Annotated in this window: 91 protein-coding genes and 10 tRNA genes (2 of these 101 running past the window's edge); 66 read left to right on the top strand and 35 right to left on the bottom strand. The window is 45.4% G+C overall.

Going from position 1 to position 115,343, the window contains the following annotated elements:
- The 11 genes from mazG to rpoS all read left to right on the top strand — a co-directional run.
- Positions 1-563, top strand: partial view of a nucleoside triphosphate pyrophosphohydrolase gene (gene mazG, locus MTR11_RS18020; RefSeq protein WP_109169440.1) — the 3' portion only. It extends 235 nt beyond the left edge of the window; 563 of the gene's 798 nt are visible here — the last part of the coding sequence; the start codon falls outside the window, past its left edge; the stop codon is at positions 561-563.
- A gap of 211 nt (positions 564-774) precedes the next feature.
- Positions 775-2,415 carry a CTP synthase gene (locus MTR11_RS18025; RefSeq protein ID WP_005393892.1) on the top strand — a complete coding sequence of 547 codons (1,641 nt, stop codon included), beginning with the start codon at positions 775-777 and terminating at the stop codon, positions 2,413-2,415.
- Positions 2,416-2,493: 78 nt separating this feature from the next.
- Entirely contained in the window at positions 2,494-3,795 is a 1,302-nt protein-coding gene (gene eno / locus MTR11_RS18030; RefSeq protein WP_005383785.1) for a phosphopyruvate hydratase, read from the top strand.
- A gap of 465 nt (positions 3,796-4,260) precedes the next feature.
- A complete protein-coding gene (gene ftsB / locus MTR11_RS18035) occupies positions 4,261-4,542 on the top strand; it encodes a cell division protein FtsB (RefSeq protein ID WP_005380907.1) in 282 nt (93 codons plus the stop codon).
- 1 nt (position 4,543) lies between these two features.
- Positions 4,544-5,248 carry a 2-C-methyl-D-erythritol 4-phosphate cytidylyltransferase gene (gene ispD / locus MTR11_RS18040; protein ID WP_104969795.1) on the top strand — a complete coding sequence of 235 codons (705 nt, stop codon included), beginning with the start codon at positions 4,544-4,546 and terminating at the stop codon, positions 5,246-5,248.
- A 17-nt stretch (positions 5,249-5,265) separates the two neighbouring features.
- Entirely contained in the window at positions 5,266-5,742 is a 477-nt protein-coding gene (ispF, locus tag MTR11_RS18045; protein ID WP_012841409.1) for a 2-C-methyl-D-erythritol 2,4-cyclodiphosphate synthase, read from the top strand.
- 46 nt (positions 5,743-5,788) lie between these two features.
- On the top strand, positions 5,789-6,832 hold the full coding sequence (gene truD / locus MTR11_RS18050; RefSeq protein ID WP_104969794.1) for a tRNA pseudouridine(13) synthase TruD: 1,044 nt from the start codon (positions 5,789-5,791) through the stop codon (positions 6,830-6,832).
- Complete coding sequence (gene surE / locus MTR11_RS18055) at positions 6,832-7,608, top strand: 5'/3'-nucleotidase SurE (RefSeq protein WP_005393882.1); 777 nt, start codon at positions 6,832-6,834, stop codon at positions 7,606-7,608. The genes truD and surE overlap by 1 nt, the downstream gene beginning before the upstream one ends.
- A complete protein-coding gene (locus MTR11_RS18060) occupies positions 7,608-8,234 on the top strand; it encodes a protein-L-isoaspartate(D-aspartate) O-methyltransferase (protein ID WP_046875091.1) in 627 nt (208 codons plus the stop codon). The genes surE and MTR11_RS18060 overlap by 1 nt, the downstream gene beginning before the upstream one ends.
- A 13-nt stretch (positions 8,235-8,247) precedes the next feature.
- Positions 8,248-9,171, top strand: a complete 924-nt coding sequence (locus tag MTR11_RS18065; RefSeq protein WP_065646114.1) for a peptidoglycan DD-metalloendopeptidase family protein — start codon at positions 8,248-8,250, stop codon at positions 9,169-9,171.
- An 80-nt stretch (positions 9,172-9,251) separates the two neighbouring features.
- Entirely contained in the window at positions 9,252-10,238 is a 987-nt protein-coding gene (gene rpoS, locus MTR11_RS18070; RefSeq protein WP_005393877.1) for an RNA polymerase sigma factor RpoS, read from the top strand.
- An 82-nt stretch (positions 10,239-10,320) separates the two neighbouring features.
- Here rpoS and mutS read toward each other — a convergent pair whose 3' ends face one another.
- Positions 10,321-12,882, bottom strand: a complete 2,562-nt coding sequence (gene mutS / locus MTR11_RS18075) for a DNA mismatch repair protein MutS (RefSeq protein WP_104974806.1) — start codon at positions 12,880-12,882, stop codon at positions 10,321-10,323.
- 84 nt (positions 12,883-12,966) lie between these two features.
- Between mutS and pncC the strand changes: the two genes are divergently transcribed.
- The 25 genes from pncC to luxS all read left to right on the top strand — a co-directional run bounded on the left by pncC (position 12,967) and on the right by luxS (position 32,409).
- Entirely contained in the window at positions 12,967-13,449 is a 483-nt protein-coding gene (pncC, locus tag MTR11_RS18080) for a nicotinamide-nucleotide amidase (protein WP_243328161.1), read from the top strand.
- 200 nt (positions 13,450-13,649) lie between these two features.
- Positions 13,650-14,693 carry a recombinase RecA gene (gene recA / locus MTR11_RS18085; protein WP_005393872.1) on the top strand — a complete coding sequence of 348 codons (1,044 nt, stop codon included), beginning with the start codon at positions 13,650-13,652 and terminating at the stop codon, positions 14,691-14,693.
- Positions 14,694-14,821: 128 nt separating this feature from the next.
- Entirely contained in the window at positions 14,822-15,289 is a 468-nt protein-coding gene (recX, locus tag MTR11_RS18090) for a recombination regulator RecX (protein ID WP_005393871.1), read from the top strand.
- Between the two features lie 142 nt (positions 15,290-15,431).
- Entirely contained in the window at positions 15,432-18,014 is a 2,583-nt protein-coding gene (gene alaS, locus MTR11_RS18095; RefSeq protein WP_243328162.1) for an alanine--tRNA ligase, read from the top strand.
- A 212-nt stretch (positions 18,015-18,226) separates the two neighbouring features.
- Positions 18,227-19,414, top strand: coding sequence for an aspartate kinase (locus MTR11_RS18100; RefSeq protein WP_005393869.1), 1,188 nt, complete (start codon positions 18,227-18,229; stop codon positions 19,412-19,414).
- A 92-nt stretch (positions 19,415-19,506) separates the two neighbouring features.
- The gene (gene csrA / locus MTR11_RS18105; RefSeq protein ID WP_004415691.1) at positions 19,507-19,704 is read left to right on the top strand and encodes a carbon storage regulator CsrA; all 198 of its coding nucleotides are present in this window, start codon (positions 19,507-19,509) and stop codon (positions 19,702-19,704) included.
- A gap of 334 nt (positions 19,705-20,038) precedes the next feature.
- Positions 20,039-20,130: transfer RNA gene (locus tag MTR11_RS18110), tRNA-Ser, on the top strand.
- A 32-nt stretch (positions 20,131-20,162) separates the two neighbouring features.
- A tRNA-Arg gene (locus tag MTR11_RS18115) sits at positions 20,163-20,239 on the top strand.
- 29 nt (positions 20,240-20,268) lie between these two features.
- Positions 20,269-20,360, top strand: a tRNA-Ser gene (locus MTR11_RS18120).
- An 85-nt stretch (positions 20,361-20,445) separates the two neighbouring features.
- A tRNA-Arg gene (locus MTR11_RS18125) sits at positions 20,446-20,522 on the top strand.
- Positions 20,523-20,577: 55 nt separating this feature from the next.
- Positions 20,578-20,654: transfer RNA gene (locus MTR11_RS18130), tRNA-Arg, on the top strand.
- A gap of 52 nt (positions 20,655-20,706) precedes the next feature.
- Positions 20,707-20,783 (top strand) — tRNA-Arg (locus MTR11_RS18135).
- A 52-nt stretch (positions 20,784-20,835) separates the two neighbouring features.
- Positions 20,836-20,912: transfer RNA gene (locus MTR11_RS18140), tRNA-Arg, on the top strand.
- A gap of 52 nt (positions 20,913-20,964) precedes the next feature.
- A tRNA-Arg gene (locus MTR11_RS18145) sits at positions 20,965-21,041 on the top strand.
- 53 nt (positions 21,042-21,094) lie between these two features.
- Positions 21,095-21,171 (top strand) — tRNA-Arg (locus MTR11_RS18150).
- Between the two features lie 52 nt (positions 21,172-21,223).
- Positions 21,224-21,300, top strand: a tRNA-Arg gene (locus tag MTR11_RS18155).
- 555 nt (positions 21,301-21,855) lie between these two features.
- Positions 21,856-22,113 (top strand): oxaloacetate decarboxylase subunit gamma, encoded by a 258-nt coding sequence (locus MTR11_RS18160; RefSeq protein ID WP_005379932.1) that lies wholly within the window; start codon positions 21,856-21,858, stop codon positions 22,111-22,113.
- Positions 22,114-22,144: 31 nt separating this feature from the next.
- The gene (gene oadA, locus MTR11_RS18165; protein ID WP_109169452.1) at positions 22,145-23,929 is read left to right on the top strand and encodes a sodium-extruding oxaloacetate decarboxylase subunit alpha; all 1,785 of its coding nucleotides are present in this window, start codon (positions 22,145-22,147) and stop codon (positions 23,927-23,929) included.
- A gap of 9 nt (positions 23,930-23,938) precedes the next feature.
- On the top strand, positions 23,939-25,069 hold the full coding sequence (locus MTR11_RS18170) for a sodium ion-translocating decarboxylase subunit beta (RefSeq protein WP_005396706.1): 1,131 nt from the start codon (positions 23,939-23,941) through the stop codon (positions 25,067-25,069).
- A gap of 123 nt (positions 25,070-25,192) precedes the next feature.
- Positions 25,193-26,143: an NADP-dependent oxidoreductase gene (locus MTR11_RS18175; protein ID WP_243328163.1), complete on the top strand. Its 951-nt coding sequence runs from the start codon at positions 25,193-25,195 to the stop codon at positions 26,141-26,143.
- The gene (locus MTR11_RS18180) at positions 26,137-26,598 is read left to right on the top strand and encodes a YqaA family protein (protein WP_047008984.1); all 462 of its coding nucleotides are present in this window, start codon (positions 26,137-26,139) and stop codon (positions 26,596-26,598) included. Before MTR11_RS18175 ends, MTR11_RS18180 begins: the two co-directional genes overlap by 7 nt.
- Positions 26,599-26,607: 9 nt before the next feature.
- Positions 26,608-29,451, top strand: coding sequence for a M16 family metallopeptidase (locus MTR11_RS18185; RefSeq protein WP_243328164.1), 2,844 nt, complete (start codon positions 26,608-26,610; stop codon positions 29,449-29,451).
- 156 nt (positions 29,452-29,607) lie between these two features.
- The gene (gene gshA / locus MTR11_RS18190; RefSeq protein ID WP_085342644.1) at positions 29,608-31,176 is read left to right on the top strand and encodes a glutamate--cysteine ligase; all 1,569 of its coding nucleotides are present in this window, start codon (positions 29,608-29,610) and stop codon (positions 31,174-31,176) included.
- A 24-nt stretch (positions 31,177-31,200) separates the two neighbouring features.
- Positions 31,201-31,806 (top strand): hypothetical protein, encoded by a 606-nt coding sequence (locus MTR11_RS18195; protein WP_170891673.1) that lies wholly within the window; start codon positions 31,201-31,203, stop codon positions 31,804-31,806.
- A gap of 84 nt (positions 31,807-31,890) precedes the next feature.
- The gene (gene luxS, locus MTR11_RS18200; RefSeq protein ID WP_048625973.1) at positions 31,891-32,409 is read left to right on the top strand and encodes an S-ribosylhomocysteine lyase; all 519 of its coding nucleotides are present in this window, start codon (positions 31,891-31,893) and stop codon (positions 32,407-32,409) included.
- 103 nt (positions 32,410-32,512) lie between these two features.
- On the opposite strand, the gene MTR11_RS18205 is transcribed toward luxS, so the two are convergent.
- Together MTR11_RS18205 and MTR11_RS18210 are read right to left on the bottom strand one after the other, a co-directional pair.
- A complete protein-coding gene (locus MTR11_RS18205; protein WP_005396696.1) occupies positions 32,513-33,781 on the bottom strand; it encodes an HlyC/CorC family transporter in 1,269 nt (422 codons plus the stop codon).
- A gap of 124 nt (positions 33,782-33,905) precedes the next feature.
- Positions 33,906-34,700 carry an inner membrane protein YpjD gene (locus MTR11_RS18210; protein WP_005396694.1) on the bottom strand — a complete coding sequence of 265 codons (795 nt, stop codon included), beginning with the start codon at positions 34,698-34,700 and terminating at the stop codon, positions 33,906-33,908.
- Between the two features lie 224 nt (positions 34,701-34,924).
- Here MTR11_RS18210 and ffh point away from each other — a divergent pair, with 224 nt between their 5' ends.
- The 5 genes from ffh (at position 34,925) to rplS (ending at position 38,509) form a co-directional block, all read left to right on the top strand.
- The gene (gene ffh / locus MTR11_RS18215; protein WP_005385423.1) at positions 34,925-36,307 is read left to right on the top strand and encodes a signal recognition particle protein; all 1,383 of its coding nucleotides are present in this window, start codon (positions 34,925-34,927) and stop codon (positions 36,305-36,307) included.
- A 209-nt stretch (positions 36,308-36,516) separates the two neighbouring features.
- On the top strand, positions 36,517-36,765 hold the full coding sequence (gene rpsP, locus MTR11_RS18220) for a 30S ribosomal protein S16 (RefSeq protein ID WP_005379962.1): 249 nt from the start codon (positions 36,517-36,519) through the stop codon (positions 36,763-36,765).
- A gap of 29 nt (positions 36,766-36,794) precedes the next feature.
- On the top strand, positions 36,795-37,343 hold the full coding sequence (rimM, locus tag MTR11_RS18225) for a ribosome maturation factor RimM (RefSeq protein WP_005379964.1): 549 nt from the start codon (positions 36,795-36,797) through the stop codon (positions 37,341-37,343).
- Positions 37,344-37,370: 27 nt separating this feature from the next.
- Positions 37,371-38,114, top strand: a complete 744-nt coding sequence (gene trmD, locus MTR11_RS18230; RefSeq protein WP_005425529.1) for a tRNA (guanosine(37)-N1)-methyltransferase TrmD — start codon at positions 37,371-37,373, stop codon at positions 38,112-38,114.
- A gap of 41 nt (positions 38,115-38,155) precedes the next feature.
- Entirely contained in the window at positions 38,156-38,509 is a 354-nt protein-coding gene (rplS, locus tag MTR11_RS18235; RefSeq protein WP_005379971.1) for a 50S ribosomal protein L19, read from the top strand.
- Positions 38,510-39,189: 680 nt separating this feature from the next.
- Here rplS and yacG read toward each other — a convergent pair.
- From yacG to nadC, 8 genes are all read right to left on the bottom strand, one after another.
- Positions 39,190-39,384, bottom strand: a complete 195-nt coding sequence (gene yacG / locus MTR11_RS18240) for a DNA gyrase inhibitor YacG (protein WP_005396692.1) — start codon at positions 39,382-39,384, stop codon at positions 39,190-39,192.
- A 158-nt stretch (positions 39,385-39,542) separates the two neighbouring features.
- A complete protein-coding gene (zapD, locus tag MTR11_RS18245; RefSeq protein ID WP_243328165.1) occupies positions 39,543-40,283 on the bottom strand; it encodes a cell division protein ZapD in 741 nt (246 codons plus the stop codon).
- Between the two features lie 27 nt (positions 40,284-40,310).
- Positions 40,311-40,925, bottom strand: a complete 615-nt coding sequence (coaE, locus tag MTR11_RS18250) for a dephospho-CoA kinase (protein ID WP_047008979.1) — start codon at positions 40,923-40,925, stop codon at positions 40,311-40,313.
- Positions 40,926-41,795 carry a prepilin peptidase gene (locus MTR11_RS18255; RefSeq protein ID WP_243328166.1) on the bottom strand — a complete coding sequence of 290 codons (870 nt, stop codon included), beginning with the start codon at positions 41,793-41,795 and terminating at the stop codon, positions 40,926-40,928.
- 64 nt (positions 41,796-41,859) lie between these two features.
- Positions 41,860-43,083: a type II secretion system F family protein gene (locus MTR11_RS18260; RefSeq protein ID WP_243328167.1), complete on the bottom strand. Its 1,224-nt coding sequence runs from the start codon at positions 43,081-43,083 to the stop codon at positions 41,860-41,862.
- Positions 43,084-43,106: 23 nt separating this feature from the next.
- Positions 43,107-44,792, bottom strand: a complete 1,686-nt coding sequence (gene pilB, locus MTR11_RS18265; protein ID WP_243328168.1) for a type IV-A pilus assembly ATPase PilB — start codon at positions 44,790-44,792, stop codon at positions 43,107-43,109.
- A gap of 5 nt (positions 44,793-44,797) precedes the next feature.
- A complete protein-coding gene (locus tag MTR11_RS18270; RefSeq protein ID WP_012841419.1) occupies positions 44,798-45,271 on the bottom strand; it encodes a pilin in 474 nt (157 codons plus the stop codon).
- Between the two features lie 261 nt (positions 45,272-45,532).
- Positions 45,533-46,420, bottom strand: coding sequence for a carboxylating nicotinate-nucleotide diphosphorylase (gene nadC, locus MTR11_RS18275; RefSeq protein ID WP_151515107.1), 888 nt, complete (start codon positions 46,418-46,420; stop codon positions 45,533-45,535).
- Between the two features lie 92 nt (positions 46,421-46,512).
- Here nadC and ampD point away from each other — a divergent pair, with 92 nt between their 5' ends.
- The 5 genes from ampD (at position 46,513) to lpdA (ending at position 54,556) form a co-directional block, all read left to right on the top strand.
- On the top strand, positions 46,513-47,064 hold the full coding sequence (gene ampD, locus MTR11_RS18280; protein ID WP_012841421.1) for a 1,6-anhydro-N-acetylmuramyl-L-alanine amidase AmpD: 552 nt from the start codon (positions 46,513-46,515) through the stop codon (positions 47,062-47,064).
- A gap of 405 nt (positions 47,065-47,469) precedes the next feature.
- Complete coding sequence (gene pdhR, locus MTR11_RS18285) at positions 47,470-48,237, top strand: pyruvate dehydrogenase complex transcriptional repressor PdhR (protein WP_005396680.1); 768 nt, start codon at positions 47,470-47,472, stop codon at positions 48,235-48,237.
- A 48-nt stretch (positions 48,238-48,285) separates the two neighbouring features.
- Positions 48,286-50,949: a pyruvate dehydrogenase (acetyl-transferring), homodimeric type gene (gene aceE / locus MTR11_RS18290; RefSeq protein ID WP_005396679.1), complete on the top strand. Its 2,664-nt coding sequence runs from the start codon at positions 48,286-48,288 to the stop codon at positions 50,947-50,949.
- Between the two features lie 19 nt (positions 50,950-50,968).
- Positions 50,969-52,861 (top strand): pyruvate dehydrogenase complex dihydrolipoyllysine-residue acetyltransferase, encoded by a 1,893-nt coding sequence (aceF, locus tag MTR11_RS18295; RefSeq protein ID WP_104970937.1) that lies wholly within the window; start codon positions 50,969-50,971, stop codon positions 52,859-52,861.
- A 267-nt stretch (positions 52,862-53,128) separates the two neighbouring features.
- Positions 53,129-54,556 (top strand): dihydrolipoyl dehydrogenase, encoded by a 1,428-nt coding sequence (gene lpdA / locus MTR11_RS18300; RefSeq protein ID WP_005379993.1) that lies wholly within the window; start codon positions 53,129-53,131, stop codon positions 54,554-54,556.
- A 145-nt stretch (positions 54,557-54,701) separates the two neighbouring features.
- Here the strand turns inward: lpdA and opaR are convergent, their stop codons facing one another.
- A complete protein-coding gene (opaR, locus tag MTR11_RS18305; protein WP_031780576.1) occupies positions 54,702-55,316 on the bottom strand; it encodes a transcriptional regulator OpaR in 615 nt (204 codons plus the stop codon).
- Positions 55,317-55,634: 318 nt separating this feature from the next.
- Here opaR and hpt point away from each other — a divergent pair, with 318 nt between their 5' ends.
- The gene (hpt, locus tag MTR11_RS18310) at positions 55,635-56,165 is read left to right on the top strand and encodes a hypoxanthine phosphoribosyltransferase (RefSeq protein ID WP_005379995.1); all 531 of its coding nucleotides are present in this window, start codon (positions 55,635-55,637) and stop codon (positions 56,163-56,165) included.
- 76 nt (positions 56,166-56,241) lie between these two features.
- Here the strand turns inward: hpt and can are convergent, their stop codons facing one another.
- The gene (gene can, locus MTR11_RS18315) at positions 56,242-56,910 is read right to left on the bottom strand and encodes a carbonate dehydratase (RefSeq protein ID WP_005379996.1); all 669 of its coding nucleotides are present in this window, start codon (positions 56,908-56,910) and stop codon (positions 56,242-56,244) included.
- A gap of 277 nt (positions 56,911-57,187) precedes the next feature.
- Here can and MTR11_RS18320 point away from each other — a divergent pair, with 277 nt between their 5' ends.
- The 4 genes from MTR11_RS18320 to MTR11_RS18335 all read left to right on the top strand — a co-directional run bounded on the left by MTR11_RS18320 (position 57,188) and on the right by MTR11_RS18335 (position 61,855).
- Entirely contained in the window at positions 57,188-58,858 is a 1,671-nt protein-coding gene (locus MTR11_RS18320) for a SulP family inorganic anion transporter (RefSeq protein WP_104969777.1), read from the top strand.
- Between the two features lie 251 nt (positions 58,859-59,109).
- Positions 59,110-60,027 carry an ABC transporter ATP-binding protein gene (locus MTR11_RS18325; RefSeq protein ID WP_047008973.1) on the top strand — a complete coding sequence of 306 codons (918 nt, stop codon included), beginning with the start codon at positions 59,110-59,112 and terminating at the stop codon, positions 60,025-60,027.
- Entirely contained in the window at positions 60,028-60,798 is a 771-nt protein-coding gene (locus tag MTR11_RS18330) for an ABC transporter permease (RefSeq protein WP_114323617.1), read from the top strand.
- Between the two features lie 127 nt (positions 60,799-60,925).
- Positions 60,926-61,855: a Kdo(2)-lipid IV(A) acyltransferase gene (locus tag MTR11_RS18335; protein ID WP_243328169.1), complete on the top strand. Its 930-nt coding sequence runs from the start codon at positions 60,926-60,928 to the stop codon at positions 61,853-61,855.
- A gap of 55 nt (positions 61,856-61,910) precedes the next feature.
- Here MTR11_RS18335 and panC read toward each other — a convergent pair whose 3' ends face one another.
- From panC to sfsA, 7 genes are all read right to left on the bottom strand, one after another.
- Positions 61,911-62,816, bottom strand: a complete 906-nt coding sequence (gene panC, locus MTR11_RS18340; protein ID WP_170890966.1) for a pantoate--beta-alanine ligase — start codon at positions 62,814-62,816, stop codon at positions 61,911-61,913.
- Between the two features lie 11 nt (positions 62,817-62,827).
- A complete protein-coding gene (gene panB, locus MTR11_RS18345; RefSeq protein ID WP_005396718.1) occupies positions 62,828-63,622 on the bottom strand; it encodes a 3-methyl-2-oxobutanoate hydroxymethyltransferase in 795 nt (264 codons plus the stop codon).
- Positions 63,623-63,646: 24 nt separating this feature from the next.
- Positions 63,647-64,132 carry a 2-amino-4-hydroxy-6-hydroxymethyldihydropteridine diphosphokinase gene (folK, locus tag MTR11_RS18350; RefSeq protein ID WP_005396720.1) on the bottom strand — a complete coding sequence of 162 codons (486 nt, stop codon included), beginning with the start codon at positions 64,130-64,132 and terminating at the stop codon, positions 63,647-63,649.
- Positions 64,129-65,496 carry a polynucleotide adenylyltransferase PcnB gene (gene pcnB / locus MTR11_RS18355; RefSeq protein WP_046875073.1) on the bottom strand — a complete coding sequence of 456 codons (1,368 nt, stop codon included), beginning with the start codon at positions 65,494-65,496 and terminating at the stop codon, positions 64,129-64,131. Before pcnB ends, folK begins: the two co-directional genes overlap by 4 nt.
- Before the next feature lie 101 nt (positions 65,497-65,597).
- Positions 65,598-66,461: a tRNA glutamyl-Q(34) synthetase GluQRS gene (gene gluQRS, locus MTR11_RS18360; protein ID WP_046875072.1), complete on the bottom strand. Its 864-nt coding sequence runs from the start codon at positions 66,459-66,461 to the stop codon at positions 65,598-65,600.
- A 96-nt stretch (positions 66,462-66,557) separates the two neighbouring features.
- Positions 66,558-67,004, bottom strand: a complete 447-nt coding sequence (gene dksA, locus MTR11_RS18365; protein ID WP_005386584.1) for an RNA polymerase-binding protein DksA — start codon at positions 67,002-67,004, stop codon at positions 66,558-66,560.
- A gap of 136 nt (positions 67,005-67,140) precedes the next feature.
- On the bottom strand, positions 67,141-67,857 hold the full coding sequence (gene sfsA, locus MTR11_RS18370) for a DNA/RNA nuclease SfsA (RefSeq protein ID WP_005396723.1): 717 nt from the start codon (positions 67,855-67,857) through the stop codon (positions 67,141-67,143).
- A 66-nt stretch (positions 67,858-67,923) separates the two neighbouring features.
- On the opposite strand from sfsA, the gene hrpB reads away from it, so the two are divergent.
- The 10 genes from hrpB (at position 67,924) to MTR11_RS18420 (ending at position 84,250) form a co-directional block, all read left to right on the top strand.
- Positions 67,924-70,392 carry an ATP-dependent helicase HrpB gene (hrpB, locus tag MTR11_RS18375; RefSeq protein ID WP_243328170.1) on the top strand — a complete coding sequence of 823 codons (2,469 nt, stop codon included), beginning with the start codon at positions 67,924-67,926 and terminating at the stop codon, positions 70,390-70,392.
- A complete protein-coding gene (gene mrcB, locus MTR11_RS18380) occupies positions 70,385-72,757 on the top strand; it encodes a penicillin-binding protein 1B (RefSeq protein ID WP_243328171.1) in 2,373 nt (790 codons plus the stop codon). Before hrpB ends, mrcB begins: the two co-directional genes overlap by 8 nt.
- Before the next feature lie 122 nt (positions 72,758-72,879).
- Positions 72,880-75,210 (top strand): patatin-like phospholipase family protein, encoded by a 2,331-nt coding sequence (locus tag MTR11_RS18385; RefSeq protein ID WP_243328172.1) that lies wholly within the window; start codon positions 72,880-72,882, stop codon positions 75,208-75,210.
- A 268-nt stretch (positions 75,211-75,478) separates the two neighbouring features.
- Positions 75,479-78,076 (top strand): bifunctional aconitate hydratase 2/2-methylisocitrate dehydratase, encoded by a 2,598-nt coding sequence (gene acnB / locus MTR11_RS18390; protein ID WP_243328173.1) that lies wholly within the window; start codon positions 75,479-75,481, stop codon positions 78,074-78,076.
- Positions 78,077-78,175: 99 nt separating this feature from the next.
- The gene (locus MTR11_RS18395) at positions 78,176-78,544 is read left to right on the top strand and encodes a YacL family protein (protein ID WP_005396728.1); all 369 of its coding nucleotides are present in this window, start codon (positions 78,176-78,178) and stop codon (positions 78,542-78,544) included.
- A 188-nt stretch (positions 78,545-78,732) separates the two neighbouring features.
- Positions 78,733-79,071, top strand: a complete 339-nt coding sequence (locus tag MTR11_RS18400) for a P-II family nitrogen regulator (RefSeq protein ID WP_005396729.1) — start codon at positions 78,733-78,735, stop codon at positions 79,069-79,071.
- Positions 79,072-79,098: 27 nt separating this feature from the next.
- Complete coding sequence (locus MTR11_RS18405; RefSeq protein ID WP_046875065.1) at positions 79,099-80,328, top strand: ammonium transporter; 1,230 nt, start codon at positions 79,099-79,101, stop codon at positions 80,326-80,328.
- Positions 80,329-80,480: 152 nt separating this feature from the next.
- Positions 80,481-81,494, top strand: a complete 1,014-nt coding sequence (locus tag MTR11_RS18410; RefSeq protein ID WP_005386566.1) for a Fe(3+) ABC transporter substrate-binding protein — start codon at positions 80,481-80,483, stop codon at positions 81,492-81,494.
- Positions 81,495-81,593: 99 nt separating this feature from the next.
- The gene (locus tag MTR11_RS18415) at positions 81,594-83,219 is read left to right on the top strand and encodes an ABC transporter permease (protein ID WP_005396731.1); all 1,626 of its coding nucleotides are present in this window, start codon (positions 81,594-81,596) and stop codon (positions 83,217-83,219) included.
- Positions 83,219-84,250 (top strand): ABC transporter ATP-binding protein, encoded by a 1,032-nt coding sequence (locus MTR11_RS18420; protein ID WP_005396732.1) that lies wholly within the window; start codon positions 83,219-83,221, stop codon positions 84,248-84,250. Before MTR11_RS18415 ends, MTR11_RS18420 begins: the two co-directional genes overlap by 1 nt.
- 150 nt (positions 84,251-84,400) lie before the next feature.
- On the opposite strand, the gene MTR11_RS18425 is transcribed toward MTR11_RS18420, so the two are convergent.
- The 14 genes from MTR11_RS18425 to hemL all read right to left on the bottom strand — a co-directional run bounded on the left by MTR11_RS18425 (position 84,401) and on the right by hemL (position 107,153).
- Positions 84,401-85,813 carry a phosphoglucomutase/phosphomannomutase family protein gene (locus MTR11_RS18425; protein WP_053809216.1) on the bottom strand — a complete coding sequence of 471 codons (1,413 nt, stop codon included), beginning with the start codon at positions 85,811-85,813 and terminating at the stop codon, positions 84,401-84,403.
- 106 nt (positions 85,814-85,919) lie between these two features.
- On the bottom strand, positions 85,920-88,328 hold the full coding sequence (locus MTR11_RS18430) for a GH36-type glycosyl hydrolase domain-containing protein (RefSeq protein ID WP_243328174.1): 2,409 nt from the start codon (positions 88,326-88,328) through the stop codon (positions 85,920-85,922).
- A gap of 84 nt (positions 88,329-88,412) precedes the next feature.
- Entirely contained in the window at positions 88,413-90,332 is a 1,920-nt protein-coding gene (locus tag MTR11_RS18435) for a beta-N-acetylhexosaminidase (protein WP_243328175.1), read from the bottom strand.
- A gap of 8 nt (positions 90,333-90,340) precedes the next feature.
- Entirely contained in the window at positions 90,341-91,231 is an 891-nt protein-coding gene (locus tag MTR11_RS18440) for an N-acetylglucosamine kinase (RefSeq protein WP_114323607.1), read from the bottom strand.
- 2 nt (positions 91,232-91,233) lie between these two features.
- On the bottom strand, positions 91,234-92,973 hold the full coding sequence (locus MTR11_RS18445; RefSeq protein ID WP_243328176.1) for a glycoside hydrolase family 9 protein: 1,740 nt from the start codon (positions 92,971-92,973) through the stop codon (positions 91,234-91,236).
- 62 nt (positions 92,974-93,035) lie between these two features.
- A complete protein-coding gene (locus tag MTR11_RS18450; RefSeq protein WP_005394711.1) occupies positions 93,036-94,031 on the bottom strand; it encodes an ABC transporter ATP-binding protein in 996 nt (331 codons plus the stop codon).
- A 48-nt stretch (positions 94,032-94,079) separates the two neighbouring features.
- Positions 94,080-95,063 carry an ABC transporter ATP-binding protein gene (locus MTR11_RS18455; RefSeq protein WP_005394709.1) on the bottom strand — a complete coding sequence of 328 codons (984 nt, stop codon included), beginning with the start codon at positions 95,061-95,063 and terminating at the stop codon, positions 94,080-94,082.
- 2 nt (positions 95,064-95,065) lie between these two features.
- Entirely contained in the window at positions 95,066-96,091 is a 1,026-nt protein-coding gene (locus MTR11_RS18460) for an ABC transporter permease (RefSeq protein ID WP_005394707.1), read from the bottom strand.
- 2 nt (positions 96,092-96,093) lie between these two features.
- Complete coding sequence (locus MTR11_RS18465) at positions 96,094-97,080, bottom strand: ABC transporter permease (protein WP_005394705.1); 987 nt, start codon at positions 97,078-97,080, stop codon at positions 96,094-96,096.
- A gap of 170 nt (positions 97,081-97,250) precedes the next feature.
- Complete coding sequence (locus MTR11_RS18470) at positions 97,251-98,933, bottom strand: ABC transporter substrate-binding protein (RefSeq protein WP_005394703.1); 1,683 nt, start codon at positions 98,931-98,933, stop codon at positions 97,251-97,253.
- Positions 98,934-99,711: 778 nt separating this feature from the next.
- Complete coding sequence (locus MTR11_RS18475; protein ID WP_243328177.1) at positions 99,712-103,098, bottom strand: response regulator; 3,387 nt, start codon at positions 103,096-103,098, stop codon at positions 99,712-99,714.
- A gap of 226 nt (positions 103,099-103,324) precedes the next feature.
- Entirely contained in the window at positions 103,325-104,350 is a 1,026-nt protein-coding gene (rsmC, locus tag MTR11_RS18480) for a 16S rRNA (guanine(1207)-N(2))-methyltransferase RsmC (protein WP_243328178.1), read from the bottom strand.
- 75 nt (positions 104,351-104,425) lie between these two features.
- Positions 104,426-105,511, bottom strand: coding sequence for an AI-2E family transporter (locus MTR11_RS18485; RefSeq protein ID WP_048625951.1), 1,086 nt, complete (start codon positions 105,509-105,511; stop codon positions 104,426-104,428).
- A 346-nt stretch (positions 105,512-105,857) separates the two neighbouring features.
- Positions 105,858-107,153, bottom strand: a complete 1,296-nt coding sequence (gene hemL / locus MTR11_RS18490; protein WP_203346944.1) for a glutamate-1-semialdehyde 2,1-aminomutase — start codon at positions 107,151-107,153, stop codon at positions 105,858-105,860.
- Positions 107,154-107,399: 246 nt separating this feature from the next.
- On the opposite strand from hemL, the gene erpA reads away from it, so the two are divergent.
- The 3 genes from erpA (at position 107,400) to vmeK (ending at position 112,079) form a co-directional block, all read left to right on the top strand.
- A complete protein-coding gene (gene erpA / locus MTR11_RS18495) occupies positions 107,400-107,741 on the top strand; it encodes an iron-sulfur cluster insertion protein ErpA (protein WP_005380031.1) in 342 nt (113 codons plus the stop codon).
- Positions 107,742-107,846: 105 nt separating this feature from the next.
- The gene (locus MTR11_RS18500; protein WP_243328179.1) at positions 107,847-108,965 is read left to right on the top strand and encodes an efflux RND transporter periplasmic adaptor subunit; all 1,119 of its coding nucleotides are present in this window, start codon (positions 107,847-107,849) and stop codon (positions 108,963-108,965) included.
- A 9-nt stretch (positions 108,966-108,974) separates the two neighbouring features.
- The gene (vmeK, locus tag MTR11_RS18505) at positions 108,975-112,079 is read left to right on the top strand and encodes a multidrug efflux RND transporter permease subunit VmeK (protein ID WP_243328180.1); all 3,105 of its coding nucleotides are present in this window, start codon (positions 108,975-108,977) and stop codon (positions 112,077-112,079) included.
- A gap of 65 nt (positions 112,080-112,144) precedes the next feature.
- On the opposite strand, the gene MTR11_RS18510 is transcribed toward vmeK, so the two are convergent.
- Positions 112,145-113,437 carry a peptidoglycan DD-metalloendopeptidase family protein gene (locus tag MTR11_RS18510; RefSeq protein ID WP_243328181.1) on the bottom strand — a complete coding sequence of 431 codons (1,293 nt, stop codon included), beginning with the start codon at positions 113,435-113,437 and terminating at the stop codon, positions 112,145-112,147.
- A gap of 130 nt (positions 113,438-113,567) precedes the next feature.
- On the opposite strand from MTR11_RS18510, the gene tyrS reads away from it, so the two are divergent.
- On the top strand, positions 113,568-114,755 hold the full coding sequence (gene tyrS, locus MTR11_RS18515) for a tyrosine--tRNA ligase (protein ID WP_012841441.1): 1,188 nt from the start codon (positions 113,568-113,570) through the stop codon (positions 114,753-114,755).
- Positions 114,756-115,173: 418 nt separating this feature from the next.
- Positions 115,174-115,343, top strand: the start of a protein-coding gene (locus tag MTR11_RS18520) for a magnesium transporter (protein ID WP_203343389.1). Its footprint extends 676 nt past the window's final position; the window shows 170 of its 846 coding nt (coding positions 1-170); its start codon is at positions 115,174-115,176; its stop codon lies beyond the right edge, outside the window.

Genomic DNA, 115,343 nt, shown 5'->3' on the forward strand with positions numbered 1-115,343 from the left:
TGTTCGACTTTTCGGATGTCGTCGAAACCGTGAATGAAAAACTGACTCGCCGTCATCCTCATGTTTTTTCAGATGTTGAGTTTGAATCGGACGAGGAAATCAACGCCAACTGGGAAGCGGAAAAAGCAAAAGAAAAAGCGCAGGTAGGCAAAGCGGAAGAAAGTATCCTAGACTCAATACCAAACTCTTTGCCGGCACTTTCTCGTGCTACAAAGATACAGAAAAAATGTGCGAAATATGGATTTGACTGGGACTCTCTTGGCCCGGTCGTCGATAAGGTGCGAGAAGAAATTGATGAAGTCATGGAAGAAGCACTACAAGTTCAGCCTGATGAAGAAAAAGTGGAGTTGGAACTCGGCGATTTGCTATTTGCGACCGTCAATTTGGCACGCCATCTTGATAAAAATCCAGAAGTCGCACTAGGTAAAGCAAACTTAAAGTTTGCGAGACGTTTTAAGCAAGTTGAAGGAAAGGTCCAGCAGTCAGGCAAAGCGCTTACAGATTGTTCTTTATCAGAGCTCGACGATTTCTGGGATGAAGTAAAGCGAGAAGAGTCTAGATAGGGGGAAATAAGCGGAATATACAATATGAGGCCAGTTTGCCTCTTAACACGAAAACGGACTTTGGTTTGTCTTTGCTCACTTTGATTTGAAGCAAAAAATAAAAAATTACGGTGTGATAGATTTCACGTTGTGGCGGTAAGGAGCTTCTGGTATATTTATCTCCCGTCCAGAAGCACTCCATTTCCCTCATTCAACCAATTTCAGGTTAAACATGACGACAAATTACATTTTTGTTACTGGCGGGGTTGTATCCTCTCTAGGTAAAGGTATTGCAGCAGCATCTCTTGCGGCTATTCTAGAAGCTCGTGGTCTCAAAGTGACTATGATGAAGCTTGACCCTTACATCAACGTTGACCCGGGCACAATGAGCCCTACTCAGCACGGTGAAGTGTTCGTTACAGAAGATGGCGCAGAGACTGACCTTGACCTTGGTCACTACGAGCGTTTCATCCGTACCAAGATGACCAAGCGTAACAACTTTACTGCAGGTCGTGTTTATGCCGACGTACTTCGTAAAGAACGTCGTGGTGACTACCTAGGCGCAACTATTCAAGTTATCCCTCACATCACTAACGCGATCAAAGACCGTGTCATTGCTGGCTCTGAAGGCCATGATGTGGCTATCGTTGAAGTTGGCGGTACCGTTGGTGATATCGAATCACTACCATTTATGGAAGCGATTCGTCAGCTAGCCGTTGAACTAGGCCGTGAGCGCGCAATGTTCATGCACCTAACACTTGTTCCTTACCTAGCGGCAGCGGGCGAAGTGAAAACTAAGCCGACTCAACACTCTGTAAAAGAACTTCTATCTATCGGTATTCAGCCAGATATCCTAGTTTGCCGTAGCGACCGCGTTATTCCAGCGAATGAACGTAAGAAAATCGCACTATTCTGTAATGTTCCAGAAAAAGCAGTAATTTCAATGAAGGACGTAGATTCTATCTACAAGATTCCTCAATTGATCAAGTCTCAAGGTCTAGATGATCTTGTGTGTGCTCGCTTTGGCATCACAGCTCCTGAAGCTGACCTTTCTGAGTGGGAACAGGTTATTTACGAAGAAGCAAATCCTACTGGTGAAGTAACCATCGGTATGGTTGGTAAATACACTGAATTGCCAGATGCATACAAGTCTGTGAACGAAGCACTTAAACACGCTGGCTTGAAAAACCGTCTAAGTGTCACAATTAAGTATGTAGACTCACAAGATATCGAAACAAAAGGTGTTGAGCTGCTAGAAGGCTTAGACGCGATCCTAGTACCAGGTGGCTTCGGCGATCGTGGTATTGAAGGCAAGATCCGTGCAGCTCAATACGCACGTGAAAACAATGTGCCTTACCTAGGTATTTGTTTGGGTATGCAAGTTGCACTAATTGAATACGCGCGTAACGTTGCGGGTATGGAAGGTGCACATTCAACAGAATTTAACAAAGAGACTAAGTACCCTGTGGTAGGTTTGATCACAGAGTGGGTAGACGAGTCAGGTAACGTAGAAGAGCGTACTGAAAAGTCTGACCTAGGTGGTACGATGCGTCTTGGTTCACAGCTATGTCACCTAGAGAAAGGGACGAAAGCTCGTGAACTGTACGGTAGCGCGACGATCCATGAACGTCACCGTCACCGTTACGAAGTGAATAATGTGCTTCGTCCGCAAATCGAAAAAGCAGGTCTGAAAGTTTCTGGCCTATCAGCGGACAAGAAGTTAGTGGAAATGATTGAGAACCCAGCTCACCCATGGTTTGTAGCGGCTCAGTTCCACCCAGAATTCACATCGACTCCTCGAGATGGCCACCCATTGTTTGCAGGTTTCGTTAAGGCTGCGGGCCAAAACGCACGCGGCGAATTCGAGAAGTAAAAGGATACGGGCGGCGGCGAAGGTTGTGCTGCTGCCCTTTAAAATTGACATTTATATTTGAAACGAGAGGAAACATTAATGTCTAAGATCGTTAAAGTTCTAGGTCGTGAAATCATCGACTCACGTGGTAACCCAACTGTAGAAGCTGAAGTACACCTAGAAGGCGGTTTCGTAGGTATGGCGGCAGCTCCATCTGGCGCATCTACTGGTTCTCGCGAAGCTCTTGAGCTACGTGACGGTGACAAAGCACGTTTCCTAGGTAAAGGTGTTCTTAAAGCAGTTGAAGCTGTAAACGGCCCAATCGCTGAAGCTCTAGTTGGCAAAGACGCTAAAGACCAAGCTGCAATCGACGCAGTAATGATCGAACTAGACGGCACTGAAAACAAATCTAAATTCGGTGCTAACGCTATCCTAGCTGTTTCTCTAGCAAACGCTAAAGCTGCTGCTGCAGCGAAAGGCATGCCTCTATACGAGCACATCGCTGAACTAAACGGTACAGCTGGTCAGTTCTCTATGCCTCTACCAATGATGAACATCATCAACGGTGGTGAGCACGCAGACAACAACGTTGACATCCAAGAGTTCATGATCCAACCAGTTGGTGCTAAGACTCTTAAAGAAGGTCTACGTATCGGTGCAGAAGTATTCCACAACCTAGCTAAAGTTCTTAAGTCTAAAGGCTACAGCACTGCAGTTGGTGACGAAGGTGGTTTCGCTCCTAACCTTAAATCTAACGCTGAAGCTCTAGAAGTTATCGCAGAAGCTGTTGCAGCTGCTGGTTACGAACTAGGTAAAGACGTTACTCTAGCTATGGACTGTGCAGCATCTGAGTTCTTCGACAAAGAAGCTGGCATCTACAACATGAAAGGCGAAGGTAAAACTTTCACTTCTGAAGAGTTCAACCACTACCTAGCTGAGCTAGCTAACCAATTCCCAATCGTTTCTATCGAAGACGGTCTAGACGAGTCTGACTGGGATGGCTTCAAGCACCAAACTGAACTACTAGGTGACAAACTTCAACTAGTAGGTGACGACCTATTCGTTACTAACACTAAGATCCTTGCTGAAGGTATCGAGAAAGGCGTAGCTAACTCTATCCTTATCAAGTTCAACCAAATCGGTTCTCTAACTGAGACTCTAGCTGCAATCAAGATGGCTAAAGACGCAGGTTACACAGCAGTAATCTCTCACCGTTCTGGCGAAACTGAAGATGCAACTATCGCTGACCTAGCGGTAGGTACTGCTGCAGGTCAAATCAAAACTGGTTCTATGAGCCGTTCTGACCGTGTTGCTAAGTACAACCAACTAATCCGTATCGAGGAAGCTCTAGGTGAGCGCGCTCCTTTCAACGGTCTTAAAGAAGTTAAAGGTCAAGCTTAATTCTTAATTGAATAAGTTTAGCTAAATAGCTTTCTAGAAACGCTCCACTTCGGTGGGGCGTTTTTTATTTAAGAGCGATGAGCCGTTCTGGCCGTGTTGCTTGCCATACCTAAAGAAAGCAACCTATTTATCTGCATCGAGGAAGCTCTAGGTGAGCACGCTCCTCCATGTTTCAAAGAAGCGGTCTTAAAGAAGCTCAAGCTTAGTTCTTCATTGGATTAACCGCTTAGGTTGAAGCTTTGAAATACCCTGATTTTGCGGGGTGTTTTTGTATCTATAGGCTTGTATTTCTTGGTCTTACTTTGGTGAGAGCTAAGAATAGCTTCATATGTCTTTGTTTCATTTTGCTGCTTATTTCTTGTAAGGAGCGTGTGAGTCTCCCTTTCTCCCCTAGAGGCAACCTCGCATTTATGCTATATATGTCACCTTATCTAATTCCTTCCGGTACAGAATGTTAGCAGCGATATGCGAATCTTTGTTATAGCCCTTACGCTACTGTTTGGCTTGCTTCAATACACTCTATGGTTTGGTAAAAACGGAGTGTCTGACTACTACACAGTAAAAGATGAAATTGAAGTTCAGCAACAAGTGAACAGCAAGCTACAAGCTCGCAATAATGAAATGTTTGCTGAGATTGATGACTTAAGGCAAGGTCTTGATGCGATTGAAGAACGTGCGCGTCATGAGCTTGGTTTAGTTAAAGATGGCGAGACTTTCTACCGCATTATAGGTGAGGAAAATCATTAAAATGTTGGATGTGAACTCATCGCATGTCGCAATTGTTCCTGCTGCCGGTGTCGGTAGTCGAATGAAGGCTGACCGCCCTAAGCAATATTTATTGATCGACGGAAAAGCGGTGCTGGAACACACTGTAGAAAAGTTGCTGTCGCACCCACGAATTTCGAAAGTGGTTGTCGCCATTACCGAAGGTGACCCTTATTTTCCTGAGTTAACCATCGCGAACCATCCCGATGTAATTCAAGTCGCGGGTGGCAAAGAGCGCGCTGATTCCGTACTTTCAGGGCTAAACTATGTCAATGAACATCTGGAAAGCGAGTGGGTATTAGTCCACGACGCTGCAAGGCCATGTGTATTAACATCTGACATTGACCGTTTGATTGATGTTTGCTGCGCTCACCCAACGGGTGGCATTCTCGCATCTCCTGTGAGAGATACAATGAAGCGAGCAAACGTAGCACAAGATATCGATCATACGGTAGAGAGAGAAGCATTGTGGCATGCATTAACTCCACAAATGTTTAAAACTCAACAACTGACTCGAGCACTGGCTGACGCATTAGAACAAGGCGTAGCCATCACGGATGAAGCATCGGCTTTAGAGTGGTTGGGCGAAACGCCTGCTTTAGTCCAGGGTAATGCGAACAACATAAAAATTACTCAGCCAGAAGATCTCGCGTTAGCCGAGTTTTATCTGAGCCGTGAGCGCGGCTAAAAAAGAAAGGATAAAAAATGATTCGAATTGGTCACGGTTTTGACGTGCATAAATTTGGTGGTGAAGGCCCGGTCATTATCGGTGGTGTTGCTATCCCTTACGAGCAGGGCTTAGTAGCCCACTCAGATGGTGATGTTGCTCTTCATGCTTTGACTGATGCGCTGCTTGGCGCGATTGCTGCGGGTGATATTGGTCGTCACTTCCCAGACACGGATGACAAATGGAAAGGCGCAGATAGCCGCGAATTGTTGAAAGACGTTTATCGTCGTGTCAAAGAGCAAGGCTACCGCCTTGGTAATGCCGATGTCACCATCATGGCACAAGCACCTAAGATGGCACCTCATATTGACGCGATGTGTGCGGCGATTGCGGAAGACCTAGAAACCGATATTAGTAACATTAACGTAAAAGCGACGACGACAGAGCGTCTCGGTTTTACTGGACGCAAAGAAGGCATTGCAACGGAAGCCGTGGTGCTTCTGTTCAAGCAATAATTAACCAACTTGCTCCTTAATGCTGTGTAAACAGCGGAAAAACATCATGTCAGATATTTTATCTTCATTGGCTTATCTAACGGGTAAGCCTGTTGCATCGGCAAAAATCAAAGCGCAACCAGAACATTTTCAGGTTCGTGAGGATTTAGGTTTTGCCTTTACGGGCGAAGGCGAGCACCTAATGGTGCGTATTCGAAAAACTGGAGAAAATACCAGTTTTGTTGCGAATGAGTTGGCGAAAGCTTGTGGCGTAAAGTCGAAAGACGTTAGCTGGGCAGGCCTTAAAGACCGCCATGCCGTGACGGAACAATGGCTGAGTGTCCATTTACCGAAAGGGGAAACGCCGGACTTCTCGGCATTCCTAGCTCAATATCCGAGTATTGAGATCTTAGCGACTGATCGACACAACAAAAAACTGCGTCCTGGAGACTTAATAGGGAACGAGTTTGTTGTCACTTTGTCTGAAGTGACTGACGTTGAAGATGTAGAGCAACGCCTTGAAAAAGTGAAACAAGTTGGTGTGCCAAACTACTTTGGTAGTCAGCGTTTTGGCAATGATGGCAACAACCTTGAAGAAGCACGTCGATGGGGACGCGAAAACGTTCGTACCCGCAATCAAAACAAGCGCAGTATGTATTTATCAGCGGCGCGTTCGTGGATTTTCAACCGCATCGTTTCTGCTCGTCTAGAAAGTGGTGTGTTTGATAAATTCATCGATGGTGATATTGCACAGACAAGTTCTGGCACTCAGTTGGTTGATGCAAGCAATATCGCAGATCTACAAGCACAATTTGCTGCTGGTGAAGTGGCAATTACCGCTGCGCTTGCTGGCGATAATGCGCTTCCAACTCAAGCGGATGCGCTTACTTTAGAACAACCGTTTTTAGATGAAGAACCTGATCTCATGGCGCTGATTCGTGGTAATCGCATGCGCCATGACCGTCGAGATATTGCACTTAAACCAAAAGATTTAGCTTGGACGGTTGAAGGTAACAACATTACGCTGACTTTCTCACTGGATGCAGGATCTTTTGCAACCTCTATCGTTCGTGAGTTAGTTAATGAGGTTGAAGTAGAAAGAGAATACTAATGGAACAGGATTCACTAAACGCGAAGCCCCTAAGAGTCTTAATCAGCAATGACGATGGCGTACATGCGCAAGGGATTCATGCACTTGCTGATGAGTTGCGAGATATCGCTGAAGTGACCATTGTCGCACCCGACCGAAATCGTTCAGGTGCTTCGAACTCACTGACACTAGAGCAACCATTACGCGTAACTGAAATTGCCCCAAATATCTATTCAGTGCAAGGAACGCCTACAGATTGTGTACATTTCGCGCTGAATGAGCTGATGAAAGATGATTTGCCCGATCTTGTTTTATCAGGTATCAACCACGGTGCAAATTTGGGTGATGACGTTCTTTACTCAGGAACGGTAGCTGCAGCAATGGAAGGGCATTTCCTTGGTGTTCAGTCGGTTGCTTTTTCGCTGGTGGGTAAGCGTCATTTCGAATCTGCTGCAAAAATTGCACGTCAAATTGTGCAACAGCATTTAGCGTCTCCGATTCCAACGAATCGGTTATTGAACGTAAACGTGCCTGACTTACCAGCAGAAAACCTGGGCGAAATCGAAGTCACGCGTTTAGGTGCGCGTCATCACGCAGAGAATATGATTAAGCAGAAAGATCCGCGAGGTCATGATATTTATTGGTTAGGACCTCCAGGAAAAGAGCAAGATGCGGGCGAGGGCACCGACTTTTATGCGATTGAACATGGTCGAGTTTCAATGACGCCTCTGCAAGTTGATCTCACTGCTCATGAGTCGCTGCGTGCAATGGATAGTTGGTTAAAGGAAGAGAAGTAATGAGTAACCCACATGCTGACAGGTTGATAGCGTTTCTTATCTCCAGTGGCATCAAAGACCAAAGAGTTCTGGATGCTATCCAACGCTTACCACGAGAAAGCTTTGTCTCTCAAGCGATGATGCACCAAGCCTACGATAACAATGCGTTACCGATTGGTCAGGGACAAACTATTTCTCAACCTTATATTGTTGCTCGTATGACCGAGTTACTCGAACTAGAGCCAACGAGTCACGTACTGGAAATCGGAACGGGTTCCGGTTATCAAACCGCAGTACTGGCGCAAATTGTTGACCATGTATACTCCGTTGAGCGAATTAAATCGTTGCAATGGGAAGCAAAACGCCGTCTGAAACAATTGGATATCTACAATGTTTCAACCAAGCATGCTGATGGGTGGCAAGGCTGGGAAGCTCGTGGTCCTTTCGATGCCATCATTGTTACTGCAGCTGCAGAAGTGATCCCCCAAGCACTTCTCGCACAATTAAAAGATGGCGGTAAGATGGTGATTCCTGTTGGAGATAAGGAGCAACAGTTACTAAAAATTGAACGTAAGGGAGATGAATATCTCTCTACTGTTGTGGAAATGGTTCGATTTGTACCTCTGGTTGCGGGTGATTTAGCTTAAGGGTTAGGGATAGGTGAGTAAGTTATTACGTCATATTGGTATTAGCTTTGTGTTTGCTGCAGGACTAGTTGGTTGTGCAGCGCATTCTCCTGCACCTGTCTCTAGCTTAAAGAAAGACTATTCAAGCCTTGAAAGAGGAAGTTACAGAGGGAGTTATTATGAGGTAAAAAAAGGCGATACACTTTACTTCATAGCTTATGTCACAGATAAAGATGTAAATGATCTTGTCCGTTACAATGAGTTAACTCAGCCTTACACCATCTACCCTGGACAGAGGCTAAAACTTTGGGCTCCGAAATATGTCGCCCCTAAATATGGCCAAAAAGTTGAACCCGTTGTGGTTCCTGTTGTTACGACGCCACCAGCCCCAGTGACGAAAACATCAACAGCCTCTAAACCAAAAACTTCAAGTAAAAACTCTAGTCAAAAACCTACAGACACTAAGCCTAAAGTCGTACAAAAACAGCCTCCAAAGAAGGTTGAACAATCGAAAACAAAGGAGTATGTTGGTTCAAAAGATAACCAAAAAGTGAAGCAAAAAGCGCCAGTTACCACGGCGAAGAGTGATAAAGTTTCTAAGTGGTTGTGGCCAACAAAAGGGAGAGTAATCAAGAACTTTTCGGCGGGAGAACAGGGAAATAAAGGTATCGACATCGCAGGACAGCGTGGTCAACCTATCGTTTCAACCGCAGCTGGCACCGTTGTTTATTCAGGCAATGCGCTACGAGGTTATGGCAACTTAATTATAGTAAAGCATAACGACAATTATTTAAGCGCCTATGCACATAATGACAAACTGCTGGTATCAGAAGGACAAAGTGTAAAAAGCGGACAGAAAATCGCCACCATGGGTAGTTCCGGTGCTAAATCAGTCAAGCTACACTTTGAAATTCGCTATCAAGGTAAATCGGTGAATCCAAAACGCTATTTGCCTTAAAACTTTGAAAAACAACTTGCGACATCATTTAGCGACATATTGAGTTGTCATGTCTTGCTAACTCGCCAGGGGGAGGCGTTATGAGTATCAGCAACACAGTAACCAAAGTTGAAGAGTTTGCATTTGACAATGCGTCAGTGAAGACCATTGATAACGAACTCGAAAAATCATCATCCACAGAAAGCAAAACGGCTGCGCGTGAAGAATTTGACGCGAGCAGTAAAAGCTTAGACGCAACTCAGTTGTATCTAGGTGAAATTGGCTTCTCACCTCTACTTACTGCCGAAGAAGAAGTGCTTTATGCTCGACGAGCCCTGCGTGGCGACGAAGCGGCACGTAAACGTATGATCGAAAGTAACCTACGTTTGGTGGTCAAGATCTCTCGTCGATACAGTAATCGAGGTCTAGCACTACTCGATCTGATTGAAGAAGGTAACCTTGGTTTGATCCGTGCGGTCGAGAAGTTCGATCCAGAGCGTGGTTTCCGCTTCTCTACTTATGCGACCTGGTGGATCCGACAAACGATCGAACGTGCGTTGATGAACCAAACTCGTACGATCCGTCTACCTATTCATGTCGTGAAAGAGCTGAACATTTATCTGCGTACTGCGCGTGAACTTTCTCAGAAGCTCGATCACGAACCTACCGCAGAAGAAATTGCTGCTCAGTTAGATATTCCAGTCGAAGATGTAAGCAAAATGCTACGCCTTAACGAGCGTATTAGCTCTGTCGACACACCAATCGGTGGTGACGGTGAAAAAGCGCTGTTGGATATTATTCCCGACGCAAACAACTCCGATCCAGAAGTCTCGACTCAAGATGACGATATCAAATCATCGCTGATTCATTGGTTAGAAGAGTTGAATCCAAAACAGAAAGAAGTACTTGCACGACGTTTTGGTCTTCTAGGCTATGAGCCTTCGACGCTTGAAGAAGTTGGTCGAGAGATTGGTTTGACACGTGAGCGTGTACGTCAAATCCAAGTAGAAGGTTTACGTCGTCTTCGTGAGGTTTTAATCAAGCAAGGTTTGAATATGGAAAACTTATTTAACGTCGAAGATGATTAAATAATCCGTACTTCAGTAGATATGCGAAAGGCTATGGTTATCCATAGCCTTTTTTCTTTTGCGCTCGCTTAAGTGAATCGATTTAAAGCATCTTCTTCAAACGATACAACTCTTCAAGTGCTTGGCGTGGAGTCAAATCATCAGGATCAATACCAGATAAGGCTTGTTCGATCTCGCTAGGTTCTGGAATTAGACTCAATTGGTTAGCCACATCTACTGCACTTGGACGTGGTGCGTCACTGTTTTGCCCTAGTTGCTCTAGCTGAGATAGCTTGTTACGCGCATTTTTGATAACCGTTTTTGGTACACCTGCTAAGCCCGCAACAGCTAGGCCGTAAGACTTACTTGCCGCACCTTCTTGAACTGCGTGCATAAAGGCAATGCTGTCTCCATGCTCTACGGCATCCAAGTGAACGTTCGCTAAGTTTGGCAGTTGGTTTGGCAACTCTGTCAATTCGAAGTAGTGAGTTGCAAATAGTGTCATCGCACCAATTTGTGTTGCGAGCCATTCCGCACTTGCCCAAGCTAAAGAGAGGCCATCGTAAGTACTGGTACCGCGACCAATTTCATCCATTAGCACTAAACTGTTTTTAGTTGCATTGTGCAGAATATTAGCGGTTTCCGTCATTTCTACCATGAAGGTCGAACGACCAGATGCAAGATCATCTGACGCACCAATACGAGTAAATATACGATCTAAAGAACCAATTTGTGCAGATTCTGCAGGTACATAAGAGCCGATATGTGCCATCAATGCAATCAGCGCAGTTTGACGCATGTAAGTGGATTTACCACCCATGTTTGGACCGGTGATGATCAACATCTTACGAGCTGGGTTAAGCTCAATTGGGTTCGCGATGAACGGTTCTGTTGTTACTTGCTCTACGACTGGGTGACGACCCGCTTGAATGTGAATGCCAGCGTCTTTCACAAGCGTTGGTCGGCAGTAATCCAACGAATCTGCACGCTCTGCTAGGTTTTGTAGTACATCCAGTTGAGACAGAGCAGAAGCTAAATTCTGCAGCTTCTCCAGATTTGGCATCAATAGATCAAACAGTTCTTCCCACAGCTGTTTCTCAAGTGCCAGCGCTTTCGATTTCGAGTTAAGTACTTTGTCTTCGTGCTCTTTGAGCTCTGGGATGATATAGCGTTCGGCATTTTTGAGCGTTTGGCGACGCACATAGTGCGGTGGAACCAAATGGCTCTGGCCACGGCTCACTTGAATAAAGAAGCCATGTACGTTGTTGTAGCCGACTTTAAGCGTATCGATGCCGTGTCGTTCACGCTCATCTCGCTCAAGCTGCTCAAGGTATTCTGTTGCACCGTCTGCTAATTTGCGCCATTCATCGAGCTCGGCATTATAGCCTTCAGCGATCACACCACCATCACGAATAACAACCGGCGGATTTTCTTTAATTGCACGCTCTAACAGAGCACATACTTCGTCAATCGGAGCTGCGTATTGCGCCAGTTTTGCTAGATATGGATGGGTCAAAGAAGCGGTGACAGATTCTAGCTCTGGTAGCTGCTGCATGGCATTGCGAAGTCTAGCCATATCGCGAGGGCGAGCAGAGCGTAGTGCAAGGCGTGCTAAGATACGTTCAATATCACCAATTTGTTTTAACGTTGGTTGAAGATCGGCAAACAGCGCTTGTTCTTTAATCTCACCAATCGCATCAAGACGATTGTTTAACGTTTCAATGCAACGCATAGGCTGATGTAACCAACGCTTCAGCATTCGGCTACCCATCGGCGTCGCGCAATGGTCGAGTACCTCAGCTAGCGTGTTATCGGTTCCGCCTGCTAGATTTTGAGTAATTTCCAGGTTGCGTCGGGTAGCGGCATCAAGGATGACGGATTGGTCCTGATGATCAAACGTTAAAGAGCGAATATGAGGTAAAGCCGTACGTTGTGTATCTTTCACATACTGGATCAAACAACCAGCAGCACATAACCCTAAGGACGCGTGTTCTACGCCAAAACCAACCAGATCTTTGGTGCCAAACTGTTGATTGAGTTGTTGCTTAGCCGTATCAAGCTCAAACTCCCATACTGGGCGACGACGGTTACCGTTGCGGCTCGCCATTAAATGTACAGGTTCAAAATCTTCTGGGAATAGTAGCTCACGTGGTGCGGTACGCTGAAGCTCGGCTGTCATCGCTTCTTCGGTTTCTGGTTCTGTCAGTTGGAAGCGACCAGAAGTGACATCCAGCGTAGCATAACCGAACTTACCGTTGTGATGGTAAATGGCTGCGATTAAGTTATCGACACGCTCAGAAAGCAATGCTTCATCAGTAACAGTGCCTGGTGTCACGATACGCACAACTTTACGTTCTACCGGACCTTTGCTGGTGGCTGGATCGCCAATTTGTTCGCAGATTGCGACTGATTCACCAAGCTGAACAAGTTTTGCTAGATAGCCTTCTACTGCGTGAAATGGCACTCCCGCCATAGGAATAGGCTCTCCAGCTGACGAACCGCGCTTAGTTAGCGAAATATCAAGCAGTTGGGACGCTCGCTTTGCATCATCGTAAAAGAGTTCGTAGAAATCGCCCATGCGGTAGAACAGCAAAATCTCAGGGTTCTCAGCTTTTAGCTTGAGGTATTGCTGCATCATCGGAGTGTGTTTTTGTTCAGCTTTCACAGGTAAATTCTTTTGTTTATTTCCGTAGCGGCTTAGGATACGTGAATCCCTATCAAGTAAAAAGAGACAAAGGGCATTTTGGCTATGGAAAAAACAACAAAATTGAGCGCAGATTTAGGCGCATTATTGGCAAAGTATGGTCATGTTTTAACGACGGCAGAATCGTGCACGGGTGGCGGTGTTGCGACCGCTATTACTGATATTGCAGGCAGCTCAGGTTGGTTAGATAGAGCTTTTGTCACTTACAGCAACGAAGCCAAAATGGAAATGCTGGGTGTGAGAGCGGAAACCTTAGAGGAACATGGTGCCGTGAGTGGGCCTGTTGTGATTGAAATGGTGCAAGGTGCGCTTCAACACTCGAATGCCACTATTGGGGTTTCCATCAGTGGTGTTGCTGGACCGGGGGGAGGCAGTGATGAAAAGCCGGTTGGAACCGTCTGCTTTGCTTTTGCGGATAAGCACGACTGGCTCTTTGTTGAGACCATGCATTTTTCTGGTGACAGGGCGGAAGTTCGTCAACAAGCGGTGATGCATGCATTGACTCGATTGTGCCAACATTTAATTTAGAATTTCTTACACTGTCTTAGCCCTGAATTGATAAGGGTTAGAGCCAATCCTTAGAAGCTGTGAACTAAATTTTTTCTATACAGGTATAGACACTGTATGAATCAACAGTATAATAACTTTCATTGCTGAGCAGGTTAGCTGCTTAAGAAAAATGAATTACTATTCGTCGCCCAAAGAAGATGAATAAATCGGAGAAAGTAATGGACGAGAACAAACAGAAAGCGCTCGCCGCTGCGCTAGGTCAAATTGAAAAGCAATTCGGTAAAGGCTCTATCATGCGCCTTGGTGATAACCGAGCAATGGACGTAGAAACCATCTCAACAGGCTCTCTTTCTCTTGATATCGCTTTGGGTGCAGGTGGTCTGCCAATGGGCCGTATCGTAGAAGTCTACGGTCCAGAATCTTCAGGTAAAACAACACTAACGCTTGAGCTTATCGCTGCTGCGCAACGTGAAGGTAAAACTTGTGCGTTTATCGATGCAGAGCACGCTCTGGATCCTGTCTACGCGAAGAAACTTGGTGTTGATATCGATGCGCTCTTGGTTTCTCAGCCAGACACTGGTGAGCAAGCACTAGAGATTTGTGATGCACTAGCTCGCTCTGGCGCTATCGACGTAATGGTTGTTGACTCAGTTGCGGCGCTAACACCAAAAGCAGAAATTGAAGGCGAAATGGGCGACAGCCACATGGGTCTGCAAGCACGTATGCTTTCTCAAGCGATGCGTAAGCTAACAGGTAACCTAAAACAGTCTAACTGTATGTGTATCTTCATCAACCAAATCCGTATGAAGATTGGTGTGATGTTCGGTAACCCAGAAACGACCACAGGTGGTAACGCACTTAAATTCTACGCTTCTGTTCGTCTTGATATTCGTCGTACTGGCGCAATCAAAGAAGGTGACGAAGTCGTTGGTAACGAAACTCGCATCAAAGTGGTTAAGAACAAGATTGCTGCACCGTTTAAAGAAGCCAATACGCAAATCATGTACGGTCAAGGCTTTAACCGCGAAGGTGAACTAGTAGATCTAGGCGTGAAGCACAAACTGGTTGAAAAAGCTGGTGCTTGGTACAGCTACCAAGGCGATAAGATTGGTCAAGGTAAAGCGAACGCGTGCAACTACCTACGTGAGCATCCTGAAGTGGCTAAAACCATCGATACTAAATTGCGTGAAATGTTGTTAGCGCCAGCCCTTGCGGAAGCTCCTGAAGCAGGCGAGGCGCCTGAGCAAGCTGAAGAGTTTTAATCCCTTCACAGATTAAAAAGTGATAAAGCCCTGCAATGCGGGGCTTTGTTGTATCTATTGACATCAAAAATCGAATCATCACAAAGGCCATTGAGAGTCTGTACAGCAAAAATACCTTTAGGATCACCATGTACCAAAAGCGCCAGACACCAACATTATCGAGCAAAGAGGCGGCTATCCAACTGCTTAGCCGTCGTGATCATGGTCAGTATGAGCTGTACCAAAAACTGTCGATGAAAGGCTATGAAGCATCAGACATCGAAATCGCGATTAATTTTTGCTTAGACCACAACTATTTAGATGATTTACGTTATGCGAAGAGCCAAATTAGGCAGCATGTATACAAAGGACATGGAGAGCGTCGAATTCGCCAAGAGTTAAACCAGAAACGTGTTGCGGAATCGGTGATTGAGCAAGCCATGGCTGAAGAACCACAAGACTGGTTTGAACTTGCTAAGCAGGCGGCAGAAAAGAAATTCAAAGGCGTCAAAGCCAAGGACCAAAAAGAATATGCAAAACAAGTCCGTTTTCTACAATACCGAGGCTACAGTTTCGACCAAATTAGCTATGCGCTTGCCTTTGAAGACCAAGATTAGCGTTGATCCAATTGCGCTGATTTTTGTTTTGCTTCAAATTTTTTCTTCTACTCCCTCTTTTCCTCAAGAAAACTAGTCTCAGCTGTTTGCATGATCTACAATACGGCAAAATTCTAACTCGACTATTTTCAGGAAGAGCTGCATGTACATGAGCACTGACGAGGTTCGTAACGCGTTCCTCAAGTTCTTTGAAAGCAAAGGACACCAAATCGTAGAAAGTTCATCGTTAGTTCCACATAACGACCCAACCCTGCTGTTCACAAACGCAGGTATGAACCAATTTAAAGATTGTTTCTTAGGCTTAGAAAAACGAGCCTATACTCGAGCGACTACGGCTCAGCGTTGTGTACGTGCTGGTGGTAAACACAACGACCTGGAAAATGTTGGCTTTACCGCTCGTCACCACACATTCTTTGAAATGCTAGGCAACTTCAGCTTTGGCGACTACTTCAAAGAAGATGCGATTTCATTTGCTTGGGAATTCCTAACCGAAGTTCTTAAACTGCCTGCGGATCGTCTATTGGTAACCGTTTACGAAACCGATGACGAAGCATTCGACATCTGGAACAAAAAAGTTGGCGTGCCTGCTGATCGTATCGTGCGCATTGGTGACAAAGAAGGTGGCAAGCCTTACGAGTCTGATAACTTCTGGCAAATGGGCGACACTGGTCCTTGTGGTCCATGTACTGAAATCTTCTACGATCACGGTGAACACATCTGGGGTGGTCGTCCTGGCACGCCTGAAGAAGATGGTGACCGTTTCATCGAGATCTGGAACAACGTATTCATGCAGTTCAACCGTCACGCAGACGGCACTATGGAACCGCTACCAAAACCATCGGTAGATACTGGTATGGGTATCGAGCGTATCTCTGCAATCATGCAAGGCGTTCACTCAAACTACGAAATCGATGTATTCCAAACTCTTATCAAAGCAGCGGCTGAAGTCATTGGTTATGAAGATCTATCGAACCAATCGCTACGCGTTATTGCTGACCACATCCGTTCATGTTCATTCTTGATTGTTGATGGTGTGATGCCTTCAAACGAAGGTCGTGGTTACGTACTACGTCGTATCATTCGTCGTGCCGTACGTCATGGTAACAAGCTAGGTGCACAAGGTGCATTCTTCTATAAGCTTGTTGGCGTATTAGCAGAAGTAATGGGTACAGCAGGCGAAGAGCTGAAGCGTCAACAAGCAGTGGTTGAAAAAGTGCTGCGTATCGAAGAAGAAAACTTCGGTCGTACACTTGAGCGCGGTATGGTAATTCTTAACGAAGCATTAGATAACCTAGATGGCAAAGTGCTAGACGGCGAAACGGTATTCAAGCTTTACGATACTTACGGCTTCCCAGCAGACCTCACTAACGACGTTGCACGTGAGCGTGAGTTCGCGATCGACGAAGAGGGTTTCGAAAAAGCGATGGAAGAGCAGCGTCAACGTGCGCGTGAAGCTGGTCAATTCGGTACAGATTATAACGCAGCAATCAAAGTTGATACGCAAACAGAATTCTGTGGTTACACAGGTACTAAAGGTTCTAGTTCAATCGCAGCGATGTTTGTTGAAGGCAACGAAGTAGATTCACTATCTGCAGGCGATAAAGCCATCATCGTGCTTGGTGAAACGCCATTCTACGCAGAGTCAGGCGGTCAGTGTGGTGACGCGGGTGAAATCCGTACTGAGTCTGGTGTATTCCGCGTTGAAGACACTCAAAAACTCGGTAACGCAATCGCACACCACGGTGTAATGGCAGAAGGCGTGCTAGCGAAAGGTGACGAAGTGGCAACTATCGTTGACGCAGAGCGTCGCGCAGCTATCTCTCTTAACCACTCAGCGACGCACTTGCTACACGCAGCACTACGCCAAGTTCTTGGTGAGCACGTAACGCAGAAAGGCTCATTGGTGAAGGCAGACAACCTACGTTTCGACTTCTCACACCTAGAGGCAGTAACTGCAGCAGAACTGAAAGAAGTTGAGCGTCTAGTAAACGCACAAATTCGTCGTAACCACACGATTGAAACCAATGTGATGGACATTGAGTCTGCTAAGAAGAAAGGCGCAATGGCATTGTTTGGTGAGAAGTACGATGACGAAGTTCGCGTGTTGTCTATGGGTGACTTCTCTACTGAGCTTTGTGGTGGTATTCACGCATCAAGCACGGGTGATATTGGTCTATTCAAAATCACATCAGAAAGCGGTATTGCAGCTGGTATTCGTCGTATTGAAGCGGTAACAGGCGAGGCGGCATTAGACGCTATTGAAGCTCAAAATGCGAAGTACGAAGAGAAACTGGCAGAGTCTGCACAGAAAGCAAAAGCACTAGAAAAAGAAGTGCAGAAGCTAAAAGATAAGATGGCAGCCGCAGAAAGCGCTAACATCATGGGCAAAGCGGTTGAAGTAAATGGCACAAAAGTTCTAGTTGCGGCCCTTGAAGGTGCTGATAGCAAGAACCTACGTACCATGGTTGATGACATCAAGAATCAAATGGGTTCTGGTGTTGTACTGCTTGCCAACGTAACGGGTGACAAGGTTGGCTTGATTGCTGGTGTGACTAAAGATCTCACTGGTAAAGTAAAAGCAGGTGATCTGGTTAAAATGGTTGCAGAGCAAGTCGGTGGTAAGGGCGGTGGTCGTCCAGACATGGCTCAAGCCGGTGGTACTGATGTTTCAGCGCTACCAGAGGCAATCAAAACAGTTCAGCCTTGGCTAGAAGAGCGTTTATAAGCTCTTAACTAATAAAATTACGCTCAATCAAGTTTCTTTGATTGAGCGTAATTTTTTTTAGCAACCAAGTGGTTTAATTGACCAAAAGTTAACCGAGTCATTTAAGCTGCTTGGTTTTTGTTGTAACTACTGCTTATATAATTTTTCTCAAAGGAAATATTTAAGATGTAAGCAGTTCTAAAGAGACTTCGGTCTTGGGAAGGTGAAGACTGGTGAAAAAGCCCCTTATCGTGCAAAAGTTTGGCGGAACCTCTGTGGGTTCAATTGAAAGAATCCACCAAGTCGCTGAACACATCATTAAGGCGAAAAATGATGGCAATCAAGTTGTTGTTGTCGTGTCTGCAATGTCAGGCGAAACAAACAGACTGATGGATCTCGCTAAACAGATAGATAGCGTACCTACAGCTCGAGAACTTGATGTTTTGCTCTCTGCTGGTGAGCAAGTGTCAATGGCACTGTTAGCCATGACTTTGAATAAAATGGGTCATGCTGCGCGCTCGCTTACCGGAGCACAGGCGAATATTGTGACGGATAATCAACACAATGACGCAACGATTAAACACATTGATACCACGACAATTATGGGATTGCTTGAGCAAGACCAAATCGTGATTGTTGCGGGCTTTCAAGGTGTGAATGAGAATGGGGATATCACCACATTAGGTCGAGGTGGCTCAGATACGAGCGCTGTGGCACTGGCGGGCGCATTGCGCGCTGACGAGTGTCAAATCTTTACCGACGTTGATGGTATTTATACTTGTGACCCACGTGTAGTGAAAAATGCGCGCAAATTGGCGGTTATCGATTTTCCTTCAATGGAAGCGATGGCAAGCCGAGGCGCAAAAGTATTACATTTACCTTCAGTGCAATTTGCATGGAAGAATAATGTGCCACTACGCGTGCTTTCGACATTTGATGTTAATGAAGGCAGTTTGGTAAAGGGGGAGTCAGGCAATCAAGCCGTCTCTGGTATAGCCATTCAACGTGACCTTGCCATTATCGAAGTCGATAAAGAACATTTATCTAGTGCTACAAAACAATGTCAGATGCTGGGTATAGACATTTGGAATGTGATCGAGGAAGCAGAACGGGCAGGTATCATGATAAAACAAGATGCATGTGCCAAGTTCGATCTGGTGTTCAGCGACAAAATCCGTAATAGTGAAGTGGTAAGCCTGTTGACCGCAGTGGGGCTTGAGGCCAATGGAATGGTAGAGCACGCATGCGATTTGTTGGCAAAGCGAGATATTGAGATCAATTTCAGCGCAACGAATGCACTCACTATGATGCTAGTTTTAGCACCCGAATGTGTGGATACAGCAGCAAACATTCTGCATGATGCTTACATTACGTCTAGTGAAGCATTAAACATTCAACAAAAACATGCCTTTTTAGGCTGATTTTCGCTAACAAGGTAGTTTACGAAAATATAACTTTTGTTGGATAATAGCTTTGTAGCAAGAAAATTTAGAGATTACTCAAGGAGCAAAGAATGCTAATTTTGACTCGCCGCGTAGGCGAAACACTGATGATTGGTGATGAAGTGACTGTAACTGTACTAGGTGTGAAAGGTAACCAAGTACGTATCGGCGTTAACGCTCCGAAAGAGGTTTCAGTTCACCGTGAAGAAATCTACATGCGCATTCAAGCTGAAAAAGGCAATGGCAACGTTGCTTCAGGTAACTACTAAGTCGCTCCTGTTTACAGAGCTTAGTTTGAATGAAAAAGGCTAACCGAAGGGTTGGCCTTTTTAGTCTTTAATGTTTTTGAAGATTTGCGGAAACCATTGTGTTGAGTGTGGCTGTGAATCCGTCAATATTGTTGAATCGAACACCAGGAAGTTGTTTGAAAATAAATGTCTTTTTTTCAGAGAAGACTCTCTTTTTTTCATCATAATAGAGTGGTAAAGTTCGTTTAATGGTCACTTTGATTAAATCAGCAACGGTTAAGTCAGTTTCGTGGATTTTTTCAAAGAAAGTGTTTGACATATTTTCGGTAAAACGTAATATGTGCCTCCGCAAGACGGTGAGGTGGCCGAGAGGCTGAAGGCGCTCCCCTGCTAAGGGAGTATACGGTTTATCCCGTATCGAGGGTTCGAATCCCTCCCTCACCGCCATTCTTGCAACGTTGATAAATCAACAAAAAAGTGCGTCCTTAGCTCAGCTGGATAGAGTACCTGGCTACGAACCAGGCGGTCGGAGGTTCGAATCCTCCAGGACGCGCCATATCTCTTCTGAGATATAACAATGAAAACGGTGAGGTGGCCGAGAGGCTGAAGGCGCTCCCCTGCTAAGGGAGTATACGGTTTATCCCGTATCGAGGGTTCGAATCCCTCCTTCACCGCCATTCATTGACTGGCCCGATGGCCTTTTTTTTGTTTCGTAAGAAATGAATGTGATTTGCTTCACAACTTCCTAGCAAGAAGATCTGCGCGTCCTTAGCTCAGCTGGATAGAGTACCTGGCTACGAACCAGGCGGTCGGAGGTTCGAATCCTCCAGGACGCGCCACTATTTAATAATTCGTTTGATAAACGGGTTATACAAAGTAAAATAAGATTATTGCGCGTCCTTAGCTCAGCTGGATAGAGTACCTGGCTACGAACCAGGCGGTCGGAGGTTCGAATCCTCCAGGACGCGCCACTTATTGAAGGGTATTGCCCTGATATTGATGAAAGTCGATATCGAAAACTGCGCGTCCTTAGCTCAGCTGGATAGAGTACCTGGCTACGAACCAGGCGGTCGGAGGTTCGAATCCTCCAGGACGCGCCACTTATTGAAGGGTATTGCCCTGATATTGATGAAAGTCGATATCGAAAACTGCGCGTCCTTAGCTCAGCTGGATAGAGTACCTGGCTACGAACCAGGCGGTCGGAGGTTCGAATCCTCCAGGACGCGCCACTTATTGAAGGGTATTGCCCTGATATTGATGAAAGTCGATATCGAAAACTGCGCGTCCTTAGCTCAGCTGGATAGAGTACCTGGCTACGAACCAGGCGGTCGGAGGTTCGAATCCTCCAGGACGCGCCACTTATTAAAGGGTATTGCCCTGATATTGATGACAGTCGATATCGAAAACTTGCGCGTCCTTAGCTCAGCTGGATAGAGTACCTGGCTACGAACCAGGCGGTCGGAGGTTCGAATCCTCCAGGACGCGCCACTTATTAAAGGGTATTGCCCTGATATTGATGAAAGTTGATATCGAAAACTGCGCGTCCTTAGCTCAGCTGGATAGAGTACCTGGCTACGAACCAGGCGGTCGGAGGTTCGAATCCTCCAGGACGCGCCATTTACTGAAAAAGCCTCGCAATTGCGAGGCTTTTTTGTATCTGGACATCTAGAACTATAACCTGAGTCGTTAGAGGCGATGCCCTTCTTTTCCAAAAGCGAATATGTGCTTATCTAAGCAATTTGGAATAAAGTTTCTGCTGTAGTTTGTGAATCCATCCTTACTATCTCTCCTGTATATTGATTTCCGTTTCTTTCACTTCAATTGTTTAAATGTAACTTCTTTGTTTTTTATTTGTTTATTAATTGTTATTAAATGACATCCTTTTGTTTTTATTGGCTTTTATGTGTAAATCTCGATTTGGTTTTGAAATCCAAATCGCAGTTTTTATTTATGTCCTCCTTTACTCTGTTCGTAAGGAGATAGCAGATTCGCAGTAATTATTTTGTCATGAACTGTGATCTGGGTAGTGAATAAATAATCATTTATCAGGATTATTACAAACCTTCCTTAAACAAAATTGACAAAATTTAACCAATCGAGATAATCCATTGGTCGGGATTTGAAGCTATTAAAGTCCTGCACGTTGTCAGGATGACAAAGAAAGGAAGCAACATGACTAATATAGGAAGCCTGCTAGTAGATGCGGCCACCCTGATGCTAACGGGGATGGCGGTCGTATTTATTTTCCTCACTATTCTTGTTTATCTCGTTCGGCTAATGTCGAAATTGGTACCAGAAGAAGTACCAGAGCCGATCGCAGCACCAAAAACAAATACTAATATTCAATCAACCTCTTCAGCTGTTAGTCCACAAGTAGTGGCGGCGATCTCGGCTGCGATTCATAAACATCGCGCCTCATTCGCGAAGTAGCCGAACCAGGATTAAAAAGGAGTTTAAGAGCATGTCTAAACCACTAGCTATTACAGATGTGGTCCTTCGTGATGCCCATCAATCACTATTTGCTACGCGTATGCGTATTGAGGATATGCTGCCTATCGCAGCTGAGTTGGATAAGGTTGGTTACTGGTCTCTAGAGACTTGGGGTGGCGCAACGTTTGATTCTTGTATTCGATTCTTAGGGGAAGATCCTTGGGAGCGTTTACGTGAGCTGAAAAAAGCGATGCCTAATACGCCAATGCAAATGCTACTGCGTGGTCAAAACCTTTTAGGATACCGCCATTATGCCGACGACGTAGTAGAGAAGTTCGTTGAACGCGCACATGCTAACGGTATGGACGTGTTCCGTATCTTTGATGCAATGAATGACGTGCGAAACTTCCAGAAGGCCGTTAAAGCAACGGTCGATGTTGGCGCACATGCTCAAGGTACGCTGTCTTACACAACAAGCCCTGTGCATAACGCAGACACTTGGGTTGACTTGGCAAAACGTCTAGAGGATTTAGGTTGTCATTCACTGTGTATTAAAGATATGTCTGGCTTACTCAAGCCTTATGAAGCGGAAGAGCTTATCACGCGTATCAAAGCGTCTTGTGATGTGCCATTAGCACTTCATTGTCACGCGACGACAGGCTTGTCTACTGCGACAGCGGTAAAAGCAGTTGAAGCTGGTATTGATATTCTCGATACAGCGATTTCTTCAATGAGTTGTACCTATGGTCACACACCGACGGAAACGGTAGTCGCGATGCTAGAAGGAACCGAGCGAGATACGAATTTGAAGCTCGAGCAACTAGAACCTATCGCCGCGTATTTCCGTGAAGTACGTAAGAAGTACGCGAAGTGGGAAGGTCAGTTGAAAGGTGTAGACTCTCGCATCCTGATTGCTCAAGTGCCTGGAGGTATGCTGACCAACATGGAAGGCCAGTTGAAAGAACAGGGCGCGGCGGATCGCATTGATGAAGTATTAGAAGAGATCCCTCGTGTTCGCGAAGATCTTGGTTTCATTCCATTGGTGACTCCAACTTCGCAGATCGTCGGAACGCAAGCGGTGATTAACGTGCTTACTGGCGAACGCTATAAGAGTATTACTAAGGAAACCGCTGGTCTATTGAAAGGCGAATACGGTCAAGCGCCAGCCGAGTTAAATGCAGAGCTGCAAGCTAAAGTACTTGATGGCAAAGAGCCTATTACTTGTCGTCCTGCCGATTTGCTTGAGCCTGAAATGGAGACGCTTACTGTTGATCTGATGGAGAAAGCGAAATCAGAAGGTATTAAGCTAGCAAGTGAGCGTGTTGATGATGTACTTACTTATGCGCTTTTCCCTCAAGTTGGTCTCAAGTTCCTTAAGAATCGTGACAACCCAGAAGCATTTGAACCTGCACCAACGCTAGAAGCCGCGAAGCCTGCCGTACCTGCGGCGCAACCAGCAACTGGCGGCGTAGAAACTTATAGCGTACGTGTTGACGGACAGGTGTATGAGGTGGAAGTTGGTCCTCAAGGCGAGCTAACCTCTGTCGCTCCTTCTGCGGCGCCTGCAAAATCGACGGCACCTAGCGCACCTTCTAGCGCTTCTGCTGAAGCGGTGCCTGCTCCTCTTGCCGGTAACATCTTTAAAGTGAATGTTCAGCCTGGCGCTGAAGTGGCTGAAGGCGATGTACTACTGATTCTTGAAGCAATGAAGATGGAAACAGAAGTGCGTGCGGCGCGTGGTGGTGTGGTTCAAGAGTTGAACGTTAAAGAAGGCGATGCTGTCACAGTAGGTGCGCCTCTGTTGAGCCTGGCGTAAGGGAGTATCATGGACGGATTGTTAACCCTTTGGGCAGAAACAGGGATCGCTAACTTCGAGTTCGGCCAAATCTGTATGATGCTGGTTGGTTGTACCTTGCTGTTTTTGGCAATCAAAAAAGGCTTTGAGCCTTTACTGTTATTGCCGATTGGTTTTGGTGCTATCTTGGCGAATATTCCAAATGCTGGCTTTACTGAGCCTGGCGGCTTGCTCTACTACGTTTACTACATTGGGATTGAATCGGGTGTGTTCCCGTTGTTGATCTTCATGGGTGTGGGTGCGATGACCGACTTTGGTGCTTTGATCGCAAACCCAAAAACGTTGTGGCTAGGTGCGGCAGCTCAGTTTGGTATTTTTGCGACATTGTTTGGCGCTATTTTGCTCAACTATGTACCTGGCATGGAGTTCTCCATGGCGGATGCATCGTCTATCGCTATCATCGGTGGTGCGGATGGTCCAACGGCGATTTTCTTAGCAAGTAAGTTATCACCAGACCTGCTTGGTGCGATTGCTGTAGCCGCGTACAGCTACATGGCTTTAGTGCCAATCATTCAGCCGCCAATCATGAAGGCGCTAACCACTAAGGAAGAACGTGAGATTCAAATGGCGCAACTGCGTCACGTGGGTAAATGGGAAAAGGTATTGTTCCCGATGGCAGTATTACTCATGACGATTCTTTTCCTACCTTCAGCAACGCCTCTTGTCGGTATGTTCTGTCTTGGTAACTTAATGCGTGAAGCGGGTGTGGTCGATCGTCTATCGAAAACCGCACAAAATGAGCTGATCAACATCGTGACGATCTTCTTGGGCTTAGGGGTTGGCTCGAAGCTGCAAGCGGATCAATTCCTGAACTTAGAAACATTAGGCATTCTAGGGCTTGGTGCGGTTGCGTTTAGTATTGGCACGGGTGCTGGTGTGCTAATGGCTAAGTTGCTGAACAAGTTCTCAAAAGAAGACATCAACCCACTTATTGGTGCGGCTGGCGTTTCTGCGGTACCAATGGCCGCGCGTGTGGTGAACAAAGTCGGCTTACAAGCTAACCCGCAAAACTTCTTGTTGATGCATGCGATGGGACCAAACGTTGCAGGTGTATTGGGATCAGCGGTTGCCGCTGGTATCTTGCTAGCACTTGTCGGCTAGTCATTACCGAAAATGGAATGATCAACCAATTTACAAAATCACGATTAACTTCGGTTAACAAAATGGTTTATAGTCAAAGGGATGCTTTCGCATCCCTTTTTGTTTTCTTGCAGGGAATGGTTTATGGAACACAAACAGATCGTTATCACTGAATTTGGTGATGCCAACGTACTCGCGATTCAGCATGCTTCTACACCATCACCACAGCCTGGTGAAGTCTTAGTAAAAGTCGCTTTTTCAGGCGTAAATCCTATTGATGTTAAAACTCGAGCCGGACTCGGTTGGGCAGCTGCGCAGAACAAGGATAATTTACCTTGGGTACCAGGTTACGACATCTCAGGAAAAGTCGTGTCCAGTGGAGAGGGGGCGTCGCGTTTTAATGATGGTGATGAGGTGGCTGGATTTATCGGTTTCCCAGTCCGAGGCGGTGGGTACAGTCAGTACGTATGTGTTCCAGAAGCTGAGTTAAGTCATGTTCCCAGTTCAGTTACTTTAGAGGCAGCAGCAGCATTACCGTTGGCTGGCCAAACTGCGGCACAAGCACTCAGCAAAGCCAATGTGACAGAAAACGATCGCGTACTTATCCTCGCTGGAGCCGGTGGCGTTGGACACCTAGCGGTACAAATCGCGATCGCGACGAAAGCGGAAGTCTTTACAACCTGCAGTGAACGAAATTTAGACTACCTGGCTACCCTTGGCGCTCATGCAGTGAACTATCAATTTGCACCAGTGTCAGAACGTGTTGAAGACGTTGATGTTTTGATTGATTTAGTAGGTGGAGATGCCGCGTTAGATGCGCTTAAATGCCTGAAAGACGGTGCGAGAGTCATAACCGTTCCAACCATCACGGCTGAGCTGATTTGTGAAAAAGCCAAACTCCTAGGCTTTGAGGCTAACGGCATGTTGGTTGAGCCAGATCCAGCGCAATTAGATACCTTGTTGTACATGGTTGGCGTTGGTTTACTGAAGACTGAAATTCAACAGGTTTATCCGATGAGCGATGTGATTGCTGCTCACCAGCAAGTTGAATCAGGAAGAACCAGAGGCAAGGTGTTGCTTGATATGACATGCTAGAAGCATTTAATACGAGCTTTGAAAGTTTAGCGCTTTGGTTTTCAGATTCAGCGTTATGGGTGCTTTTCATGACCGGTTTTCTCAGTGCCACTTTGTTACCTGGTGGTTCTGAGGCGGGCTTAGTTGCCACTCTCTCATTAAATCAATATTCCGTTTCGTCAATTATTATGGTCGCCACTATCGGCAATACGCTTGGTGGCTTAACAAATTATTGGCTTGGCTTGTGGATTCCCAACAAAGCGCAAGAAGAAAAGCACGGTCATACCGCATTAAACTGGTTGTCTAAGTATGGCTATTTGGGATTGTTTTTTAGCTGGTTACCCATAATTGGAGACCCGCTGTGTTTAGCCGCAGGGTGGCTGAGAATGAAGCTTCTGCCTTGCGTGATTTTAATATTTTTAGGAAAGGCTGCTAGGTATAGCTTGCTTGCGGCCATCTATCTCGGATTATTTTAAGGAAAGTACATGAAGATGTTTTGGGTTGGCGCGTGCTCACTGTTAGTGATCACGGGCTGTGTATCAAATACGCCAGTTTCATCACTGCCGGAGGGGGTAACTTTCGTCGAGTCATCGAAAGCGGAAGAAGGCAAAGTTAAGATTCCATACCAAAAGTATAAACTTGATAATGGTTTAACGGTGATCTTAGCTCCTGAAGATTCCGACCCATTGGTCCATGTGGATGTGACTTACCATGTTGGTTCGGCTCGTGAAGAAGTGGGTAAGTCTGGTTTTGCGCATTTCTTTGAGCACATGATGTTCCAAGGTTCAGAGAACGTTGGTGACCAAGAGCACTTCAGAATCATCACAGAGGCTGGAGGTACGTTAAATGGTACGACAAACCGTGATCGTACTAACTACTTTGAAACTGTCCCGGCTAACCAGCTAGAGAAAATGCTGTGGTTAGAGTCTGACCGTATGGGCTTTTTGCTGGATGCGGTTTCTCAACGCAAATTTGAAATTCAGCGTTCAACTGTAAAAAATGAGCGAGCTCAGCGTTACGATAATCGTCCTTATGGCTTAATTTGGGAGCGTATGTCTGAAGCGTTATATCCTGAAGGTCATCCGTATTCGTGGCAAACTATTGGTTATGTTGAAGATCTTGATCGTGTTGATGTGAACGATCTCAAAGCGTTTTTCTTACGTTGGTATGGCCCAAACAATGCGACTATCACTATCGGTGGGGACTTAGACGTTGAACAAACTCTTGAGTGGGTAAATAAGTACTTCGGTTCGATTCCTCGTGGGCCAGAGGTTGAAAATGCGCCGAAACAACCTGCAAAACTGCAAGAAGACAAATACATCACGCTAGAAGATCGCATTCAACAACCGATGGTGATGATCGCGTGGCCAACAACTTACAACGGCGAAGAAAGCCAAGCGTCTCTCGATACGCTATCTGAAGTGCTAGGTGGCGGTACAAACAGCGTGCTCTACCAAGACTTAGTCAAGACTCAAAAAGCCGTCGATGCGGGCTCATTCCATGACTGTGCAGAACTGGCGTGTAACTTTTACGTTTATGCAATGGGTGATTCAGGGGACAAAGGCGATCTATCAAAACTGTACGACGAGCTTTTACAGTCACTCAATCAGTTTGCTGAAAAAGGCGTGACAGAAGATCGCCTTGAACAATTGAAGGGTAAGGCGGAAGCGGATGCTATCTTTGCATTAGAAAGTGTTAAAGGCAAAGTAACGCAGTTGGCATCCAACGAGACATTCTTCGGCGATCCAGACCGTCTTGAGCAACAGCTTGAGCAGATCCGCGCAGTGACGCCTGCATCGGTAGAAAAAGCGTATACGGATTTTATCCGAGGTAAGAACAAAGTGACCCTAAGCGTGGTACCAAAAGGAAAAACTGACCTTGTCGTAAAACCAGCGACCTTTGTGACGCCAAAACGTACGCTACCAGAATACGAGAAGATCACTGATGATCAATTGGCGTATCGTCGTGCGACCGATAACTTCGATCGCTCTGTGCAACCGCCTGTAGGGGAGCCAGTGAAAGCGACGATGCCTGAGTTGTACGAGCTTCATTTTAATAATGGCTCGGAGTTGCTTGGCGCGGTTAGCGATGAAACACCAACGGTCATGATGCAGTTTAGTTTACCTGCGGGAACACGTTTTGTTGAAAAGGGCAAAGAAGGTCTTGCCCAATTGACCGCCGCAATGTTGCAAGAAGGCACAACGAAACGTAGTGTCGAAGAGATTCAAGCTGAGCTCGATAAACTAGGTAGTGTCATCTCCGTGAATGCAACGGGCTACACAACAAGCATCAGCGTTTCTGCTTTAGAAAAGAACTTAGAGCCGACGTTGAAAATTGTCGAAGAGATGTTGCTGTCTCCTGCATTTAAGCAAGCAGACTTCGATCGTGTGAAGATGCAAGCGCTAGAAGGTCTTGTGTATGAGCATCAAAACCCAAGTTGGATGGCATCACAAGCGACTCGCCAGGTGCTCTATGGGGACTCTGTTTTTGCTCGACCAAAAGACGGCACGCAAGCAGGGGTAAGTGCACTAACGTTGGATGATGTCCGTGAATTCTACTCGAAGCATTACACGCCACAAAGTGCGCAAATCGTCGTTGTTGGTGACATTGAACAACAGGAAATTGAACAGCAGCTGACGTTCTGGAAAAACTGGCAGGATGAAGCTGCACCATTGTATGCACCGCAAAGCATCGCTGCATTAGGTGAGCAAAAGATCCATCTTGTTGATAAACCAGGTGCACCACAAAGTGTGGTCATGATGGTTCGTCAGGGTATGCCTTACGATGCAACGGGCGATTTTTACCTAAGCCAACTGGCAAACTTCAACTTAGCTGGAAACTTCAATAGCCGCATTAACCAAAACCTACGTGAAGACAAGGGTTACACATACGGCGCTTACGGCTACTTCTCTGGAAATCCAGAAACTGGCTCGGTTGTTTTCACCGCGCAAGTACGAGCGGATGCAACGGTTGCTTCTATCATTGAGATGGAAAATGAGCTAAATGAATACTCGCAGTCAGGAATTACTGATGAAGAGATGAAATTTATGCGTCAAGCGGTCGGTCAAAAAGATGCACTGAAATATGAAACGCCAACACAAAAAGCGGAACTCATCAGTGATATTCTTAAGTACAACCTCGATCAAGATTACTTGCAGCAAAGAAACGCTATCGTAGAAAAAGTCGATAAGCAGACGTTGAATGCACTGGCTCAAAAGTGGTTTGATCCAAATGACTATCAAATTATCGTCGTTGGTGATGCTAAATCACTGCGTCCTCAATTAGAAAAGTTGGGGAAAGACGTAGAAGAGCTTGAAATCATTCGATAGAGTACACATTTAATAGCGGAGAAACGTTTCTCCGCTATTCATCTAGATAAGCGACTTTTCGTGGGTTATTTATCTAGATGCATTAAATATCAATAACTTAGCTTACGCTTGTCCTTTGTGACAAGTGTCCTGCTCCCAATATAAGCGAACCTCATTTTGACTGATTTTGCTGCGCGACTAAAAAAAGTTGCATCAAACCCCGAAGTATTTAAGCAGTTTGGACGCGGTGTTGAGCGAGAAACTTTGCGCTATCGTCAGGATGGACATCTAGCAACAACACCTCATCCAGAGGGGTTAGGCTCTGCGTTCACAAACCAATGGATCACGACAGATTTTTCTGAATCATTGCTAGAATTCATTACGCCTGTGTCACATGAAATTCCAGAACTGATGGCACAACTGAAAGATATCCATCACTTCACGCAGACAAAAATGGGTGAAGAAAAGATGTGGCCTCTTTCTATGCCATGTTATGTCGGCTCGGAAGAGGATATTCAGCTTGCTCAGTACGGCTCTTCGAATGCAGCAAAAATGAAAACCCTGTACCGAGAAGGTCTAAAACGCCGCTATGGCAGCCTGATGCAAATCATTTCAGGTGTGCATTTTAACTTCTCGTTCCCTGAGACATTTTGGGATGCGCTATACGGCGAGCAAGATGAACAAGCCCGCCAAGATGCTAAGTCTGATGCCTACTTTGCGCTGATCCGTAACTATTACCGTTTTGGTTGGATGATTCCGTATTTCTTCGGCGCATCGCCAGCGTTATGCGGCTCTTTTATTCAAGGTCGTGAAACCGATCTGCCATTCGAAAAAATTGGCGGCACTTTGTATTTGCCGAAATCGACGTCTTTGCGTTTGAGCGATCTGGGCTACACCAATAGTGCGCAAAGTGTACTGAAAATTGGCTTTAACAGCATTGATCAGTATCTGGATGGTTTGAGCGATGCGATTCGTCACCCATCAGAAGAGTTTGCGAAAATAGGCGTCAAAGTGGACGGTGAATACCGCCAGCTTAATTCCAATATTTTACAAATTGAGAACGAGCTATACGCTCCAATTCGCCCGAAACGCGTGTCGAAAAGTGGTGAGAAGCCTTCAGATGCGTTACGACGCGGTGGGGTTGAGTACATTGAAGTTCGCTCTCTAGACGTTAACCCATTCAGCGCAGTGGGGTTGGATGAAGAGCAAGTACGATTCCTTGATCTCTTCCTGACTTGGGCAGCCTTGTCAGACTCGGATCCAATGGACAACTGTGAATTAGAGTGTTGGCGCGACAACTGGAACAAAGTCATTGTTTCTGGTCGTGAAAAAGGGCTAATGCTTCAAATTGGTTGCCAAGGTGAACGTCTATCTCTGCAAGATTGGGCGCATCGAGTGTTTGTCGAGCTGCGTCAGATAGCACAGCAAATGGATATGGCTGCTGGTGGCAGTGCATACCAAGATGTGTGTAATAAACTCGGGACATGGATTGATAACCCAGAACTAACGATTTCAGGTCAACTTTTAGAGCTGACGAAAGAGCTTGGTGGGTTAGGTAAAGTCGGCTGTGCGCTTGGCATGAAGTACCGCGAGGAAAATCTAGCTCACGGTTATCAGTACTACTCACAAGATACGATGGAAACGGAAGTGGCGTCGTCAGTAGAAAAGCAAAAGCAAGCGGAACAAAGTGACACGCTATCTTTTGATGATTTTTTGGAAGATTACTTTGCTTATCTGAAGCAGTAGTGAATAGGTAAAGGTTGGGTGGGATTGAACATTAAACCGTTAGTAGTATCGGTACTCGGAAGCATGTTACTTGCAGGTTGTGCCACTGCACCGCCAAAGCAGCAGAATAATTTATGTGAGATATTTCGAGAGAAATCCGGCTGGTATGATGATGCCAAAGATATGGAAGAAAAGTGGGGAACCCCCATTCATGTCGCTATGGCTATCATTAAACAAGAAAGCAGCTTTCGGCACGATGCGAAACCACCCAAAGACTATTTATTGGGATTTATCCCTTGGGGACGAGTTAGCAGTGCGTATGGTTACGCTCAAGCTCAAGATCCTGCTTGGGAAGATTTCCAAGATGCGACGGGTCAGGGCGGTTCTCGTACCAACTTTGATGATTCAATGATGTTTGTCGGTTGGTATACTCACGAAACGAGGCGCCAACTAGGGATTTCGTTATGGGACCCATACAGTCAATATCTGGCTTATCATGAAGGTCGAGGTGGGTACAAGCGAGGTACTTATAAGCGAAAGCCCAGTTTGCTCAAAGTCGCTAGACGTGTTGAACAAACTGCAAAAACTTATGGCTGGCAGCTGAAGCAATGTCGTCAGGAATTGGAAGACAACAGCAGCTGGTTCTTTTAACCTACAGCCTGTTTATGTGCTGTAGGGGGGAATGACATTTATCCAGTACCGAGAGGTATTGGAGTTACAATCAGGAGAGATGTAATGCCTTTACTCGATAGTTTTACTGTGGACCACACTCGCATGAATGCACCGGCAGTGCGAGTGGCGAAGACCATGCAGACCCCAAAAGGGGACACGATTACTGTCTTCGATTTACGCTTTACCGCACCAAACAAAGACATTCTTTCTGAAAAAGGTATCCATACACTAGAGCACCTTTATGCAGGTTTTATGCGCAATCACCTAAACAGCGATTCTGTTGAGATCATCGATATTTCGCCTATGGGTTGCCGCACCGGCTTTTACATGAGCCTGATCGGCACTCCATCAGAGCAGCAAGTAGCGGATGCTTGGATTGCGGCAATGGAAGACGTGCTAAAGGTAGAAAGCCAGAGCAAGATCCCTGAACTCAACGAATACCAATGTGGTACGGCAGCGATGCACTCTTTAGAAGAAGCACAACAAATCGCGAAGAGCATTTTGGATGCTGGTGTATCGGTGAACAAAAATGATGAACTTGCTTTGCCTGAATCGATGCTAAAAGAGCTGCGCATCGACTAGTTGCTAAAAACTTATCAAGAAGCATATTTATCCAGAACTAAAAAGAGCCTGACATGATCAGGCTCTTTTCTTTTTATTTCTTATCTTGAGTTGTAGATAGGAGCTATTTTTTCTTTTTAGGATAAACACGAACGAGCTTGATGCGGTTTTCTTCAATCTCAACAAGCTCCATTGGATGACCAGCCACTCTCACGCTTAAATGGCTCTCTGGAATATCTTCCAGGTGCTCCAAAATAAGACCGTTTAACGTTCTTGGGCCATCCGTTGGTAAATCCCATTTCAGGCCTTTGTTGATATCTCGGATATTGGTGCTGCCTTCAATGAGGAAGCTTCCGTCACCTTGAGGACTGATTTCATCAGAAAGGCTTGGAGAAATCGAGGTCGTGAATTCGCCAATGATCTCTTCCAGAATATCTTCCAATGTCACCAATCCAATAATGTCGCCATACTCATCAACAATCAGACCAATACGCTGTTTGTTGCGTTGGAACTTTAACATTTGCACGTTCAGTGGCGTACCTTCCGGGATGTAATAGACTTCATCCGCAGCACGTAATAGCGTCTCTTTATTGAACTCGTTTTTTTCCAGCATCAGGCGGTAAGCTTCACGCAGGCGCAGCATGCCAACCACTTCATCAATTTGGTCACGATAAAAAACAATGCGTCCATGTGGTGAGTGGGTAAGCTGACGAACGATGGATTTCCAGTCATCATTAATATCGATACCGGTAATCTCATTGCGTGGCACCATGATGTCGTTCACAGTGACGTGCTCAAGATCCAAAATAGATACCAACATGTCTTGGTGTCGGCGAGGGATCAATCCGCCAGCTTCGTTTACTACGGTACGCAGCTCATCGGAACTAAGATGGTCTTCTACTGAGTGATCGGCTTTTACGCCAAGTAAACGAATAAAGCCATTCGTAATAAAGTTAACGAGCATCACCAAAGGCGATAGTAACTTCATCAATATGGTCAGTAGGATACTGCTCGCGTAAGACACGCGTTCAGGGTACAGCGCTGCAATTGTTTTTGGGGTAACTTCAGCAAAAACCAATACAACCATAGTCAGTGCACCGGTTGCGATAGCGACACCTAAATCACCATACAAACGCATACCAATAATGGTCGCGATGGCGGACGCGAGAATATTAACGAGGTTGTTGCCGATAAGAATAAGACCAATCAAACGATCTGGACGGTCTAATAGCCTTTCGACTCGCTTAGCGCCTTTATGCCCATTTTTGGCTAAGTGCTTTAAGCGATAACGGTTCAGAGACATCATCCCTGTTTCTGAGCCGGAAAAGTAACCTGATATGACGATAAGACACGCGAGTAGCGCAAACAAGATACCCGTAGAGATGTCGTCCAAAACGTTGCTGTTCCTTGTAAGTATTGGGTTATATAACGGTTGAGTAAGTCCGTTAAGTCAAAGGGTTAAGGCGTACTGTATTTTATCTAGCCTAAAATATAAAGGATAGGAGCCCTAGAGCTCCTTAATTCAAGATGATTTCTTTCACAAAGCGACTGCCAAAATACGCCAGAGTTAACAGCGTTGCCCCTGCGACAGCGAACCAAGTAACTTTTCTACCACGCCAACCTTTTTGATAATGACCCCAAAGCAGTATTGAGTACACAATCCAAGCGATGAAAGAAAGAATGCCTTTATGCGCTTTACCTTGAGCAAACATATCCTGCACAAAGACAAAGCCAGTAATGAGCGTGCCAGTTAACAATAAGTTACCGATCAAAATGATTTTGAATAGCTGACGCTCTACCATTAATAAAGGCGGCAGGTTTGGGTTAATCGCCAAAGATTTTTTTGTTTTCAGTTTGTGATCCAACCAAGCCAGCTGAAGTGCGTAGAGTGCACCGATAGTTAAAGTTGCGTATGAGAACAGCGCAAAAGAAATGTGAATGAGTAGCTTAGGGTCATTCTCTAGGTGCTTGATAAACGTGCTTGGCAAAAATGTGGCAGCAGATAAATTGATGGCAGCAAAGCTATAAACGACAGGCAATAAAAACCACAATCGATTTTTCAACATAGCAAGGCTCATGACCAGAGAAATAATAAAACTGATCAAAGAGGCTACGTTTAGAATACTAAGGTTTTGACCTGAACCATCAAAAATCAGATCACTCAAAATCCACGCATGAAAAACAAGCGCACAGGCAGCACTAGCAAACACTGTTTTTGCTTTGATTCCTGACTGCTGTGAGAGTCCGGGTATGATGGTCGCAATCGCCAAAACATAAAGTATGGCGGCCGCGATGGCTATTAAGCTATCCATGAATCCTAAATATTATTGTGCACAATGAGGAAATTATACCTTGCATTACACTTTGGGGCTACGTTATATCCGACATCAATCGTGAGAGATGAGATATTGAAATTAATAAGTTACCGCACCATATAGAAATAGAGACAAGAATAGAGCAGCGGTACGGGTATGACTCAGACCTTGGCTAATGTATACTCACACTAATTAATCGCCATTTTAGCGAAGAGACAAAGATGTTTGAGAATTTAACGGATCGATTATCCAAAACGCTGAAAAATATCAGTGGCAAAGGTCGTCTGACCGAAGACAACATTAAAGAGACCCTACGTGAAGTACGAATGGCCTTACTTGAAGCTGACGTTGCGCTTCCGGTTGTTCGTGAATTTGTTAACCGCGTTAAAGAAAAAGCGGTAGGTGTAGAAGTTTCTAAATCTCTGACTCCTGGTCAGGAATTTATCAAGATCGTTCAAACAGAACTTGAAGCCGTAATGGGTGAGTCGAATGAGGCGCTAAACCTTGCCGCTCAACCACCTGCTGTGCTTCTTATGGCGGGTCTACAAGGTGCGGGTAAAACCACATCGGTAGGTAAGCTATCTAAGCTTTTAAAAGAACGTGACAAGAAGAAAGTCTTGGTTGTGTCTGCCGACGTTTACCGCCCTGCTGCAATTAAGCAGCTTGAAACGCTGGCATCAGACATCGGTGTTGACTTCTTCCCATCATCACCAGACCAGAAGCCTATTGATATCGCCAATGCAGCGATTGACCATGCGAAGAAAAAATTCTACGACGTATTGATTGTCGATACCGCAGGTCGCTTGGCGATTGATGAAGAGATGATGGGGGAGATCAAAGATCTTCACGCAGCTATCAACCCAGTAGAAACGCTATTTGTTGTTGACGCTATGACGGGTCAAGACGCAGCAAATACAGCAAAAGCCTTTGGCGATGCGCTACCTCTTACCGGTGTGGTTCTAACTAAAGTTGATGGTGATGCTCGTGGTGGTGCGGCACTGTCAGTACGCCATGTAACGGGCAAACCAATCAAATTCTTGGGTGTCGGTGAAAAAACTGACGCGCTAGAACCGTTCCATCCAGATCGTGTTGCTTCACGTATTCTTGGTATGGGTGACGTTCTGTCTTTAATTGAAGACCTACAACGCAACGTTGACCAAGAAAAAGCAGAAAAGCTGGCGAAGAAGTTCAAAGAGAAGAAAGGTTTCGACCTTGAAGATTTCCGTGAACAGCTAGGCCAGATGCAAAACATGGGCGGCATGATGGGCATGATGGATAAGCTTCCTGGCATGTCTCAGCTACCAGACAATGTGAAAGACAAAGTCGATGACAAGATGTTCAAACAGATGGAAGCGATCATCAGCTCCATGACAATGAAAGAACGTCAACGCCCAGAGATTATCAAAGGCTCGCGCAAGAAGCGTATTGCGGCTGGTTCTGGTGTGCAGGTTCAAGACGTAAACCGCTTACTGAAACAGTTCACCCAAATGCAGAAGATGATGAAAAAGATGCAAAAAGGTGGCATGAAAGGCATGATGCGCAACATGCAAGGCATGATGGGCGGCATGGGTGGAGGCGGTGGCTTCAACCCATTTGGTCGTTAATTAATCGATCACGCATAGATTCAGGGTGTTAGGTACGTCACAAACTTTAAATTCAATTTATGTTGGTGAAAAAGTAACTAAACTCCTTGCATTGCTCCGGGAGAAGAGTAAAATTCCGGAGCTTTATTTTGGCACGAGACCCCAAACTATTTAATTTCTTGAATGGTTTTTGGGGTTAATTTTATTTTTGAGAAAGCAAAGAGGACGACATGGTAACCATTCGTTTGGCACGTCACGGCGCTAAAAAGCGTCCATTTTATCAAATCGTAGTAGCGGACAGCCGCAACGCTGCAACTGGCCGTTTCATCGAGAAAGTTGGTTTCTTCAACCCAACTGCTAAAGGTCAAGAAGAAGGTCTACGTCTAGACCTAGACCGCGTTAACCACTGGGTTGGTCAAGGCGCGTCTGTATCTGACCGCGTTGCTAAGCTAGTTAAAGACGCTCAAAAAGCGGCTTAATTTTTTACTTGAAAAGTAGAAACTAGTTTATGTCGATGAAAGGTAAAGAAACAATGAGCAACGAAAAGATTGTTGTAGGCAAGTTTGGTGCTACTTACGGCATTCGAGGTTGGCTTAAGGTTTTTTCCTACACAGACAATGCTGAAAGCATTTTCGATTACAGCCCTTGGTACATTAACCAAAAGGGTAAGTGGGTTGAGTACAAAGTAGAAAGCTGGAAGCGCCATAACAAAGGTATGGTGGCTAAGCTGGAAGGCATGGATGTTCGTGAAGACGCGCATCTAATGACGAACTTTGAAATTGCTATTGACCCTGCGGTACTGCCTGAATTGTCAGAAGATGAGTTCTACTGGCGCGAATTGTTTGGGATGCAAGTTGTAACCACTAAAGGTTACGATCTAGGTGTCGTTACTGACATGCTAGAAACTGGCTCAAACGATGTTCTGGTTGTTAAAGCAAATCTTAAAGATGCTTTCGGGCAGAAGGAACGATTAATCCCGTTCCTTGAAGAGCAAGTGATCATTAATGTTGATCGCGAAGCTCAACGGATCGAAGTTGACTGGGATCCTGGATTCTAATCTCCAAAATTACAGAGCGAGATAAACATGTGGGTTGGCGTTATTAGCCTTTTTCCAGAAATGTTCCGTTCTGTTACTGATTTTGGAGTAACAGGTCAAGCGGTTAAAAAAGGTCTTTTGTCGATTGAGACTTGGAATCCTAGAGATTTTACTCACGACAAACATCGCACAGTCGATGACCGACCTTACGGTGGTGGCCCTGGTATGTTAATGATGGTTCAGCCTTTGCGCGATGCCATTCATACCGCGAAAGCAGCCTCACCGGGCAAGACGAAAGTCATCTACCTTTCTCCTCAAGGTCGCAAGCTCGACCAGAAAGGAGTAGAAGAACTGGCAACAAATGAGAACTTGCTTCTGATTTGTGGTCGTTATGAAGGGGTAGATGAGCGCATCATTCAATCTGAAGTTGACGAAGAATGGTCGATTGGTGATTTTGTGATGACGGGTGGTGAGATACCAGCCATGACGTTAATCGACTCTGTCTCTCGGTTTGTTCCGGGTGTACTAGGGGATTTCGCGTCAGCAGAAGAAGACTCTTTTGCAAATGGCTTGTTAGATTGCCCTCACTATACGCGTCCTGAAGTGTTGGATGACAAAGAAGTGCCAGCGGTACTGATGTCAGGCAATCACAAGGACATTCGTCAATGGCGACTAAAACAGTCGCTGGGCCGAACTTGGCTTAGAAGACCAGAGCTCCTGGAAAACCTAGCTCTGACTGACGAACAGGAACAATTACTTGCTGAGTTCATTAGTGAACATAACGCAAAGTAACCTAATTTATTTAGTATCAGTTTATTCTAGGAATTTAAAAAATGAGTAACATCATCAAAGCTCTTGAAGAAGAGCAAATGAAATCAGACCTACCTAAATTTGCACCAGGTGACACTGTTGTAGTTCAAGTTAAGGTAAAAGAAGGTGACCGTGAGCGTCTACAGGCTTTCGAAGGCGTTGTAATCGCAATCCGTAACCGTGGTCTACACTCTGCTTTCACTGTACGTAAAATCTCTAACGGTGAAGGTGTTGAGCGTACGTTCCAAACACACTCTCCAATCGTTGATAGCATCGAAGTTAAACGCCGTGGTGCAGTACGTCGTGCCAAGTTGTACTACCTACGTGAGCGTTCTGGTAAGTCTGCTCGTATCAAAGAGAAACTTGCTAAGAAGTAATGCTATAACTAGCGTTCTCATCTTAAACGGAGTCCTTTTAGGGCTCCGTTTTTTTATTTGTGTAATTAGCTTGTTCGTTTTTTTTTTCACCCGACTTGTATTGTCGATGCTCATGCACTGGCATACACTCCGCGCCTCTGCCTCTGCCTCTGCCTCTGCCTTGATGTGAGTAGATTCCTGATGTCACTATGGCTCCTCGGAATGACGGAAAATGATGGTCAAAGATTACGGAGTACCGCGGTTAAAACTCGTCATTCTGAATAGCGACAAAGGAGCGTGATTCAGAATCTACTCGCAGAGAGCGCTCGTGTTTAAGCTGTCAGCTTTAGATACATCCTTGCGGTTAGTAGATTCCTTGATGTCGCTATGGCTCCTCGGAATGACGGGAAATGATGGTCAAATATTACAGGGTACCGCGGTTAAAAGTCGTCATTCTGAACAGCGACGAAGGAGCGTGATTCAGAACCTACTAGTCGAAAATGCAAGTGTTTAAGTTGCTAGCTTCATCCTTGCTGTGAGTAGATTCCTGAGTCGCTATGGCTCCTCGGAATGACGGCAAATGATGACCAAAGATTACAGGGCTCCGCGGTTAAAATTCGTCACTCTGGACAGCGACGAAAGAGCGTGATTCAGACTTCCCAAGAAGGAGCCTAGGATATTCCTTTACCCTAGTGCCTCAATTAATACTGGTCTTCAGACCAGCCATCACTGTCGGACATATCGGGGGCGCCTGGGATGGTGTTTTCTTCATCTGCCCATTCACCAAAATCAATCATTTGGCATTGTTTACTGCAGAAAGGGCGATGAGGACTTTGTTCTCCCCATTCTACGTCGGCGCCACATTGTGGGCATTGAACGATGGTAATTTTAGACATAGTTGAGCGTCCCATTACTAATTGGTGTTAAAAGGTAGTATACCTAAATGAATTCAAGATGGCTTATTCAACGCGCTATTGCTGCTACGAAATTTTATTCAATATAAGCGCAATAAAGCGTTGAATTTTAGATTGTGGGGGTGAGGCTTAGTGTCGTCTTAGCTGCACACAGCAAGTTCAAACTCAATATCTTGTGTGCACGCTTGACCGTTTTCAAACGACATAAACTTGATCGCAAAGCGGTTTTTATGGCCAGAAATCATAGGATAAACGCCATATTCCATTGGGATGTGAAGTCTTAGAATATTAGCTTCATCAGCGTCACTTTGGAAGAAACCCGCACGACCGATTTGAGCTTTAAAATGTCCGGTCTCTCTGGTGAGTTTCAACCATAGCGAAAGCGCATCAGATAAGGGCTTTAAGCTTACTTGCCACTGCTGTGCATCATGCTTTTTATGTTCAATGGGTAGATGAAGCCAGTAATGTAACGCTGGCAAATCAAAACAACATGAACCCCCCGGTAGATTAAAGCGTTGGCGGATAGAGCTTAGGAAGCGATCTTCTTTTAGTGCTTGACCAAAACGCTCTGCACCCATCAGTTGGCTATGAACGACATCTATCTCTTGTAGTAGGGTATTTAATGCGTCTTGATCGACGCCATCAACATTTAGCCAATGGCGGTACGACAGTCGTTGTTTCTCTAAATCTTTGGCCAGTTCACTTTTCAGCTGGATCTGTTCGAAGATTTCAACCATATCGAATAACGCACGGAAAAACAGTTGGTACTGGTGATTTTCGCTAAACCCAGAGGCCAAGTGAGCCTGACGCAGCAGAGACTCCACTCTTAGATAAATACGAGTTTTCTCATTTAACGGATGTTCAAATTTGTGCGTGGTCATCGACATAAGCCTTTGTGAGTTTCGTTCCTATTTTCGCAGATTTTTCTTACACATGGCTAGGTACTTTTCGTGCAAATCTGTGATTTGAAGCAAAAGATCTGGGTCACTTGGATTATTCTTAACCACATCGTCTGCAAGCGCGAGTCTTTGCTCTCTTGATGCTTGAGAGGCAAGGATAGCGCGAGCTTGTTCTTCACTCACATTGTCTCGTTTCATCGTGCGAGATATCTGTGTATTCGGTTCTACATCGACGACAAGAACTCGATCACACAAACTGTCTAGCTTGTTTTCTACGAGCAACGGCACCACAAGTAACGCATACTCTGAGGTGACTTGCTGCAAATCTTCGATCATCTTTTCACGAATTATCGGGTGCAACAGTGCGTTGAGCCATGCTTTTTCATCTGAGTTTGAAAAGATTTTCTCTCTCAGCTTTGCGCGATCTAAAGTTTGGTCTTCACGAACGATATCGTGACCAAAATGTTCAATAATCGCGTTTAGGCCGGGAGTGCCTGGCTCGACAACTTCTCTTGCTACAATGTCGGCATCGACGATATCGATTTTAAATTGTTGTTTGAACAGATTCGCGACGGTTGTTTTACCGCTAGCGATGCCACCTGTTAAACCAATAACCAAAGCCATTTACACTCCTAAAACTGAAGTAAAGTACCAGTTTAAAATCTGGTCGCCCCAAATTAAGCTTATCCAACCAGCAATTGCTAAGTAAGGACCGAAAGGGAAAGCTTTTTCAATTCCCTGTTTTTGCAAGCGTAGTTGAATGATGCCAAATATGATGCCAACCACAGAAGAAAGTAGAATGATCATCGGCAGTGACTGCCAGCCCAGCCAAGCCCCTAGTGCTGCTAGTAATTTAAAATCACCATATCCCATTCCTTCTTTACCAGTAAGTAGCTTAAAGCCCCAGTAAACGGACCAGAGACATAGGTAACCAGCAATAGCACCAATGACAGAATCTTGTAGAGTAACAGGACTTATTTCGACTAATGCTAAGGCAATGCCAGCCCAAGTTAATGGTAATGTTAATTGGTCAGGTAACAACATAGTATCGAGATCGATAAATGTTGTGGCGATTAAGATAAAAGTGAAAAAGAGTAGGGCAACGGTAAAGTAACTAAAACCAAAGTGGTAAGCGACAAAGCCTGAGCAGAACGCAGTGAGCAGTTCAATCAGTGGATAGCGTGCGCTAATGGCTGTCTGACAGTTGTGGCATTTGCCTTTTAAAAGCAGCCAGCTAATCACAGGGATGTTGTCTCGAATACGTATCGGCGTTGCGCACTTCTGACAGGAGGAGCGTGGGACGCTCAACGTCAGCACTTCTTTAGGAGGTTCTATTTTGTATTCAGGAAATGACTCGGCACATTCGCGTCGCCATTCTAGTTCCATGATTTTAGGTAGTCGATAAATAACCACATTGAGGAAGCTACCCACGATCAGACCGAAGATGGTGGCAAACACAACGAATAGCCAAGGGTAGTACTGGAATACTTCCATATTTGTCTCTTGAGCGATGAGTGAAATCAGCAAGATGCTGTTTTAAAGGAGTTAACAACTCATTCTAGCCCAATACACTCATTAAGTTAAAGATTGGCAAGTACATTGCTGTCACTAATCCGCCAACAACGATGCCTAAAAAAACGATAATTAGCGGCTCTAGAATTTTACTAAGGTTGTCGACGGTGTTATCGACTTCAAACTCGTAGATCGTTGCAACTTTATTGAGCATATCGTCAAGTCGACCAGACTCTTCACCGATCATGACCATTTGTAACACTAATTCAGGGAACACATTACAGTTACGCATGGCAACATACATTGGCATACCTGCGGCGGTATCACGGTAAACTTCTTCTATGGCGAGTTGATAGTGTAAGTTTCCTGAGGTTTTTGATGTGGTTTTTAAACTGGTTAGAATTGGAATACCCGCTGTAAAGCTTGTGGCGAGTGTTCGACTAAATTTGGCGATAGCGGCTTTTGATAATACAGGGCCAAGAACAGGAAATTTAAGCACAGAGCGATTGAGCATTAAGCGAAAAGAATATGAACGCTTAGAGAGGATTCTCGCCGAGATGAATAGACTGATAGAGCCTAGTGCTATAAATGGGCTCCAGTTTTGTGTCCAGGCGGAAAGATCTAATACTTGCCTGGTAAACCAAGGTAAGTCAGCACCAAAACCAACAAACATTTTTTCAAACTCGGGAATGACTTTGGTGAGCATGATAAACGAGACGCCTAACGCTACTAGCACTACCATGGCTGGGTAAATCAAGGCTTTGATCACTTTCGCACGGAGTTGTTCATTTTTTTCTCGGTAGGTGGCTAAGCGCTCGAATACTTCCGCTAAGTTACCGGATTGCTCACCTGTGGCGATAAGGTCGGTATAGAGTGGGTCAAAGTGTTCACTTGCAGTGCGCATGGCTTTTGACATGGGCGTACCCGCTTCAACGGCGCGTGTCACGCTCATCAAAATGGATTTCATCTCTGCTTTTTTGTGGTTTTCTGATACCAATTTTAAAGCCTGAACTAAGGGGACACCGGTTATCAACATCGTCGAAATTTGACGGGTAAACACCGTGATGTCTCTGCCTTTTACGCGATGGCTGAGTTTAGTGAGAAACGAGATACTGCTTTTCTTTAACTTCTTGATCTTGATGTGCTGTGCGTCTAGACGCTCGCGTACTTCAATTTCTGTCATCGCGAGGGTTTGTCCAGACGTCTTTTTGCCTGAACTGTTGATGCCTTTCCAGCGGAAGTTTTTAAGTTGTGGTGTAGTGCTTTTCATAGAGGAGACTGCTGATTAAAGGATTAAAAATAAAGTACGCGCTGTAGTTCACTAAAACTTGTGATCCCTTGTTTGAGTTTTTCTATGCCCGACATTTGTAACGTGCTCATACCATTTGCGATGGCGAGTTTTTCTAGTTCATGTACCGAGGCGCCTTTAATTAGCGCTTCCGAAAGAAATTCATCAAAGCGCATCACTTCATAAATCCCCGTTCGGCCGGAATAACCATGGGTACACTCATTGCATCCATCGGGATCGGCTTTAAAAATGTTGTCGCTTGCTTGAATTCCGAGATGTTGTAGCTGAACGGTAAGCTCTTGTGATTGTTTGCAGTGCGAGCACAGTTTACGGGCCAAGCGCTGGGCAATAATCAAACTAAGAGAGGAGGCCAAGTTAAAGCTTTCTACGCCCATGTTTGATAAACGAATCACCGTTTCAGCCGCAGAATTGGTATGTAAGGTTGAAAGTACTAAGTGACCGGTTTGCGATGCTTTTATGGCGATTTCCGCAGTGTCTAAGTCACGAATCTCACCGACCATTACCACATCGGGGTCTTGACGAAGAAAAGAGCGCAATGCCTCTGCGAAGCCAAAGCCGATCTTGGGTTGTACTTGTACTTGGTTAATGCCCGATAAGTTAATTTCTACCGGATCTTCTGCTGTGGAAATGTTGATTTCTGGCTTATTGAGAATACTCAGCCCAGTGTACAGAGAAACGGTTTTTCCGCTCCCGGTAGGGCCTGTCATCAGAATCATGCCTTGTGGGCGACGCAGCGCATCCAAGTACAATTGTTTTTGTTGTTCGCTATAACCAAGCTTGTCGATATCCAGTGACGCAGAGCTGCTGTCGAGCAGTCGTAATACAATTTTCTCTCCGAATAGAGTCGGTAGCGTGGATACACGCATATCAATCGCGGTGTCTTGATTCAACTTGAGCTTAATACGCCCATCTTGTGGTAAACGTCGCTCTGCAATATCAAGCTTAGAGAGGATTTTGATACGAGCGGATAAGCGGCGACTTAAGTGGCTTGGTGGCTGCTGTGTTTCAATTAAGATGCCATCACAGCGTAGGCGAACGCGGTACATCTTTTCATAAGGTTCAAAGTGGATATCGGATGCGCCTTTGCGCACAGCGTCCAACAGAATTTGGTTTATGTAACGGCTAACAGGAGACTCATCTTGGCTCAAGTCTTCAATGTTGTCGATTTCATCTGCGCCCACGTCAACCAGATTGGCTAACTCTTCTTGGTTGATCTCTTTTAATCCAGACTTCTCATGACTCAATGAACGACCATACAAGCGTCGAATTGCCGCGCTGAGTTGACGAAAATCCGCCAAGACTAGTTCAACCTGTAACCCTGTCGCAAAACGAAAGTCATCTTCTGTTTGTTGGTTCGTCGGGTCGGCAACGGCTAATAACAAAGTTGAAGGCGTACGCTGGAGTGGGAGTGCGTTATGTCGAGTGATTAATTCACGTAGACCGAGTTGTTGACAAAGCGAAGCGTACTCATACTGAGATAACTCGGGCTGACTCAAACTAAAGAGAGAACTTAAGTGCTCAGCGAGTTCGCTTGATGTCAATAATCCAGAACTGAGTAAAGCCTCTGGCATCGAAATGCCAGAAGCTTTGACTTGCTCTATTAACGATTCTTCTTGGGAAAAGGTCAGTAACCCTTTTTGGCGAAGAGCCGTGGATAGGTTGGTCAACATTTAAGTTAGTTTGGGCAGTAGTCTGTTTGTGCTTTACCGCCAGCTTTACATGAAGCCCCCCACTCTAAGCCTTGAGTTTTATATGATGCAGCCATGATATATTGCTCGCCTTTAGCAATAGGTCCCTTAACTTTATCAGCTGCGGCAATAACTGCTATCGCACCAGAAACGCTAGCATCTGTGGCTTTAACAACGCTAATTTCTATATTATTCAAAACGAATTTAGCGGGAATTCCATTTTCTTCCTTTACACATTCACTAATAAATGTTGTTTCATTTGAGGCATTCTCATGGGCACATAATTCTACTGCTAATTTGGCTGCCGCAGCTGCTTTTGGAAATTCTGACAATGTCGCTTTCTTAGTATAATTTTGGTAAGCAGGAACTGCGAAAGCAGATAAGATGCCAATAATCGCCACCACAATCATTAATTCAATCAGAGTAAAACCCTGTTGTTTTTTTTGTTTACTGTTTTTCATTTTTAACCCTTTCCTAAAAATTAATAATGCTCTTGCATTAGCGAAAGATTATGGAGAGTTAAGGTGGGTTGAAAATGGGGAAGAGATGGGCTCTCGAGTGAGATAAAACTCTTTGGTGAAAAGTTGCATATCGCATGCAGAGTTTTGCGAGTAGTACTATTTTTTAGTGGATAAAAAGAAAGGGCCAATTGGCCCTTTTTAATGATGAATTACTCACAACCCACTGAGTTATTTGAAGTAATTTGAGATTTGTTGCTTTTGTTATTTGAAGCGCATCGAAAGATCCATCGCTTTTAGATGCTTAGTCAACGCGCCTACCGAAATGTAATCGACACCGGTTTCTGCGTATTCTGCGATGGTCTCTAGCGTAATATTGCCGGAGTTTTCTAAAGCGGCACGACCTGCATTAATCGCTACGGCTTCACGCATCATTTCTTTCGTGAAGTTATCGAGCATGATGATGTCGGCACCAGCGTCTATCGCTTGTTTCAACTCTTCTAAGCTTTCCGTTTCTACTTCTACCGGTTTGCCAGGGTTAAGCTCTTTCGCTTTTTGGATGGCTTGAGTGATGCCACCACAAGCAATAATGTGGTTTTCTTTAATAAGGTAAGCGTCGAACACACCGATGCGATGGTTAAAGCCACCACCGCACGTCACGGCGTATTTTAGTGCGCTACGCAGACCAGGAATGGTTTTGCGTGTGTCTAGTAGACGACACTCAGTATGCGCGATTTTTTCAGCGTACTCTGCGGTAACTGTTGCGCAGCCAGACAGCGTTTGGATGAAGTTCATTGCGTTACGCTCACCAGTTAACAAGTCACGAGCAGGGCCTGTCAGCGTACAAAGGGTTTGGTTAGGTTCGACTTTATCGCCGTCCTTTACGTGCCATTCAATGCTGACCTTACCACCGAGCTGTTTAAAAACTTCATCAGCCCATGCTTGACCACAGAACACACCATGCTCGCGAGTAATAATCGTTGCGGTATTAACTGCCTCGGCAGGGATCAAAGATGCAGTAATGTCGTTATCTACGTCGACACTGCCACCTAGATCTTCTTTTAAGGTATCAGCGACAGAGCGAGTGATCTCTAAAGGGAGTTGTTGTTTAAGGTATTCTAGGCGTTCTTGAATGTTGTGTGTGTTCTTCATCGCAAATCTTGTCTTGAAAGGGAGATGGCAACGGATGATACTCTCCGGTGTCAATAATTTCAGCAGTTAATTTGCAAAGAAGAGAGGTTGATATGCGCCCAATTATCGAGAATGGCTGGCTGACACAGGCAAAGCATGTTCCGTCACCATTTTTTGATGCCCGCTCTGATATAAACGACATCTCTCTGCTGGTGGTACACAACATCAGTTTGCCTCCTGGGCAGTTTGGTGGACCATATATAGAGGACTTCTTCACTGGCAAGCTAGACCCAAACGCACATCCATTTTTTGAAGTTATTCACAAAATGGGCGTTTCTGCACATTGCTTGATTAAGAGAAACGGCGAGGTTGTTCAATTTGTTTCTTTTCTCGATAGAGCATGGCATGCCGGTCAATCCAGTTTCGCGGGCAGGGAGCGTTGTAATGACTATTCCATTGGTATCGAGCTTGAAGGGACAGAATTTACTGCCTACACAGATGCGCAATATCAATCACTTGCAGAGATCACTGAGGTGATTATGCAGTCTTATCCCCACATCACCCTGCCACGAATTACCGGTCATCAATATATTGCGCCCTTGAGAAAAAGCGATCCTGGTCTAAGCTTTGATTGGGTGAAATATAGACAGCTTATACAGCGTTGATTTGTAGCGAAAGTGTAAATTCAAAAAAGCGAAATAAATAAGGCATACGATCAGGTATGCCTTTTTTTGATACCAGAAATATTAATGATTGTTAAAAGTTAACTACATTTTTACGCTCGTATACGCCGTTTTGGTGAAGAAATAGACTGATAATTTTGTCATTTTCTGTATTTCTTTTCCAAAATTGCTAGCACGTCGACTTCCCATTTGTATGCTTTATGTAATTGGTCATACCAATTCTATTGCTGTTTTAACAGTCGATTGTTATCAGAGTGTTGGAAGTAAGCTCGTTCTATGATTTAGGTCAATTTTCGGCTGGACAGTGGCGTTTTAATTATGTTAATTTCTGCACCAACTTAAAATTGGTATTACCAATTACCTGCAAGAGTAGAAGAACAATAAATTATGGCTTATCAAAGGATTCGTCAGCCAAAACTCTCTGATGTTATAGAACAAGAGTTAGAAAGGTTGATAGTGGAAGGAACATTGTCTCCGGGGCAACAACTGCCTCCAGAGCGTGAACTGGCAAGACAGTTCGATGTGTCTCGTCCTTCAGTCCGAGAAGCCATTCAACGCTTAGAAGCGAAGCGTTTGTTAACTCGTCGCCAAGGTGGCGGAACATTCGTAAGTGAGAATATCTGGAAGAGCTTTTCAGATCCCTTGTTGAATTTGTTGTCTAGTCATTCTGAAACCCAGCTTGATGTGCTTGAGTCTCGTCATGCAATGGAAGGAATTTCAGCTTACTTTGCAGCTTTACGTGGTACCGAAGAAGATTTTGCGCGTATTCAAGGTTGCCTTGAGCGCATTAGCCAAGAGCAAGCAAACAACGATATCGAAGCTGAATCTGCGGAAGTGATGCAATTTTTGATCGCTTTGACAGAAGCCGCGCACAACGTGGTTTTGTTGCACATTGTTCGAAGCTTAGCACCTTTGCTTGAGCAAAATATTCTACAAAATTTTAAATTACTACGTCGCCGCCCAGAAGCGGTCGAGAAAGTCAGTAAACACCGAGCCAATATCGTGGATGCGATTGTTTCTGGTCAGCCTGAAAAGGCGCGAGAAATGTCCCACTCGCACTTGGCTTACATCGAAGAAACATTGTTGGATTTGACTCGAGAAGAGTCTCGACGAGAGCGTTCTCTACGTCGAATTCAGCAGGGTAATGACTCGTAAGAGCGTTACTTAAATAAGTAGATCCAACCAACAGAAGGATAGATCGCCATGTCTGATATGAAGCATGACGTAGATGCACTGGAAACTCAAGAATGGCTACAAGCGCTTGAGTCAGTTGTACGTGAAGAAGGTCTAGAGCGTGCTCAATTCCTATTGGAGCAAGTTCTAGATAAAGCACGTCTAGACGGTGTTGATATGCCAACAGGTATCACAACTAACTACATCAACACGATTCCTGCAGACCAAGAACCAGCATACCCAGGTGACACAACACTTGAGCGTCGTATTCGCTCAATTATTCGTTGGAACGCTATCATGATCGTTCTACGTGCATCTAAGAAAGACCTAGAGCTAGGCGGCCACATGGCGTCTTTCCAGTCTTCTGCTGCGTTCTACGAGACATGTTTCAACCACTTCTTCCGTGCGCCAAACGAGAAGGACGGTGGCGACCTAGTTTACTACCAAGGTCACATTTCACCAGGTATCTACTCACGTGCATTCGTTGAAGGTCGTCTAACTGAAGAGCAGCTAGACAACTTCCGTCAAGAAGTAGACGGCAAAGGTATTCCTTCATACCCGCACCCTAAACTGATGCCTGAATTCTGGCAGTTCCCGACAGTATCGATGGGCCTAGGTCCAATCGCTTCTATCTACCAAGCTCGTTTCCTTAAGTACCTAGAAGGCCGTGGTCTTAAAGATACTTCAGAGCAGCGCGTTTACGCGTTCCTAGGTGACGGTGAGATGGATGAGCCAGAATCACGTGGTGCTATCTCTTTCGCTGCGCGTGAGAAACTAGACAACCTATGTTTCCTAATCAACTGTAACCTACAGCGTCTAGATGGCCCTGTAATGGGTAACGGTAAGATCATTCAAGAACTTGAAGGTCTGTTCAAAGGTGCTGGTTGGAACGTAGTGAAAGTAATCTGGGGTAACAACTGGGATTCACTACTAGCTAAAGATACTTCTGGTAAGCTTCTACAGCTTATGAACGAAACGATCGATGGCGACTACCAAACATTCAAATCAAAAGATGGCGCGTACGTACGTGAGCACTTCTTTGGTAAGTACCCAGAGACAGCGGCACTTGTTGCTGACATGACTGATGACGAAATCTTCGCACTTAAGCGTGGTGGTCACGAGTCTTCTAAGCTATACGCGGCATACAAAAACGCGGCAGAAACTAAAGGTCGTCCAACAGTAATCCTAGCTAAGACTGTTAAAGGTTACGGCATGGGTGAAGCGGCTGAAGGTAAGAACATCGCGCACCAAGTTAAGAAGATGGACATGACTCACGTACTACACCTACGTGATCGTCTAGGTCTTCAAGACATCCTAACTGACGAAGCTGTGAAAGAACTTCCGTACCTGAAACTTGAAGAAGGTTCAAAAGAGTACGAATACCTACACGCTCGTCGTAAAGCGCTACACGGCTACACACCACAGCGTCTACCAAAATTCACTCAAGAATTCATCGTTCCTGAGCTAGAAGAATTCAAGCCACTACTAGAAGAACAGAAGCGTGATATCTCTTCTACTATGGCATTCGTACGTGCACTAAACGTTCTACTTAAGAACAAGAACATTGGTAAGAACATCGTTCCTATCATTGCTGACGAAGCGCGTACATTCGGTATGGAAGGTCTGTTCCGTCAAATCGGTATCTACAACCCGCACGGTCAAACTTACACACCAGAAGACCGTGGCGTTGTCTCTTACTACAAAGAAGCGACTTCAGGTCAGGTTCTACAAGAAGGTATCAACGAGCTAGGTGCTATGTCTTCATGGGTTGCTGCTGCGACTTCATACTCGACAAACGACCTACCAATGATTCCGTTCTACATCTACTACTCAATGTTCGGCTTCCAACGTGTTGGCGACATGGCGTGGATGGCTGGTGACCAACAAGCACGTGGTTTCCTACTAGGTGCAACTGCGGGTCGTACAACGTTGAACGGTGAAGGTCTACAGCACGAAGACGGCCACTCGCACATTTTGGCGGGTACGGTTCCTAACTGTATTTCTTACGACCCAACATTCGCGTACGAAGTAGCTGTAATCATGCAAGACGGTATCCGTCGCATGTACGGTCCAGAACAAGAAAACGTGTTCTACTACCTAACGCTAATGAACGAAAACTACGCAATGCCAGCAATGCCAGAAGGCGCTGAAGAAGGCATCCGTAAAGGTATCTACAAGCTAGAAACTTACACGGGCGACAAAGCGAAAGTTCAGCTGATGAGCTCTGGTACTATCATGAATGAAGTACGTAAAGCAGCTCAAATCCTAAGCGAAGATTACGGTGTTGCTTCTGATGTTTACTCTGTAACGTCATTCAACGAACTAACTCGCGATGGTCAAGATGCAGAGCGTTTCAACATGCTTCACCCAGAAGCGGAAGCAAAAGTACCTTACATCCAAACAGTAATGGGTACTGAGCCTGCTATCGCAGCAACTGACTACATGAAGAACTACGCAGAGCAGGTTCGTGCATACATTCCTGCTGAGTCTTTCAAAGTGCTTGGTACTGATGGCTTCGGTCGTTCAGACAGCCGTGAAAACCTACGTCGTCACTTCGAAGTGAACGCAGGTTACGTAGTAGTAGCAGCGCTAACTGAACTAGCGAAACGTGGCGAAGTTGAGAAATCTGTAGTTGCAGAAGCAATTAAGAAATTCGACATCGACACAGAGAAAACAAACCCGCTATACGCTTAATTAAGAAGGTAGATAAGAAATGGCAATCGAAATTAATGTACCAGACATCGGTGCGGATGAGGTTGAAGTTACTGAGATTCTTGTAAGCGTTGGCGACAAGGTTGAAGAAGAGCAGTCTCTGATCACAGTTGAAGGCGATAAAGCTTCTATGGAAGTTCCTGCTTCTCAAGCGGGTATCGTTAAAGAAATCAAAGTTGCAGAAGGCGACAAGGTTTCTACTGGTTCTCTAATCATGATTTTCGAAGCCGAGGGTGCAGCTGACGCTGCACCTGCTCCTGCGGCAGAAGCAGCTCCAGCAGCAGCTCCAGCTCCAGCAGCAGCGGCAGAACTAAAAGAAGTTCACGTACCAGACATCGGTGGTGATGAAGTAGAAGTTACTGAAATCATGGTTGCTGTTGGCGACAGCATCGAAGAAGAGCAATCTCTTCTAACTGTTGAAGGCGACAAAGCTTCTATGGAAGTTCCAGCGCCATTCGCAGGTATTCTAAAAGAGATCAAAGTTGCAGCAGGCGATAAAGTATCGACTGGCTCACTTATCATGGTATTCGAAACAGCAGGTTCAGGTGCTCCAGCAGCACCAGCGGCAGCTGAAACTCCTGCGGCAGCAGCTCCAGCAGCGTCTGCGGCAAAAGAAGTGAACGTTCCAGATATCGGCGGCGACGAAGTTGAAGTTACTGAGATCATGGTTGCCGTTGGCGACACAGTGGAAGAAGAGCAATCTCTAATCACTGTTGAAGGTGACAAAGCTTCTATGGAAGTTCCTGCACCATTTGCTGGTACGGTTAAAGAAATCAAGATTGCAGCTGGCGACAAAGTGTCTACTGGCTCACTAATCATGGTATTCGAAGTGGCGGGCGCAGCACCTGCTCCTGCAGCGGCTCCAGCTCAAGCGGCAGCACCTGCAGCTCCAGCTCCTAAAGCAGAAGCTCCAGCGGCAGCAGCTCCAGCAGCGACTGGCGATTTCAAAGAGAACGACGAGTACGCTCATGCGTCTCCAGTTGTTCGTCGTCTAGCGCGTGAGTTTGGCGTTAATCTTTCTAAGGTTAAAGGTTCTGGTCGTAAGAGCCGTATCCTAAAAGAAGACGTTCAAGCTTACGTGAAAGATGCACTTAAGCGTCTTGAGTCTGGCGCAGGTGCAGCAGCATCTGGCAAAGGCGACGGCGCGGCTCTTGGTCTACTACCATGGCCAAAAGTGGACTTCAGCAAGTTTGGTGAGACAGAAGTTCAACCGCTATCTCGCATTAAGAAGATCTCTGGCGCTAACCTACACCGTAACTGGGTAATGATCCCGCACGTTACACAGTGGGATAACGCAGACATCACGGCTCTTGAAGCATTCCGTAAAGAGCAAAACGCGATTGAAGCGAAGAAAGACACTGGCATGAAGATCACACCACTTGTGTTCATCATGAAAGCGGTAGCTAAAGCGCTTGAAGCGTTCCCAGCGTTCAACTCTTCTCTATCAGAAGACGGTGAGAGCCTAATTCTGAAGAAATACGTGAATGTTGGTATTGCGGTAGATACACCAAACGGTCTAGTTGTTCCTGTATTTAAAGATGTGAACAAGAAAGGCATCTACGAGCTATCTGAAGAGCTAATGGCGGTTTCTAAGAAAGCACGTGCTGGTAAGCTAACTGCGGCTGACATGCAAGGTGGCTGTTTCACTATCTCTAGCCTAGGCGGTATCGGCGGTACGGCGTTTACTCCAATCGTAAACGCGCCAGAAGTTGGTATCCTAGGTGTGTCTAAGTCAGAAATGAAACCGGTATGGAACGGTAAAGAGTTCGAACCGCGTCTACAACTTCCACTGTCTCTATCATACGACCACCGTGTGATCGATGGTGCTGAAGGTGCGCGCTTCATCACTTACCTAAACTCATGTCTATCTGACATTCGTCGTCTAGTTCTGTAATAGAAATTAGATGAATGAGAGGCGGCAACTTAGCCGCCTCTGCTAATCATAATTACCGACAATTTGTTTATCAGCCTTGCTTCGTTCAGGGTTTTCACAATCGAATTGTTGTCTAGCTCACAGGCTAAATTGATTTACTTTTCACACCATTAACATCTCTGTAAACTGTTAGCGGTCTGAAAATAACTGTTTAAAACAAATCTCTCTTAAACATAAAAAATCGATACCCACTCAGCCTGTTAGGGATAATGACTACAAGAGGTCAAAATGAGCAAAGAAATTAAAGCCCAAGTTGTTGTACTTGGTTCTGGTCCTGCTGGTTACTCCGCTGCATTCCGTTGTGCGGATTTAGGTCTTGAAACTGTACTAGTTGAACGTTACAGCACGCTTGGCGGTGTATGTCTGAACGTGGGTTGTATCCCATCTAAAGCACTGCTTCACGTTTCTAAAGTAATTGAAGAAGCGAAAGCGATGGCTGACCACGGCGTTGTGTTCGGTGAGCCTCAAACAGACATCAGCAAAATCCGCATCTGGAAAGAAAAAGTTGTTAACCAACTAACTGGCGGCCTAAGCGGCATGGCTAAGATGCGTAACGTTACAGTAGTTAACGGTTACGGTAAGTTCACTGGCCCTAACTCTATCCTTGTAGAAGGCGAAGGTGAGCCAACAGTTGTTAACTTTGACAACGCAATCGTTGCGGCTGGTTCTCGTCCAATCAAACTGCCATTTATCCCGCATGAAGACCCACGTATTTGGGACTCTACTGACGCTCTTGAACTAAAAGAAGTGCCAGAAAAACTGCTTATCATGGGTGGTGGTATCATCGGTCTAGAAATGGGTACGGTTTACCACTCTCTAGGTTCTAAAGTTGAAGTTGTTGAAATGTTTGACCAGGTAATTCCTGCAGCAGACAAAGATATCGTGAAAGTATTTACTAAGCGTATCAAAGACAAGTTCAAGCTAATGCTAGAAACGAAAGTAACAGCAGTTGAAGCAAAAGAAGACGGTATCTACGTTTCAATGGAAGGCAAGAAAGCGCCAGCTGAAGCTGAGCGTTACGATGCGGTTCTAGTTGCTATCGGTCGTGTACCAAATGGTAAGCTAATCGACGGTGAAAAAGCGGGTCTAGAAATTGACGAGCGTGGCTTCATCAACGTTGATAAGCAAATGCGTACTAACGTTCCTCACATCTTCGCGATCGGTGATATCGTTGGTCAACCAATGCTTGCTCACAAAGGTGTGCATGAAGGTCACGTAGCTGCTGAAGTTATCTCTGGTAAGAAGCACTACTTCGACCCTAAAGTTATCCCTTCAATTGCGTACACTGAGCCAGAAGTAGCTTGGGTTGGTAAGACTGAAAAAGAAGCGAAAGAAGAAGGCATCAAGTACGAAGTGGCGACATTCCCATGGGCAGCATCAGGTCGTGCAATCGCATCTGACTGTGCAGACGGTATGACTAAGCTAATCTTCGACAAAGAAACTCACCGCGTAATCGGTGGTGCTATCGTTGGTACTAACGGTGGTGAACTACTTGGTGAAATCGGCCTTGCAATTGAGATGGGCTGTGATGCAGAAGATATCGCTCTGACTATCCACGCTCACCCAACTCTACATGAGTCTGTAGGTCTAGCTGCTGAAGTATTTGAAGGTTCAATCACTGACCTGCCAAACAAAAAAGCAGTTAAGAAGAAGTAAGCTTTTTCTGACTTAATGATAGAAACCGCTGCATTGCAGCGGTTTTTTTATGTTTGTTAGGTAGGAATATAAACGTGTGCTCGGTTGACAGCAGACAATAAAAAGCCCACCAAACGGTGGGCTGACATATATTGCGAGTTAAGCTTTAGTGTTCACGGTTGTAAATGCAAAGCATGTCTAAGTATGAACTAACAAGGTGCTTAAGTTCCGCTTCACTTTTTGCACGGTTCGCTTGGACAAACAGTGAGTAACAAATACCGTGGAACAAGTTTGCCAAGTGTTCTGAATCGTGCTGGTCACACACTTCGCCACGTTCAATCGCTTTAATGAACATGTTTTGTACCAGCAACTGGTTAGTACGGTTAGTTGAAACAAACAATGGCCATACTTCATCACGTGTTGAAGCACTCCACTCGAACCAAACTTTTAGCCAGTGACAATCTTGGCTGACAAGCTCGATCATTGCGTTAGTAATATTGGCGATGTTTTCACGCGCGTGTAGGTCTAAGTCAATGTTATCCGATAGGAAGTTCGAGAACTGACGTACGACGTGGTTGAGTACTTCATCCACTAAGTCTTCACGAGTCGGGAAGTAGTTAAAAACGGTCGCCACAGAAACTTGAGCAATTTCTGCGATATCTGCATGACCACCACGACCGATGCCGCGGCGCGCAAACACTTCCAATGCGATTTCCATTAACTGTTGCTTACGCTTAATCGGGGAAAGCCTAGTTCTAGGTCTCTTTGCAATTGAGTCCATATCCATTTTCCTTGCCATTTGAGTTGATATTGGGGGTAACCCCCTAATTGATTATTTTAATAGTTGCTTAAAGCAGTGATGAGTGTAATGGTGCATATCAACAAGGTCAACATCTGTAGAACAATTTATATACAGTAATGTCATTATTATTGATAAATTTAGCTATGAACTTTATAAAACTAAGACCTTCTTCCAAGATTTTTTGGCAACAGGATGTGACTTTCAACCCAATGAACGTGGTGATACACTACACGCCGTAAGATTAGGTGATCGTTTGCGTGCGACTTACCTCAACCCACAAATTAGATTGAGCACAGTATGAAACATACAATAGAAGTCATGATTTCTGAGCAAGAAGTTCAGGAACGAGTTCGTGAATTAGGCAAACAAATTACAGAGCGTTATCAAGGTAGTGAAGATCTTGTGTTGGTAGGCTTATTGCGTGGCTCATTTGTATTTATGGCAGACTTGGCACGTGCTATCGAACTGACTCACCAAGTTGATTTTATGACAGCGTCAAGCTACGGCAACACAATGGAAAGTTCACGTGACGTTCGTATCTTGAAAGATTTGGATGATGACATCAAAGGCAAAGACATTTTGCTTGTTGAAGACATCATTGATACAGGTAACACACTAAATAAAATCCGTGAGATCTTATCGCTGCGTGAGCCGAAGTCTATCGCGATTTGTACGCTCCTAGATAAACCATCTCGTCGTGAAGTGAATGTTCCTGTGGATTGGATTGGTTTCGAAATCCCAGATGAGTTTGTCGTTGGTGTGGGTATTGATTACGCGCAGAAATACCGCCACTTACCATACATCGGTAAAGTTGTACCTCAAGAATAATCATTGAGAGCAGCATTAAAAATAAAAAAAACGCCCATCTTAGATGGGCGTTTTTTGTTCAACTTTTAGATGTAGCTTAGCGACAAAGCAGCTTATTGTCTGTATTTAGAATCGTCGAAAGGGCTTTCTGATAAGACGCTTCTACGGTTTCCTTAGAGTTAGAACGAATGCCTAAGTACTCTAAACGACCATCTTCAATGCCGTATACCACGCCATGAATTTCAACATCTTGCCCACGCTCCCAAGCGTTTTGCAAGATGGTTGAGTTACCCAAGTTGTACACTTGCTCTGCGACATTAAGCTCGCCTAGTTTATCCGCTCGATCTTGCTGCGGCATTTGATCTAGGTAAGTGCGGTGTTTGAAATAGATATCTCTGATATGTAACAGCCAATTATTAATAAGACCTAGCTTAGGGTTATCAATGGCTGCGTTCACGCCACCACAGCCATAGTGTCCACAGACAATGATGTGCTTAACCTTAAGAACGTCTACGGCGTATTGAACGACGGACAGACAGTTGAGATCAGTATGGATGACTTGGTTTGCAACATTCCGATGAACGAATAGTTCACCCGAGTATAGTCCGGTTAGTCGCTCGGCAGGGACACGGCTATCAGAACAGCCAATCCAAAGAAAATCGGGCTTTTGACCCTCTGCGAGTTTTGCGAAGTATTCAGGTCGATCAGATTTGATCTCTTGAGACCATTTTGAATTATTTTCAAATAACTGTTTAATTTCCGGCATCTTGCAAACTACTTCCCTTAAAAGACAAAAGCGCTGCCGCTTATATGAACATGCAAGCGATCAGTGTTGTAACTATACACAATGTTACAATTTCGATCTCGTTAAATATTCGTCAGAAAGGACTCATCTGACTAGTTTTCATCAATAAAAACGTAAAATTAGGCCTAATTATTTGTGGTGTGAATTTAGCCTTAATCTATTTATGGTTTAAATTTTCGCCTGGCTCGTTAAAGTAATGACATTTTACTTTTTAAAATTGAATGCAGGGAAATCAGCAGTGTTCGGTAGTCGTTTTGAAGATATTAATTTCAAAGGGGATGTATTTGGCGGGGTAACCACAGCGATTATCTCTCTTCCTTTGGCGTTAGCGTTCGGTGTTGCATCCGGTGCAGGGGCAGAAGCAGGCCTCTGGGGCGCAATAATGGTCGGTCTGTTTGCTTCGTTGTTTGGTGGTTCTAATACGTTAATATCAGAACCAACAGGGCCAATGACGGTAATCATGACCGCTGTATTAACCAGTATGATGGCGAAGTATCCAGAAACGGGCATGGCCATGACCTTCACGGTTGTTATGATGGCTGGCGCGTTCCAAATCCTATTAGGGACGTTAAAACTGGGTAAATACGTTACCTTGATGCCATATAGCGTGATTTCGGGCTTTATGTCAGGGATTGGCGTGATTCTTATCATTTTGCAGCTATCACCTTTGATGGGGCATGCTGCTCCTTCTGGAGGAGTGCTCGGAACATTATCTGCTTTGCCGGACACCATTTCTAACCTTAAGTTCAGTGAACTGTTTTTAGGTCTACTGACTTTGGGGATTCTCTTTTTCTTCCCTAAGCAATATCGAAAATATATACCAGCGCAACTCGTGGCGTTGGTTGCGGTGACTTTATTGTCTGTGATGTTCTTCGATACGGAAGACATTCGTCGTATCGGTGAAATCCCGGCAGGATTGCCTTCTCTCGTTGCTCCTCATATTGATCCAGATATGTTTGTTGAGATGGTTATTGATGCGTTGGTGCTCGGCACCTTAGGTTGTATCGATACTTTGTTGACGGCGGTTATCGGTGACTCCTTGACTCGTAAAGAGCACGACTCAGACAAAGAACTGCGAGGCCAAGGTCTTGCCAACATGATCTCAGGCTTGTTCGGTGCACTACCTGGCGCGGGCGCAACGATGGGCACGGTGACTAACATTCAAGTTGGGGCTCGTTCGCCATTGTCCGGTGTGATTCGTGCACTTATGCTTGCATTGGTCGTATTGGTTGCTGGTGGATTAACGGAGCCGATCCCAATGGCTGTGTTGGCTGGCATTGCAGTATATGTCGGCTTTAACATTTTGGATTGGAGTTTTATTCAACGAGCACACAAGGTTAGCTTTTCCGGAATGGCGGTAATGTATGGCGTTATGTTGCTAACAGTGTTCGTTGATCTTATCGTTGCCGTGGGCTTGGGCGTCTTTATTTCTAACATTATTATCATTGAGCGTCTGAGCCGAGAGCAGGCGAGACAAGTGAAAGCGATCAGCGACGCGGATGAAGACGATGTGCCGCTAACTGACAGCGAGCGTGGCTTGCTTGATCGCGCCAATGGCAAAGTACTGTTCTTTTATCTTTCGGGCCCAATGATCTTCAGTGTTTCTAAGGCAATTTCACGCCAGCATTCCAGTATTTCGGATTATGATGTGATGATTCTCGATCTTACCGATGTACCTATGATTGATGTTACTGTCGGTTTAGCGTTAGAAAACGCGATTAAAGATGCGCTCGATGCTAATTGTGCCGTGTATTTGTTGTGTCCAAATGAGCGCACGCGAGAACAGTTAGAAAAGTTCCACGTTATTGATCTTGTCCCGAATGACAATATGTACCAATTCCGTTATGAAGCATTAAATGCGGCGGTAGCACATGTCGAGGCGGACCAGTATCAGCGTATAACGGCGTAATCACTCTGATCGTTAAAACGCAACAGCGCTCTGTTGCGTTTTTTATTCCCTAACTTTTCCTTACTTGCAGATAACCTTTACGTTGATAGGGACTATATTTCCAATATTATCGAAAGGTTTAATTGTAATCATCGTTATTCAACGATAAACTGATGGACCTCCAGTACAATACCCAAGGCGATTTCGTAGTAAACCGCTGATAAACATCGAGTCGGTATTAGTAATCACAAACAAACGGCAATCACGACCTTATGTACGCATTAGAAATTGAACAGCTGCGCAAGACGTATGCAGGTGGCTTTGAGGCATTAAAAGGTATTAGTCTCCAAGTGAAAAAGGGTGACTTCTACGCGCTTCTGGGTCCCAATGGTGCAGGAAAATCGACCACGATCGGCATCATCTCTTCCTTAGTGAACAAAACTTCTGGGACGACGAAAGTTTTCGGTTATGACATTGATACCGACCTTGAGTTGGCCAAACAGAATTTAGGCTTGGTGCCACAAGAGTTCAACTTCAATCAGTTTGAAACTGTTGAACAAATCGTGATGCAGCAAGCGGGCTATTACGGTGTGTCTAAAGTATTAGCCAAAGAACGAGCTGAAAAGTACCTGAAAAAACTCGATTTATGGGAAAAACGTAAAGAGCGTGCCCGTAATTTATCTGGCGGGATGAAGCGCCGTTTGATGATCGCCCGAGCTTTGATGCACGAGCCGCAGTTGCTCATTTTGGATGAGCCAACGGCTGGGGTGGACATTGAACTACGCCGCTCAATGTGGGAATTTCTGAAAGAGATCAACCAAGAGCAAGGGATTACGATTATTTTGACGACGCACTACCTAGAAGAAGCGGAGATGCTGTGTCGAAATATCGGCATTATTAACCGAGGTGAGTTGATCGAAAACACCACCATGAAGGCGTTGCTAGGTAAGTTAAGCGTCGAGACATTTATCCTAGACATTGAATCTGAAGGCGAGGTGCCTGAGCTTGAAGGCGTCAATCGACAAAGTATTGTTGATGGCTCTTTAGAGATAGAGCTAGATAAAAGCCAAGGATTGAATTCAGTGTTCAGTCAGTTAACAGAGCATGGTATTAGAGTTCTTTCAATGCGTAACAAAGCCAACCGACTGGAAGAGTTGTTTGTTAGCATTGTAAGAGAAGGGAGTAAGTAAATGTACGGTTTATATTGGACGGCATTTCGTAGCTTGCTGAGCAAAGAGATCACCCGTTTTACGCGTATTTGGGTGCAAACTTTAGTTCCGCCTGCAATCACAATGACACTGTATTTCATCATTTTCGGTAATCTTATTGGCTCTCGAATCGGTGAGATGAGCGGCTTTAGCTACATGGAGTACATAGTTCCAGGTTTGATCATGATGTCGGTGATCACCAATTCATACTCGAATGTGGCGTCTTCGTTCTTTAGTGCAAAACTACAGAAGAACATTGAAGAGCTGCTGGTGGCACCGGTGCCAAATTACGTGATTATTGCTGGATACGTAATGGGCGGTGTGACTCGAGGTTTGTTAGTAGGCGCTATTGTTACCTGTGTGTCTCTATTGTTTGTGGATCTGCAAGTTGAACACTGGGGCATTATTGTTGCGACCGTCTTCATGACATCCGTTGTATTTGCTCTAGGCGGGTTGATCAATGCGGTCTATGCAAAAACGTTTGATGATATTTCGATCATTCCTACATTTGTGTTGACCCCGTTAACCTACTTGGGGGGTGTTTTTTATTCCATCAGCTTACTGCCTGAATTTTGGCAAGGTGTCTCTAAGATTAACCCAATCGTCTACATGGTGAATGCGTTCCGTTATGGTTTTTTAGGCGTATCGGATGTGGGTATTGTCACTTCATTCAGTGTGCTTGCGGTGTTTGTGTTAGCGTTGTATGCCGTTGCTCATTACTTAGTAACGAAAGGTATTGGGCTAAGAAGCTAAGACTCTCCCACACAACAAAGAGCAGCGAATCATGCTGCTCTTTGGCATGCATAACAATACACTCCCATACAATCTTTCGGTTTTTATTATGTTAGGTTTCAATCATTTGTAATAAATGAGTGATCCTATGAATATTGTCCCGCCGCCGCCTTTCTCCTATCAGTTACTTAAGCCCAAGTATTGGTCTGTTTGGCTAGCATTTGGCTCTCTAGCGGTCATTGTAAATTTACTCCCTTACGTGGTGTTGAAAGTTGTAGGTAGAGGCATCGGTTGTGTTGCGATGTATGTAATGAAGCGCCGACACAAGATCGCTTTGCGTAATCTTCAGCTGTGTTTCCCTGATTTTACGGATTGGCAATGTAAGGACGTAGTACGAAAAAACTTTCAATATACGGGAATGGCGATCATCGAAACGGGGATCGCCTGGTTTTGGCCAGATTGGCGGATTCGTCGGATAACCTCCACTGTTGGAAAAGATAGTTTACTCGCTGAGGAAAAGAATGGGCGTGGTGTGTTGGTGGTGTGCAGTCACCATTTAAACTTGGAGATAACCGCTCGTATTTTTAGCCAGTTTGCCAAAGGTTATGGCGTTTATCGCCCAAATTCGAATCCTGCTTATGAGTTTATTCAACATCGAGGTCGAACTCGTTTTGGGCATCAAATGATTGATCGAAAAGACGTTAAATCAATGCTCAAAGTTTTGAAAAATGGTCATCGACTTTGGTATTTGCCCGACCATGATTATGGCGTCAGCCATTCTGTTTTTGCGCCGTTCTTTGCTGTTGAACAAGCCGCGAGTACCGTGGGCTCTAGTGTGCTTATAGACGCAACAAAGTGTGCGGTCATATCTGGCGTCACAGTGAGCAAGAATCACCATTACACGTTATATATTGGAAAAGATATCAGTGAGCGTTTCGAGAGGCGTAATGCGATTAAAGCGGCAAGTATCTTGAACCAAGAGCTTGAGAAAATGATAAAACGTGATATTCCAGCGTGGATGTGGCTGCACAAGCGGTTTAAAACACGCCCTGAAGGGTTAGATTGCGTCTATACGTAGAAAATAAAAAAGGTCGACTAAGAGTCGACCTTTTTACGTCTTGATGGCTCAGAGCTTACTCTGCGCTCTCTGAGTTTGTATTACTAGACTCTGCTTCTTCCTTCGCTTCGACAACCATATCTACCGTTTGGTTATCGATAAGACGAGCTTTGCCTAAGAACGCAGACATCAGAATGACGGCTTGTGTCGTTTCTGGTGTGATCACTTGTAATGTACGAGCATCACGAATGAAGATCTCATCAGGGTGCAAACCTGCAGCTCGCAGTTGGTCGCTCGCATCTTCGATGATCGATGCGTAGTCATCACGGCCGCCACGAATGGCACTGCTGATCCAACGCATTGTACGAGCAAGTACTGGCGCACGTTGACGTTCGTCAAGTGTAAGCAGACCATTACGTGAGCTCATTGCTAAACCGTCCATTTCACGTACGGTTGGTACACCGATGATTTCAATGTCCATCGCAAGATCGACAACCATCTTGCGGATAACAGCAAGTTGTTGAAAATCTTTCTCACCGAAACAGGCCACATCTGGCTGAACGATGTTAAATAGCTTGTTTACGATGGTTGTGACGCCACGGAAATGACCAGGGCGTGAAGCCCCTTCTAAAATAGTCGATAGACCCGGAACATCAACAAACGTTTGTTTATCAAGCCCTTCAGGATAGATAACTTCTGGTGTCGGCGTAAATACCACATCGACCCCTTCAGAGGTTAACTTGCTTAAGTCTTCCTCTAGCGTACGCGGGTAATTATTTAAATCGTCTGCACGATCAAACTGCATCGGATTAACAAAGATGCTTACGACAACGATATCAGCGTATTCGCGTGCTTTACGCACTAAAGTTAAGTGACCTTCGTGAAGGTTGCCCATGGTTGGGACAAACGCAATTTTACGACCTTCACGTTTAAAGGTTTTAAGGTGTTCACGAACTGCTGAGATTTCCGCAAAAGTATGCATGCATTTATCCTCTAGGCAATGGTATGAGCGTCGTCTGGGAATACACCGTTGGCTACATCTTCAATGTATTTAGCAACGGCTTTGCGCATATCACCTGTTTCAGCAAGAAAGTTTTTGGAGAATTTCGGCATGTAGTTGGCAGAGATACCGAACATATCATGCATCACGAGAATTTGACCATCTGTCACGTTACCAGCTCCAATACCGATAACAGGCACGTCGAGCACTTGCGTAATACGCTCAGCAAGCTCAGCAGGCACGCACTCTAGTAAGACGATTTGAGCGCCTGCTTCTTGCAGTGCTAACGCATCTTTCACCATGCGGTCCGCTTTTTCTTGATCGCGACCTTGAACTTTGTAACCACCAAAAATATTCACGGCTTGAGGAGTTAAACCAAGGTGAGCACAAACTGGAACCGAGCGTTCAGTGAGCATTTTTACAGTGTCGACTAGCCAGTCACCACCTTCAATTTTCACCATATTGGCACCAGCACGCATCAGTGTAGCCGCATTTTCGCAAGCTTGCTCTGGCGTGGTGTAGCTCATGAATGGCATGTCAGCCATCAACAAACAATTTGGGCTACCTGCGCGTACGCAACGAGTATGGTAAGCGATATCATCGACCGTTACTGGCAGAGTATCGTTGTGACCTTGCAAAACCATACCTAGAGAATCACCAACAAGAAGTACTGGCATTTCTTGGCTTTCAAACAGTTGGGCAAAGCTCGCATCATAAGCGGTTGAAGTAGCAAATTTACGACCTTCTTGCTTCCACTTGATTAGGTCGTTGATGGTCATTTTTTTCATGGTTTTATCCTTACTAGGAGTTGGCTATGACTGCCAGATACTGAGGCCGTTTCTATCTACTTGTTCCAGTAGTTTAGAGACCTCGGTCCCATCGGGGAGTTGTAAACTTGGTGCAATTTCCGCAAGAGGGTAGAGTACGAATTCACGCTCTTTCATTCCATAATGAGGAACGATCAGCCTCTCGGAATTAATCACCTCATTGCCATAAAGAACAATGTCGAGGTCCAAGGTTCTTGGTCCCCAACGTTCGTCTTTACGGACACGCCCTTGTTCTTGCTCAATGGCTTGTGTGCAATCGAGCAACTCAAGAGGCGTCAAACTGGTGTTAATCGACACAACCGCATTGATGTAATCCGGTTGGTTTTGTGGTCCCATTGGCGTGCTGCTGTATAGCGAAGAAGCCTGAACAAATTCTGATTTAGGCAGCGTTTTTAACGCTTCAATCGCTTGCTTCGCTTGGCTGACAGGATCAGCCAAGTTACTGCCTACCGCAATGTACGCTGTGATCATGACTTAGGCTTACTCTTTTTCTTGCGATAGGTTTTACGGCGGCGCTGACCACTCTTCGGTGATTGACCGTCTAGGTCGGCAGCCATTGCTTGACGCATTTCTCTGCCTGCATTTTGGAAAGTTTCCCACCACTTGGCAAGCTTCTGAGTGTCACCACCTTCAATTTCACCGCGCATTTCAAGAAAATCAAAGCCAGCTCTAAATTTATTGAGCTCCATAAGACGGAATGCACGTTTACCGTTGCGTCGTGGAAGACGAAGCTGTAACTGCCAAATCTCGCGAATGGTTGCGGTGTGGCGTCTTGGAATGGCAATTGTACGAACTTGTTCATCAAGAATGATGTTACTCGCTTCCATAATAGCGTCGTAATGGCCTAGGTTGCGCTCTTCCATCAGTTCATCGGCTTTCGCACACAGTGGGTACCACAGCATTGCAGCAAACATAAATGCTGGATTGATGCGTTTCCCATCTTCGATGCGCATGTCGGTAGAATCTAGGACAAGATCCAACATTTGCTCAGTGTGAGAGGAGTAATCTTCTGTAAAGTGCGCTGCAATCGTCGGGAAGAGCTGTTGGAATAGGTTGTACTCACGCAGTAGGTGGTAGGTTTCTAAGCCGTGACCGGATTGCAATAACTTGAGTGACTCTTCAAAAAGACGCGCTGACGGAATGTCACCGAGCAACGGTGCCATGTGTTCGATTGGTGCCGCGGTGTCTTCTTCAATATCAAAGTCCAGCTTTACCGCGAAGCGAACCGCACGCAACATACGTACTGGATCTTCACGGTAGCGTGTTTCTGGATCGCCAATCAGTCGAATGAGGCGATCTTCTAAATCCTCAATACCACGTGCGTAGTCGTGAATCGAGTAATCCGCGATGTTGTAGTACATCGAGTTAATCGTGAAATCACGGCGCTCAGCATCTTCATCGATGGTGCCGTAGACATTGTCCCGCAGCAGCATTCCTTCTTTCGATTGCTGAGAGATGCTCTTATTCTTTTGCTCTTGGTGGTGACCGCGGAATGTCGCTACTTCAATGATATCTCGGCCAAACATAATGTGAGCCAAGCGGAAGCGGCGACCAATCAAACGGCAGTTACGAAATAGCTGTTTGATCTGTTCCGGCGTTGCGTTGGTCGCAATGTCAAAATCTTTTGGTTTCTGTCCAAGCAGTAAGTCTCGAACCCCGCCACCCACAAGAAAAGCATCGAAACCAGCACCATTTAGGCGGTACAGTACCTTCAGTGCATTATCACTGATCTGCTTACGCGAAATGTTGTGCTCTTCACGAGTTATTACATTGAGAGCGAGCTCTGGAATAGTGGCAGGTTCGCTTGGTGTATAGTCGTTTGTATTCATGTGCATCTGGCAATAACTGGGTTTAGTCCAATCTTGCTTTGGTTAGTTTTTGCGCCTCTAGGGCCTAATTTGCGGCTAATGATAGCCTACACAATGCCATTTGAGAATCACGGTGTGATCTCGATCTCTGTTGGAAGCTGTTCCAAGCGCCAGTTTTCGCAGCCCCAACGAAGAATCTCTTCTATGTTGGCCGCTTTTATGGCTTCCGGTATCTCGAAGCCCAAAAATGTCATGGCGCGTAATAGAGTAGGCTTTGGTGTCTCTATATCAATAGCCGTCGCGTGATTTTGTTTCGACAGTTTATTGCCGTTGTTGTCCATCGCCAATGGTAAATGCAAGTAGCTGACTTCAGGCTGCCCAAGTATCTGGTACAGACTGATTTGACGCCCTGTTGGCTCGATTAAGTCTGCACCACGCACGACTTCGGTGACGCCTTGGTCGATGTCGTCCAATACTACCGCAAGATTATAAGCAAATAATCCATCTCGACGTTTAATAATGAAATCTTCATTAACGAGTTGCTCTGGAATCTTAATTGTTCCACGCTTCTGATCGAAGAAATGAGCGACAGGCTTGGTCATTTTTAGGCGAATCGCGCCGTCTTTCAAGTTTTTATCGCGGCAAGTGCCAGGATAAAACCCGCCATGCTCTTTAATTTGCTTTCGAGTACATTGGCAATAATAGGCCTCACCATTTTCGAGCCATGTGTTTATTTGGGCTTGGTAAAGGTCATGACGTTCACTCTGGTATACCACCTCTCCATCCCAATGCAGCTGATAGGCTTTGAGCGCATCTAGGATAAGTTGCGCCGCACCTGGCATTTCTCTTGGTGGGTCCAAGTCCTCAATACGTACTAACCAAGTTCCGTTGTGTGCTTTCGCTTGAAAATAGCTGCCAAGAGCGGCAATCAGTGAACCAAAATGTAAAGGACCAGAAGGAGATGGGGCGAATCGACCTACATAGCGTGTCATGCGTGTATCTCGAATTTAGTAAACAAATGGGATGCAAAGGTAGTCAAAACAAAAAGGGAGCCTGAGCTCCCTTCAATAATCATAATGCTTGGTTGATTAACCTTGCATTTGCTTCTCTTTGATTTCTGCAAGTGTTTTACAGTCAATACATAGGTCAGCGGTTGGACGTGCTTCAAGACGGCGAACGCCAATCTCTACGCCACAAGACTCACAGAAGCCAAAATCGTCTTCTTTGATTTTATCCAAAGTCTTTTCAATCTTCTTGATCAAACGGCGTTCGCGGTCGCGGTTACGCAGTTCTAGGCTGAACTCTTCCTCTTGAGAGGCGCGGTCAACTGGATCTGGGAAGTTTGCTGCTTCGTCCTGCATGTGGTGAACGGTACGATCCACTTCAGCTCTCAGCTGGTCGCGCCAAGCTGTTAAGATTTTCGTAAAGTGTTCAACCTGCTCTGGTGACATGTACTCTTCACCAGGTTTTTCCTGATATGGCTCCACGCCGGCAATGGCTAGGATGCCTATCGTTTTCTTCTTTGATTCTGGCATACAGCATCTCCTACTTACACCTAGTCAACTGCTACGCAGTCAATTTAAGGCGGGTATCTATAGCAAAAAGAGGCGGTGCAAGCAAATACTGAATCGCAAAGTTATCGTCAATGTGAAGACGACATCATTTTTTCTCTTAATTGATAAAATCAATAGCGGAAATCAGCTTCATTCCAGTATCGCTCAGTTCAGCTTTGTAGCAGAGAACTTCCACTCCAGCGTCTTGTGCTTGTTTGAGTAATAGTGAATATTTCGCGTCTATATGGTGCGCCGCGGATACTTTTTCAATACCTGAATGTAAAACAGTGAATAAAAGTATGGCTCTACTTCCATTTTGTGCCATTTCTGTGAGCTCTCTCAGGTGCTTTTGTCCCCGAGTCGTGACCGCATCTGGGAAGTATCCTTGTCCAGTAGAGTCGGTCTCATCAAGAAGAGTGACGCTTTTCACTTCTATATAGCACTTTGGCTTGTTGTCTGCGCTGAGCAAGATATCAATTCGGCTATTTTCATTACCGTATTTCACCTCAGTTTGAAGTGTGTCATAACCACAAAGCTCTGAAATGACATTATTTTCAATAGCCTCAACGGCTAATTGGTTGGCGCGCGCGGTATTGATACAAATGCGGTGGCCTTGTTCGGTTTCACTCAACTCCCAACTATTGGGATATTTTCGTTTCGGGTTGTCGGAAGTGGAAAACCAAACTTTGTTTCCCGGTGTCGCACAACCTGTCATAGCACCAGTGTTTGCGCAGTGGATAGTACGAATTTCACCTGTATCGAGTTCGATATCGGCAAGAAAGCGTTTATAGCGTTTGAGTAGAGTGGCGGACTCTAAAGCGGGTGTGAAATGCATTTGCTTATTTAGACAAAAATTTTTTTATGTACAATGTTGCCACCATTACACCATAAGGTATTTCCTTTGTCACAATTGCCGATTGAAGCCGTGATGCCTGAGTTGCTGACGGCGGTCAAAAATCAACATCAAGTGATCTTAAAAGCGGCGCCTGGTGCCGGTAAGTCGACCTACTTCCCTTTACAGCTCCTCTTAAACCATTCGGTTGTTGGAAAAATCATCATGCTCGAACCAAGACGACTCGCGGCGCGTAACATTGCCCGTTATCTTGCTGAGCAATTGGGAGAACAAGTTGGTCAACGCGTGGGTTATCGAGTTCGCGGCGAGGCAAAGGTAAGTTCTGCAACGCAGTTGGAGATCGTGACTGAAGGGATCATGACTAGGATGATTCAAACTGACCCTGAACTGGATGGTGTTGATCTGCTGATCTTTGATGAGTTTCATGAACGCAGCATTCATGCCGATACCGCTTTGGCATTCAGTTTAGAAGTTCAAGAGGCATTGCGAGACGATCTCAAGCTGGTGGTAATGTCGGCAACGCTTGATCAACAAGCCTTACAGTCGTTGTTGCCGGAAGCCAGTTACATTGAATCAGAAGGACGCAGTTTCGACGTAGAAATGCGTTACCAACCGTTAGGTGTGAATGATCATTTACCTACGAGTATGGCAAAAACAATAGAAAGTCTTATGAACAAAGAGTCCGGCTCTTTGTTGGCTTTCCTACCGGGCGTAGGGGCCATTAAACAAGTCGAAGAACGTTTATCTCATTTGGCGGATGATATTGAAGTGTGTCCGCTTTATGGGCAACTGAGCTTTACTGAGCAACAAAAAGCCATCACGCCGGCAGAACACGGCAAGCGTAAAGTCGTACTCGCGACCAACATCGCAGAAACTTCACTGACGATTGAAGGCATTCGCCTAGTGGTTGATTCTGGGTTAGAGCGTATTGCCCGGTTTGATTTGAAAAACGGTTTAACACGCTTAGAGCAAACACGCATTGCACAGTCTTCAGCGATTCAGCGTGCAGGACGAGCGGGACGAATAGAAGAGGGCATTTGTGTTCGTCTTTATTCTGAAAGCCAGTTCAAGCAGCAACCGCTGGTTCCCCAACCTGAAATTTTGCATTCCGATCTATCGAGCTTAGTCATGGAGCTGGCCTTTTGGGGAGCGAGTGATATCCACGATCTCAAGTGGCTTGATGTTCCCGCTAATGCGTCATTGGAACAAGCGAAGCAGCTACTGGTGTCATTGGGACTACTGACGGAAAAAGGGCAATTAACGTCCGACGGAAAACAGGCGCATGAACTAGGCGTTGAGCCTCGTGCGGCTGCGATGCTAATTAAAGCGCAATCTTACAGTGATAAGATGTTAAATGCTGCTTTGGCGGCGGTCGCACTGATTGAAGAGCCAGAAAGAAACGTCACCAATATCGCTCATAGTTTGCATCGTTGGCTTGTTGGTACTCATCCAAAAAAGTCGATGTTGTTCAAGCGTGCTCAATCTCTGGCGTACAAATTAGATACGGTATTTGACCTGAAAGGCGTGGATGAAGAGGCATTACCGCTGGTGTTAAGTTTGGCATTTCCAGATCGCATTGCGCAGCAGCGCACAAATCAATTTGGGCGATTTACTTTGGCTAATGGTCATGGTGCAGAATGTCGTCAGGAAGACATGCTAGGTGGCTGTGAGTATTTGGTTGCCGTTGACTTAATGCGTTCTCATTCTAACTCCAGTCAAATTCATTCGGCATGTGAATTGGATGTCAATATATTGCGAGCGACCTTTGAAGCGCTATTTTCGTCTGAAGAAGTTGTAGACTGGGATGAAAAAAGAGGGCGTCTAATGGCTGAGAGACAAACAAAACTCGGTCAGCTGGTGGTTGAACGCGAGCCTTTGCCAAGCCCTGGCAAAGAAAAAATGACACAAGCTTTACTCACGTATGTCCGCCGCCAGGGCTTACAGAGTCTAAACTGGACACCGGCAGCGGAGAGCTTGTTGGCTCGGATTCGTTGTGCGGTGGAATGGTTACCCGAGCAATCATGGCCAATGTTTGATGAAGCCAGTTTGTTGGATTCATTAGAAGAGTGGTTAGAGCCGTACATGACGTCCGTCAGTTCGGTTAACGATTTGAGCAAGATAAACTTGGTCGAAGCGCTGAACGCTCGATTAGGTTGGCCACTCAATCAACAACTGGATGAATGGTTACCAGAGCATTACCAACTGCCTACAGGTTCAAAGAAGCGTATCCGTTACCAGTATGGCCATGAGCCGAAATTATCGGTGCGTATGCAAGAGGTATTTGGTGAGAGTGGCTCCCCTACGGTAGCGCTTGGTCGTAAGCGTTTGGTGCTTGAACTGCTTTCGCCAGCACAACGTCCGCTGCAAGTGACGTCTGACTTGGCGGCTTTCTGGAATGGAAGCTATAAAGACGTCCAAAAAGAGATGAAAGGGCGCTACCCAAAACACGTTTGGCCAGATGATCCTGCCAATCATGTAGCAACTACGAAAACAAAAAGACAATTGAATAATGACTAACAGCAAGAAGCCTAGCGCGAAAAAAGCGCCAGCGAAGAAAAGTACAACCAATAAAGGAACGACAAAACCGACTCGACGCACACCGAGTAAAAAGCCGGCTAACGAGAAACGTTCGTGGCTGAAAGTTTTGTGGTCATTTAGCTGGAAAGCCGGTGTTGCGCTTGCCGCTGTTTTGCTGTTTGTGGGTATTTATTTAGACAGTGTCGTGAAAGAGCGCTTTGAAGGTCAGCTGTTTGAACTGCCAACGGTGGTTTATGCTCGCATCTTGAACTTAAATCCGGGTGAAAATATCACCATTCAAGAACTTCGTAACGAGCTGGATGTACTGAATTACCGTAAGGTAAGTCAGCCTCACTACCCTGGAGAGTACTCATCTTCTTCCACTCGGATTGAATTGATTCGCCGTCCATTCGAATTTGCCGATGGTCCTGAACCGGATCGTCACGTGATGCTCCATTTTTCAGATTCTGGCTTGCAGCGTATTCAGTCTTTAGAGTCCCGAGGTGATCTTGGTTACTTACGCTTAGAACCGAAGATGTTGGGGATGCTGGAGAAAGATCAAGATGAGCAGCGTCTGTTCTTGCGTCGTGATCAGTTCCCAGAAATTTTAGTTGATGCACTGCTTGCCACCGAAGACCGGGATTTTTATCAACACGATGGGGTGTCTCCACTCGCGATTGCACGAGCAATGGTTGCAAACATTAAAGCGGGTCGTACTGTTCAAGGTGGTAGTACGCTAACTCAGCAGTTGGCGAAAAACCTGTTTTTGACCCGTGATAAAACGCTGTGGCGCAAAGTTAGAGAAGCGTATATCGCGTTAATTTTGGATTACCGTTACAGCAAAGATCGTATTTTAGAAGCCTACCTTAACGAAGTGTATCTAGGGCAAAGCGGCGGTGAAGCGATCCACGGGTTTGGCTTGGCATCGCGTTATTACTTTGGACAACCGATCCAAGAGCTGCGAATCGATCAACTGGCGATGTTAGTTGGGATGGTAAAAGGACCGTCTTACTACAATCCAATTCGTTACCCCGAGCGCACGAAAGAGCGCCGCGATCTTGTATTACGTTTGTTGATGCAGCAAAACATGCTGACATCTGAGCAGTATGAGCAAGCCGTCAGTCGTTCGCTTGATACGCAGAGCAAACCACGTATCGCGAGCCGTCAGCCCGCTTATTTCCAGCAATTGAGCATTGAATTGAAAGAAAAAGTGGGGGAGCGATTTAAAGCGGAAACCGGACTGCGCGTGTTTACGTCTCTGGATCCGGTATCGCAAAGCAAAATGGAGCAAGCCATCGCGAAAAAGATCCCGGAGCTAGCTAAACGAGGCGGTAAAGAATTGGAAGCTGCCGCTGTTGCGGTTGATCGTCATAGTGGTGAAATCCGTGCCATGGTTGGCGGTAAACGTGTTGGTTATGAAGGTTTTAACCGCGCGCTCAATGCCAGTCGTCCAATTGGTTCTCTAGTTAAACCAGCGATTTACTTGACGGCTTTAGAACAACCGGAAAAATATAACCTAGGCACGACGCTGCACGACACGCCGCTAAGCCTGAAAAGCAGTAAAGGTAATGTATGGACACCGCGTAACTACGACCGAAAATACCGTGGTGATGTGCCACTCTACATTGCTTTAGCGAAGTCACTCAACGTGCCAACTGTGCGCTTAGGCATGGCGCTTGGTATCCCAGAAGTATCCGATACTTTAGAGCGTTTGGGCGTCAACAAAGACGAAATCCGCCCAGTGCCTTCGATGTTTTTGGGCTCGTTTTCTTTGACGCCGTTTGAAGTCGCGCAGATGTATCAGACACTGACGAACTCAGGCAAACGTGCGAAACTGACCGCTCTGCGTTCAGTGATGGATATGGAAGGTAATGTGCTTTATCAATCCTTGCCTCGTTCATCAAGAGCCGTGGATGAGCAAGCAGCATGGCTAACGACCTACGCGATGAAACAGGGGGTTGCTCAAGGTACAGGCCGCTTCTTACAAAGCCAGTTTGGTTGGGCTGCACTGGCAGGAAAAACGGGTACCAGTAACGATAACCGCGATAGCTGGTTTGTCGGTGTTGATGGCCGTGAAGTGACGACAATTTGGCTAGGCCGCGACGATAACAAACCGGTTCATCTAACGGGATCGAGCGGTGCATTACGAGTGTACGCAGAGTATTTGAAGCAACGCATTCCTGAGCGTTTAGAGCTTCCATGGCCAAGAGAGATCACCACGTTAGGATTTAAGCCGACATCAGATGGTGGTTTAGAAATGAACTGTCGCAGTGATTATAAACTGCCAGTTTGGGATAAAACGGGTCAAATAAAGCAGCAGTGTGAGAAGAAATCAAACTGGCTTAACAGCTTATTTGATTGGTAGCATCGCCAAATCAACAACATTAGCTTGTCTCTCTGGTCAATTCTTAGTACATATTAGGGCGTGTTAGTGCGGTGCTGCTAGCACGCCCTACTTGATAAGAAATTCAACAAAGGAAGAAGTGAATGTTCAAAAAGCTGTTATCAAGCCCGTCGACTCGCCATTTCGCGCTTTGGGTTAGTGCCTTTTTGATCACCACTCCTTCAGTTTCCCTCGCCAACTCTCTAGCAAAAACGGATGACGTGGAGCCTCGTCCAAAGGTGGCAGTTGTGCTCGCCGGTGGCGGAGCAAAAGGCGCTGCGCATATCGGCGTCCTCAAAGCGTTAGAAGAGATGCAGATCCCGGTCGATATCGTAACGGGCACCAGTATGGGCGCTTATGTTGGTGGTCTCTATGCAACGGGGATGAGCGCTGATGAAATTGAAAGTTTTATCTACACCGTCGATTGGAGCAGTGGTTATCGAGATCGTGTCGACCGTAGTCAACGCCGAGTTCGTGATAAAGAGTATGAAGACCGCTATCAAATTAACACTGACCTCGGCTTAAGATTTGGTGAGGTTCGTGCCCCAACGGGTGTCGTGCAAGGCCAGAACATGTTGCGCGTATTGCGTGAGACTACAGGGAACTTAGGGCGATTCGATTCTTTTGATGATCTTGCCATTCCTTATCGCTCTGTGGCGACAGATATTCTTGCGCTAGAGGAAGTGGTTCTTGGCAATGGCTACCTTGTGGACGCCATGATGGCTAGCATGTCTGTACCAGGAGCGCTTCCTCCCTATAAGCTCAATGGCCATATGCTTGTCGATGGCGGCGTGGTCAATAACATGCCTGTCGATGTGGCTCGCGCCATGGGGGCTGATGTTGTTATTGCTGTCGATATTAGCACCGACTACAAAACCGAAGATGAGTTTACCGGGCTGTTTACTGTAGCGGATCAACTTTCTAATTACCTAGTTCGTCGCAGTACGCAACAGCAAGTGGACGAGCTTGAACCACAAGATATTTATATTCGTCCCAATGTGGGCACCATGGAAACGGTCGAGTTCGACAAAATGCCTTGGGCTTTTCAAGCGGGCTACGATATTACCAAGCAGCTTGAAGATAAGCTGCTTGGTCTAAGTTTATCGAACGCAGAATACCAAAAGTACATTGATCACAAGCAAGAGGTACGTAAGACGCTGGTTTACGGTGATAAACGCATTGTTGATGACATTGTGATAGTGAATAACACCCACTACAGTGATGTATTACTTACCAACCGTATCCAATTGAAAACAGGTCGTCGTATTCCAACGGCTGAAATAGAAAAAGCCGTTGAAAATCTCTATGCGTTGGATCGTTTTGAGTTAATCACTTACCACTTTGAAGATGTTGATGGTAAGACATTGTTGGTTTTTGATGTTAACGAAAAGTCGTGGGGGCCGAATTACGTTAACTTTCGATTTTTCCTTGAAGATGACTTCGATACGGATAGCCAATACGGCATCGGTATGTCGACCAATTTTACTAATTTAAACTCGCATGGTGCAGAGTTGGCGTTCAACGTAGAAATGGGCACGGATAAGCTGATAGAAGCTGAGTTGTATTCGCCTGTTTTATCTAGCCAAACGCTTTTTGTTGCTGGCCGTGTTGGATACAGCAGTGAAGATAGAAACTTACCTTTTACCGAGTTTGAAAACCCGGACCTCAGCTCAGTTAACGACTTCTTACCCGTTTCCTATAATGACTTTGCTTCAGAACTGGCGATTGGCATTCAACCTACGTTATGGCAAGAGTTGCGCCTTGGTGCTCGTTACTCTACAGGAGATATTGAGCTGTCTACCTTGGCCTCGGCAGGGCAGCTAGACTTCGAGCGCAAAGGTATATTTGCGAGCTATCGACTCGATACGCTTGATGATTTTGCATTTCCTACTCGCGGACTGCTGGTCGATCTTGAATATTTCGTATCCCATGACAAGAGTCCGGAAGGTATCACTCTACTCGACACGGAAAAGATGATTGAAGATACCGTGTATGAAATCTCCGCGCGATTCAAAGGTGCGGTCAGTCATCAGCGTCATACTTTAGTCGGACATGCAGAATATAGCTTTGTAGAAAGTAAAAATTCATCGGTTCCGCTTGACCCGAGAGAGTTAGGCGGCTTTTTAAACCTATCTGGTATCCCAAGAAATAGCTTGATTGGACAGAACCTGTTTTTTAGTAGCTTGGTGTACCGATACAAATGGTTCGACAATGACTTTGGACTATTTGAAGCGCCAGTCTACCTAGGTGCATCAGTGGAATACGGTGGAGTGTGGTCAGATAATGATCTGAAGCTGAATGAAGCGCCACTTTACAATGCTGGCTCTATTTTCTTTGGTGTTGACTCACCAATCGGGCCAATTATGTTGGCTTATGGTCGTACTGAGCAGGATATGGATGCTGTGTATTTGATCGTAGGAACGTCGTTTAATTAACCGGGTATAAGAAAGCAAAAACTTGGCATATTTGGTCAAAATTAGCAGAACTTTAGTCGTAAGTTGCTATGTTGGTCAAAATGATAAGATTTTAATTTAAGGTTAAATTTGCTATTATTTTGCCCACAGTTTGGCCTCTACGGCGCTGTTTCTCAATCATAATTGAATGAAAACAAGGGCAATGGAGAGCCAAGTTTCCAAGGATGTTCACTCCTTTACTTTAACAATAGTAATAATAGAGGAGGAACCGCAATGAGAGGAAAAAGTCGTGCTTGAAGCCTACCGTAAACACGTCGAAGAGCGTGCTGCTGAAGGAGTTGTTCCTAAACCGCTAGACGCAGAACAAGTTGCTGGACTTGTAGAACTTCTGAAAAATCCCCCGCAAGGTGAAGAAGAGTTCATTCTTGACCTACTTGAAAACCGTATCCCTCCAGGTGTTGATGAAGCTGCTTATGTAAAAGCGGGTTTCCTAACAGCAGTAGCAAAAGGTGAAGTTAAATCACCATTAGTGAGTCGTGAAAAAGCGGCTGAACTGCTAGGCACTATGCAAGGTGGTTACAACATCGAGCCGCTAGTTGAGCTACTTGATGACGAAGCACTGGCAGAGATTGCTGTAGAAGCATTGTCTCATACACTTCTGATGTTTGATGCTTTCTATGATGTAGAAGAGAAAGCAAAAGCAGGCAATGCGCATGCACAGAAAGTACTTCAGTCATGGGCTGATGCTGAGTGGTTCCTTTCTAAGCCTAAGCTTGAAGAAAAAGTCACTCTAACTGTATTTAAAGTAACAGGTGAAACGAACACGGATGACCTTTCACCTGCACCTGATGCTTGGTCTCGTCCTGATATCCCAGTGCACGCACTTGCGATGCTGAAGAACGAGCGTGAAGGCATCAATCCTGATCAACCGGGCAATATTGGTCCGATCAAGCAAATTGAAGAATTGAAAGAAAAAGGTCACCAATTGGTTTACGTTGGTGATGTTGTTGGTACTGGTTCTTCACGTAAATCTGCAACCAACTCAGTTCTTTGGTTCATGGGAGATGATATCCCTTACGTTCCAAACAAACGTGCTGGTGGTTATGTGCTTGGTGGTAAAATTGCACCTATCTTCTTCAACACAATGGAAGATGCGGGCGCACTACCAATCGAAGTCGACGTGACTAAGCTCAACATGGGCGATGTTATCGATGTTTACCCATATGAAGGTAAAGTTTGTAATCACGAAACAGGTGAAGTTTTAGCTGAGTTCTCGCTGAAAACGGAAGTACTGATTGATGAAGTTCGTGCTGGCGGTCGTATCCCATTGATCATCGGTCGTGGTTTGACAGACAAAGCGCGTCAATCGCTAGGTCTTGAGCCTTCGGATGTATTCCGTAAACCTGGTGAAATCGCAGATTCTGGCAAGGGTTACACGCTTGCACAGAAAATGGTTGGTAAAGCGTGTGGCGTAGAAGGCATTCGCCCTGGTACCTACTGTGAGCCGAAGATGACGACAGTAGGTTCGCAAGATACTACCGGCCCTATGACTCGTGATGAACTTAAAGACTTGGCGTGTTTGGGCTTCTCTGCTGACCTTGTCATGCAGTCTTTCTGTCACACCTCTGCGTATCCAAAACCAGTAGACGTAAACACGCACCACACACTTCCGGACTTTATCATGAACCGCGGTGGCGTATCTCTTCGCCCGGGTGACGGTATTATCCACTCATGGCTAAACCGTATGCTACTACCGGATACAGTTGGTACTGGTGGTGACTCACATACTCGTTTCCCGCTAGGTATTTCATTCCCAGCAGGTTCGGGTTTGGTTGCCTTTGCTGCTGCGACAGGCGTTATGCCACTAGATATGCCTGAGTCAATCTTGGTTCGCTTTAAAGGTGAAATGCAACCGGGTATCACACTACGTGACCTTGTTCATGCCATCCCTTACTACGCGATTCAGCAAGGTCTACTAACGGTAGAAAAAGCGGGCAAGATCAACGAATTCTCTGGCCGTATCCTTGAGATTGAAGGCCTAGAAACGCTAACAGTTGAGCAAGCATTTGAGCTTTCTGATGCTTCTGCTGAGCGTTCTGCGGCAGGTTGTACTGTGAAACTGTCGCAAGAGTCGATCGAAGAGTACCTAAACTCTAACATTGTAATGCTGAAGTGGATGATCTCTGAACGTTACGGTGACCGCCGTACTATCGAACGTCGTATTACAGCGATGGAAGAGTGGCTAGCAAATCCTGAGCTGATGCAAGCGGATAAAGACGCTGAATATGCACATGTAATTGAAATCGATATGGCTGAAATCAATGAGCCAGTACTATGTGCACCGAATGATCCGGATGACGCTCGCTTGTTGTCTGAAGTACAAGGCACAGCGATTGATGAAGTGTTCATCGGTTCTTGTATGACTAACATCGGTCACTTCCGCGCTGCTGGTAAGCTGCTAGATAAGTTCAACGGACAGCTTGCAACTCGTCTATGGATCGCTCCGCCAACGAAGATGGACAAGGATCAGCTAACGGAAGAGGGTTATTACGGTATCTTTGGCCGTGCTGGGGTTCGAATCGAAACACCAGGATGTTCACTGTGTATGGGTAACCAAGCGCGTGTTGCAGACAAATCAACAGTGATGTCTACCTCAACGCGTAACTTCCCGAACCGTCTAGGTACTGGTGCGAATGTTTACCTGTCGTCTGCGGAACTAGCTGCCGTAGGTGCAATCCTTGGTAAGATTCCAACTAAAGAAGAGTACTTGGAGTATGCGAAGCAAATTGATGCAACCGCTACAGATACTTACCGCTACTTGAACTTCCATAAAATGGATCAGTACACCAAGAAAGCGGATGAAGTGATCTTCCAAGAGCCTGCATAAGTTTAACTGCACAATTAAAAAGCACCTCAAACGAGGTGCTTTTTTTATGGGCGCAATTCGCTATACTCCGCACCAAATTGATACGAAAAGGCAATCTCGATGGAATTTGAATTCATCCGTAACACGTTAATGGGCGAGTACTACGTAAAATGCAGCATGGGGCATGAGATTGTTGGGCGCTGGCTGCAAGAAGAAATTGGCAAAGATCCTATGAAGATTGCTCAGGTTGAAAAGTTAATTGAGCAGTCATTTTCAGCGCCTTCTCAAGAGCATAACCTAACAGGTACAGAAATTAGCTTGATGATTCTGGGCGATGAAGTCCTAGTGCAAGAAAACGCATTGGCCCATGACCATGATGTTGAGATGGAAAGTGAATTCGATTTCTACAATGCAGAAAGTACAGCAAGCTGTGGAATAGAGGACTTCATGATTCTTATCGAGCGATGGAAAGACTTTTTGAACATTTAGTGCACAGTTTTGGGTAACTTTCCTTCTGTTGCTTTAAATTTGTGAAAAGGGCGCACCGATATGGTGCGCCCTTTTTGTTTATAGATATGTAAATTGACGTTAGTTTTTATTATTCAATGACTTAAAAACTTGGCACGTAGATTGGATTATTAGAAGTGTTTCAGGATGAAAGCTTCGGAGAGAATTGAATGAAAATAATCAATGCCATTATTAAGCCGTTTAAATTAGACGATGTGCGAGAAGCATTGGCTAACGTCGGTATCGAAGGGATGACGGTATCAGAAGTTAAAGGGTTTGGTCGTCAAAAAGGCCACACGGAACTGTATCGCGGCGCTGAGTATCAGGTCGATTTCCTACCAAAAGTGAAAATTGAAATCGCTACTCACGCGGATAATGTTGAGCGAGTGGTTGAAGCGATTACAAAAGCTGCGCAAACAGGAAAGATTGGTGACGGTAAAATTTTTGTCTACGACCTGAACCAAGCGGTGCGTATCCGAACGGGCGAAATGGACGCAGAAGCACTTTAAGAATTCAAGGGATTGGAGAAACTTATTATGGAATTAACAACAACAGTAACCGAGTTACGTTACGCACTTGACACCTTTTTCTTCCTCATTTCCGGTGCGTTGGTAATGTGGATGGCAGCTGGTTTTGCGATGCTAGAAGCGGGTCTTGTGCGATCTAAGAACACAACAGAAATTCTTACGAAGAACATCTGTTTGTACGCAATTGCATGTACGATGTTTCTGATCGTTGGATACAACATCATGTATGTCGACAACGGGGAAGGAGGCTGGTTACCTTCATTTGGTGCGCTGATTGGTACTCAAGGTGAAGGGGCTGATCACTCTCTAGAATCTGACTTCTTCTTCCAAGTCGTCTTCGTTGCAACGGCAATGTCTGTCGTTTCTGGTGCGGTGGCTGAACGTATGAAGCTTTGGTCTTTCTTGGTTTTCTCTGCGATTTTGACCGCATTTATCTACCCAATGGAAGGTTATTGGACATGGGGCGGTGGTTTCCTAGCAGAAGCTGGATTTAGCGACTTTGCAGGTTCAGGTATCGTACATATGGCTGGTGCTTCTGCAGCTCTCGCTGGTGTATTGCTTCTTGGTGCTCGTAAAGGTAAATATGGAAAAAACGGTGAAATCTACCCGATTCCAGGTTCAAACATGCCTTTGGCAACACTAGGTACTTTCATCCTTTGGTTTGGTTGGTTTGGGTTTAACGGTGGTTCTCAGTTGATGGTTTCAGACTTTGAGAACGCAACAGCGGTAGGTCAGATCTTCCTAAACACCAACGCAGCTGCTGCTGCAGGTGCTATTGCGGCGCTATTTGTATGTAAAACGACTTGGGGCAAAGCGGATTTAACGATGATTCTCAATGGTGCGCTAGCTGGCTTGGTTGCTATCACCGCAGATCCTCTATCACCATCGCCATTATATGCAGTTGCTATCGGTGCAGTATCTGGCGCGCTAGTCGTATTCAGCATCATTGGCCTAGATAAACTAAAAATTGATGACCCAGTCGGTGCGATTTCAGTGCATGGTGTTTGTGGCTTCTTTGGTTTGATGGTTGTGCCACTAAGTAACGGCGATGCTACATTCGGTGCGCAGCTTTTAGGTGCAGTCGTTATCTTTGCTTGGGTATTTGGTGCCAGTCTAGTGGTGTGGGCTATCTTGAAAGCAACCGTTGGAATTCGCGTCACGGAAGATGAAGAAATGGAAGGTATGGACATGCATGATTGTGGCGTCGGTGCGTACCCAGAATTTGTCACTGTGAAGTAATCAATAGCCTGTAATAAATAGTTACACTCTCAACATATAAAAACCTGCTCCGATGAGCAGGTTTTTTAATATTTGTCATTGTCTTCTTATTGAACATACATATAATAACGCAACTGATAAACGTTATCATTAGCATGGTAAAGGATTAAACAATGAAAAAACTGCTAACTCTTTCAGCATTAACTTGCGCAACCTTAGCTCCAACAGCAATGGCTGCTGAAGAAGTGAACGTCTACTCTTACCGTCAACCTTTCCTAGTTGAGCCTATGTTCAACGAGTTCACTAAAGAAACTGGCATCAAAGTAAACGTAAAATTTGCTAAAAAAGGCTTAGCAGAAAAGCTAGCTCAAGAAGGCGAGTACAGCCCAGCTGACGTTATCCTTACGACAGACATCAGTCGTCTAGCTGAACTGACAAACAAAGGTTTAGTTCAGAAAGTAGATAGCAAAATCATTGAAGAAAACGTACCAGCTCAATACCAAGATAAAGAGAATGAGTGGTTTGCCCTAACTCTACGTTCACGTAGTGTTTACTCTTCACGTGATCGCGTAGGTAAACTAGGCGCAGATTTCAACTATGCAGATCTAGCTAAGCCAGAGTTCAAAGGTAAAATTTGTACTCGTAGCGGTAAGCACCCGTACAACGTTTCTCTAGTTTCAGCAATGATTGCTCACAATGGCGAAGCAGAAACCAAAGAGTGGTTAGAAGGTGTGAAAGCAAACCTTGCTCGCAAACCACAAGGCAACGATCGTGCACAAGTTAAAGCGATCAAAGAAGGCCTATGTGATGTTTCTCTAGGTAACAGCTACTACCTAGGTAAAATGGTTAACGACAAAGAGCAAAAAGCTTGGGCAGATGCAGTTTACATTAACTTCCCTAACCAAGAGACTACAGGTACTCACGTAAACATCTCTGGTATGGCGATGGCGAAGTACTCTCCAAACAAAGACAATGCTGTGAAGCTAATGGAATTCCTAACGGGTGACAAAGCGCAGCAGATGTACGCAGAAGTTAACTACGAGTACCCTGTTAAAGAAGGCGTGAAGCGTTCTGAACTTGTGGAATCTTGGGGTGACTTTAAAGCAGACAAGCTTTCTCTAGACGATATTGCAGCCAACCACGAAGCGGCAATTAAGCTATTAGACGAAGTGAAATTTGACCTTTAATTCCTTGTGGGGGTATAACAGTACCCCCATTTGATTAAAGGATATGAGATGTATTTGCAACAGCATTTGTATTTCATACAGCCTTGCAGTAATTAGGCGATGAAAGATAAACACTCTTTATGGAAAACCAGTAGTGGGGTAATAACTCTGTTACTGGTTTTGCCGATCTTAGCGATCTTCTACACCGCAATTGGTGAAACGGATGATTTGTTTGCCCATTTAATGGCGACAGTCATGCCGACTTATATTTTTAACACGGTTGCGCTCACTATTGGCGTAATGGTGTTGTCCTTAATTCTTGGTATACCAAGCGCTTGGATAATGGCCATGTGTAAACTGCCGACCGAAAAATGGTTGCAGTGGGCATTGGTGTTACCTCTTGCGATGCCAGGTTATATCATTGGTTATATTTTTACTGATTGGTTTGATTTTGCTGGTCCAATTCAGATCTTTTTGCGTGATGTAACCGGATGGGGACCTGGCGAGTATTGGTTCCCTGATATTCGCACCTTGCCTGGCGCGACCTTTGTGTTGGCTTTAGTGCTGTACCCTTACGTGTATTTGCTGTGTCGAGCTGCATTTATGGAGCAAAATGTCTCTTTGTTGCAAAGCGCGCGTTTGCTCAAGTGCTCTCCATGGGAAAGCTTTTGGCGCATCTCGATGCCACTAGTGCGACCTTCTATCGCTGTGGGTTTGTCGCTGGTCGCAATGGAGACCATCGGTGACTTTGGTACTGTAAGTTACTTCGCTGTGAATACGTTAACCACAGCGGTCTACGATACTTGGTTGGGGTACTCTAATCTTAATGCAGCAGCCAAGATTTCAGCCATGATGCTTGTCATTGTAGTACTGCTTCTCAGTGCCGAACGCTACAGTCGTCGTAAACAAAAGCTTTTTCAAAGCCAATTTAACAGTCACGAAGATTTTCGTTATGAGTTGACGGGCTGGAAAAAGTGGACCGCGCTGGTTTGGTGTTGGGGCTTGGTTTCGGTCGCGTTTATTTTGCCATTACTACAGCTGATTGATTATGCGATAACTTACTTTGCGCAGAGTTGGACCCCCGAGTTTCGTGAATACGCATGGAATAGTTTGGTCGTGTCGGTTATTGCCGCCATTATTGGTGTTGCTGTCGCACTGATCGTTAACTTTACCCATCGCGTCAATGGCAAGCGCGAAAGCTTGGCATTTATGCGTCTTTCTTCGATGGGGTATGCAGTGCCAGGAACCGTATTAGCGATTGGTGTGATGGTCGCAGTACTATTTATGGATCACCGCGTCAACGACCTTGCTAAAGCCATGGAGTGGGGAAGACCGGGACTTATTTTTTCTGGCTCCATGTTCGCCCTGGTTTTTGCCATGGTTGTGCGCTTTTCAGCGGTGGCGATTGGTAGTATCGAAAGTAATTTAAATAAAATTTCGCCTTCGTTAGATATGGCGTCTCGCACCATGGGTTGTAAGCCTAATGCCATGCTGTGGCGTGTGCACTTTCCGCTGGTTAAACGTGGTGCACTGATTGCGGCTCTGTTAGTGTTTATCGAGTCGATGAAAGAGCTCAATGCGGCTCTATTACTTCGTCCATTTAACTTTGAAACACTAGCCACATACGTTTATAACTTCGCCTCGGATGAGCATTTAGAATTGGCCGCTTTGCCTGCGGTTCTGTTGGTTCTTGTTGGGTTGATCCCGCTTGTTGTTGTTAACCGTTCACTGGAGCAAAATCACTGATGAGCTGCGCATTATCAATTAAAAACCTAACTTGCCAATATGATGATCAAACCGTACTCGAATCATTGTCTCTTGAGGTGGAGCAAGGGCAAATTGTCTGTTTACTAGGTGCAAGTGGTTGCGGAAAAACAACACTATTAAAAGCCGTTGCGGGATTATTGCCGTTAACGTCAGGCGAAATGAGCTTAAATTGCGTCACGATTGATGATGGGGAGAACTGGTTGCCACCAGAACAGCGTAATATCGGGATGATTTTCCAAGATTATGCGCTTTTTCCTCACCTGACGGTGGAGCAAAATATTGCCTTTGGCTTAAAGCATTACTCGACAAAAGAGAAAAATGGCAAAGTCCAAGAGATGCTCGAGCTCGTGCATTTGCAAGGCTATGGCGATCGTTATCCTCATCAATTGTCTGGAGGACAGCAGCAGCGTGTTGCGATTGCTCGCTCATTAGCTTACAGCCCAGACTTATTGTTGCTGGATGAGCCGTTCTCTAATATTGATACGCAAGTTCGCCATGAGTTGATAAGTGAGATCCGTAAGATTTTTAAGGCGCAAGGCGTGACTGCCATTTTTGTTACGCATAGCCGTGAAGAGGCTTTTGCCTTCGCTGATAAAATGGCAGTGATGAACAATGGTGTTATCGAGCAATATGGCACGGCATCTGAGCTTTACTACCAGCCCTCAAGTAAGTTTGTTGCGGATTTCTTAGGTGGTGGTAGCTACCTGGCCGCTAAACGAGTTTCGGATTCAGAATATGAAACCCACTTGGGTGTGGTTGAAGCCACAGCCCAACAAGAGATCCCAGTGCAGTCTGAATGCTCTTTGTTGCTAAGGCCGCAACATGTACAAATTCAATCCGATGAAGAGAGCTCAGTAACGGTGCTGGAGCAGCACTTTATGGGCGACCACTGCCGTTACGTGATTGATGCGAATGGCGACCGTTTGTTGGCTACAGCATCGCAGGCATTAAATATTGGTGAGTCTGTTGCTGTGAAAATTGAAACGCAGGGCGTGCTGGCATTCGCATAACGTTACTGGGTACCTTTACTATTCTCTTATGCCTGCCTACACACAATAAAAAAGCCCGGCAGTGATGCCGGGCAAGTATTCTTCCCCTTAGCGACAGCTTGAATTACATGACAAGCGTAGCCGAAGTGCTCGAAGCGGGCACAAGGTCAGTTATAAAGATAAGAAGTCTTTAAACTGTTGAAGAACACGTTCCGCAGTGTCCTTATCTTGCATTTCTGCAAAAATACGTAGTAACGGCTCAGTACCAGAGAAGCGTGCGATGATCCAACCGCCGTTCTTGAAGTAGACTTTCGCACCATCTTCATAGCTGACTTTTTCGATTTCAAACTCAAACTCAGGCAACTGCTTTTCAATATAAATTTTGTTGAACAGTACCTCTTTTTGCGCCGGTTTGAACTTGCAATCACCTTCTGCCATGTAGGCATAGCCGTACTTACCGTAGATTTCATCTAGCAACTCAGACAGCTTCTTGCCGGTTACTGAAATCATTTCAACTAACAAGCTAGACGCGAAGACGCCATCTTTACCTTTGATGTGGCCGCGAATGGTTAGGCCGCCAGAGCTTTCCCCACCAATCAGTGAGTCATCCGCTTCCATTTGAGAGCTGATGTGCTTAAAGCCTACTGGTACCTCAAAGCATTTTTCACCGTGGTCTTCAGCAATTTTATCGAGAAGATGAGTCGTCGCGATGTTACGTACCACGGAACCTGTCCAACCTTTGTACTCCAATAAGTAATAATAAAGTAGAATCAGGACTTCATTCGGATGAATGAAGTTACCTTTTTCGTCAATAATACCAAGACGGTCCGCATCGCCATCGGTACCGATGCCAATATCGTAACCTTGCTCTTTTACTAGGTGCATCAAACGGTAGAGTGTTGCAGCACTTGGCGAAGGCATTAACCCACCGAAGTCTGGGTTTTTTCCATCGTTAATCACATCAACGTCACAGCGGCCATTGATTAATACGGTTTGCAGCGCATTTTTTGCAACACCGAACATCGGGTCAATCAAAACGCGTAGGTTGGCTTTTTTGATCGACTCGATATCAATAAAGTTAATGATCGAATCTACGAATTCGTTCATCGGGTTGATAATTTGAATCAGCTTATCTTCAACCGCTTGTTCAAAATCGACACTTTTTACATCTTGTGCAGTGAGCGTATCGATTTGTGATTCGATTTTTTGGGTGATGATTTCATCTGCATCACGACCGCCTTCAATGAAGACTTTAATGCCGTTGTAATCGGCCGGGTTGTGCGATGCCGTAATACATGCAGAGTAAGCGCAGCCCATTTCCTTCGCTTTAAACATTACGATAGGCGTTGGAACAAACTTATCGATAAAGCTAACGACGATGCCGTTTGCTGCTAAAACTTCGGCAAACCAACGGCCAGCTTTGTCAGACAGAAAACGTCGGTCATAGCCAATGACAAAGCCGCGATCAGCAACAGATTCGTTATTCGTAATGTTTGCAACTGCTTGAGCAACCAAACGAACATTATCTTTAGTGAATTCTTCACCGATGAATGCGCGCCAACCGCCTGTACCAAATTTGATCATGATTCGAACCTCAATAACGGCGGCAATACACCGCGCCTTAAAATTTTGCTAGCGAGCCCAATGCACAAGCTAAAGAGCAAAAGTGCATTGGGGCATTTTTAAGCGATTAACCTAGTGTTACGATCACTTCGTTTACTGAACCTTCCGCTTGAACTGGTACAGAGGCACCATTTACTGCTTTACCGTTCACAGTAATCGACTTCACGCCTTTGCTTACTGAGTCTGGGTTAACGACTTTGATGTTGTAAGTTGCACCTAGCCATTGGCGAGTCACTTCGAAGCCCGGCCAGTCCGTTGGGATACATGGATCGATAGTCAGACCATCGAAGCCGGTACGCACACCAAGGATAAAGTTGGTAACAGCGAAGTAAGCCCAGCCAGATGTACCTGTTAACCATGGGTGGTTTGCACGACCGTGGTCTTGGTGGTCACGACCCATAATGAACTGAACGTATGAGTATGGTTCTGCAATACGTTTTTCGATGATGTCGTTCTGGTTGTATGGGTTTAGTGCATCGTAGAATTTCATTGCACGGTCACCACGACCCAGTTTCGCTTCAGCTACCCAAGCCCATGGGTTTGGATGCGAGAAGATTGCACCGTTCTCTTTTACGCCTTGGTAAACGCGAGTTACGAAGCCGATATCATCATTCGGTGTTGCAAAAGATGGTGAGTTTAGGTGAAGGCCGTACTCAGAGAAGAGGTTCTCGTCGACCGCGTCCATTGCCTTTTCACCGCGCTCTTGAGAAACCGCGCCAGACAGAACCGCTAGCGTGTTTGACTCAAGGTGTACACGACCTTCTTTTTGCTGCGCAGTACCGATCTTGTCGCCATTTTTCGTTAGACCACGGATATACCAGCCGCCTTCTTCGTCCCAAAGGTGTGTTTCACACGCTTCACGCACGTTTGCCGCCATCTCGGTGTACTTCTCAACGTCAGCGTCTTTGCCTAGGTATTTTGCAAGGTCGATGAACTCTTGTAGCGCCCAGAAGTGCAGGAAAGACACCATTGAAGACTCGCCGCCACCTAGGTTTAGACAGTCGTTCCAGTCGGCACGTAGACCTTTACAGATGCCCGTTTGACCCACGTATTCAGCAGAGAAGTCTAGCGCAGCTTTCATGTGGTCATACACGGTTGCATCACCACCATCCGCGTAAGGAATCACTTCGTCGAAGAAGCTGTGCTCACCGGTTTCCATCACGTATTTACAGATGGTTGGTACTAGCCATAGGTGATCATCAGAGCAAGTGTCTTCAATACCGTGGATCTTATCTTCATCGGACGGAGTAGGAACAACTGTTGGAGACTTAGATGGTTTAACATCTGCTTTTTCAGGATCGAACCAATCAGGATCGAATAGGTGTAGGCCGTAACCCGCTTTTACTTGGCCGCGTAGTAGGTCCACAATGCGCTTGCGTGTCATCGCTGGGTTTGCATGTGGTACGGAAATCGCATCCTGCGCGGTGTCACGGTAACCAAGACCAGTACGCCCGCCGACCTCAATGAACGAAGCAAAGCGAGACCAAACTACACACGTTTCTGCTTGGTATAGCGTCCAAGCATTGATCATGGTGTCTAGGCCTTCGTTTGGCGATTTCACTTGGAACTTGCCACAACGCTCATCCCAGTGTGCTTTGATGCCAGCAAATGCCTTGTCGACTTCTGCAAGGTCTTGGTACTTAGCACGCAAACGTTCACCGTTACCTTTACCGATACCCAGAATGTAAGCAAAGCGAACTTCTTCACCTGGTTGGATAGTAAACTGCTTGTGCAGAGAGCCACAGTGGTTGTAACACGTTTGCGCGGTGTTAAAACACTTACCTTGCTCTACTGCTAGTGGGTTTGCTTCGTCGCGGTATAGACCTAGGAAGCTATCACGTTGGCCGTCGTATGAATCTGGATCAAACGTTGACGCTAGGTAGTAGAAACCTTCGAAGTCGTTGGTGTTGTAGTACAGGTCGTATTCAATCACGCCTTCGTTGTATGACGTACCCGCAGAGTAGAGAGACATCTGATGGTTTTGGTTATCAGATTGAATGTGGCTGAATGAGAACTCAACAAATGAGAATGCGCTGATCGTACGCGGTTTGTCAGAGGTGTTCTTGATGACCACATCCCAAATTTCCGCGTCTTCGCCTTTTGGTACAAAGAGCGTTTTGGTTGCGCTAATGCCGCTGTATTCACATTTGAACTTAGAGTAAGACAAGCCGTGACGAACTTCGTAGTTTGCTTTGTCTAGGCTTTTCGCAACAGGTTGCCAAGAGATTGACCAGTAATCACCCGTCTCATCATCACGTAGGTAAACGTAGTGTCCTGGGCGATCGAATGTCGCGTTTGGACGGAATTTAGTAACACGGTTGTATTCTGGAGAGTTGTAGAACGAGTAGCCACCCGCGTTGTGCGAGATAACGGTACAGAATTTTTCTGTACCTAGGTAGTTGGTCCAAGGAGCAGGTACATCAGGGCGAGTAATGACGTATTCGCGATTCTCGTTATCGAAATAGCCGTATTTCATTTGTGTCTTTCCTTTTTACTAAGCTGCATCTGCAGCCAAAATTTAAAAACTCTTCAAGCGTGATGTTTCGACATCAGTTTTGTATTACTTCCACGGTTTACGGTAATTCACTCCCTGCAAATCAAGCAGAGGTAGATGGCCTTTCAAACGTGATAAATAGTCGGTCCAATCTCGGTGTTGTTTGTCTGTCCAGCATGCTTCTGCCATTGCGGTTAAGCGCGGGAAGACCATGTAGTCCATACGAGACTGGTTGTTAATGATTTCGCACCACAATGCTGTTTGAATGCCCCAAATGCGTTTACGTATTGGATCGTCGGCTGGCACTTCAGCGAGTGGTTCATAGTTGTAAGCTTTTTCAAGCGGCAACGGGTTAGCCCAATCCACGCCCGGTTCTTCTGGTGCGTAGTCTTGGGTCATATCTAGGTAGGTGGTTTGTGCTGGTTGTAGCACCACATCGAAACCTTGGCGTGCGCAGTTCAACGCCGCCTCTTCGCTTAACCACGAATAGATCACTGTATCTTTACTGACTTTGTCGCCGTGTTGAGCTTCTTCCCAGCCCAGCATGCGTTTGCCCAATTTACGAAGTTTGTCTTCGGCATAACGCAAGAAGTGTCCTTGCAACTCTTTGTAGTCGCTGTAACCCAGTTGTTCCATTAGAGCTTGGCACGCAGGGCTTTTTGACCAAACCCCGTTAGGTACTTCATCCGCACCGATATGAACATAAGGCGCAGGGAACAGCGCGGAGACTTCTTCCAACACTTTGTCGATAAACTCATAGCTTCCCGGAAGAGCAGGGTTAATGACGTTGTCGTTGTAATGCTGAATACTGCGGTATTCGGTGGTATCTTCTGCTTCAACCAATAGGTGTGGTAACGACTTGATGGCAGCACGGCAGTGGCCTGGTACATCGATTTCAGGGATTACAGTGATGCCTCGTTTCGAAGCAAAGGCAACCACGTCTTTGATGTCTTCTTGAGTGTAAAAACCGCCGTAACGCTCAGCAAGGTGCGTGTACTGTGGCTCATTGGTTTCATCCAACCCACGCCATGCGCCAATATCGGTTAGTTGAGGCAATGATTTGATCTCAATTCGCCAACCTTCATCATCGGTAAGGTGCCAATGGAATGTATTGAACTTGTAGTGAGCCAACTGGTTGATCAAACGTTTGACTTGCTCAACGGAGTGAAAATGGCGTGCACAATCTAGCATCATACCGCGGTAACGAAAACGTGGTCGGTCTTTGATTGAACAGCAAACCACTTCCATTGAGGCTGGTTGATCGCCAACTTTGATCAATTGCAATAACGTTGCACAAGCATGGGTAAAACCAGACGAAGAACCTGCTTCAATTTTGATCGACTCTTCTGCTACCTTCAGCTTGTAAGCGCCTTCATCCAAGGTTGGGTTGCCTTTGAAGATGATCTGACTGCCATTGTCTGATGCGAACTCAAATTGATGAATGCGCTTAAGCTCTTCAAGTAACCACTCTTTAGCTGCATTGGCTAGGTTTGAATAAACCGCAACGCCAGCTTGATGATTAAAGCTAAAGCAGTGATCGCTGACTTCTATATGGTTTGGTTTTGGCAATAAAGGCTGCGCATGCGTCAAGCTGGAAGGGATCTCACTACGTTCACGGTACGGTGAAGCCAATACGATCGGCGTAACATCGACTTGAGCTCGCTGAAGGTTGCCGTTGACTTCAAAGTTGACCAAGGCTTCATTGAATCCATCAGAATAGTAACGGAATGGGTTCGAACCAATACTGAACTCGCAGTAAAAATGATGGTTAGCTGCCAGCACCAACCCTTCTGGTTTGAGGGTGCAGTAGCTGCCAATTTGCTTGAGTTGACCATTCGAAATACTATCCGGCAGAATGTAGCGATCAAAAGCAAAAATCAGGCTCCAATTGTGGAGATCTTGATCGCTCAAATTATGGAAAGTCAGTCCGAAACGGCAGTTTTGCTTTTGTTCTGATAGGACGACGAGATCAACACGATATTCCATATCTACTCCTACGCCGCATTGAGCGAGTAAAGGTTATGTTCAGGTTTACCTGCAAACATAATTGCGCCTTCAATCGCGTCAAACTGTGGCTCAACAACCCATTGCTGAACTGGTGGCGAAAGCCAACGTAAAATACGTTCAGCAATGCTGCCCATTAAACAAATACGCGTTGCGCCGCGCTTGTTTAATGCCACGAGAAACATTTCTATATCAGCTGCGGTTTGCTTCAGCATCTCAATTGCTAGTGCATCACCTTGTTCTGCATGTTGGAAAATTGCAGGAGAAAACTGGCCATAATCACGAGGAAGCGCTTGTTTAGACCAAGCCACCACGTTATCAACGTCATTTTCGAAATGCGCCATGACGTGTTGTGCTAGAGGCGTTTTCTCTCTGATGCCATCTTCTGCTAACAAAACTTGTTGAACTAGGCGAAGCCCCATCACTGCGCCGCCACCTTGATCCGAAATCGGGAATTCGCGACCACCGACAACGTGCTGCTCCAATCCTTTAAGATAGATGCCACAAGAGCCTGTTCCTGCGATCATGATTGCGCCATCTTCGCCATTGTGTGCACCAACGCACGCGCCGTAAGCATCAGTATTAAGAGTCATACTGGCAAACGGATGAGGAAGAGACATGAAGGCTTGCCAAGATGCTTTGTGCTCGGCACCTGCAAGGGCTAAGCCGACATGCATCGATGCAAAATCTTGTTGTGTCAGGCCGCCTTGCTCGGCAGCCGAAGTGATGGATTCAAGAATCGAAGCCATTGCAATTTCAGCGCCTAGCATTATGTTGGCGCTGCCGCTTTTAGCCTCGCCAAGAAAATTACCTTGTGAATCTTTAATCCTGGCTCGACATGACGTGCCGCCACCATCGATACCAACAAAATACATCCCCATGATTATTGTTCCTTAATATTTTTAGAGGTTGCCAACTGAGAAATATGCTGAGCTTGACTCATTATCGCGAGTAAGTACCAAGCGCCATGCGGGATCCATTGTTCACCCCAGCGCCAGTTTTGTAGCATGTCGTCTTTTTGTGCTGGTGGGTTAAATGCGATGTCTTCCTCGTCTTCAAAGCCGCCAGTGATTCCGTTACATACACCGCCTTTAGCGTTGAAGAAACCATATTGAGGAAGGTAATCAGGGTTGTTACGACCGTGGCCATCAAGCATGCACATGTCGTACGGGTTTAAGCCTACAATCCAGTTCAATGCATCTTGAGCGAATACGGAAAGTTGTTGCTGTATTTTTTGCGATGCTATATGCGGTTGAGCAAGATACGCCATGGTCGCGAGTGATCCCAATCGAGCATTCTCGCCTTGCCACCAATAGCCGGATTCATTGTTGTGTGCGACAAAAAATGCATCGCGTTTTGACTCATTTACGCCTTTAACATACTGGCGAGGGTAACCGAATGGGTTGGTCACTTTATTCGATATTTTGATCTCAAACTCACACGCTCGGTTAACGATGCGTTTTACCGATTCTGTCTGTACGGAGTCGTCTTCAATTGCTAGGTATTCGCATAGGGCAATAACTGGTAGACCTGCTTCGGCAGCGTGAAAGTATGGACGACTGCCGTCTTGGTTTGCTGACCAAAAGTGTTGCATCTGCTCGTCGCTCATTTGACGGGCAACTAAGTGTTGCGCCCACAAACGGCTCTCTTCCAAGTAGCGAGTTTCTTTGGTGGCTTTAAACAGTTCTACACTAGCTAGTAGCGCACAGTATTCGTCGATAATGTTTTCTTCACCATCATTGAGGTACTGCGTATTGTGCTCTTTTAGGTGCCAGTAACCATTTTCAGCGGCGTTGCGGTATTTCTGTTGATCGTATTCGCCGTGAACACCTAAACGCGACGCCGCGGCCAGCGCTGCGATGGCGACACCGCCACCTTGTCGAAAGCCTGCTTGGTAGTCGTCAAATTTGTGACCAAGTTGCGTTTCGTAGGCACAGATTTCTCGTTGCGCAGTATCTTTGCTCCACTTATCAAAGACCGTCATGTAGAAGAAGCCTTTTTCGTTTTGCATACGAACAAGGAAGTCTGCACCGAACAGGGCTTCTTCAATAAGACGTGTACGTGTGAAGGCTGCAATGTCTTCGCTTCCTTCAAGCAATGAAAGCCCTTTTAGGATGTTCCAAACCACCATTGGGGTTTGTTGAGGGTTCAAATAATTAGCGTATGAAAGATGACTTAAATATTTGCTAACGTCTCCAGATGCGTCGTACCAGCCTCCGTGTACATCAACCGTTTGGTTGGCGTTGAGCACTGGAACTTGTCGATCTTGTTGATCGAAAATTCCACCACAACGTTGTGATTTGAAGTAGTGGATCACATCCGACAAAGTTTGATCTAACAGAATATGTTCGCCAATGGTGAAAGAGGAAGAGCGCGTATCTTCCACTTGCAGGAAATAGTCGCCTGAATCTGTGAAAGGTGAAAAGTCGATGAGGTAGAAATAGCCCTGATGCCAGTTCGCCACTTTACCCTGTTCTTCAACCGCAAAAGTTGCCACGGTTTGCTCGGTAGTGGCACAAATCAATTGGGCAGTGTAAGAAGACAAGTGTGGTTGTTCGGTCTGGACAATGGCTTTCTTTGGGCCCAGATGTTCATAACCAATGTGGTTAGTCAGTAGCAGCATTCAATGTCTCCGGGAAACGATAAAACAGGAATGGGTCAGGCTGAACCTGACCCTCGTTATAATTAATCTTCAAATAAGTAACAGCGAACAAAGTGGTTCTCAGAAAGCTGAGTGACGCCCGGTAGTCGTTCGCGACATTTATCGGTTGCGTGTACGCAGCGTCCTGCAAATGGGCAGCCGACTGAATCCGGTGTCCAAAGTGGGATTTCCCCTTTGTTGCCTTTCAGCTTCTCGTGGATAGACTTCGATGGATCAGGCACAGCAGATACCAAGAGTTGCGTATATGGGTGCTGAGGATCGTGAATGATTTCCTCAGTATCCCCCCATTCAACCATGTGACCTACGTACATAACCGCGAGATCTTCAGCAATGTAACGCGCCGTTGCGATGTCGTGAGTGATGTAAAGCAGAGACATTTGTTTCTCGAACTTCATCTCTTCCATCAAGTTAAGAACACCAGCACGAATTGACACGTCCAGCATTGATGTTGGCTCATCTGCCAATACCACTTCTGCACCTACAGCGATGTTACGAGCTAGGTTTACACGTTGACGCTGACCGCCAGATAGCTGGTGCGGGAACTTTTGCGCGGTTTCTTTTGGCGGAATCAGACCAACTTGTTCTAGTAGGTCATACACACGCTCTTCCAGTTCCTTTTTGTTGCCTGGTGCAATCTTTTTATGGATCAGCAACGGGCGAGCAATATGGTGAAAGATATTGTGTGTAGGGTTTAGTGAGCCAAATGGGTCCTGCCATACCATTTGTACGCCTTCACGGTATGTCATCAAGTCATGTCGAGAGGTAATATCTTGGATATCACGACCTCTGTATTCGATTACACCCTCGGTAGGGGCGTACATTTTAGCTATCATTTTAGCGGTAGTAGATTTACCAGAGCCTGATTCACCTACTACTGACAAACCGCGGCTCTTGTACATCTTGAATGACACGTCGTTGATCGCGCGCATTTTTGACTGCTTGATTGAGTTACTATTTAAAGGGAAGTCCTTAACGACATGTTTACCCTCAATCAGCAGTTCGCCGAGTTGTTTGCTCATAATTCTCTCCAGTGTAATTTTGTTCTTAGCTAGCATTATTTTTTGTTGTTAAACCTTAGCTTGAGCAATCGTGTCGCCGTATAAGTGGCAATTTGAAAAACGACCAGGTTCAATTTGACGCAGCTGAGTTGGTACTCGTGTACAAGCTTCGTGGACGCGGTCGCAGCGAGCTTGGAATCGGCAGCCTTGAGGAATCTCTAATAGGTTCAAAGGGTTGCCTGGAATACCAGTTAATTTGGTTTTAGGACCAGTTAGTGGAGGGAAAGAGCTACCCAAACCTTTAGTGTAAGGGTGGTAAGGACTTTCCAGAATTTGCTTAGAAGGGGCGACTTCAATTAACTCACCGGAGTACATAATGCCGATTCGATCCGAGAACTCGACCATGAGTGACAAGTCGTGGGTAATGAAAAGGATCGAGAAGCCGAACTCTTCTTTTAGTGCATAGATCTTTTGTAGGATTTCACGCTGAACCACAACATCGAGTGCCGTCGTTGGCTCATCCATGATGATCATCTTTGGATTGAGAGCCAGAGCAATCGCAATGACTAAGCGCTGGCGCATACCACCAGAAAATTGGTGTGGGTAGTCATTCAAGCGGCTTGGATGAATATCAACGATTTCCAACAATCCTTCGGCGCGCTTTTTCGCTTGTTCACGTGTCATGTTGGTGTGGCGCATGATGACATCGCAAAACTGCTCTTCCATCGTAAGCACCGGATTTAATGCGTTCATAGCACTTTGGAACACCATCGACATCTCGCTCCAGCGGAATGATTGCATACGTTCATCGCTGTACTTAATGATGTCTTCACCGTTGAAGATGACCTCACCACCAGTGATGAATGCTGGCGGCTTATGAAGACGCATGAGCGAGAAAGCAACTGTGGATTTACCACAGCCAGATTCACCTGCCAGGCCAAAGACTTCACCTGGCGCAATGTCAAAGCTAACGTTGTTACAGGCGCGGACATCGCCCGCATCTGTGATGTAATCTACGCATAGGTTACGGATAGAAATTAGTGGTGCAGTCATGATTATTTATCTCCGCTCCATAGTGCATTTTGTGGTGCCATTTCAGGCGCGCGCTCTTTCTTGTCTTTCTCTGCCAGTTTCTTCCAGCGTTTCATGCCTTTGTGAGAACGAAGCTGTGGGTTAGCAATTTCATCAACGGCAAAGTTAAGTAGAGCAAGACCAGTCACCAAAAGAGTTAAGGCGATACAAGGTGCTAATACTTCCCACCATGCGCCAATCAACATTGCTGATGAGGTTTGCACGTTGTAAAGCATGATGCCCCAACTGATGGTGTTGGCATCGCCCAGGCCCAAGAACGAGATTACAGCTTCAGTATTGATAGCGAGCATTACTGAGCCGATGAAGCTTGCACCGACAATCGGGATTAGGTTTGGTAAAATTTCAACGAAGATGATGCGGAATGAAGACTCGCCCAATACTTCAGCGGCTTTCACAAACTCTTTCTCACGCAGAGCCATGGTTTGAGAACGGACAACACGTGCGCCCCACGCCCAAGAGGTACCAGCGATAATCAAGGCAATGGTGAGTGGACCTGCTTCGCCAATAAAGGCTGCCAGTACAAAGAGCAATGGGTATTGAGGGATTACCAGCATGATGTTCATCGCTGCACTCAATATGTCATCCACTTTGCCGCCGAAGTAACCTGCCGAGATACCAATGACCGTTGCTAGGAAACATACGATGATGCCAGCACCAAAGCCGACACCCAGCGATACGCGAGCACCGTAAGCCACTTGTGACCAAATATCACGACCCATACGTGAAGTCCCCAGAACGTGATCAGCCTTTTTCGACATAATCAGCGTACGACGATCATCTGCTAGATTTTTAGCTACCCAGCCATCAGGATTATTTTGCGCTTGTTTTACGACAAAGCTAGGGTATTCGTGTGGATTACCGGTTCGCTTGTCTGGCGCATGTTTCGTAAGTAAAGGAGCTGCGATCGCAACGAATACGAATACGGTAACAATACCAAGACCGATTCGAGCGAATGAGTTACCTAAAATAAGTTTGAATAGTTCTTTCATGATTATTTGCCTCCCGTACGTAGGCGAGGGTCTAGAATCATGTACAGCATGTCAGCCATTAAGTTGAAGCACAGCATGAACATCGTCATGATAATTAACTGACCTTGAAGTACTTGGTAGTCACGAGCGTGAATTGCGTTAAGTAGCACGGTGCCTAAACCTGGGTAGTTGAAAATCATCTCGATGATCAATTGGCCACCAATGGCCATACCCAAAGACATAGATAGCGCGGTTACACTTGGAAGTAGCGCGTTACGTGCGGCGTAATTGAAGACGACACGGTTCTCGCTAAGCCCTTTGCCTTTCGCCATCGTGATGTAGTCTTCGGCAAGAAGGTTGATCATGTTGTTACGCATATTGACGAGGAAGCCGCCGATCTGAACGATGGTTGCACAGAATAGAGGGAGTACTGCGTGGTAACCCACGTTTTTGATGAACTCCCAGCTTGACCAATCAGGGATAGTACCTGGCGTGTAAGCATAGCCAGATGGGAACCATTTTAGGCCAATCGCAAAGGTAAACAGCGCTAACATTGCGATAACCATCTGTGGGATAGCTTGAATGATCAATGTACCAGGTGTTACGAATGCATCGTATTTACTACCACGCTTCCATGCGGCAAAAATACCGAGTACAGAAGCGATTGAGAAAGAAAGTACAACCGCAGTACCAGCTAGGAAGAGAGACCAGCCAAATGCACTACCTAGTAAAGAGTTAACTGAAAGAGGGTAGAACTGGATTGATGTACCTAGCTCCCAACTTAGAATGTTTTTAATGTACGAAAAGTACTGAATGTAAATCGGCCCATCAACGAAACCGAGCAGTTCTTTCATTGCTGCGATTCGTTCTGGCGTTACCTGTACAGAAGCGTTAGCAAACATCATGGTAACTGGGTCACCAGGCATTGCTCGCGGAATAATAAAGTTTAACGTCGCTGCAACTAAGAGCGCGACAAGATAGAACGACAAACGTCTTAAAAAATAACCCATAACTCACACCTTACTCACCCAGATTTTTTCCCTGTTTCTGGTTTCAGGTCGCTCCTAGCGAAATTTAGAGCGAAAAATCCCCTGACGACGAGCGCCACATATTGGTTTCGTTAACAAGGGATTTTTATAGGCGGCACACGGGATGTATGCCGCTTGAAATGAACTTCTACTTATTTAACTGGTTTTAGGTCCAGCACGTGAAGTAGACGCTCTGGGATACCAGCCCAAATGTTTGGACGGCCCTTAGGATTTTCTTCGTTCCACCAACCAGTGAAGCGAGTTGTGTTGTATTGATACATGTACGCGCCAGATAGCACAGGAATGGTTACTTGGTCCTGAGCAATGATCTTCTGGATACCATGAGCGATTTCTAGCTGTTCTTGCTTATCAGCGGTTTTGTAGAAGCTGTTAAGAAGACCGTCTAACTTATCGTTCTTGTAGAAGTGCATTGCAAAGCGAGGCATACCGTCACCAGACTGTAGCTTCGAGTTGTAGCCGCTGTCCCAGTACAAGTGTGGATCCGCACCGTGGAAGTAGTTGGTGTAAGCAACGTCGTATGTACCTTCTAGCATTGCTTGGTTGTATACCGAGAAATCTGGAGTACGAGCACGTGCTTTAATGCCTACTTCTGCTAGTTGCTCAACAGCTAGTTGTACAGTGTTATTAAAGTCAGTCCAACCGTTTGGCGATTGAATGAGAAGCTCGAAAGACTTGCCAGATGGTGTATCTACAAAGCCATCTTTGTTTACATCTTTGAAGCCTGCTTTAGCAAGAAGCTTTTTCGCACCTTCGGCGTTGTATGTGTTGTAACCTTTGTACTTGTTGTGCGTCTCTTCGTCAGACCAAGCTTCGAATGCGTAGCCTAGACCTGAAGCGAAGTCATTTACTGTACCGCCACCGTAGAATGCAATGTCGATAATCGTTTGACGGTCTAGCGCCATAGAGAACGCACGACGGAAGTCAACGTTAGTAAGTGCTTCGTTTTTAGCCGCGTCTGGGTTTTTGAAGTTCACTACAAACGCTTGAGTACCCGCTGGTGGGTACCAGTAGTGGTGATTCGGACTTGCTGCAGCGTAAGTGCGGTCGATGTCTGGTACGAATGAAGATGTCCAGTCCATTTCGCCGTTAACGATTTTGCCCAAGAATTGGTCGTTGTTCGCGATTTGTGGCACTCGTAGACAGTCTACATCTAGGTTATCAGCATCCCAGTAATTCGGGTTCTCACACTGAATGTATAGTTGCGGTGTAAAAGTGTCGATTTCGGTAAATGGACCACTACCTACAGGATTTTCGTTTGTGAATGTTGCTGGATCTTTCACTTTGCTCCATACGTGCTTAGGTACAACTGGTACTTTCGCAATTTCGTAAGGAACGTTTGAGTTTGCTTCGCTTAGACGGAATTTAACTTTGTAGTCGTTAACTTTCTCTACGCCAGTTACCCAAGAGTTGATACCAGACTGGTCTAGCTCTGGTTTCTCTTTAACTAGGTTGAAAGAATAAACTACGTCATCAGCGGTAAACGCTTTGCCGTCAGACCATTTTACGCCCTTACGAATATCGAAGGTCACGCTCATTAGGTCATCAGCCATGGTAAAGTTTTCTGCTAGACGAAATACTGGCGTGTTACCGTGCATTTCGTTAAAAACAACGAGCGGCTCGTAAATAAAGTCGGTTGTTGTGTGCAGGTTAGTTGCACCCAAGAAAGGGTTAAAGTTACGAACGAAAGTTGTAAACTCTTTAGGGTGGATAGTCAGTTCACTGCGTTCAGCCGCAGTAGCTACCGATGCAAAACCTGTAGTAGCCGTTGCAATAATTGCTGTTGCTAGTGCTGTTTTTTTAATATTGGCAAGCATAGCTGTTCCTTACTATTTGCTTTCATTTCACTAAATGGAATTGAATGTCATCAATTGATAAACACTCTCTAAGACCTACCTCTTGTTTATGCATTACTCATTACAACATTGAGTTTCGCCAAGAGTGGCCTGTAGGCCTTAGGCAGGAGTAAGAAAACACCTTATCCATAAAATAATCAAACTCGATTCTCGTTAAAAACGTTAAAATATCGTCACTCTCCGTTATAAACGTTATTTTGGCTAATTTTGACTAGAGATAGACCAAAAAATAAACGTTGATATGCGTCGCAGTTTATATCCTTGTTAATAGTAAGTGTTAGTAATTGCTAACCTATAATCTATTTAAAATAAAAGCCTTCTAATTCTCTTCCTGGTTCGGAGATCTCGCTCACATGCAGAAAATGTGTTAATTAATTAGCTAAAAATTAATCTGCCGTTCTGTTGTGATTGAGTTCGCAATCTCTGTCAATTGTTGGTTAAAAACCGTTTGTTATCTGAAAAATAGTCTCTTTTATCGACAGTTTTTTCTCATTTATTGCTCTTTTTTTATTGTGAAAATGAAGTGTTTTATTCGCTCGACTCAACCTAGTTTGGGTAAGTTATATCGATAGAAGCGTATGTTTGGAATGCCTACCATGAACAACTTTGTCCAGAGGCTTATTCGGCATTTTAATGTGGTAACGGTAGAGAGTCGCTGTATTGTTCGTCTTTAGAGAAAGAGAAGGCTTGGATAATAAAAAGCCCAGCGTATGCGCTGGGCTAGTTTTTTTGATAGGTATTAGCTGGTCAACAGTCGCTGTAGTTTATCTCGTTGAGCTTCGATGTACGCACGCTCAGGACTCTGTTCTTTACAGTGTTCAAGGATGAATTCTATCGAGCTCAATACCGTTCTCCAACGTGGCGTTTTTGGCAGCGTTTCTATACGCATGTATTTATCCAAAGTGCGTGTTTGCAGAGTGCTACGGTCAAGATAAACGCGCCATAAGCCACTTTGTTCGGCAAATGCGAATTTACTTTCACCAGTGACTGACTCCCAATACTCTAAGGCATGTGTCATTGCGTCGACCAGAATTTCTCGCATTAGCTCTTGTTTGTCTTTTTTGTTACCAAGCGCTTTGTCTGCAAGGCGTGTAAACTCTCCACCGAGTTCTTTCAGCTTCTGCAGCTGGTCTTTATCGCCATCAAAAGCATAACTTGAAAGCACCTCTACTGCGGTTTCTAGGTTGTGTATGCGAGCGGCATTGGCTCCTCCGCCAACATTAAAGATATACATGACATCTAAGCCTGAGCCTTCAGGTAGTTTAAGAATGTCTGCTTCGATGTTTTGACGAATATCTTCAATATAGATATCAATCTTGCCACAGTAATGAGGTTGTTTGACGGTCAGATACTTAGGTGCAATCAATTCATCGGCAGATGAACGTTTTAATTGTTCTAAGTTACGCTTGAATAGTTTGCAGGCAGCTTCATTAGCAAACCGGATACGTTTATCTTCACGTAAACAGATAATCGCTTCAGGAGCCGATTCCAGTTGTTCCAACAATCGCCCTTGAGTTTCTAATAAGCTTGCCTCTACAGCCGCTCGTTGGCGAAGTTCAGATTCAAGTATCTTATTCTCCATATGGCGCATTTCAGCTTGGCTTGCCGTTAAGTGCGCTTGGATGCGCGCAGCTAGCTCTTGTTTATTGAATGGCTTAGATAAATAGTCGTTGGCTCCTGCTTCAAAGCCTCGCACACGATCTTCTGTTTGACTAAGCGCGGTGAGCATAATGATAGGTAGCTCGGCATGGTCATAAGTTTCACGTAATTCACTGCAGACTTGATAGCCGCTCATGCCTGGCATCATGATATCCAATAATAGGAGTTCCGGTTTTTCCTGCTCAACGAGTGCTAATGTTTCTGGTCCATCAGAGACGGTACGTACGCGATAGCCCTCTAAACGTAAGAAGCTCTCAAGCACACGCAGGTTTACTGGCTCATCGTCAGCGACATACAATAACGGGCCGTCTGGATTCTCTGGCAGTGATAAGTCTTCATTGTTCTCTACATCGATTTCAGGAATCTGGAAGTGTCCGTGCGCTGCAAGGGTTTGAGTTGTTTGGATCTCTTCTTCACTGGCAAGTGGTAACGTGAAACTGAAGGTGGTGCCGACCATAGGCTGGCTGCTGACGTATAACGAGCCACCCATTAACTCAATCAATTGACGGCTAATCGAAAGCCCGAGCCCTGCACCTTGACGATAGCGACTTGCGTCTTGTCCTGCTTGGATAAGTGGTTCGAAAATATGTTCAAGATGTTCTGCAGGAATACCTTGCCCAGTATCCACAACTTGCACACGAACATGATCATCAACCACATTGGCGGAGATAACGATTTTACCTTCTGAGGTGTACTTAATCGCATTACCGATCAGGTTATATAACACTTGTTCAAGGCGTTGAGGATCGGCAGACACCGCTTTCAAGTCCGCTGGTACTTGGTTGATGATACGGATGGTTTTATTTCCAAGTAAATGACTGGAAAGCTCTAGTACCAGTCGCGTTGCACTGGCTAAACTCACCGCTGACTTCTGGATATCCATGCTTCCGTAACGCATTTTATGATAATCCAATAAGTCATCAACAAGGTTTGCGAGACGTTGCCCACTTTTAATGATGATATCAAGCTGATATTTTTGGCTAGCAGGGATAGCACCGTTAGCGCCGGACGCTAAGGTCTCAGCGATTCCGACCATGCCATGCAATGGTGTGCGAAGTTCATGAGAAGTGGTGGCTAAGAACTCATCTTTAAGTTTGTCGGCCAATTGCAGTTCATCATTTTGTTTTTGAATGATCTGGATGTTGCTCTCGAGCTCTTCATTTTGCTTCTTAATGGTTTGAATTTTCTCTCGAATAGAGCGTTGCATTCGTTCAAAACTCAGCGCAAGACGGCCAATTTCATCTTTGCGAACCGTATTAAAGGTGGTGTCATCAAGATCTCCGGCAGACACTTTTTCGGCAGCCCAAGTTAACTTCAGCAACGGAGAAGTAATAAAGTTTGATAAATAATGGGAAGCGATTACCACTAGAATGATGGCGATCAGCATGGCGATAACAAACAGTTTTTCGAGTTGATGAATACGAGCGAAAGCTTCGTTTTCTGGTAATTGCACGACGAGTGCCCAAATAACACCACGCGTCTCAATCGGTGCATAAGCAGCGATGATCTCTTCACCTAAACCGTTCGTGTAAGTGCCGACGCCAAATGCACCAGAGAGTGCTTTATCGATCACTTCTAAGCTGTTCTTAATGTCATCTTGCTTGGTGTTAATTGTGCGAGGTTGGTGATCATTTCCAACCAGTAAGGTGTTAATGGATGACTCTCGGTTGGCGTCTGCGACTAACTTCGTGATGCCATTATTTGGTAAGCGGAACATAGCATAGCTGTGTAGGTAGCCTTGCTGAACAATTGGAGCACCTAACCAAGCGACTTGTTTACCACCTTCCAGTTCGAAATCAGACACAATCACAGGGGTGTAGTCTTCATTCACCTTACGGCGTTCAGTGACGTCATCAGCTAGACGCTTGAAGGTTTTGCCAAGTGCTGAGTCTTTGTAGGGGCCTGATAATAAGTTTGTTCCGTAGTTATCGTCTTTGTTGATCGAGTAGGTGACATTACCGTTGATATCGACCAGCAAAATATCATTAAAATCAGAGCGCTTGAGGAGCTCCAAGTAGGCCCAGTGGTAACGTTTATGTAAGAGTCGGTAACGTTCACTTCCGACATAGTTGGAAGACTCGGGTAACGTTGACGTTTTGATTTGATCTCCGCTGCCTTCAATGTAGCGCTGTTGGGCATTTTTACGAGATTCTTCAATGTCATTGCCTAAACGACTAAAAGCATTGACGAGACCGTAGAATCGACCACCACTGGCGTAAGCCAGTTCAGAGCGCACAAAGCCCATGACTTCGGTTTCCCGCGCCTCAAAGTAGTCGATAATTTGCTGTTGTTTTGTATCTCGAACAGACAACAAGTGTGAGGTGCTTTGTTCTTGCAGATCTTTACTGTGGGACTGTAGGAAAAAGATCGCAGTAATAGTAAGAGGTGTGATACTGAGCACCAGAAATGCGGTCATCAGTGTACTCTGAAGGCGCTTAAATTTCTGTTTTTTGTAGAATTTAAACATGGATAAGATTACAACTCATAAAGGGCAGTTCTAAAATGTACTTCGCTGCCGAGGTTCTCGTTAAAAACGGATAAGATGTTCAACTAGATAGAATTAACAAAATTAACGAGTTTTTTTTCTTTGACAAGAAAGTTAGTTGTAAAGCGTGCAGGGTGACGCAGTTTTTCTTATGAGTGTTGAGTTTTTGAGAAAAAATCGCGCAGGTTTGTACCTGCGCGAGGGAAGATTATGACTTTTTCGCGTAGTAGATAGAAAACTTATTGGTCTTATTTAGCGTCTCGCAATTATTAAACGCTCGCTCAATAATTGGTGGATATTTTAAGAAGCTATTCGCGACAATGATCATTTCACCATGGTTATCGAGATACTTTGGAGCCTGACCCAAGAGTGTTTCTGCTGCGTTGTAGTTCGTATCTAAACCACTGTGGAAAGGTGGGTTACTGATGATAAAACGATAATCGTCGGCAGTGTCTGAGTAAATATCAGAGGCGAATACATGGCCGGTTAATCCATTGGCTTTTAGTGTGGCTTGACTCGATGTGATGGCATACGCGTTAATGTCACACATCTCAATCGCAATTTCTGGATTGGCTTTTGCCATGAAAGCACCTAACACCCCAGCACCACATCCAAAGTCGAGGACTTTACCTGATAGAGTAGGTAAGGTTTCGAGTAATAGGCGGCTACCTAAATCGAATTCGCCATGACTGAATACTCCAGGCAAACTCTTAACAGTCAGTGATTGCTCACCAAGTGTGACCGTATAGGTTTTAAACCAGACTGCTTGATTGAACGGCTTTGGTTCATTGAGGCAAGTGCCCCAGTAAAATGAACAGCGACGAGCGGAATCGTATTTATTGACCGGGCCATACTCTTTGAACATCTTCTCGATGCTTTTAACACCTGAGCGGTTTTCGCCAACCACTACAATTTCAGTGTTCACGCCTAGTTTCGCCATCAACATCGCCAGAAGGTATTCGGCTTCGGCTTTGGCTTTAGGCCAGTACAAAAGCACCATGTCTGCTTGTGTCTCAGTATTAAACTCAGAACCAAAATGGCTTTTAACCTTGTTATGAGTGCGAATTTGACGGTAGAAGCTGTAGTTTGATGTGAAGACTTCTACAGATTCACAGTGTTTGGTCAGTTCAAGTGGAAAGAGATCTTCGACTTCACCTGCAACTAAAACATGTTTTCCGTTGAAGTACTCGAGCTGACGCTGAGCGATTTGGCTAGGAGCGATATAAGCAGACATAAATTGGGTTCATCAGAAATAATTGGGGCAGATTTTCGCACAATCTGCCCCAAGCTTGAAGTGATTAAGCGGTGACTAGCTGTTGTCTTGTTGGTTGAGGAAGTCTTTGAATTCTTCTTCGTAGATATTAAACAGTACCATTGTCACGGCAAAAATCAGTGGACCGTAAATCAGGCCGATCAATCCAAATAGATGCAGACCACCCAGTAACGAGAAGAAAATCATTAGGGTATTCATGCCTGCGCTGCCTTGCATTAGCAGCGGACGCAATAGGTTATCAATAGAACCAACGACGACCACACTCCACACCGTCAAGAAGATAGCCCAAGTCATATCGCCTGTTAAGAACAAGTACGCCGCTGCAGGAATCCAGATTAGTGCGGTTCCGACCACAGGGATGAATGATGCAAAGCCCATCATCGTTCCCCAGAATAACCCCGGGAAACCAGCGAGCCACATACCGATACCGCCAGCCAGACCTTGAGCAATCGCTGTCATGAATGAGCCCATCACGGCTGATTTAGAAACTTGCTCTATCTCTGTCAATATGCGGTCTTCTTGGCTACGTGAGAGTGGCAGAATATGACGAATCGCAGAGATAATTTTGTCGTGGTCACGAAGCAGAAAAAACAGCACAAACAGCATCAGGAAGAAGTTCATTAGGAAGTTGGTGGCGTCTCCTAAAATTTTGGCGCTGATAGCAACTAGGTTAGAGCCAAACGATGTGGCAAATTGACCAATTTTTTCCGCAATGGCTTTTGGCTCGATTTTATCGAAAGGTAAGTACTCATTAACTATAGCTAAACCTTTGATAACGAAAGGATGTTGGAATATATCTTGGATGCCGCCATTAGTGACCCAGTTGTACGTATTTTGTGAAAAAACAGAGCCTTGCTGAACAATGGCTGCAAATACAAATAGCAGTGGGATAACGATAATAAACGTCAAGACGACACATGACAGCAGCGCGGCCATATTGGGGTGCTTGGGAATTTTCCGCTCAAACCATTCGTGTACCGGAAACATGAGCAAAGAAATGATAAAAGCCATCACAATGGAATTGATGTATGGCTCAACCAATAAGTAGCAAGCAAAAGCAGCGGCGAGTAAAGCGACCATTAGCACTCGGTGACTCGACGTTATTTTTACATTATTTGGCATGAGATTAGTCCAACTTACAGGTGACGTTTACGGTTTTCGCCTTCAAAGATGGCGTTGAACCTTTATTACTTTGCACTCTTAACTCTTTCAACCTTATGACAATGCCGAATTAGAGCAGAGCAATATACCTTGTTATAATGACCACAAATCAGTCGGTTATCAATCAAGAGATGAACTATGGGTTGTTGCAACGGTGATAAAAAGTGTCAAACCGAGAAAAAAGCCAAACGAATACCGTGGTTTGGCATTGTTATTGGTGTTTTAGCAGTATTGGTTATATTGAATTGGCAATAAAAAAGGACCGTGATGGTCCTTTTTTAAATTAGTTATCGCAGCTTTTAAGCGATTATTTTACTTCTTCTGCAAGAGTTGCAAAACAGCGGTCAGCCGCTTCTAGCGTGGCATCGATTTCTTTTGAACCGTGAGCAAGGGAAGTAAAGCTCGCTTCGAACGCTGAAGGCGCTAGGTAGACACCGTGTTTGAGCATTAAGTGGAAGAAGCGCTTGAAGCGTTCCACATCGCACTTCGTTACGTCTTCGTAGCAAGTCACTTTTTCTTGGTCAGTGAAGAAGAAGCCGAACATGCCACCGACTTGGTTCACAACCAGAGGAATACCGTGTTTCTCTGCTAGAGACTTAAAGCCATCTGCTAGTTGTTTGGTTTTTGAAGCTAGACGTTTTTCGTTGCCTTCTTCTTTAAGAAGGTTCAAACATGCATAGCCTGCAGCCATTGCGACAGGGTTGCCAGAAAGCGTACCCGCTTGGTAAACCGGACCCGTTGGCGCAACATATTGCATTACTTCTTTACGACCACCGAAAGCACCCACTGGCATACCACCACCGATCACTTTACCCAGTGTCGTTAGGTCTGGCTTGATGTTGTAGTGCGCTTGTGCGCCACCAAGTGCCACACGGAAGCCTGTCATAACTTCATCAAAAATCAGTAGCGCGCCTTCTTGATCACAGATTTCACGTAGACCTTCGTGGAAGCCTTCCACTGGTGGAATACAGTTCATGTTGCCTGCAACTGGCTCAACGATGATACAAGCGATTTCGCCTTTGTTAGCAGCGAATAGCTCGCGTACAGAATCTAGGTCGTTGAATGTTGCAGTTAGTGTGTGCTTAGCAAAGTCTGCAGGAACGCCAGGAGAGCTTGGTTGACCAAGGGTCAATGCGCCAGAGCCCGCTTTGACTAGCAAGCTGTCAGCGTGGCCGTGGTAACAACCTTCAAATTTCATGATCTTGTCGCGACCAGTGAAGCCACGTGCAAGGCGAATAGCGCTCATAGTCGCTTCGGTACCAGAACTTACCATGCGGATTTGCTCCATTGATGGAACAAGTTCAGAAACTAACTCTGCCATCGCGATTTCAAGTTCTGTCGGCGCGCCGAAGCTAAGGCCACGTTGCGCTGCGTCAATGACGGCTTCGCGGATAACCGCGTGGTTGTGGCCAAGAATCATTGGACCCCAAGAGCCAACGTAATCAATGTACGCTTTACCATCGGCATCAAAAATCAGTGGACCGTCTGCTCGTTCGATAAATAGCGGAGAGCCGCCAACGCCGTTGAATGCACGAACTGGTGAATTGACACCGCCAGGGATGGTTTGCTGAGCTTTTTGATACAGCTCTGATGATTTGGTCATGGGGTTATCCTCTTTTGATTGCTCGGACCAAGTGGAGCGCATTGTACCTAGCTATAATCAAGTTAGAAACGTTTTGCTTAATTTATGTGTTGTTTCGCAGTGTAATCTTATATATCCGCATCTGTTATAAAGAATCGGCGGTGAATACTTGAACGAGTTTGTCAGGTATTGGATAATCGTCTCAATTAGCACAAATTTGACGTCTTGCTTCAGGCTTGACGCATTACACGAGTGAGAGAGGTCTTCGTGAGTGAAGTAAACGTACCATTATCTTTTTCTGACGCAGCAGCATCTCGCGTTAAAGCATTGATTGCTGAAGAAGAAAACCCAGCATTGAAACTGCGCGTATACATTACTGGTGGCGGCTGTAGCGGCTTCCAATACGGCTTTACTTTTGATGAAAATGTAAACGAAGGCGATACGACAATCGTAAACAGTGGTGTAACACTGGTTGTAGACCCTATGAGTCTGCAATATCTCGTTGGCGGCATTGTTGACTACACAGAAGGGTTAGAAGGAGCGCGCTTCTTTGTAAACAACCCAAATGCAACGACAACATGTGGTTGTGGTGCATCGTTCAGTGTGTAATTAACACTAATCAGGCAGCCAGTGGCTGCCTGAACTTTACGTAGAAGGATGTCACGTAAAGTCGCTCTCGCAGAATATGCAGAGAAATAATAAAAAGGACTTTATATGTCTGGATCGTCTTTCGGACGTCGCATTGTCGAGCGCCCGTGGCTAGTATCTCTTATCCTCATATTGCTTCTTGTTGCATGGCTGGCAATCGGTCAACTGAAAGCACAAGATGATAATCTCAATTCTTCATCCTCTTCAACGAACACCACGCCACTTGCAAAGGTGATGTTTGACACTTTTATTGCTGAACCCACAAGTAAAACCATCGAACTGTATGGACGGACTGCCCCCAATCGTCAAGCGCGCCTTGGCGCTGAAGTCGCCGGTAAAATAGTCAGCCTCAATATAGAAAAAGGTCAAACAGTCAAGCAGGGGCAAGTGATCGCAAGCATCGACAAGCGCGATCTTGGTATTCAGCTCAAGCGGGCTCAGGCGATGCTGTTGGTTAAAGAGAAAGAGTTTAATGCAGCTCAGTCGCTAAAAAGTCGCGGACTACAGGGCGAAGTTGCGTTTGCGACAGCACAAGCGGCATTGGTGGATGCTCGAGCGAATTTGAGCAACGTGCAAACGGCATTAAGAAATACCGAGGTGAAAGCACCATTCGATGGCATTGTTGATCACCACTTTGTTGAGTTAGGAGACTTTGTAGGGATTGGCGATCCTATTGCGACGGTCATTGATTTGGATACTTTGGTGATTGAAGCCGATGTCAGTGAGCGGCATATACAATACCTTAAGGAAGGTCTACAAGCCGATGTAAGAACCATTAACCAACAGCATTATCAAGGTCGGGTACGCTACATTGGGCGTGTTTCTTCTGCTTCTACTAACACCTTTCCAATTGAAATCGAAATTGATAACCAAGACGCAAGAATTCCGGCCGGTATGAGCGCTGAAGTACAGTTGCCGTTGAGTGAAGTGTTAGCGGTAAAGATTACGGCTGCAATGCTAGCACTAGATGAAGAAGGTAATTTAGGTGTTAAAACACTGCGTAATGAGCATGTGGAATTTGTTCCGATTCAGCTCGTTAAGGCCGAGGGTGATGGTGTTTGGCTCTCTGGGTTAGGAGAGCGAGCCGATATTATCGTGCTGGGGCAAGGTTTTGTACGCGATGGCGATCAGGTACTGGCCAACAAAGTTGATGACGTAGTTGTTGAAGCGGCTAGTGAGCAGTAAGGAGCACTTATGTACACTCTGATTGATGCTGCGTTATCCCGCGCTCGCACCATGCTGACATTATTAGTGATGATTTTAATTGCCGGTGTCATTACTTACGTCACGATCCCCAAGGAATCGAGCCCTGATATTACCATTCCTATTATCTACGTTTCCGTTGGACATCAAGGCATTTCTCCCGTCGATGCCGAGCGTTTATTAGTTCGGCCAATAGAGCAAGAGTTGCGCTCTATTGAAGGCGTAAAAGAGATGACCTCTGTAGCATCAGAAGGTCATGCTTCGGTGACGCTGGAATTTAGTGTTGGAGTGGATCTTGATAAAGCGATGGCAGATGTCCGAGACGCCGTTGACCTTGCGAAGCCAAAATTACCAGAGGACAGTGATGAGCCAACGGTAAATGAAGTCACGTTTGCATCTGAAGAGCCTGTTTTGACTGTTGTTCTATATGGCACCGTACCAGAGCGGACCATTGTACAGATTGCCAGAACGCTACGTGATCGTTTGGAGAGTTTCCGTCAGGTTCTTGAGGTTGAAATCGCAGGGGATCGTGAAGACATCGTGGAGATAGTTGTCGATCCGCTATTGATGGAAAGCTACGGTCTCGATCAAGCGGATATTTATAATTTAATCGCCTTGAATAACCGAGTGGTTGCAGCGGGATTTGTCGATACTGGGTATGGACGCTTTTCGGTAAAAGTCCCATCGGTGTTTGATTCTCTGAAAGATGTGCTTGAATTGCCTATCAAAGTGAATGGCAAAGAAGTGATCACCTTTGGCGATGTGGCGACAGTACGACGTGCATTTCGCGACCCTGAAAGTTTTGCTCGTTTAGATGGTGAGCCTGCCATTGTGCTTGACGTGAAAAAGCGTGCGGGCGAGAACATTATTGAAACCGTAGCGTTAGTCAAAGAGGTGATTGCTCAAGGACAACTGCGAGCGGAGTGGCCAAGTAATTTGCAAGTTAAATACACTTGGGATCAATCCGACGATGTCAAATTGATGCTCAGTGATCTACAAAACAATATCTTATCCGCAATTATCCTCGTAGTTATCGTCATTATCGCCATATTGGGGGTTAGGACCGCGCTTCTCGTGGGGATTTCTATTCCAGGATCGTTCTTGACTGGGTTGTTGGTGTTATCGGTATTTGGGCTGACGGTCAATATCGTCGTACTGTTTGCTTTAATTATGGCGGTAGGCATGTTGGTGGATGGTGCCATTGTGGTGACAGAGTTTGCAGATCGGCGCATGCAAGAAGGAACGCCACGTAAAGAAGCCTATCGAGATGCAGCAAAGCGAATGGCCTGGCCTATTACCGCATCCACAGCAACCACATTGGCTGCGTTTGCTCCGTTACTTTTCTGGCCAGACATTACTGGTGAGTTCATGAAGTACTTACCACTTACTTTAATTGCTACTTTGGCCGCTTCGCTGATGATGGCTCTACTGTTCGTTCCTGTCATCGGTGGGATCATTGGCAAGCCTCAAGTAGTCAATCAGAAAGCTCAGCGAGAAATGGTTGAGCTGCATAACGGCAACTTTGAAAAAGCGACAGGCATTACCAAGCTTTATTACCAGACTCTGTCGGTAGCGATTCGTCATCCATGGAAAGTCTTACTCAGCGCGATACTACTAGCGGCAGGTGTCGGCTTCACTTACAACAAAGCTGGCTTGGGTGCAGAGTTTTTCCCTGAAGTGGACCCTGCCTTTTTTACCGTTAAAGTTCGTTCTTATGGTGACCTGTCTATTCACGAAAAAGATGTTGTTATGCGCGAAATCGAGAAGGTGATGCTCGGTCATGACGAGTTTGAAAGTGTCTACACGCGCACGGGGTCGAGCGATAATGGGGACGAGATTGGCCAGATTCAGATAACGCCTGTGGATTGGCAGTATCGACGAAAAGTGAAAACCATTATTGAGGAACTAAAAGAGACCACAGATCGCTTTTATGGTGTTGAACTTGAGTATAAATTCCCGGACGCAGGACCGCCTGTCGAGCATGATCTCGTGATTGAAGTGTCATCACGAAACTTGAGTGTTAGTGTGTTAGATGAAGCGGCCAAACAAGTCCGACACTGGGCTGATGGTAATCCTGCACTGACCAATTTGAGTGATACCACTAATAAGGAAGGGATTGATTGGCAAATTGATATCCAGCGAGATGACGCTTCTCGCTTTGCAGCGGATGCTACCTTAGTCGGGAATACCGTCCAGTTTGTTACGAACGGTTTGAAAATAGGCGATTATTTGCCCGATGATGCGGATGAAGAAGTCGATATTTTGGTGCGCTATCCGCAAGATAAGCGCGACATAGGTCGATTTGATCAACTGAGAGTGAAAACGGCAGCTGGTCTGGTGCCAATCACGAACTTTGCTCAAATTAAGCCAGATCATAAGCAAGATACCATTCGTCGTGTAGACGGCCATCGAGTTATCAATATCAAAGCAGACATGGTGGAAGGTTACAATTTGGCGCTTGAGCTACCGAAGATTGCCGCTGGAATGGAACAGCTCGACTTACCGGAAGGCATTGAATATAAGATTCGGGGTCAAAATGAAGAGCAGGAAAACTCATCAGCATTCTTACAAAATGCTTTTATTGTCGCGCTTGGTGTGATGGCTCTGATTTTAATTACGCAGTTTAATAGCTTTTATCAAGCTTTCTTAATCCTCAGTGCTGTGTTGTTTTCTACCGTTGGGGTCTTTGCTGGGTTGCTTATTTTCCAAAAGCCATTTGGCATCATCATGTCGGGAATAGGGGTGATTGCGCTTGCAGGTATTGTTGTTAATAACAACATCGTATTAATCGATACTTATAATCAGATGCGTAAACGTGGCTTAGAGAAATCTGAGGCGATCTTGCGCACAGGTGTGCAGCGTTTAAGGCCCGTTTTACTCACGACGGTGACCACCATACTAGGCTTATTACCAATGGTGCTAGAAATGAACATCGACTTAGTTAACCAAAAAGTGGAATTTGGCGCGCCAAGCACTCAATGGTGGTCTCAACTTGCGACGGCTGTCGCGGGTGGGTTGGCGTTTGCGACTTTGTTAACGCTGGTTCTGACACCATGCTTGCTCATGCTCGGGAGAGAGCATCACTCCGAAAAGTAAGCTTCATCGTGATGATATTAAAGAAACAAAAAGGGCAGCTGAGCTGCCCTTTTCAATGCATCAATTTACTTCATTGCTAACAGTTTGCTGTAGCGCTCAAGTTTGTCCATGCTAATTTTTGCGTTTGCCATGAAAGTTTGTCTTGCTTTGCCTGTTAGGGATTTAGATTGTGGCAAATTCACCGTACGCGGGTTTTTGTGGACACCATTCACAAGGAACTCATAGTGCAAGTGAGGGCCTGTTACACGACCTGTTCCGCCAAGCGTACCAATGGTTTGACCTTGCTTAACGCGTTGACCAGCTCGTACTGTACGTTTAGTTAAGTGCAGGTACTTGGTAATGTAAGTATTGCTATGTTTAATGAAAACGTAGTTACCATTAAATTTGTTGTAAGACGATTTTTGAACGATACCATCGCCAGCCGCCCAAATCGGGGTGCCCACAGGTGCCGCATAATCTGTGCCTCTGTGAGGACGAACGCGTCCCGTTACAGGGTGTAAGCGGCGTGGGTTGAAGTTAGACGAAACTCGACGGAAATCCAACGGCGCGCGCAAGAACGCTTTTTTCATTGCTCGTCCATTTTCGTCGTAATACTTGCCACTTTTCTGATCCAGTATTGCGGTGAAGGTATCGCCTTGGTTTTTAAATATTGCAGCAATGATTTTTCCGCGGCCGATTACTTCACCTTCTACCACTTCCTCTTGGTAAAGCACTCGGAAGCTGTCGTTTTTACGAATATCTAAAGCAAAGTCGATATCCCAGCCAAATATGCCGGCCAGTTCCATGATTTGGTTGCCATTTAATCCTGAAGAGATTCCCGCCTTCCAAAAGTTTGATTTGATGGTGGCTTCAGCGTAGTTGTACTGGAAGTCGACTTCTTTTTTATCGACTTCTGAGACGTATTTGCCGTCTTTTAACGTGATACGAAAAGTTTCGAATGCGCTTAATGTTCTTCTTAACTGTACTAAGTCGTTGTTTTCATCAAAACCGAATTGCAATCGATCGCCAGGTCGAAGCCGGGTTAATTGCTTTTCCACTTCTTTGTCTGATGAGACAAGCTCATGCAATAGGCGGGCAGAAAGCCCCACGCGACTAAACAAGATGGCGGCACTCTCACCATTTTTCACTTTGTACGTTTCCCAACGCAGTACAGCGGGGGACGCTGGAGACGAACTGTTTAGTGCACTGAGTTCTAGGGAAACTGGCACAGGATAATGTTGACCAACTTTTAATCGGCTCTGCTGCGGGTCTAGGTCTTGCGGATCAGGTAAAAAGAAGAGCGCGAAGATAATCAGCGCACTAAAAAAACCGATCAATACTTTGTGCAAGAGTGGAAGTCGGACAAAAATCGAATGCATGAGGTACTTGATTGCTAAATTAAACGGAAAAATTGACAACTACCTAGTCTAACGTGTTTCAAAATGCATCGCTATTCAAGTAATATGTTCAGCTATTATATTTTTGCCAAATCTGTGGGAGTGAACAAGAATGGCGAGCATTGAAGCTGCACTAGCCGAGATTAAGCGCGGTGTTGAAGAGCTGATTCCAGAAGAAGAGCTTATCGCAAAACTAAAAGAAGACCGTCCTCTACGTATTAAATTGGGTGCGGATCCTACGGCTCCAGATATTCACCTAGGTCATACGGTTATTTTCAATAAGCTTCGCTTGTTCCAAGAGCTAGGTCATGAGGTGACGTTCCTAATTGGTGACTTCACTGCAATGGTTGGTGACCCAACAGGTAAAAACACAACACGTCCACCGCTAAGCCGCGAAGACGTATTGCGTAATGCAGAAACTTACAAAGAGCAGGTATTCAAAATTTTAGACCCTGCAAAAACTAAGATTCAGTTCAACTCTGAGTGGTTATCTGAGCTTGGTGCAGAAGGTATGATTCGTCTTGCTGCAAACCAAACCGTTGCTCGTATGCTAGAACGTGATGACTTTAAAAAGCGTTACGCGGGTGGTCAGCCAATTGCTATTCATGAGTTCATGTACCCACTTCTACAAGGTTGGGACTCAGTAGCAATGGAAACTGACGTTGAGCTTGGTGGTACTGACCAGAAGTTCAACCTGCTAATGGGGCGTGAACTGCAAAAGTCTCACGGTCAAAAACCACAGGTTGTACTGATGATGCCTCTTCTAGTGGGCCTTGATGGCGAGAAGAAGATGTCTAAGTCAGCAAACAACTACATCGGTATCAGCGAAGCGCCAAGCGAAATGTTTGGTAAAATCATGTCTATTTCGGATGACCTAATGTGGAGCTACTACGAGCTGCTATCTTTCCGTCCTCTGGAAGAGATTGCTCAATTCAAAGCTGATGTAGAAGCAGGCAAAAACCCTCGTGACATCAAAGTATTGCTAGCAAAAGAAATTATTGCTCGTTTCCACAGTGAAGCTGATGCAGATGCGGCAGAGCAAGAATTCGTAAACCGTTTTGCGAAGAATCAAATTCCTGATGAAATGCCAGAATTTGATTTTGATGCAGGTCGCCCTGTGAGCAATCTGTTGAAAGAAGCGGGCTTATGCCCATCATCGTCAGATGCGATGCGTATGGTTAAGCAGGGCGCTGTGAAGATGGATGGTGAAAAAATTGCGGACAGCAAATTTGCTCCAGAAGCGGGTACTTACGTGTTCCAAGTAGGCAAACGTAAATTTGCACGTATTACTATTCAGTAATCAATAATCGCTGCAAATGAAAGCGCCTGATGGGCGCTTTTTTTGTATAAAAATTTAGCGAAAAAGACAAAGTAAACCTTCCAAACATGTTGAACTTTGCTACTATACTCGCGCTGCCAATAATGGCAGCGTTATCGGAGATTTACATGAACAATACCGACCATCCTCCCAGTCGTTGGGTGAGTAAGAGTAAGGGAGCGAAATAACCCGCTTCGGTATTGGCGATCTCCGCCTTACCTAAGTGGTGAGGCATCTTTTCTAATTTTCTTCTCGTTATTTCCTTCATACATTCTGAATAGACAGTGCATCCGCATTGGTTTTCTCTGTGCATCTTAATTGTTGTGTGACTTTAAGTATGCAAGATTGACTTTGCGTGCCTTGTCGATGGTCGTTACCAATGCCAATCGGGAGATTCGCCATGACGGTAATGAACAACACTTTTATTGAAACAACACCAAACTTTTCTGAAGTAGAAATTGGTGCAGCTCGCAATGCATTTTTGCAGTATGAGCAAGAGCAACAAATCCATTTGCTTACGATCATGCCGATTGATGAGGCGGTAGGTATTTTGCAGCATTGCTCTGTCGG

The organism is Vibrio sp. CCB-PB317 (genome assembly GCF_022808245.1).
Lineage (GTDB): Bacteria > Pseudomonadota > Gammaproteobacteria > Enterobacterales > Vibrionaceae > Vibrio > Vibrio diabolicus.

Excerpts from the sequence above, each read along its gene's own strand:
- ffh (WP_005385423.1), top strand. The coding sequence starts at position 34,925 with ATGTTTGAGAATTTAACGGATCGATTATCCAAAACGCTGAAAAATATC.
- tyrS (WP_012841441.1), top strand. The coding sequence starts at position 113,568 with ATGGCGAGCATTGAAGCTGCACTAGCCGAGATTAAGCGCGGTGTTGAA.
- MTR11_RS18475 (WP_243328177.1), bottom strand. The coding sequence starts at position 103,098 with ATGTTTAAATTCTACAAAAAACAGAAATTTAAGCGCCTTCAGAGTACA.
- trmD (WP_005425529.1), top strand. The coding sequence starts at position 37,371 with ATGTGGGTTGGCGTTATTAGCCTTTTTCCAGAAATGTTCCGTTCTGTT.
- eno (WP_005383785.1), top strand. The coding sequence starts at position 2,494 with ATGTCTAAGATCGTTAAAGTTCTAGGTCGTGAAATCATCGACTCACGT.
- oadA (WP_109169452.1), top strand. The coding sequence starts at position 22,145 with ATGTCTAAACCACTAGCTATTACAGATGTGGTCCTTCGTGATGCCCAT.
- MTR11_RS18485 (WP_048625951.1), bottom strand. The coding sequence starts at position 105,511 with ATGCCAAATAATGTAAAAATAACGTCGAGTCACCGAGTGCTAATGGTC.
- MTR11_RS18405 (WP_046875065.1), top strand. The coding sequence starts at position 79,099 with ATGGAATTAACAACAACAGTAACCGAGTTACGTTACGCACTTGACACC.
- MTR11_RS18415 (WP_005396731.1), top strand. The coding sequence starts at position 81,594 with ATGAAAGATAAACACTCTTTATGGAAAACCAGTAGTGGGGTAATAACT.
- MTR11_RS18500 (WP_243328179.1), top strand. The coding sequence starts at position 107,847 with ATGTCTGGATCGTCTTTCGGACGTCGCATTGTCGAGCGCCCGTGGCTA.
- lpdA (WP_005379993.1), top strand. The coding sequence starts at position 53,129 with ATGAGCAAAGAAATTAAAGCCCAAGTTGTTGTACTTGGTTCTGGTCCT.
- vmeK (WP_243328180.1), top strand. The coding sequence starts at position 108,975 with ATGTACACTCTGATTGATGCTGCGTTATCCCGCGCTCGCACCATGCTG.
- MTR11_RS18440 (WP_114323607.1), bottom strand. The coding sequence starts at position 91,231 with ATGGGGATGTATTTTGTTGGTATCGATGGTGGCGGCACGTCATGTCGA.
- rpoS (WP_005393877.1), top strand. The coding sequence starts at position 9,252 with ATGAGTATCAGCAACACAGTAACCAAAGTTGAAGAGTTTGCATTTGAC.
- dksA (WP_005386584.1), bottom strand. The coding sequence starts at position 67,004 with ATGCCAGAATCAAAGAAGAAAACGATAGGCATCCTAGCCATTGCCGGC.
- MTR11_RS18025 (WP_005393892.1), top strand. The coding sequence starts at position 775 with ATGACGACAAATTACATTTTTGTTACTGGCGGGGTTGTATCCTCTCTA.
- can (WP_005379996.1), bottom strand. The coding sequence starts at position 56,910 with ATGCCGGAAATTAAACAGTTATTTGAAAATAATTCAAAATGGTCTCAA.
- panB (WP_005396718.1), bottom strand. The coding sequence starts at position 63,622 with ATGAAAAAAATGACCATCAACGACCTAATCAAGTGGAAGCAAGAAGGT.
- pilB (WP_243328168.1), bottom strand. The coding sequence starts at position 44,792 with ATGTTGACCAACCTATCCACGGCTCTTCGCCAAAAAGGGTTACTGACC.
- MTR11_RS18395 (WP_005396728.1), top strand. The coding sequence starts at position 78,176 with ATGGAATTTGAATTCATCCGTAACACGTTAATGGGCGAGTACTACGTA.
- surE (WP_005393882.1), top strand. The coding sequence starts at position 6,832 with ATGGAACAGGATTCACTAAACGCGAAGCCCCTAAGAGTCTTAATCAGC.
- MTR11_RS18450 (WP_005394711.1), bottom strand. The coding sequence starts at position 94,031 with ATGAGCAAACAACTCGGCGAACTGCTGATTGAGGGTAAACATGTCGTT.
- pcnB (WP_046875073.1), bottom strand. The coding sequence starts at position 65,496 with ATGCACATGAATACAAACGACTATACACCAAGCGAACCTGCCACTATT.
- MTR11_RS18385 (WP_243328172.1), top strand. The coding sequence starts at position 72,880 with ATGTTCAAAAAGCTGTTATCAAGCCCGTCGACTCGCCATTTCGCGCTT.
- rsmC (WP_243328178.1), bottom strand. The coding sequence starts at position 104,350 with ATGTCTGCTTATATCGCTCCTAGCCAAATCGCTCAGCGTCAGCTCGAG.
- MTR11_RS18210 (WP_005396694.1), bottom strand. The coding sequence starts at position 34,700 with ATGGATAGCTTAATAGCCATCGCGGCCGCCATACTTTATGTTTTGGCG.
- MTR11_RS18410 (WP_005386566.1), top strand. The coding sequence starts at position 80,481 with ATGAAAAAACTGCTAACTCTTTCAGCATTAACTTGCGCAACCTTAGCT.
- MTR11_RS18465 (WP_005394705.1), bottom strand. The coding sequence starts at position 97,080 with ATGGGTTATTTTTTAAGACGTTTGTCGTTCTATCTTGTCGCGCTCTTA.
- truD (WP_104969794.1), top strand. The coding sequence starts at position 5,789 with ATGTCAGATATTTTATCTTCATTGGCTTATCTAACGGGTAAGCCTGTT.
- coaE (WP_047008979.1), bottom strand. The coding sequence starts at position 40,925 with ATGGCTTTGGTTATTGGTTTAACAGGTGGCATCGCTAGCGGTAAAACA.
- aceE (WP_005396679.1), top strand. The coding sequence starts at position 48,286 with ATGTCTGATATGAAGCATGACGTAGATGCACTGGAAACTCAAGAATGG.
- MTR11_RS18445 (WP_243328176.1), bottom strand. The coding sequence starts at position 92,973 with ATGCTGCTACTGACTAACCACATTGGTTATGAACATCTGGGCCCAAAG.
- ampD (WP_012841421.1), top strand. The coding sequence starts at position 46,513 with ATGCGCCCAATTATCGAGAATGGCTGGCTGACACAGGCAAAGCATGTT.
- csrA (WP_004415691.1), top strand. The coding sequence starts at position 19,507 with ATGCTAATTTTGACTCGCCGCGTAGGCGAAACACTGATGATTGGTGAT.
- opaR (WP_031780576.1), bottom strand. The coding sequence starts at position 55,316 with ATGGACTCAATTGCAAAGAGACCTAGAACTAGGCTTTCCCCGATTAAG.
- MTR11_RS18160 (WP_005379932.1), top strand. The coding sequence starts at position 21,856 with ATGACTAATATAGGAAGCCTGCTAGTAGATGCGGCCACCCTGATGCTA.
- aceF (WP_104970937.1), top strand. The coding sequence starts at position 50,969 with ATGGCAATCGAAATTAATGTACCAGACATCGGTGCGGATGAGGTTGAA.
- MTR11_RS18180 (WP_047008984.1), top strand. The coding sequence starts at position 26,137 with ATGCTAGAAGCATTTAATACGAGCTTTGAAAGTTTAGCGCTTTGGTTT.
- rplS (WP_005379971.1), top strand. The coding sequence starts at position 38,156 with ATGAGTAACATCATCAAAGCTCTTGAAGAAGAGCAAATGAAATCAGAC.
- folK (WP_005396720.1), bottom strand. The coding sequence starts at position 64,132 with ATGATCACAGCGTACATTGCGGTAGGCAGTAACTTGGCTGATCCTGTC.
- MTR11_RS18420 (WP_005396732.1), top strand. The coding sequence starts at position 83,219 with ATGAGCTGCGCATTATCAATTAAAAACCTAACTTGCCAATATGATGAT.
- MTR11_RS18455 (WP_005394709.1), bottom strand. The coding sequence starts at position 95,063 with ATGACTGCACCACTAATTTCTATCCGTAACCTATGCGTAGATTACATC.
- rpsP (WP_005379962.1), top strand. The coding sequence starts at position 36,517 with ATGGTAACCATTCGTTTGGCACGTCACGGCGCTAAAAAGCGTCCATTT.
- mrcB (WP_243328171.1), top strand. The coding sequence starts at position 70,385 with ATGACTAACAGCAAGAAGCCTAGCGCGAAAAAAGCGCCAGCGAAGAAA.
- zapD (WP_243328165.1), bottom strand. The coding sequence starts at position 40,283 with ATGACCACGCACAAATTTGAACATCCGTTAAATGAGAAAACTCGTATT.
- rimM (WP_005379964.1), top strand. The coding sequence starts at position 36,795 with ATGTCGATGAAAGGTAAAGAAACAATGAGCAACGAAAAGATTGTTGTA.
- hemL (WP_203346944.1), bottom strand. The coding sequence starts at position 107,153 with ATGACCAAATCATCAGAGCTGTATCAAAAAGCTCAGCAAACCATCCCT.
- MTR11_RS18270 (WP_012841419.1), bottom strand. The coding sequence starts at position 45,271 with ATGAAAAACAGTAAACAAAAAAAACAACAGGGTTTTACTCTGATTGAA.
- alaS (WP_243328162.1), top strand. The coding sequence starts at position 15,432 with ATGTACATGAGCACTGACGAGGTTCGTAACGCGTTCCTCAAGTTCTTT.
- recA (WP_005393872.1), top strand. The coding sequence starts at position 13,650 with ATGGACGAGAACAAACAGAAAGCGCTCGCCGCTGCGCTAGGTCAAATT.
- MTR11_RS18435 (WP_243328175.1), bottom strand. The coding sequence starts at position 90,332 with ATGGAATATCGTGTTGATCTCGTCGTCCTATCAGAACAAAAGCAAAAC.
- MTR11_RS18170 (WP_005396706.1), top strand. The coding sequence starts at position 23,939 with ATGGACGGATTGTTAACCCTTTGGGCAGAAACAGGGATCGCTAACTTC.
- sfsA (WP_005396723.1), bottom strand. The coding sequence starts at position 67,857 with ATGCATTTCACACCCGCTTTAGAGTCCGCCACTCTACTCAAACGCTAT.
- ispF (WP_012841409.1), top strand. The coding sequence starts at position 5,266 with ATGATTCGAATTGGTCACGGTTTTGACGTGCATAAATTTGGTGGTGAA.
- pdhR (WP_005396680.1), top strand. The coding sequence starts at position 47,470 with ATGGCTTATCAAAGGATTCGTCAGCCAAAACTCTCTGATGTTATAGAA.
- MTR11_RS18430 (WP_243328174.1), bottom strand. The coding sequence starts at position 88,328 with ATGAAATACGGCTATTTCGATAACGAGAATCGCGAATACGTCATTACT.
- MTR11_RS18325 (WP_047008973.1), top strand. The coding sequence starts at position 59,110 with ATGTACGCATTAGAAATTGAACAGCTGCGCAAGACGTATGCAGGTGGC.
- luxS (WP_048625973.1), top strand. The coding sequence starts at position 31,891 with ATGCCTTTACTCGATAGTTTTACTGTGGACCACACTCGCATGAATGCA.
- MTR11_RS18335 (WP_243328169.1), top strand. The coding sequence starts at position 60,926 with ATGAATATTGTCCCGCCGCCGCCTTTCTCCTATCAGTTACTTAAGCCC.
- nadC (WP_151515107.1), bottom strand. The coding sequence starts at position 46,420 with ATGAAGAACACACACAACATTCAAGAACGCCTAGAATACCTTAAACAA.
- yacG (WP_005396692.1), bottom strand. The coding sequence starts at position 39,384 with ATGTCTAAAATTACCATCGTTCAATGCCCACAATGTGGCGCCGACGTA.
- MTR11_RS18255 (WP_243328166.1), bottom strand. The coding sequence starts at position 41,795 with ATGGAAGTATTCCAGTACTACCCTTGGCTATTCGTTGTGTTTGCCACC.
- hpt (WP_005379995.1), top strand. The coding sequence starts at position 55,635 with ATGAAACATACAATAGAAGTCATGATTTCTGAGCAAGAAGTTCAGGAA.
- MTR11_RS18185 (WP_243328164.1), top strand. The coding sequence starts at position 26,608 with ATGAAGATGTTTTGGGTTGGCGCGTGCTCACTGTTAGTGATCACGGGC.
- MTR11_RS18510 (WP_243328181.1), bottom strand. The coding sequence starts at position 113,437 with ATGCATTCGATTTTTGTCCGACTTCCACTCTTGCACAAAGTATTGATC.
- recX (WP_005393871.1), top strand. The coding sequence starts at position 14,822 with ATGTACCAAAAGCGCCAGACACCAACATTATCGAGCAAAGAGGCGGCT.
- pncC (WP_243328161.1), top strand. The coding sequence starts at position 12,967 with ATGGAAAAAACAACAAAATTGAGCGCAGATTTAGGCGCATTATTGGCA.
- panC (WP_170890966.1), bottom strand. The coding sequence starts at position 62,816 with ATGCATACTTTTGCGGAAATCTCAGCAGTTCGTGAACACCTTAAAACC.
- gluQRS (WP_046875072.1), bottom strand. The coding sequence starts at position 66,461 with ATGACACGCTATGTAGGTCGATTCGCCCCATCTCCTTCTGGTCCTTTA.
- MTR11_RS18460 (WP_005394707.1), bottom strand. The coding sequence starts at position 96,091 with ATGAAAGAACTATTCAAACTTATTTTAGGTAACTCATTCGCTCGAATC.
- ispD (WP_104969795.1), top strand. The coding sequence starts at position 4,544 with ATGTTGGATGTGAACTCATCGCATGTCGCAATTGTTCCTGCTGCCGGT.
- MTR11_RS18060 (WP_046875091.1), top strand. The coding sequence starts at position 7,608 with ATGAGTAACCCACATGCTGACAGGTTGATAGCGTTTCTTATCTCCAGT.
- MTR11_RS18470 (WP_005394703.1), bottom strand. The coding sequence starts at position 98,933 with ATGCTTGCCAATATTAAAAAAACAGCACTAGCAACAGCAATTATTGCA.
- MTR11_RS18330 (WP_114323617.1), top strand. The coding sequence starts at position 60,028 with ATGTACGGTTTATATTGGACGGCATTTCGTAGCTTGCTGAGCAAAGAG.
- MTR11_RS18260 (WP_243328167.1), bottom strand. The coding sequence starts at position 43,083 with ATGAAAAGCACTACACCACAACTTAAAAACTTCCGCTGGAAAGGCATC.
- MTR11_RS18425 (WP_053809216.1), bottom strand. The coding sequence starts at position 85,813 with ATGATCAAATTTGGTACAGGCGGTTGGCGCGCATTCATCGGTGAAGAA.
- MTR11_RS18175 (WP_243328163.1), top strand. The coding sequence starts at position 25,193 with ATGGAACACAAACAGATCGTTATCACTGAATTTGGTGATGCCAACGTA.
- ftsB (WP_005380907.1), top strand. The coding sequence starts at position 4,261 with ATGCGAATCTTTGTTATAGCCCTTACGCTACTGTTTGGCTTGCTTCAA.
- MTR11_RS18400 (WP_005396729.1), top strand. The coding sequence starts at position 78,733 with ATGAAAATAATCAATGCCATTATTAAGCCGTTTAAATTAGACGATGTG.